Consider the following 110,612-nt stretch of genomic DNA (forward strand, 5'->3'; position numbering starts at 1 on the left):
GTGCTGGTGGCGGGCAATGGCGACAGCATCTTCAAGCGGCTGATGGCCGCCATCGGCCGGCCCGATCTGGCCGATGCGCCCGATCTGGCCAGCAACGCCGGCCGCGTGGCCCGCGTGGGCGAGATCGATGCCGCCATCGGCGCCTGGACCGCCACGCGGACCGTGCAGTCCGTGATGGAGGCGCTGGCCGCCGCCCGCGTGCCGGCCGGCAAGGTCTACACGGCCCGCGACATCGCCGAAGACCCGCACTACCGGGCGCGCGAGATGCTGCTCAGGCAGACCACCCGCGACGGCTACGAGGTGGAGGTGCCGGGCATCGTGCCCAAGCTTTCGGCCACGCCGGGCCGCATCCGCTCCAGCGCGCCACACCTGGGCGACGACACCGACGCGGTGCTCGCCGAGGCGGGCCTCTCGCCCGAACAGATCGCGCTGCTGCGCAGCAAGGGGGTGATCCAATGAGCGCCGCAGTTCAGCCGCAGACGCAGACGGTGTGGGACGGCGCGGGCCGCCGCATCCACATGCAGGAAGTGGGCATGCGCGACGGCCTGCAGATGGAGGCCGTGTTCGTACCCACGGACGACAAGATCGCGCTGATCAACGCGCTCTCGGCCACGGGCTTGGCGAAGATCGAGGTGACCTCGTTCACCTCGCCCACGGCCATCCCTGCGCTCAAGGATGCGGAGATCGTGATGCGCGAGATCGAGCGCCGCCCCGGCGTGGCCTATGCCGCCCTGGTGCCCAACCAGCGCGGCGCCGAGCGCGCCATCGAGTCGCGCGCCGACGAGCTGAACCTGGTGATGTCCGCCAGCGCCACGCACAACCTGGCCAACCTGCGCATGAGCCGCGAGCAGTCCTTCGCCGCGCTGGCGCAGGTGGTGGCCACGGCGCAGGCGGCCGGCGTGGCGGTGAACGTGTCGCTCTCCTGTGGGTTCGGCTGCCCTTTCGAGGGCGAAGTGGCCGAGGACGCGGTGTTCGGCTGGGTGCAGCGCTTCGCAGACCTGGGCGTGGGCGGCATCACGCTCTGCGATACCACCGGCATGGCCCATCCGGCGCAGGTGGCGCGCATCACCCGCGCGGCGCGGGCGCGCTGGCCGGGCGTCGTGTTCACACTGCACTTCCACAACACGCGCGGCATGGGGCTGGCCAACGTGCTGGCAGCCATCGACGCGGGCGCGGACCGGTTCGATGCCTCGCTGGGCGGGCTGGGCGGCTGCCCCTACGCGCCCGGCGCATCGGGCAACGTCTGCAGCGAAGAGGTCGTGCACGCCCTGCAGCTGATGGGCTACGACACCGGCGTGCACCTGCCCGCGCTGATGGCTGCCGCCGCACGGCTGCCTGCGCTGATCGGACACGACATTCCTAGCCAGATTGCCAAGGCGGGCGAGCGGCTGGTGCGGCACCCGGTGCCGGCGGATTTCGAGGCCATCCGAGCGCGGGCGCTCGCGCGCTGAGGCGCGACAGAACCGCGAACTGACACAACAAACCACGATAGGAGACAAGACATGCCGAAGAACCCCATCCACCCCCGTTCCACTCGCCGCGAGGCGTGCGTCGCGCTGGGCGCCCTGCTGCTGGCGGCCGGCGCCGGCAGCGCCCTGGCCGATGCCGCCTATCCCACCAAGGCCATCACCCTGGTCGTGCCGCAGGCGGCGGGCGGCGCCAACGACGTCATCGCCCGTGTGGTGGCGCAGCGCCTCTCCGAGCAGATGGGCCAGCCCGTGGTCGTGGACAACCGCCCCGGCGCGGGCGGCACGCTGGCCACCGCCGCCACGGCGCGGGCCAAGCACGACGGCTACACGCTGCTGCTGACGGCCGACAGCGCCCACGTCATCGGGCCGGCGCTCTACCGCAACCCGGGGTTCGATCCGGTCAAGGACTTCGAGCCGGTGGCGCCTGTGGCCACGGCCGGCTATGTGCTGGTGGCCAACCCGTCCTTTCCGGCCAACAACGTGGGCGAACTGGTGGCGCTGGCCAAGGCGCGGCCAGGGCAATACGCCATTGCCTCGGCCGGTAACGGCACGCTCAACCACCTGATCGGCGAACAGCTGCAGAAGGCGGCGGGCATTCAGCTGCAACACATCCCCTACAAGGGCTCGGCCGCTGCCGCAACAGACGTGGCGGGTGGACTGGTGCCGCTGTCGGTGCAGAGCCTGCCCTCGTCCATCGCCTTCATCAAGAGCGGCAAGCTCAAGGTGCTGGGTGTGGTGAACGAGCGCCGCGTGGCGGCGCTACCGGGCGTGCCCACGATCGGCGAGACGCTCAAGGGCTTCGGCCAGGCGCCCTGGTATGCGCTCTTCGCGCCGGCCGGCACGCCGGCGCCCATCGTCGCGCGCCTGCAGGCCGAAGTGGCCCGCGCGCTGGATCAGAAGGACGTCGTGGAGCGCCTCGCCAGCGTGGGCTGCGAGCCGTTCAAGGGCAGCTCCGCCCAGCTGGCTGCGCTGGTGCAGTCCGACCTGCCCAAGTGGTCGCGCGTGGTGAAAGAAACCGGCGCGACGCTGGACTGAGCCTGGGCTTCGCCCCCAGCGGGCCGCCCCCGGGCCCCCATTCCCGGACAAGAGAAAAGAACGAACGGCCACGCGCCGCGGAGACATTCGACATGACCCATTCATTGCCACTGGTGCATCGCCGCGCGCTGGCGCTGTACGCCGTATGCACTGCCTTTGCGCCTCTGTCCTGGGCCCAGGTGCCATACCCTTCGGCCCGCCCCGTGACGCTGGTAGTGCCCACCGCGGCCGGCGGCACCACCGACCTGTCGGCCCGCATGCTGGCGCAGGCCCTGGCGCCAGTGCTGGGCCAGTCCGTGGTGGTGGACAACAAGGGAGGCGGCAACGGCAACATCGCGGCTGCGGCCGTCAAGCGCGCCGAACCCGACGGCTACACCCTGCTGATGCAGTACTCGGGCTACCACGTCATTTCGCCCTTGCTGGCGCGGCAAAAGCAGTGGGACCAGGGCGACTTCCAGCCGGTGGCGGGCGTGATCTCCGCGCCGCAGATCATCGTGGTGCGCGACAGTCTGCCGGTGAAGACCCTGGCGGAGCTGATCGCCTACGCTCGTGCGAACCCGGGCAAGCTCAACTACGCCTCCTCGGGCAATGGCTCGCTGCAGCATGTGACGGGTGCCATGCTGGAGCAGCAGGGCGGCGTGAAGCTGATGCACGTGCCCTACAAGGGCACCGGCCCTGCGCTGCAGGACCTGCTGGGCGGGCAGGTGGACCTGACCTTCGGTACTGCGCCCCCGTTCATGCCGCACATCCAGTCGGGGCGGTTGCGCGTGCTCGCCGTGACGGGCAAGGAGCGGCTGCCCAGCCTGCCCGACGTGCCCACCACGGCCGAGGCCGGCTATCCCAAGGTGGATGCGACGTCCTGGTTCGCGCTCTTCGCCCCGGCGGCCACGCCCCGGGCCGTTGTGGACAAGCTGGCGGCCGACGTGCGCGCCGTGGTGCAGAGCCCCGCTTTCCAGCAGAAGGCGCAGGAGCAGGGCGCCGCAGCCGACTATCTGGGGCCGCAGCCGCTGGGGGCGCGCGTCAAGAGCGATCTGGCCAATTGGGCTCAGGTGGTCAAGGCAGCCAACATCCAGGCGGAATAGGCGTTCGGCAGACAGCGTCGTCACCGGGTCATTTCCGGCGACGGAATGCTTCATTTCAGGGCCTCCATGCACCGCATGGGGGCCTTTTGTGTTCTGTGGTGCACCACGCGGGTGCGCTATAGAAATCGCTTTGAATGATTGGATTTTTTCTTTAACATGAAGGCGTTGTAAATTCTTTATCAAAATTTCCCCGCCGAGCTTCTGCACGGTGGTGTGGCCTTCTTCCCCCCCTCCATGTCCGTCCTTCCAGACCCTGTCGGCGACACCGTGTCCATCGCGGTCCGCATCGGCCGCGCCCGTCCCACGCTGACGCGCTCGCATCAGCAAATGGCGGACTATGTGCTCGCGCATCCGCTCCAGGCCGCGACCATGCCCATCGACGAGCTGGCGGCGGCCGTTGGCGTATCCATCGCCACGGCCAACCGCTTTGCCCGGGCCGTGGGGCTGGAGGGGTACCCCATGCTGCGGGCCGAGCTGGTCAAGGGCTTCGAGGCCATGCTGGCGCCCATCGAGAAGATGCGGATCAAGCTGGAAGAGCCCGCCACCATCCGCGACGTGTTCGCGGCCGCGCTGGAAGAGAGCCAGCGCAACATCGCAGCCACGCGTGAAGCGCTGGACCCGGCTGCCTGCGAGTCGGCCGTGCAGGCCATCGGAGGGGCAAAGCGTATCTATCTCGCGGGCTTCGGTGCGAGCGGCTGGCTGGCCGGCCTGCTGCAGCGCGGGCTGGATGCGTACTGCGACAACGTCCACCTGCTCGCTGGCGTCGGTGGTGCGTCCTACGGCGGGCGGCTTCTGTCCCGTATGGGGCCGGGCGACTTGCTCATCGCCATCTCGTATCCGCGCTATGTCACCGACACCATCGTGCTGGCGCAGGGCGCCTTCGAGCGCGGCGTGCACGTGCTGGCGCTGACCGATAGCAAGCAGTCGCCCCTGGTGCCGTTCGCCCATGGCTGCCTGTTCGCCCAGACCGAGAACCAGTACGCGGCCAATTCCGAATCGTCGGCATTGGCGATGATCGAGGCGTTGTCGAGCGCCGTGGCCCACCAGTCGCAGGAGTCGGTGAAGACCGCCGCCCGCATGACCGAGACGGTTCTGCCCTGGCTGCACGACGGCTCGCGCAGCCGTCTCGTTCCGGCGGCGGAGACCGCACCGACCGCCGCCTCCAAAGGATCTTCCAGGCGCTGATCCGTTGCTCCGCATGTGGGGCCGCCCTCCGATGGCGTTGGCGCTGTCTGTCCGCTGCCCCGCCCCCCTTTTTTGCACCCCGTCGTCGGCCTTCATCAGCCGTTGCCCCGTTGCCTGCCGCTCCCGCTTTTGACCGCATGACTGTTTTCGCCGCATCTTCCAACGCCAGCGCTGCCAGCGCCGCTCCTGTGATCGCCGTCCACGGCGGGGCCGGCACCCTGAGCCGTGCCCACATCAGTCCGGAGCAGGAGGCCGCCTACCACGAAGCGCTGCAGCAGGTGCTGCTGGCCGGCCAGGCCGTGCTGTCCCAGGGAGGCACCGCGGTGGACGCAGTTTGCGAGGCCGTGCGCCTCATGGAGGAATGCCCGCTGTTCAATGCCGGCTATGGCGCTGTGTTCACGTCCGACGCCACGCATGAGCTGGACGCGGCGGTCATGGACGGCGCCACCCTGGCCGCCGGTGCGGTCGCCGGCGTGGCCCATGTGCGCAACCCGGTGATGGCGGCCCGCGAAGTCATGCGCCAGGGCCAGCACGTATTGATGGCTGGCGTGGGCGCAGAGCGCATGGCCCGCGAGGCCGGCCTGCAGATGGTGGGCCCGGCGTACTTCTCCACTTCCACGCGCCGTGCCCAGCTCAAGGCCGCGCGCGCCAGCCAGAGCGGCGCCGTGCTGGACCATGACGGCGCTGCCGCCATGGCACAGCGCCCGCTGGACGAGTGCCGCAAGATGGGCACGGTGGGCGCCGTGGCACTCGATGCGCGTGGTCACTTGGCCGCCGCCACCTCCACCGGCGGCATGACCAACAAGCGGCCTGGCCGTGTGGGTGACAGTCCGCTGATCGGTGCCGGCACCTATGCCGACGACCGCACAGCGGCCGTTTCCTGCACCGGCCATGGTGAGAGCTTCATCCGCGTGGCAGCGGCGCACGACATCTGCGCGCGCATGGCCTACGGCTGCCAGAGCCTGGCGCAGGCCGCCGACGACGTGGTGCATGGCGCACTGGCCGCCATCGGCGGCACCGGTGGCCTGATTGCCGTGGACCGCCGAGGGAACGTCTGCCTGCCGTTCAACACCGAAGGCATGTACCGGGGCCTGGCCCGCTTGGGCGAGCCGCCCCAGACCTTCATCTACCGCTGACCGGCTGCCCTTCGCCCGCTGCCGCGCATCACCACCGTCTGCTTTCCTTTCACGGCCTCCATGAACTCCAACGCTTCGAAATCTCCCTCGCCCCTCGTTCTGCCCGAGCAGCGCGTGCTGGCCGTGGATGACCTCACCATCCGCTTTGCCAATTCCGAGCGCACGGTGGATGCCGTGCGCAATCTCTCTTTCCATGTGGACCGAGGCGAGACCCTGGCCATCGTGGGCGAATCGGGTTCGGGCAAGTCGGTCACCTCGCTGGCGCTGATGCGGCTGGTGGAGCATGGTGGGGGCAAGATCGTCGGTGGCTCGATGGCGCTGCGTCGCAGAAGCGGCCAAGTGCTGGACGTGGCCCGCGCGGGCCACGCGGTGATGCGCGACGTGCGCGGCGCTGATGTGGCCATGATCTTTCAGGAGCCCATGACCTCGCTCAACCCGGTGTTCACCGCCGGCGAGCAGATCGCCGAGTCCATCCGCGAGCACCAGGGCAAGGATCGCGCCGCCGCGCGCGCCGAGGCGTTGCGCATGCTGGAACTGGTGCGCATCCCCGAGGCGCGCAACGTGCTGGACCGCTTCCCGCACCAACTCTCGGGCGGCATGCGCCAGCGCGTGATGATCGCCATGGCGCTTTCGTGCAAGCCGCAGCTCTTGATTGCCGACGAGCCGACCACGGCGCTGGATGTGACCATTCAGGCGCAGATCCTGCAGCTCATCCGGCAGCTGCAGGACGAGATGCACATGGGCGTGATCTTCATCACCCACGACATGGGCGTGGTGGCGGAGGTGGCCGACCGCGTGCTGGTGATGTACCGCGGGGACAAGGTGGAAGAGGGCGCCGCCGACACCATCTTCGCCGCGCCGCAGCATGCCTACACCCGCGCGCTGCTCTCGGCCGTGCCCAAGCTGGGCGCCATGCAGGGCACCGATCTTCCGCGCCACTTCGAGCTGCTGCGTTCCGACGGCACCGTCGCCACGCCGACGGCGCTCGAATCCCGGCCCGCCGACACCCGCCCCGAAGGCGCGCAGCCCATCCTGCGCGTGAAGGACCTGGTCACGCGTTTCGACCTGCGCGCCGGTCTCTTCAATCGCGTGAAGCGCCGCGTGCATGCGGTGGAGCGCGTGAGCTTCGATCTCTACCCCGGCGAGACCCTGGCGCTGGTGGGCGAATCGGGCTGTGGCAAATCGACCACCGGCCGATCGCTGCTGCGCCTGGTGAATAGCCAGAGCGGCGCCATCGAATTCGGCGGCCGCAACATCCTGGACTTGCCGACCTCCGAAGTGCAGGCCCTGCGCCGCGACATCCAGTTCATCTTCCAGGACCCGTTCGCGTCGCTGGACCCGCGCCTGACGGTGGGTTTTTCCATCATGGAGCCGCTGCTGGTGCACAGGGTCGGCACCCGCGCGGAGGCGCAGGCCCGCGTCGACTGGCTCATGGCCAAGGTGGGCCTGCCGCCCGAGCATGCGCAGCGCTACCCGCACGAATTCTCCGGTGGCCAGCGCCAGCGCATCGCCATCGCCCGGGCCCTGGCGCTCAACCCCAAGGTGGTGGTGGCCGACGAATCCGTCTCGGCGCTCGACGTCTCCATCCAGGCGCAGATCGTCAACCTGATGCTGGACCTGCAGCGCGAGCTGGGCGTGGCGTTCCTCTTCATCTCGCACGACATGGCCGTGGTCGAGCGCATCAGCCACCGTGTGGCGGTGATGTTCCTGGGCCAGATCGTGGAGATCGGCCCGCGCCGGGCGATCTTCGAGAACCCGCAGCACCCCTACACCAAGAAGCTCATGGCGGCCGTGCCCATCGCCGATCCGGCGCGCCGCCACATCAAGCGCTCGCTGCTCGAAGGGGACATCCCCAGCCCGATCCGCGTTGTAGGCGACGAGCCAGCGGTGGAGCCGCTGGTGTCCGTCGGCCCGGGCCATTTCGTGGCGCGCCACTCCATCGCCAACCTGTACTGACGGCGGCGCCAGCGCCGCGGCCCCTTTTTTCCGTTCGCCTCTCCTTCCGCCTTTCTTTCCTTCCTTCGTTCCTTCCCTACCGGAGTCCACCATGAAGAAGACCCTTGCTTCCCGCCGCATCGCAGCCAGCCTGCTGGCCTTGGCAGCCCTGTCCGCCACCGGCGCCGCGCTGGCGTCCGGCAATGCCGTGCTGGCCATCTACCAGCAGCCCGAGACGCTGGACCCCTACAACACCAACACGACCATCACCACGGCCGTCACCAAGAGCTTCTACGAAGGCCTCTTCGCGTTCGACAAGGACATGAAGCTTAAGAACGTGCTGGCCGAAAGCTACGACGTGTCCAAGGACGGCCTGGTCTATACCTTCAAGCTGCGCCAGGGCGTGAAGTTCCACGACGGCACCGACTTCAACGCCGCCGCCGCCAAGGCCAACCTGGACCGCGTGATGGACCCGGCCAACCGCCTGCTGCGCGCCAACCAGTTCAACCGCGTGGCCAAGGTCGAGGCCGTGAATCCGCAGACCCTGCGCATCACGCTCAAGCAGCCCTTCGGTCCCTTCATCAACACGCTGGCCCATGCATCGGCCGCCATGATCTCGCCCACGGCGCTCAAGAAGTGGGGCAGCAAGGACATCGCCTTCCACCCGGTGGGCACGGGCCCGTTCGAGTTCGTGGAATGGAAGCAGACCGAAGCCATCGTGGGCAAGAAGTTCGCCGGCTACTGGCACAAGGGCTACCCCAAGATCGACCAGATCACGTGGAAGCCGGTGACGGAGAACAACACCCGCGCCGCCATGCTGCAGACGGGTGAGGCCGACTTCGCCTTCACGCTGCCCTATGAGCAGATCGCCACGCTGAAGAAGAGCGACAAGGTGGACGTGGTGACCGCGCCCTCCATCATTCAGCGCTTCCTGACGTTCAACATGCTGCAAAAGCCTTTCGACAACCCGAAGGTGCGTGAAGCCATCGGCTACGCCATCAACAAGGAAGCGCTGTCCAAGGTGGCCTTCAACGGCTACGCCTTCCCGGCCCAGGGCTTCGTGCCGCAGGGGGTGGAATACGCGGTGAAGATGCAACCCATTCCCTACAACGTGGCCAAGGCCAAGGAGTTGCTGAAGGAAGCCGGCTACCCCAACGGTTTTGAGTCCACGCTGTGGAGCGGCTACAACAACACCACCAGCCAGAAGGTGATCCAGTTCTTGCAGCAGCAGCTGCAGCAGGTGGGCATCAAGGTTTCGGTGGAGGCGCTGGAGCCCGGCAAGCGTGCGGAGCTGGTCGATGCCTGGCCCGATCCCAAGACCGCCAAGGCGCGCCTCTACTACATCGGCTGGTCTTCTTCCACGGGCGAGGCGGACTGGGCGCTGCGCCCCTTGTTCTCGACCGAATCGTGGGCGCCGAAGCTGGCCAACTACGCGTTCTACAGCAACCCCGTCGTCGATGAATCCATCGCCAAGGCCCTGCTCACCACCGATGGCTCCGAGCGCGCCGCGCTCTACAAGACCGCGCAGGAGCAGCTCGCCAAGGATCTGCCCCGCATCCCGCTGGTGACGGAAGAGGTGCTCTACGCCCATTCCAAGCGCCTCTCGGGCGTCTATGTGATGCCTGACGGCAACATCAACAGCGACGAGATCTCGCTGAAGTAAGCCTCTGCAGGCCCCCGCATGCCGCGGGGGCCTGGTCCCGATTTTCGTCTCCCCCTCGCTACGAACCGCAGCGCCGCATCCATGCTGAACTATTTCCTCAAACGACTACTGGGGCTCCTTCCCACGCTGCTGATCGTGGCGGTACTGGTGTTCCTGTTCGTCCACATGCTGCCGGGCGACCCCGCGCGCCTGGCCGCCGGGGTAGACGCCGACGAGGCCACCGTGCAGGTGGTGCGCCAGGAGCTGGGGCTGGACAAGCCGCTGCCGGAGCAGTTCGTGCATTTCTTCTCGCGGATGGTGCAGGGGGATTTCGGCACTTCCATCCGTACCCGCCGGCCGGTGGCCACCGAGATCGGCGAGCGCTTCATGCCCACGCTGCTGCTCACCGTCGCCGCCATGGCCTGGTCGGTGGTACTGGGCATGGGCATCGGCATCCTGTCGGCTGTCTATCGCAACCGCTGGCCCGACCGGCTGGGCATGACGCTCGCGGTCTCGGGCATCTCGTTTCCCGCCTTCGCGCTGGGCATGACGCTCATGCAGGTGTTCTCCGTGCAACTCGGCTGGCTGCCCACCGTGGGCGCCGACAGCTGGAAGCACTACATCCTGCCCTCGATCACGCTGGGCGCTGCGGTCGCCGCCGTCATGGCCCGCTTCACGCGCGCCTCTTTCGTCGAGGTGGTGCAGGAAGATTTCGTGCGCACCGCGCGCGCCAAGGGCCTCAACGAGCGCACCGTGGTGCTCAAGCACTGCCTGCGCAACGCGCTCATACCGGTCGTCACCATGATGGGCCTGCAGTTTGGCTTCCTGCTGGGCGGCTCCATCGTCGTGGAGGCGGTCTTCAACTGGCCCGGCCTCGGCCGCCTGCTGGTGGACGCCGTGACCATGCGCGACTACCCCGTCATCCAGACGCTGGTGCTGCTCTTCTCGCTGGAGTTCATCCTCATCAACCTGGTGGTGGACATGCTCTACGGCTTCATCAATCCGACCATCCGCTACAAATGAAGCGCATGGACTGGACCCCTCCCACGGACGACGACACGGTATGACCACCCCCTCCATTCCCACGCCCCCCGACGCCGCCCAGCTCGCAGCGGCCTCGGTGGCACCCGCCCCCGGCAACCCCTCCACGGTGCGCACGCCCTGGCGCGAGTTCTGGCGCAAGTTCAAGAAGCAGCATGTGGCCATGGCCGCCCTGGTCTTCGTCGTGCTGCTGGTCGCGGTGGCCGTGCTGGCCCCGGCCATCGTGCCGTTCGACGCGGAGAACTACTTTGACTACGACCGCCTGAACGACGGCCCCTCGGCCGTGCACTGGTTCGGCGTCGATCCGCTGGGCCGCGACATCTTCAGCCGCATCCTGATGGGCGCGCGCATCTCGCTGGCGGCGGGCTTCCTGTCGGTGGCCATCGGCTGCCTGATCGGCACCACGCTGGGCCTGCTGGCCGGCTACTACGAAGGCTGGTGGGACCGCATCGTGATGCGTATCTCCGACGTGCTGTTCGCCTTCCCGGGCATCTTGCTCGCGCTGGGCGTGGTCGCCATCCTGGGCAGCAGCATGACCAACGTGGTGGTGGCCGTGGCAGTGTTCAGCGTGCCGGCCTTCGCGCGGCTGGTGCGCGGCAACACGCTGGTGCTCAAGCAGATGACCTACATCGAGTCGGCACGCAGCATCGGCGCGTCGGACTGGACCATCATCGTGCGGCACATCCTGCCCGGCACCATCTCCTCCATCGTGGTGTATTTCACGATGCGCGTGGGCACCTCCATCATCACGGCGGCCAGCCTTTCCTTCCTGGGCATGGGCGCGCAGCCGCCCACGCCGGAGTGGGGCGCCATGCTCAACGAGGCGCGCGCCGACATGGTCAACGCGCCGCACGTGGCGCTGTTCCCCAGCCTCGCCATCTTCCTGACGGTGCTGGCCTTCAACCTGTTGGGCGACGGCCTGCGCGACGCGCTCGACCCCAAGATCGACCGTCAGTCATGACCGCCGCCGGGGTGCCTGCCGACCTGCCGCCGCGCATCGGCCAACTGGCCTGCGGTCCGCTGGACGCCATCACCGACGTGCCCGGCGTCACCGTGGGCCACGTGACGCTGGACGACGGGCCGGTGCAGACCGGCGTGACGGTGATCCGACCCCATGCGCTGGACCCGTACCGCCACAAGGTGCCGGCGGGCGCGGCCGTGATCAACGGCTTCGGCAAGAGTGTGGGCCTGGTGCAGCTGGAAGAACTGGGCCAGCTGGAGACGCCCATCGCGCTCACCAACACCTTCTCCGTCAGCGCTGTGGCACAGGCGCAGATCCGGGACTGCGTGCGCTCCAACCCCGAGACCGGGCGCGAGCTGCCCACCGTCAATCCGCTGGTGCTGGAGTGCAATGACGGCTACCTGAACGACATCCAGCGCATGGTCGTGGGCGAAGCCCACTACCGCACTGCCAGCGATGCGGCCAGCCTGCACGTGGCGCAAGGCGCGGTGGGGGCAGGGCGGGGCATGTCCAGCTTCCAGCTCAAAGGCGGCGTCGGCACCGCGTCGCGCCGTGTGCCTTTGCAAGGTGGCACGTTCTGTACGGTGGGTGTGTTGGTGTTGGCCAATTACGGCCGGCTGCCCAACCTGGTGTGGGCAGGCGACCCGGTCGGCACCTGGCTGGCTCCGGCGCTGGATGTCGAGGAGCGCGCCGCGGCGGCCGCGGCCGAGAAGGGCTCGATCATCATGGTGCTGGCCACCGACGCGCCGCTGGATGCGCGCCAGCTGCGCCGCCTGGCCGGGCGCGCCGCCGCGGGGCTGGCCCGCACGGGCTCCGTCTATGGCCATGGCAGCGGCGACATCGCGCTCGCCTTTTCCACTGCCTACACCCTGCCGCATCTGCCCGACGAGCCCATGCCCGCCGTGGCGATGGTGCACGAGACCCGGCTCGACGGCCTTTTCCAGGCCGCGGCCGACAGCGTGGAGCAGGCCATCGTCCACGCGCTCTGGCATGCGCAGCCGGTCACCGGCCGGGACGGGCACCACCGCCGCAGCCTGCGCCAGCTGCTCGATCTCGCCACCTGATGCCGGCCTCTTTCCTCCCATCCCTCTCCATTCATTCCCGCCCCCTGCGGTGTGTCCCATGAAAATCCTCATCTCCGTTGACATCGAAGGCGTGGCTGGCGTCTATCACCCCGAACAGGTCCGCCCGGGCAACCCCGAATACGAGCGTGCCCGGCGCCTCATGGCCGCCGAGGCGAATGCCGCCATTGAAGGCGCATTCGAAGGCGGTGCAGCGGAGGTGTTCGTCAATGATTCGCATGGGGCCTTTCGCAACATGCCGCCGGAGCTGCTCGATCCGCGTGCCCAGGCCATCCAGGGCAAGCCGCGCTACCTGAGCATGGTGTCTGGCGTGGAGCTGGGGGTGCACGGCGTGTGCTTCATCGGCTACCACGCCCGCTCGCGGGCGCGGGGCATCCTGGCGCACACCATCAACAGCTTCGCCTTCGCCCGCATCTCCCTCAATGGGCGCGAGCTGGGCGAGGCGGGCATCTATGGCGCACTGGCCGGGGCCTATGGCGCGCCAGTGATCGCTGCGTCGGGCGACGACGCCTTCATCGCGGAAACGCGCGACCTGTTCCCGCATGCGAGCTTCGTGCAGACCAAGCGCGCGACGGGCGCCGGCAGCGGCATCAGCCTCTCGCCCGAGCGTGCCTGCGCAGCTATCCGCGAAGGCGTGGCCCAGGCCGTGGTGCGTGTGGGCCAGGCCCGGCCGTTCTGCATCGACGGGCCTGTGACCGTCGTGCTGGAGGCGCAGTCGGTGGCGCTGGCCGATTTGTTCTGCCAGTGGCCCACGCTGGAGCGCATCGCCCCTGATGCGCTGCGCTTCACCGCGCCCGATACGGAGTCGGCCGTGCGGATGATCAACTGCCTCTCGGCCATGTCCAGCATGCTCCGCTCTTGACCCCATGACTTCTGCCTTGCTGAATACCCATGCCGGGGCCGTTGCCCCGGAAACGTCCTTCGCGCGGCCGGTGCGCACCAAGACCGTCGGCATCCTGGCCGGCATGGGCCCCGCGGCCGGCGTGGACTTCGCCCGTCTTTTTGTGCAGGCGTCCGAGCAGTGGCTGCGCGCGCATGGCCAGCCGGTGCGCGACCAGTCCTTTCCCGAGCACTGGATCGCACAGGTGCCGGTGGTGGACCGCACGCAGGCGCTGCGCGACCCCTGGGCGCCGCAGCCGCTCGAAGGCCTCGCCACCGCGCTGCAGCGTCTGGCCACACTGGGCGCCAATGCCGCGGCCATGTCGTGCAACACCGCCCATGCCTGGCACGCGGCCTTGCAGGAGCGCGTGCCGTCGGTCGAGCTGCTGCACATTGCGAGTGAAACGGCTGCCGAGCTGCGGCGCCGCGGCATCGGCCGCGCAGCCCTGCTGGCCACCCAGGGCACCTACGCAATGGGGCTCTATGACGATGCGTTCGCCTCCTGTGGCATCGAATGTGTGATGCCATCGGCCGAGGCGCGTGAGTGGCTGATGGAGGGCATCTACGACGGCGTGAAGGCCGGCGATATGCCGCTCGCGCGCCGCCGATTTGCCGACGTGGGGTTGCAGTTGAGAGCTGAGCACGGTGACCTCCCGCTCGTCATGGCCTGCACCGAAATCCCGTTGGCGATGCCGGATGCGCCCGAGGCCGAAGGCTGGACGTTGATCGACCCCTCCGAGATCCTGGCCACGGCGCTGGCCCGCCGCGCCTACGGAGACACCGCCTAAGGCGCCTGCCTGCTGCCGCTGTCTGTGTCCTCTGCGGGAGGGGCCGTCGGGGCAAGCACCTGGCGCTCCTCGCGGGGCGTGGGCGGCGACGGCCACAATACGCGCATGTCCGATGTGCACTCCGAAGAACTGCTCGCGCAGGTGGCCTCGCTGCCGCCGCTGCCGGGCGTGTACCGCTATTTCGACGCCCAGGGCGGCCTGCTCTACGTGGGCAAGGCCCGCAACCTGAAAAAGCGCGTCTCCAGCTATTTCACCAAGACCCATGGCGGCACACGCATAGGCCACATGGTGGGCAAGATCGTGCGGCTGGAGACCACCGTGGTGCGCTCCGAGGCGGAAGCGCTGCTGCTCGAAAACAACCTCATCAAGTCGCTCAATCCGCGCTACAACATCCTGTTCCGCGACGACAAGAGCTATCCCTATCTGAAGATCACGGGCGTGGCTGCGCGCGACGGCAGCGGCGAGCAGCCGGGGCAGCTCTTTCCGCGCATGGCTTACTACCGGGGCGCGGTGGACAAGCGGCACCGCTATTTCGGCCCTTATCCTGGAGCCTGGGCCGTCAAGGAAACCATCCTGCTGCTGCAGAAGGTGTTCCGCCTGCGCACCTGTGAAGACACCGTCTTTGCCAACCGCACCCGGCCCTGCCTGCTTTATCAGATCAAGCGCTGCTCGGGCCCCTGCGTGGACTTGATCTCGCCCGAGGCCTACGCCAGCGACGTGCAGCATGCCGAGGCGATGCTGCGCGGCGAGACGCAGGAGCTGCTGCAGGCGATGGAGGCGCGCATGCTGGAGCATTCGGCCCGGCTCGAATTCGAGCAGGCGGCCGATGTGCGCAACCAGATCACCGCGCTCTCGCGCGTGCTGCACCAGCAGTCCATCGAAACCACCTCCGACAAGGACGTGGACATCCTGGCAGTGAAGGTGCAGGGCGGCCGAGCCTGCGTGAACCTGGCGATGGTGCGCGGTGGCCGGCACCTGGGTGATCGGGCCTACTTTCCCGTGCATGTGGAGGACGCCGCGGCGATCTTTCAGACTGAAGACTCCGCCGAGGCCTCGTCTGCTGCGGACGCTCCCGAAGCCATGGCAGGGGATGGTGAGCCAGCCGCCCGCCCGCCGGCGCCTGCGCGTCCCATCGAGGCCCAGGTGCTGGAAGCCTTCATCGCCCAGCACTACATCGCCGTGCCTGTGCCGCCCGTTCTGGTCACCAGCGAGGCCGTGGACCGCCGCCTGCTTGCGGCGCTTTCTGAGCAGGTCGGCGCGCGCATTTCCGCCGTCCACCAACCGCGCGAGCAGCGCCGGGTCTGGCTGGAGATGGCGCAGAAGAATGCCGAAATTCAACTTGCGCGGCTGCTGGCGGAAGAGGGCTCGCAGCAGGCCCGCACCCGCGCGCTGGCCGAGGCGCTGGACCTGGAAGTGGAGGACCTGGCGACGCTCACCATCGAGTGCTTCGACATCTCGCATACGGCGGGCGAATCGACCCAGGCCTCGTGCGTGGTATTCCATCACCACAAGATGCAGAGCAGCGAATACCGCCGCTACAAGATCGAAGGCATCACCGGCGGCGACGATTACGCCGCCATGCGCCAGGTGCTCACGCGGCGCTACAGCAAGGTGGCCGAAGCGCAGCGCGAGGCCGGCGGTGCCGAGCCCGCGGCAGGCCAGGCTCGCCTACCCGATCTGGTGCTGATCGACGGCGGCAAGGGCCAGGTCAGCATGGCGCGCGAGGTGTTCACCGAGCTCGGACTCGACCTGACCCGCATAGTCGGCGTGGAAAAGGGCGAGGGCCGCAAGGTGGGGCTGGAAGAACTGGTCTTTGCCGACGGCCGCGAGAAGGTCTATTTGGGGCGCGATTCCGCCGCCCTGATGCTGGTGGCACAGATCCGCGATGAGGCCCACCGCTTCGCCATCACCGGCATGCGCGCTGCACGGGCCAAGGTGCGTGTCGGAGGTGGCCAGCTGGAGGAAATCAGCGGCGTCGGCCCCAAGAAGCGTGCGCGACTACTACAGCGCTTCGGCGGCGTGCGTGGGGTAGCCGCGGCCAGCGTGGATGACCTGGCGACGGTGGACGGCATCTCGCGCGACTTGGCCGAAGAGATCTACCGGGCCCTGCGCTGACGGTGAGCGGGAACATCAGCCGCCGGAGCGGTCTGGCGCGTGACACAATCGCGCCTATGTTTCTGACCATCCCTACCATCATGACCTGGACGCGCATCGTCGCGATACCTTTGATCGTGGGGGTGTTCTACGCGCCGCTTGAGCCCGCCACGCGCAACCTCATTGCTACGGTCATGTTCGTGGTGTTCGCCGCCACCGACTGGCTCGACGGCTACCTGGCCCGCAAGCTCAACCAGACCTCGTCGTTCGGCGCTTTCCTCGACCCGGTCGCCGACAAGTTCCTGGTCTGCGCCTCGTTGCTGGTGCTGGTGCATCTGCAGCGTGCCGACGTGTTCGTCGCCCTCATCATCATCGGTCGCGAGATTGCCATCTCCGCTCTGCGCGAATGGATGGCCCAGATCGGCGCCAGCAAGAGCGTGGCGGTGCATATGCTGGGCAAGGTCAAGACCACGGTGCAGATGGTGGCCATTCCCTTCCTGCTGTACGACGGCCGGCTCTTTGGCGTGATTGACACCGGCCTATGGGGAACAGGGCTCATTTGGGTGGCGGCCGTCCTCACCGTATGGTCGATGGTCTACTACCTGCAGAAGGCTCTGCCAGAAATCCGGGCCCGAGTGAAGCGCTGAGCGTGCGGTGCTGATCGCCGGCAAGATCGTTGCAGGCGCGCTGCAGCGGTGCCTGTAACGGGGTGCAAATGCGACTAGAATCCCCTCCCGCATACAGCTCTGCGGCTGTCTTCGTATTGACACCCGCAAACCCGATGGCTCTAATCTCTGCAGCCTGACTGCTGCTGCCTTTACCTTCACCCGTCGTCATTTCCACACCCGCTCAGGGGCGCGGGCGAAGGTCAGATTTTGCAAAAGACATCTACTCCACTCTTTTCCCGAGAGGCTTCTTGTGAATAAAACCGAACTGATTGAGCACATTGCAAACAACGCCGACATCTCCAAGGCTGCCGCAGCGCGTGCTCTGGAGTCCACGATCGAGGCGGTCAAGAAGACCCTGAAGAAGGGTGGCACGGTGTCGCTCGTCGGTTTTGGCACGTTCGCGGTCGGAAAAAGAGCCGCTCGTACCGGCCGCAATCCCCGTACCGGCGATACTATTAAGATCAAGGCTGCTAAAGTTCCAAAGTTCCGTCCAGGCAAGGCATTGAAAGATGCCCTGAACTGATGGGTAAGTTCAGGTGGGGTGCTTAGCTCAGTCGGTAGAGCGGCGCCCTTACAAGGCGTAGGTCGGCGGTTCGACCCCGTCAGCACCCACCACCACCCTCCCTTAAAGGCGAACGAAAGTTCGCCTTTTCTTTTGCCGCATTGAAAGATCGATCATGTTCGAATCCATCCGCAAGCACTCCAAGATCGTGATGATCCTGCTGTTCTTGCTGATCATTCCGTCTTTTGTGCTCGTCGGCATCGACCACAACTACTTTTCCGAGAAAAGTCCGGTGGTCGCCAGCGTCGATGGCCACGACATCACGCAGGCCGAATGGGACAGCGCCCACCGCGCCGAGACCGACCGCATCCGCGCCCAGTCGCCGCAGATCGACGGCAAGTTGCTGGATACGCCCGCCGCGCGCTACGCGACGCTGGAGCGCATGGTGCGCGACCGCGTGCTGCAGGCGACGGTAAAGAAGATGCATCTCGGCGTGAGCGATGCGCGTCTGGCACAGGAACTGCAGAACATTCCCGCCATCGCCAGCCTGAAGCGCCCCGACGGCTCGCTGGACGCGGAAGCGTATCGCGCGCTGGTCGGTGCCCAGGGCATGACGCCAGAGGGCTTCGAGAGCCGTGTGCGCAACGACATCGCCGTTAATCAGGTCATGGGCTCGGTAATCTCGTCTTCGTTCAGTAGCAGGGCCGAGTCCAAGCTCGCACTCGACGCGCTCTACCAGCGTCGTGATGTGCAGATCGCACGCTTCACGCCCGCCACGTTCACGGCCAAGATCACTCCGACCGACAGCGAGCTTCAGGCCTACTACGAAGCCCACACCGCACGCTTCCAGCAGCCCGAAGAGGCCAGCGTCGAATACGTGGTGCTCGACCTCGATGCCGTGCGCGCCGGCATCACGTTGAGCGAAAGCGATCTGCGCAGCTACTACCAGGAAAACCTGGCACGCCTGGCCGGCAAGGAGGAGCGCCGAGCCAGCCACATCCTGATCAATTCACCCAAGGACGCGCCTGCCGCCGATCGTGAAAAGGCCAAGGCCCGTGCCGAGGCGCTGCTGGCAGAGGTTCGGAAGAATCCGGCCTCGTTCGCCGCCATCGCCAAGAAGGAATCGCAGGACCCAGGCTCCGCTCCATCCGGCGGCGACCTGGGCTTCTTCGGCCGCGGCGCCATGGTCAAGCCTTTCGAGGATGCGGTCTTCGCGATGAAGAAGGGCGACATCAGCGACGTGGTGACCAGCGATTTCGGCTACCACATCATCCAACTGAACGACATCAAGGCCCCGCGTCAGCCGAGTTTCGAAGAAATGCGCGCGTCGCTGGAGACCGAGGTCAAGCAGCAGCAGGCACAGCGCAAGTTCGCCGAAGTCGCCGAGACCTTCGCCAACAGCGTGTACGAGCAACCCGACAGCCTCAAGCCCGTGGCAGACAAGCTCAAGCTGAAGATTCAGACCGCCACCGACGTGTCGCGCCTGCCCAAGCCCGGCTCCACCGGCCCGCTGGCGAACAGCCGCTTTCTCGAAGCGCTGTTTCAGCCGGACTCGCTGCAGAACAAGCGCAATACCGAAGCCGTCGAGATCGCGCCCAACACCATGGCTGCAGGTCGCATCACTGCCTACACCCCCGCGCAGACCTTGCCCTTCGACAAGGTGCGCGATCAGGTGCGAGACATGTTCATCGCCGACAAAGCTGCCGAAATGGCGCGCAAGGAAGGCGAGACCCAGCTGGCCGCCTGGAAGGCCGCGCCTGCGACCGCCACCGGCCTGGGCGCGCCGATGACGATCGCCCGCGATCAGATGCAGGGCCAACCCCGCGCCCTGGTCGCCGCCGCGCTGCAGGCTCCGGCAGATCAGCTCCCGGCCTGGACGGGTGTGGACCTGGGCGCGCAAGGCTATGCGATCGTGAAGATCAATCGCGTGATCGAGCGCACCTCTCCCGATGCCGCCACCACCCGGCAGCAGCATCAGCAGTACCAGCAAGCCTGGGGCTCGGCGGAAGCACTGGCCTACTACGACCTACTGAAGCAACGCTTCAACGTTCGCATCAAGGCGCCGAAGCCGGCTGCAGAATGATTTTGGAGAGAATCGGTTCGGCCCGAATTTTCGGGTTATAATTTAATTCTTCGGTGGCTGTAGCTCAGTTGGTAGAGTCCAGGATTGTGATTCCTGTCGTCGTGGGTTCGAGTCCCATCAGCCACCCCAAAAATAGTGAGTAAAAACAAGGACCTTCGGGTCCTTGTTTCGTTTTTGCGCTATTGCAGGGGCTTTCTCAGTTCCTCTAGCTTCCCACCGCAGATCGGCCCCTGCGGTCCGCCAACTGTCCGCATCCCTCACGCGCCTGTGTCGAGGGGCACTGGGCACTGGGCACTGGGCACTGGGCACTGGGCACTGGCATTGGGGCAATTCTCTGCGGCGTAGGCGGGCTCCCCTAAGAACAGGGTGGCGACGTACGACTGGACCGGGCCGCCTCCTGACTTGGCTCAGCGCCGATTCACGCCCGCAGCGCCTGACATGACGTGGTGCGGCGGCATCACTTACATCGCCTCCGACGAGAGCTGGCTGCCGTGGGTGCTGTGCTCGACTTGGATTGCCGCGGGAGGCGAAGTTCGCAGGCGCACATGCCGGCCTCGCGGCTGAAGGATGCGCTCCGACGGGTCTGCATGCTGGGCAGAGTGGGCGGTCGCTGCATTCCTCGCGGAGACAGCGATAGCCCGCATAGACCCAAAGACTTCCAGCACACTTTGATGGCCCGCGGCGTGGGCGCTCGATGTCCGGCGAGGGCGTCTGCCGGAACGACACCCTACCGAGAGCCTGTGGGTTCAGCTCAAGCCCCCTGCGTGGACGGCCGGAGGTCTGCCATTCGTGAGCCGGAAAGCGTGAGGCGGCCCTGGGCTTTCTGGCAGCGGCAGTAGCCAGCCCAGGGTCACGGCCGGGCCTGGCCGTGCTTTGTACGTCTCGCCGAACCTCAAAACGTAGCTGCTATGCGCTTCGTCCGTCGCGATGACGGGCAAAGCGCTACCCGAATTAAAACGTGTGCATGACGCCGGCCGTGAAACCGGTGGCCGTGCTCTTGTTGGCTGCGCCCTGATAGCCGCTGCGCCATTGGGTACGGTCCAGCTCGGCGTACAGCTTGCTACGGCGCGACAGTTTGTATTCGGCGAACAGGATGGCGCGGGTGTAGCCGTCTTCGCGCAGGCCGCTGCGTTTGCGCTCCAGGCGATACACAGATGCGGTGAGGTCGATGGCCGAGGTCGCCGCCCAGGTGCCGCCCACCGAATGCACGCGCTGCTCCGTCCGCGCGACGGCCGACGTCTCGGCCTTGCTTCGGCCGGTGTTTGCGGCGAGCCTCAAGCTGCCGAACTGGTAGGCGATGCCCACCGTGGCCGCGTCCAGGTCCAGGCCCGCTGGAGACTTAAAGTTCTGGTAGCCACCTGACACCGTCAGGCCCCCGTCTGCGTAGGCCAAGCCGGCACCACGGGACGACTGCAGTCCGGCGCCTGCTGCATTCTCGCCAAAGCCGTACATGGCTCGCGCCGTCACCGGGCCGAAGCGGCCGACGTACTTGAGGGAGTTGTCGAGGCGGTAGGAGCCGCTGCTGGCGCCCGCGCTGCCGTACTCAATCCCCAGGCCGTGGCTGCTGAGGGCGGTAGTCGCGATGTTCGGGTTGAACGACGCGAAGCGCATGCCGGCAGGATCGACCGGACTGATGGCATCGGCGAGGACATTGGTCTGGCGGCCCGCAGTGACAGTGCCCCAGCCGCCGCCCAGGCCGACGATGGCCGCGCGGTCAAAGAACTTGGTCGCGTTGGCCTGGGTCCCGGTGTCGAGGTTCAGCCCGGTTTCGAGGTTGAAAACGGCATGCAGGCCGCCGCCCAGGTCCTCACGCCCGCGAAAGCCGAAGCGGCTGGTGTTGTCCACGCCGCTCGAGACCCCGGTGGTCGAGAAGGGGCTGGGCGCGTTGGCGGCCGTCATGCCAGAGGTTCGGCGGATACCGAGATCGGCGATGCCGTAGAGAGTGAGGTTGGTCTGCGCCGATGCCAGGATCGGTGCGCAGACGGCGGCGACTGCCGCGATGCACTGGAGTTTCATGCTGTACTTTCTGAAGTGGTCACGCTGGACCAGGCCCCACCGGCTATCCGGCGCTGCGGCCCGCGCATGGAGTGAGGGAGTGAGGGAGTGTGTGGGGGCATGCCGTTAGGCAGCCCTGCATGCGTGCGGAATCAACGTGCCGCGGCAGGCTCCATGCCGGTGCTGCGCACGATGGAGGCCGCAGCCGGCGCGGCCAGGAAGCGGATCAGCTGCCGGGCTGCCTCAGGCTCCTGCGCGCCTGTCGCAACGCCTGCCGAGAAGAACACGCGCTGCTGCACTTCGTCTGGCAGCGGGCCCACGAAGTCCAGTTCCTTGAAGGGCAGCAATTCGCTCACCTGCTGGAAGCCAATCTCCGCATCGCCGCGCAGCACGACCGCGCCGACCCGTTCGCTGTAGATCTTCTTCGCTTTGTCCTTGATCTGCTCTGCAACGCCCAGGCGCTGGAACAGTTCGGTGGACAGGTAGGTGCCGCTTGCGCTGGCCGAATAGGCGATCGACTTGGCGTTCAGCAGGGTCTGCCGCAGGGCGTCAACAGTGCTGATGTCCGGCCGCGGCGTGCCCTTGCGCACACTCATGCCAATCATCGAACGGGCGAGATCCACGCGGCTGCCCGCCTGCACTTTGCCTTGCTCGGTAAGCTTGTCCAGTGCCGAATCGGCCAGGATCACCACGTCGAACTGCTCCCCCCGCGCCATGCGGCTGGGTATGGAGTCCGGCGCATTGCCGATCGAAGCGCCGCGCGCCGTGGTGACCTTGTTGCCGGTGGCTTGCTCGTAGAGCGGCACGAGCTGGTCGTAGGCGGCCGAGAAGCCGCCGGAGGTCACGACGCGGATTTCGGCTGCCTGTACGGCGGCGGGCGTCACTGCGCCCAGGCCCAGGGTGAGGGCTGCGCCCAGCAGCGCGCCCAGGGTGCGGCGGCGCAGGCTGGAGGCCGGCAGGGAGGGGGAAAGGGTATCGGGCATGGTTTGTCTCCTTTATGGTTGTTTGTAATACGTCGCTTGCGCGTCAGTCCGCTGTGATGTTGCGCTCGCGGATGATGCGGGACCACTTGTCGTTTTCAGCAGCGATGAACTTGCCCAGTTCTTCGCGGCTTCCCGGTGCGGCCGTCTGGCCGTGTTTGAGCAGGTTGTCGCGCACGTCCGGCGAATTCAGCACCTTGACGAGCTCAATGTTCCAGCGGTCGAGCAGCGCCTTGGGCGTTTTGCCGGGCGCCATGAAGGCGTACCAGTTGGTGGCATTGAAGCCGGGGTAGGTCTCTGCGACCGTCGGCACGTTGGGCAGGTAGGCAGGGCGGGTCAGTCCGGTCGTGGCCAAGGCCACGAGCTTGCCCGACTGCAGGTGCGGCAGTGCGGTGGGCGGCGCGGCGTAGAACGAGGCGACGCGCTCGCCAAGCACGTCCTGCAGTGCTGGTGCACCGCCTTTGTAGGGCACATGGACGGTGTTGATCTTCGCGATGTCGTTGAGCAACTCACCTGCCAGATGGGCGGCAGAGCCTGGGCCCGTGGAGGCGAAGTCGAGCTTGCCTGGCTCGCGCTTGGCGCGGGCCACGTATTCGCCCAGCGTCTTGATGCCGGTGCTGGCCGGCACCACCAGTACGTTGGGAAAGGTCACTCCCATCGTGATGGGCGCCAGATCCTTGAGCGGGTCGTAGCCGACCTTCATGAAGTGGGGCGAGATGCTGAGCGGTCCGATCGAGCCGAAAAGAATCATCGAGCCGTCGGTGGGGCCCTTGGCGACCTGGGCATGGGCCAGGTTGCCGCCGGCGCCCGGCTTGTTGTCCACCACCACGGTCTGGCCGATGTTCTCTCCGAGCTTCTTGGCGATCACGCGCGCGGCGATGTCGGCAGAGCCGCCCGCCGCGAAGCCCACCACCATGGTCACCGTCTTTTTGGGAGGGAAGTCCTCGGCGTTCGCGGCTGCGGCGATGAGGGAAAGGCCGGCCGCGAGTGCGGCGGTCAGGGTGAGTGTGCGTCTTTGCATGTTGTCTCCTTTTGTGGTTTCAGCCTGTTGGCTCGGCGAAAGCTGGCCATGCTAGGCAGTCCGTAATATTCTGTGAATTGCAATTTATGGAGGTACTGTTGCATGCGGCGCATTAAATTCGATATGGGGGAGCTGATGGCATTCGTGGTCACAGCTGAAAAGCAGAGCTTTCGACTCGCAGCGGATGCGTTGTTCGTTTCTCCTTCGGCGCTCAGCCGTCGGGTTGAGCGTCTGGAAGCCGCAGTGGGCGCCCAATTGCTGGCACGCACCACGCGCCACGTCGCACTGACTTCCGTGGGGCACGATTTCCTGCGGGAGGCCCAGGCTGCTCTGACGGGCCTCGATGACGCCATCCAGCGTGTGGGCGATCAGCTCCAGCGCCGGCGGGGGCGGATCGCCCTCGCCTCCATTCCGTCGGTGGCGGCGAATCTCTTGCCGGCTGTGCTGCGGGACTTCGCGGCCAGCGAGCCGGAGGTGCAGGTACATCTGATGGAAGACAGCGCACAACAGGTGCTCGATGCAGTGCTGCGGGGCGACGTGGACTTCGGCCTGGGCTTCACGGGCAGCCAGGAGCCGGTCTTGCGGTTCGACGCGCTGATGCGCGAGCGCTATGTGCTGGCGATGCCGAGAAGCCATCCCTGGGCTGCTCGCAAGGAAATCGGCTGGCCCGAGCTCGCTGGGCAGCGCCTCGTATCGGTTTCCCATCAGAGCGGAAACCGCCTGCTGCTGGACCAGGCTGTGGCTGAACTGTCCGAAAAGCCAGTGGCGTGGCACGAGTGCAACCACCTGGCAGGTGCACTGTCGCTGGTGGAGGCCGGGCTGGGGCTCGCGGCGATCCCTCAGCTAGCGCTGCGGCCCAGCCACCCTGAGGTTTGCAGCGTGCCGTTGACCGACCCTGCAGTGTGGCGCACGTTGGGCTTGCTGCAGCGCCGCGACCATGTTCTCGGGCCCATGGCGGAGGCTTTGCGGCAGCGGCTGTTGCAGGGGCAGGCGCAGATCTGATTGCGGGCTTGCCCCGGGCCCGGCGAGGAGGCTTCACCTTGGGCAGCGGTGGACCTGCTGGCCGCGCGTTCACCAGCCCAGATGGCACATGGCCTTGGCGAGCACGACGATCGCCAGCACGTGGATGAAGACGCTGCGATGCAGTCGGTGCGAGAGCCGGCCGTTGAGCATTCCGCGGCGGCGCCAGTACATGGCCGTGCTGTACGAGGCGCTGGCGCAGGGCTTAGTTGGTCAGATCCGGCGCGCCGCCCATGCCGATGCAGCGGCGCTGCGCTGGTCGGATGAGCGGAACCAGCGTTACGTGCTGCTGGCGGCCGGCCAGCTGCCTGCGGAGCTGGCCGAGGCGGAACACTGCATGCCCACCTGCAGTTGCCTGTGCGGCCGGCCTCCAGCGAGCGCTGCCGTCCGCATATTCACTCCGGAAGAGCTGCAGGCCGTACCCGCTTCATCCGTGAGGTCGTAGCCGGGCCTGTGCGCGCAGGCCGGCTTCACCAGCTTGCTGAGCGTGCCCCTGCGGCTCAAGGACCGCCTGCTGGGCGATATCGACTTTTTTACCGGAAGCCAGCTCCGCTGGCCGACGCTGACCGCTCGTTGCTCGAAACGCTGGCCAGTCATCTGGCCTGCGCCATGGAGGTCTCGCGCGTCGATGCGCTGCGCCGCGAGGCGGCCGTCTCGGAAGAGCGGAGCCTGATCGCCCGCGAGCTGCATGATTCCATCGCCCAGGGTCTGGCTTTCCTCAAGATCCAGAGCGGCTTGCTGTGCGATGAGGTGGCCGGCATGCCCGCAGGCGAGACCGAGCGCTTGCGGCACACCCTGGCTGAGCTCGATACGGGCATCCGGGAGAGTCTGGCCGATGTGCGCGAGTTGCTGCTGCACTTCCGCACCCGCGGCGATGACGAGGACATCCTGCCCGCGCTGCACACCACGCTGGCCAAGTTTCAACACCAGAGGGGCTGCCCGCGCACATGGAGGCGGATGGCGAGGGCCTGGCCCTGCCGGCGGATGTACAGATCCATGTGCTGCATGCGCTGCAGGAGGCGCTGTCCAAGGCCCGCAAGCATGCCTGTGCAAGCCAGGAATGGATCGACGTGAGGCCGTCGCCGCAATGGATCATCGAGGTGTGCGACGACGGTACCGGTCTGGATGCCGGTGCCTGGACTCCGGACGAGACCCATGTGGGCCTGCGCATCATGCGCGGGCGGGCGGGCGGCCGGCCGGCATCGGCGCGCAGCTGGACATCCACAGCGTACCCGGCGCAGGTACCAGCCGCATCTGGAGGTGGTCGGCGAAGCGACCGACGGCGGCGAGGCGCTGCGCCGTGCTGCCATCCTGCAGCCCGACGTGATCCTGCTGGACCACCACCTGCCTGGCGTTACCGGCGTGAACGTGCTGCAGGGCCTGCGTGAGGCGGCTCCCGCCGCGCGCGTGCCGATCCTGACCGTCAGCGAGGAGGCCGCACCCTGGCTGCGGCGCGGCGCGCACGGCTATCTGCTCAAGACGGTGGACAGCGACGTGCTGGTGACGGTGATCGAGCGGGCCCACCGAGGCGTCTCGACGATCAGCCCGGAGATGACCGACAAGCTGGTCAACGCCTTCCGGGCCGCTGCCGCGAGCGGGGCCGCAGGGGCTCCGGTGGCAGAGGAAGTCCCCCACGCCGGGCTCGGCAGGCTGTCGCCACGCGAACGGGAGATCCTTGAAACGATCGCGGCAGGGGCTAGCAACAAGGAAATCGGCCGCGCCCTGTCCATTGCCGAGACCACCGTCAGGATCCACGTCCAGCACATCTTGCGCAAGCTGGGGCTCAGCTCCCGCGTGCAGGCCGCAGTGCTTCTGGCTGAACATGGCTGTGCAGGCAATGCCGAGGCGAACACGCCGGACTGAGATGCACCCCGTTTCCCGAGGAACCCGCAGCCTGCACCCAAGCCGCGGCGGTCCTGCGGATGATTCATCCTACGACTCGCGCCATTGGGCATGCCGCACGCCTAGCTGCAGCTGCTGGATGCGACGGTGGATGGTTGAGCGGCTGACGCCGAGTTGGCGCGCGGCCTCGGAGACGTTGCCCTGGCATTGCGCCAGCAGGTGCTCCAGGGCCTGCGCAGCGGGCGCGCTGGTGTCGTCGGCTCGGACGGTTGTGCCAGGTGCGGTGCTGTTCAGCGCATCGGGCAGATGTTCGGGCTCGATGTTTCCGTCGCCGTCGTGGCCGCACAGTGCGGCGGCGTAGCGCAGCGCGTTGTGCAGCTCGCGCAGGTTGCCAGGCCAGGCGTGCGCGGCCAGCGCGGCGCGGGCTGCCTCCCCGAGGTGCAGATGGCCGCCTAGGGCGGCCAGCATCTGGTCGGCGATGGTCTGCAGGTCACTGCGCTGGCGCAGCGCGGGCAGGTGCAGTTCAGCGGCGTTGAGGCGGTAGAGCAGGTCTTCTCGGAAGTTGCCGCGCCGCGCCAGCTCTGCCAGTGGCCGGTGCGAGGCGGAGATGAAGCGCACGTCCACCGACCGTGGCGCGCGGGCGCCCAGGGGGGTGACTTCGGATTCGGACAGCACCCGTAGCAGCTTGGCCTGCAGCGCCAGCGGCATGTCGCCGATCTCGTCGAGAAACAGCGTGCCTTCATGGGCCGCGGCGATCAGGCCTTCGCGGCCTTTGGCTGTGCCGCCGGTCCAGGTGCCGGGCAGGTAGCCGAACAGCTCACTCTCCAGAAGGGCTTCGGGAATGGCGGCGCAGTTGATGGCGATGAAGGCGCCGCAGCGGCCGCTTGCGGCATGGAGTGCGCGGGCCAGGTATTCCTTGCCTGCGCCAGTTTCTCCTTGCACCAGGATGGGCAACGCTTGCGGCGCGAGACGGGCCGCCTTGTGCAGCAACTGGTGCAGCGTGGCGTCGCCCGTATCCAGCGCCTGCAACGCTGCGGGCAGGGGAGGCTGTTGCCGGAGCTGCGGTGCCTGTGCGCGCTGGCCACGCGTCAGGCGCTGCGGCTCCATGGCATGGGCGAATAGGATGCTGCCGTCTCGGGCGCGGATGATGCGCTCCTGCGCCGGGCGATTGCGGCGCAGCTCGGGCAGATGGCGCAGGTCCACGTCGAAGAAGCGCTGGAGCGGCTGGCCAATGAGCTTCTGGCGCTGGCGCCAGTCCAGCTGCGCTGCGGCAGCCAGCAGGCGCGCGCCCGCGTGGGTCATGCCGCGGATGCGGCCCCGGGCATCGACGCTGATGGAGGCGTCGGGATCGACATCAAGGAAATCGGGTGACTGCGCCAGTCGCACCACCCAGTCCTGGCCGGACTGCGCCATGAGGTTGGCGTGCTCCACACGCCGGGCCGCGGCCATGACGAGGTTGAGCGCCAGGTTCTGGCTGGCCCGCGCGGCGGGAGAGCGCAGCAGCGATAGATCCAGCACCGCTGCGAGCTCGCCGCGCATGTCGTAGATGGGTGCTGCGGTGCAGGACAGCCCGGTATGGGTGAAGTCGAAATGGTCGCTCTGGTGTACGGTCAGCGCTTCGCCCGTTTCCAGGCAGGACCCCACGGCCGATGTGCCCGAGTGCTCCTCACGCCACTGCGCGCCCAGATACAGGCCGGCGCGGCGCAGGTCGCCCGCGTCAGCCTCCTGTCCCAGGAAGTCCACGGCCACGCCATGCCGGTCGGCCAGCAGCAACACGTAGTCCAGGCCTTTGAGCTGCTGATAGAGCCGCTCCAGCGCATGCCGGGCGATGTGAATCAGCGGCTCGGACTCTTCCCGGTGTACGCGCAACTCGCCATCGGGAACGATGTGCGCTTCGCTGGTATGTGCGGGATCTAGCCGGTGATGGTCGATGCAGCGGCGCCAGCTGCGCAGCACCGCGCGGTCGCGCTCTTGCCCGTGGATCGGGTAGCCCTGGCCAAAGGCTTCGATTTCCTGGATGTGGGAGGCGTAGGACTGCAGGGTCATGGTCTGGAGCCGATGAGGCTTTGAACGTGCCGCCAGGAATTGTGTGCCCCGTGCCGCGCAGCGCCCATCGAGGTTTACCCACTGCCTCTGCTGCGCTGCAGCAAGTGTCATGCGACAGGTGTCGCACGGTGCATCGCCTGTCGCGTGCAGCCACCGTGGCCAGCTACACGCAAGGCACGGGGTTTGTACGCACGTCTCGCAGGTAAGTCCTTGATGGGCATGGCAACGCTTGCGGTCGAGCAGCATGGTATGGCGATTGCCTCAGAGCCAATGCCCGGAAGAAAAACCAGCGGGCATGACAACCATCAAGGAGACACACATGACCGACACGACGGCCGCCGCTCGCGCACAGGCGCTGCTCGACTCACTCAACCATGCCCTGGCCGACCGTGACTTCGCGGCCGCCAGCCGCCTGTTCGCAGACGAATCCTATTGGCGCGACCTGGTGCTGTTCACCTGGAACATCAAGACCATGGAAGGGCAGGCACAGATCGCCAGCATGCTGGCGGCGCAGCTGGACGCCGCGGCGCCCGTGCGCTTCTCGCTGGACGAGCGCGAGGCCGTGGAGGAGGCGGATGGCGTGCTGTCTGCCTGGATCGTGATTGATACGCGGCATGCGCGCGGCGGCGGCCATGTCCGCATCAGGGACGGGCGCATCTGGACGCTGCTGACAGCCGCCCAGGAGCTGAAGGGGCACGAGGAGCCCATGGGCACGCGCCGCCCGATGGGGGCCGAGCACGGCATTCGGCGCGGGCGCAAGACCTGGGCGGAGCGCCGTCAGCAGGAGGCCGAGGAACTGGGCCGTGAGAAGCAGCCGTTCGTGCTGGTCATTGGCGGAGGGCAGGGGGGTATCGCGCTGGGTGCGCGGCTGCGCCAGCTGGGCGTATCTCACATCGTCATCGACCGCCAGGCGCGGCCTGGCGATCAGTGGCGCAACCGCTACAAGTCGCTGTGCTTGCACGATCCGGTCTGGTATGACCATCTGCCGTACATGCCGTTTCCGGACAACTGGCCCGTGTTCGCCCCCAAGGACAAGATCGGCGACTGGCTGGAGATGTACACCAGGGTGATGGAGGTGAACTACTGGCCTTCCACCAACTGCCTGAACGCCCGTTTTGACGAGGACCAGCAGGAGTGGGAAGTCACCGTGGAGCGCGATGGCGAGACGCTGGTGCTGCGCCCCAAGCACGTGGTGTTCGCCACGGGCATGTCGGGGAAGGCCAACGTCCCCAAGATCAAGGGCCAAGAAGTTTTCCAGGGCGAGCAGCAGCACTCGTCCCAGCACCACGGCCCGGACACCTATGCCGGCAAGAAGGTGGTGGTGATCGGCGCCAACAATTCCGCGCACGACATCTGCGCGGCGCTCTGGGAGCACGGCGCGGACGTGACCATGGTGCAGCGCTCGTCCACCCATATCGTGCGATCCGATTCGCTGATGGACATCGGCCTGGGCGATCTGTATTCGGAGCGAGCCGTGGCCAGCGGCGTGACGACCAAGAAGGCCGACCTGATCTTCGCCTCGCTGCCCTACCGCATCATGGCCGACTTCCAGGTGCCGGTGTACGACCGCATCCGCGAGCGCGACGCTGAGTTCTACCGCAAGCTGGAGGCGACGGGCTTCATGCTGGACTTCGGTGACGACGGCTCGGGCCTCTTCATGAAGTACCTGCGCCGTGCATCGGGCTACTACATCGACGTGGGGGCCTGCGATCTGGTGATCGACGGCAGCATCAAGTTGCAGGCGGGCAAGGAGATCAGCCATCTGTCGGAAAACGCGGTGGTGCTTGACGATGGCACCGAGTTGCCGGCGGACCTGGTGGTCTATGCGACCGGCTACGGCTCCATGAACGGCTGGGTGGCCGACCTGATCAGTCAGGAAGTGGCGGACAAGGTCGGCAAGGTCTGGGGCCTGGGCTCGGACACGACCAAGGACCCGGGGCCTTGGGAGGGCGAGCAGCGCAACATGTGGAAGCCCACGCAGCAAGAGGCGCTGTGGTTCCACGGCGGCAACCTGCACCAGTCGCGCCATTACTCGCTCTACCTGGCGCTGCAGCTCAAGGCGCGCCAGGAAGGGCTGCCCGTGCAGGTCTATGGTCTGCAGCCCGTGCATCACTTGCGCTAGCGCAAAGGCCGATGACGCCTAGCGGCTCAAGATGGGCGGCAGTGTGCCGTCGTACCGACCCAGCCTTACCAACCAGAAAGTCGAATCATGAAAGCAGCACGTTTCCACAACCGCGGAGATATCCGCATCGAAGACATACCCGAACCCGTGGTGGAGCCCGGTACGGTGGGCATCGAAGTGGCCTGGTGCGGCATCTGCGGCACCGATCTTCATGAGTTCATGGAAGGGCCGATCTTCATTCCGCCCTGCGGGCACCCGCATCCCATCTCGGGCGAGTCAGCGCCCATCACGATGGGGCATGAATTTTCCGGCGTGGTCTATGCGCTGGGCGAAGGCGTTGACGACCTGCAGGTCGGCCAGCACGTCGTGGTGGAACCCTACATCGTGGCCGACGATGTGCCCACTGGGCCGGGTGACAACTACCACCTGTCCAAAAACATGAATTTCATCGGGTTGGGCGGCCGTGGGGGCGGACTCTCCGAACGTATCGCCGTCAAGCGCCGCTGGGTGCATCCGATCTCCGATGCCATTCCGCTGGACCAGGCCGCGCTGATCGAGCCGCTGTCCGTGGGCCACCATGCCTACACCCGCAGCGGCGCCAAGGCCGGCGATGTGGCGCTGGTCGGCGGCGCGGGGCCGATCGGCCTGCTGCTGTCAGCCATCCTGAAGGCCAAAGGCCTCACAGTCATCGTCACCGAGCTGAGCGCCAAGCGCAAGCAGAAGGCGCGCGAATCCGGCGTGGCCGATCACATCCTGGACCCGTCTGAAGTGGATGTGACAGCCGAGGTGATGAAACTCACCGGCGACAAGGGCGTGGATGTGGCCTTCGAGTGCTCCAGCGTCAACAAGGTGCTCGACACCCTGGTGGCCGCCACGAAATCCACCGGCGTGGTGGTGATCGTCTCCATCTGGAGCCACCCGGCCACCGTCAACGTGCACAGCGTGGTCATGAAGGAGCTGGACGTGCGCGGCACCATCGCGTACTGCAACGACCATCAGGAAACGATCAAGCTGGTCGAGGAGGGCAAGATCAACCTGGAGCCCTTCATCACCCAGCGCATCCAACTGGAGGACTTGGTGGCGCAGGGATTCGACACGTTGATCCACAACAACGAATCTGCGGTGAAGATCATCGTGCAGCCGCGGCTCAAATAGTCTGAAACGACGTTTGGCTGCCGATGGGGGCGCTGCGTGAGCGCCACCGCCCTCTGGCAAGGGGCGCTGTGAGGCAGTGACTCTCTTGCGCTCTCGAGGGGCCTTGTTAAACCAACGGGTCTCCACGACTGCCGGAGCGGTTCAGCGCTTCATAGAGGGCGACGTACTGTTGTGCGGCATGACCCCAGCCGAAGTCCTGCTGCATGCCGCGTCGCTGAAGTGCCTGCCACGCCTGCGGGTTGCGCCACAGCTCCAGCACCGCGCCCAGTGTGGCATCGAAGGCAGCCTGCGTTGCCTGGGGCATGACGAAGCCAGTGCCGGTGGTTGGCGATGCAGTGACATCCGTGACGGTATCCGCCAGGCCTCCCGTGGCGGTGACGACGGGTGGAGTGCCGTAAGTCTGGCTGTACATCTGATTTAGGCCGCAGGGCTCAAAGCGGGAGGGCATCAGGAAGCAGTCCGCCCCGGCTTCGATCTGGTGCGCTAGCGATTCGTCAAAGCCCAGGGTCACATTGACTTGCTGTGGGTAGGCCTGTGCCAGTTCCAGCAGAGACGCCTCCAGTGCTGGATCACCCTTGCCCAGCACGACCAGTTGGGCGCCCTGGGCCAGCACCTGCGGCGCGCCTGCAACCACCAGATCCACCCCCTTTTGCTGCGTCAGCCGCCCCACCAAGCCCAGCAGTGGCTGGCCGCTTTCCGCAAGGCCTGCGCGCTGGCGCAGGGCCGAGCGGTTACGGGCCTTGGAGGCGATCTCATCGGCGCTGTAGCGGGCAGCGATCAGAGGGTCACTGCTCGGGTTCCATACCGAGGTGTCGATGCCGTTGAGCAGGCCGTGCAGATGCGCTGCGCGGCTGCGCAGCACGCCATCGAGCCCGAAGCCCAGTGCGGGATGCTGGATCTCGCGGGCATAGGTGGGGCTGACGGTGGTCAGTGCGTCAGCCAGCTGCAGGCCGGCCTTGAGCATGGAGAGCTGGCCCCAGAATTCTGCGCCGTCCATGCCCCGATAGGCCTCGGGCACGTCTAACAAGTCGGCGGCGGACATGGGGAAGACGCCCTGGAAGGCCAGGTTGTGGATGGTCATCACGCTGCGCGCGGTGGGGGCGTGGCCAGACCGCCGCGCGTGATGCAGATACAGCGGCGCGAGCCCGCAGGGCCAGTCGTTGGCATGCACGATGTCTGCCTGCCAGCTGAGAGGGCTCTGGTCTGTGGCCAAACTCGCGGCCACATGCGAGAGCAGCCCGAATGGCAGCGCCGCATGCGGTGCGGCGTCTGCGCCCGTGGGGCCATACGGCGAGCGCACGTTGGCGAAGGCCCATGGGCAGGAGAGCAGGAGAAAGCGGCCGCCGTCCGCGTGTTCGACCTGCAGCAACTGCGCGTCCGGCCAGCGCGCCGTTTGCGGCACCTGGATGACGCGCTGGACCGCTCCGTCGATGGGCATGCCGCCGTAGGCCGGCATCAGCGTGATGACGTCGAGGCCCCGTGCGCGCAGTGCGCGGGGAAGGGCGGCGGCGACGTCGCCCAGTCCGCCGGTCTTGACGAAGGGAGCGCACTCGGGGGTGACGAACAGAATTTTCATGCGTCGGTTTGTACCGGAATCAGAACCGCAAAAGGCAGTCTGGCCGTGCCGTCATTGCGACTTCCCAACAGAGACGAGAGGGTCCAGGGTTGGTCGGTGTTGAAGGTTTCGCCGGTGAACCAGTCGCGCCACAGGCCCGCACGGGCAAGTGTTGGATGCGCCTGGGCGATGTCCAGCGTGGCGCGCGCCATAAGACTCGCGCCTTCGGGGTCGTGCTGCCGCAGCATCAATCGCGAGCTGACGACCACGAAGGCGTCCCCCTCGCGGATGCGGGCGAAGGCCAGGGCGCGTGCGCCCGCGGCCTCCTCGCCCCCGATGATGGACAGAGGCAGGTAGGTCGAATCACGGAAGAGCGCTGGCCATTGCCGGCGCAGCTGCAGCAGGCGCCAGGTGACGAGCTGCTTGGCGGCATCGGGCATCTGGGTGCCTTCGCCGAGCACCTGCCGCCATTCGGCCGGTGTGGGGAACCGGCCCTCCGCATACATCGAGCGTACGGCGGACAGGGACTTCGCCAGCGGCCCGAATTCCACCGGGCGGCGGTTGTCTGGGTCCACCAGCGAGAAATTCCACACCTCGCAGCCTTGGTAGATGTCAGGCACGCCCGGAACGGTGAGCTTCAGGGCTAGCTGGCAGAGGCTGTTGCGGAATCCTTGCGGCGCCACTCGCTGCACGAAGTCCTCCAATGTGCTGACGAAGCGCTCCGAGGACAGCGTCTTCTCGATGTATTGCGTCACCGCGCCTTCATAGGCTTCGTTGGGAAAGAGCCAGTTGGTGGCGAGCTTGGCCTCGCGCATGGCCTTGACCATGTATTGCTGCAGCCGCTCTACCAGCGTCGCGCGCTGCTCGGGCGTGCTGCGCTGCGCTGGCCAGATGCCCACCATGGCCTGGCACAGGCTCCAGAGGTCGTGCCTGCTAGGCGCATCGATGCCGTCTATCGTGGTGCCGAAGCGCTGGCCCAGGGCTTCCAGATCGTGGACCAGTGCCTTCCACGCATGGGGTATCTCCGAAAGGACGTTGAGCCGGGCGCGCACATCTTCCGAGCGCTTGCTGTCGTGGGTGGATGTGCCCAGCATGCTGTGCGGCAGGTAGCGTGCGCGTTGCTGGTTGGCCTGGTGGAACGCAGCCACCGAGAGGCCGAAGCGGCGCGGCTCCGCGCCGACGTCATTGAGCGACACCAGCCGGGTGTAGCGGTAGAACAGTGTGTCTTCGATGGATTTGGCCATCACCGGCGCGGTGAACTGCTGCCAGCGGCGGATGAACTTGGCGCGCAGCTCGGGCGCGGCGCCGTCTTCGCCCAGCAGGATGGAATGCAGATAGGCCAGCACCCCGCCTTCGGAAGTGCCGATGCGCCGGCGTGCGGCGGCGATCGCCCAGGCGATGTGGCGGCGGTCCGCCTCGCTGGCCGGGCCCTTGCCGGGCACGATGTAGGTGCGATAGACGGGGAAGAACGCGGCCACCTCCACCAGCGCGAGCCGCAGCTGGTTGCGCGTGAAATCGCACACCGACCGGTCGGCGCGCGTGATGCGGCTGAGCGTATCGACCAGCCAGTTCAGGTCGCAGGCCAGCGCGCTCTGGATGATGAGCCGCTTGCATTCGTAGCCCGCCTCGTCGAAGGCCTGCGTGTCGCCGGTAAATTCCGCGTAGTGCGCGTCGAAGTCCGCCTGCGCTTCGGCCGCGATGAAGAGGCCCGTGACCAGGGTGCTGAAGCGATAGCCCGTGCCGCCATGCACGCGCCAGTCGGCGGGCAGCGGCTCGTGGTCGGCCATGATCTTTTCCACCAGCACGTAGAGAGCGCGCGGCTGGGCGACGCCTGCGGCCTGCTGCAGCGCCAGGTGGCGGCGCTGCAGCCGCTCGAAGTACTCGGCCGGGTCGGCCAGGCCGTCGGGGTGGTCGATGCGCAGGCCGGTGAGCTTGCCTTCGGCCGCCCAGCGCAGTGGCAGCGCATGCACAGCCTCGAACACTTCCGGATCTTCCATGCGAATGGCAGCGAGGGAATTCACGTCAAAGAAGCGCCGGTAGTTGATGTCGTCGCCTGCCACGCGCCAGTCTGCCAGCCGGTAGGCCTGCGCGCCTAGTACGCGGTCGAGCAGGTCGAAGCTCGCAGGCTCGCCCACCTTGCCGTTGATGCGCCCGAGGCAGTTGCCGATCCAGCCCGTCACCCAACCGTGGCCCACGGCCAGGCGCGCCAGCCGTTGCTGCAGCAGTGGCGTATCGCGCAGCCGGGCCGCCCGCTGGCCGGGGTCGGACGTGTCCTGCCGTGGCAACGCGGCAAAGGCGTCGATCAACGATTTCAGCTCTTGCGCGGCAATGGCCGATATCTCCGGTCCCGGCACAGGTGGCGGAATCTGCCCGAGCACGACGCCGTAGCAGCGCGGGTCCAGCGGAATGCTGCGCTCCCAGTAAGCCAGATGCAGCTTTCCGCCGGCTTCATCAAAACGTACCTGCAGCTCGCCCGCTTCCAGCACCCGGCCATAGTGGTCGCCCAGTACGGGCAGCAGCACCCTGTGGCCTGTCTGGGGCGTGGGCGGGTTCCATTCGATGTCGAACCGGGTGGCATGGGGCGATGCCTGACCGTGTTCCAGCACGTCTTGCCACCAGCGGTTTGCGGCGTCGTCGATGCCCATGTGGTTGGGCACCGTATCCAGCACGTGGCCCATGCCGCGTTCGGAAAGGGCGGCGCACAGGGCGGTGTGATCGGCCTCGGTGCCGATTTCTGCATTCAGGCGGGATGGATCCACCACGTCGTAGCCGTGCGTGCTGCCGCTCGCGGCTTGCAGGTAGGGCGAGGTGTAGAGGTGGCTGATGCCCAGGGCCTCCAGGTAGGGGACGATCGCGGTGGCGTCCTGGAACGTGAAGCCCGCGTGCATCTGCACCCGGTAGGTGGCGAGTGGAACGTCCGCTGTGTCCAGGGGCGGCAGTTCCGGCGGGCCAGCTAGGGCGGGGCGCGCCCGCTGGGTACGCACGGCCGTCGTGATGGCCACAAAAAAAGGATCGGCCGCAAGCTGTTCGAGCGGCGTGCCCATGCGGCGGCGCCAGTTGGGGTGCACGTCTTCCATCGTTCCGGGAACGTTGGGCTGGTGCAGCTGCCCCGTCAGGTCTTCGAGCTGCACGCCCACCAGCTGGCAGGGCGTAGTGGCCAGCATCGCGTGCACGGCGGCGGCCAGTGCGGGCGTCATGGTGGGCGCCGACTGCGGGTCGAGCGTCAACCCTTTGGGCAAAAGCCCGGCGGAATCCAGTGCGGCGAGCAACTGCGTGCGGCCTTGCGCACGCGCGACCAGGGCCTGCACATGGGCATCGCCTTGGCTCAGCCAGCCCAAGCGATGCTGGATGGCGATGTCGTCGGCGCACCAGAAGCCCGCCAATGTGGGCAGGTCGTGCGTGGTGACCACGGCCAGAGCCTGGCGGTGCCATTGCTCCGGCGGACGGAAGGCACCGCCTTCCAGACGTTCGAAGATCAGCGGGCGATAAGAGAGCACGTCGTGCTGCGCCATCGCCTCGCGCATGGCGGGCGCCACGTTGCCCAAATCTTCGCCGATGACCATGCACCGCAACCGGTGGCTTTCCACTCGCAGGACGGCGAGCTGTGCCCGCAGGGGGTAGTGGACGTAGGTTCCGCCGTGCGCACCCTGCCAGTAGAGGCGCATGAGGCCCATCACGTGATCCAGGCGCAGCGCGCCGCAGTGACGCATGGCCGTGGCGATCAGCCGGCGCAGCGGCAGCAGCTCCGCATCCAGCAGCGCGACGGGGTTGACTGGGGGCAGGCCCCAGTCCTGGCCTTGCAGGCTCAGTGGATCGGGCGGGGCGCCCACGTTCATGCCGCGCGCATAGAGGCCAGGGTTCATCCAGGTCTCCGAGCCGCCGTCGCTGGAGCCCACCGCCAGGTCGCAGTAGAGGCCCATGGGCATCAGCGCGCGCGCGCGGCCCGATGCCAGCCCCAGCTGTTCGTGAGCGATCCACTGCAGCCACATGCGATGCGCGACGGCGTCTGCATGCTGGGCCTGGAACGCGTGGGCGCCCGCGCCGGCCGGGTCTTTGAGGGCCTCCGGCCATGCGGGCCAACCCCAGATGCTGTCGTCCTGCGCGCGCAGGTGCATTTGGATTGCTTCATAGAGGGCATGCAGGCCGAGGGTGCTGGCGTGCCGGCGCGCGAAAGCCTCGAATGCGCGGCCGCGCTCCGTGCCCTGGCGCAATTCCTGCGCTGCGAAGTGTGCCCAGAGCAGCGCCAGCGCGGCCTCTTTCAAGGCCGCCACATCTTCATAGCGAACTGTGTCGCTGGCCTGCGCTTCGGCAAGCCGCTGCTGGAAGCCGGTACTCTGGATCAGGTCCTGCGCGGGCCGGCACTGCGCCAGCTCGGGGACTGCCGTCACGTCGATGTGAAGCAGATTGAGCGCCAGCCGACTGCTGGGGCTGTAAGGGCTGGCCAGGTGTGGCGCATCGGGCCTCAGCGCGTGCAGCGGACTCAGGCCGATGAAGGCCGCGCCCTGCGCGGCGGCGATGCCGGCGAGCGTCGCGAGGTCGGTGAAGTCGCCGATGCCCCAGCTGGTGGCCGAGCGCAGTGAATACATCTGCGCGGTGACGCCCCACCAACGCTCGCCCGAGCGCAGCGCCTGCGCCATCCAGCACTGCGCAGGCGCCACGATCACGAGCCGGTGCGGCTCGCCACCGGCGTGCAGGCGGTAGTAGCCGGCCGGCAGGTCTGCCGGCAGCTGCGCCTCGCGGCCGTGGCCTTGGACGATGGGATGGGTGGTGTTGTCCTCGTCCGCATGCAGGGACCAGGCGCAGTCGGCTGGCAAGCCCACCGCGGCGGCGCTGCCTTGATCGACCACGACGGGTTCAGGGTGGCGCGGCTGGGTGTGCTCGCCCATGGCCGTCAGAGCCTGGTCGAGCACGCTGTCATCGACCTGAACGTGGTGGCCCCAGAAGTCGGCGTATTCGGTGGCGATGCCGGCTTGCGCCGCGCGTTGGGCCAGATCGGCGGTGGAGAGGTGCATGGGGGCGGTCGGAGAGCGGCGTCGTTGCCTTCAAGGAGGATTCAGCAGGGTCCAGCGGGCAGACCAGGCGGGCCAGAGGCTTTCATCGCTGCTGCCGCGGTGGTAGGAGAAGATGGCTTGCGAGGCGTGCTCCATCGGCACTCCCGTGGCCGCCACCTCGATGGCCGTGCTGCCGAGGTTGACTTCCAGCTGCAGGCGGGTGTCGCCAGCGTAGCGCCACTGAACGCGCAGCGCCTGCGGGCCCATGCGTTCGGCGGTGTGCCCGGCGCTTTGCAACTGCTGCGCCAGGGGCACGAGCCACTCGCGCCGTGCCTGCAGCGCGCGGCGGACGAGATCGCTGCGCGCCTGGCCGGCGGGCGATGCGGATTCGTCCCAGCGCAGCTGGCTGGCGAGCAGCGAGGAGATGTCGCAGGGGTCCGGCAATTTGCGTCCCGGCGGCACTTCGTGGCTGAACTCGCGCTGCCGCCCTTCGCGCACAGCCTGGCGCAGGTCGCCCTCCCAGTTGGCGAAATAGAGGAATGGAGTGGAGGCTCCGAACTCGTCGCCCATGAACACCATGGGCAGAGCCGGAGTCAACAGCGACAGGAGCAGGGCCAGTTCCACCGCATCCGGTGACGGGGCGAGGCTCGCCAGGCGTTCCCCGAAGGCTCGGTTACCGATCTGGTCATGGTTGCCCATGAACTGGACGAGCGCGCCCAGCGGCGCGGGCGCTGCGCTACTGAGCTGGCCGTGCTCGAACGCGAAGCCGTGCGTGAAGACACGGCCTAGCAGGGCAATCGGGTCCTCACCGAACTTGGCGTAATAGCCTTGCGTTTCTTGCGTGAGCGCGACGTGGATGCTGTGGTGGAAGTCGTCGTTCCACTGCCCGTCGTAGAGGCCCGGCACTGCCGTGGCAGCCAGGCGGCGGGCCTCGTTGTGCTCGTTTTCCAGCACCAGGTGCAGGGGGCGGCCGCAGGTCGGGGCCAGTTCACGAACGCGGGCGCTGAGTTCTTCCAGGATGTCGGGGCTGCTCTCGTCGGTGATGGCGTGGACGGCATCGAGCCGCAGACCGTCGGCGCGGAATTCCTGCAGCCAATAGAGCGCGTTGTGGATGAAGAAGTCGCGCACGGTCTCGCTGCCGGGCCTGTCGAAGTTCAGCGCTGCCCCCCAGGGGCTCTGATGGTCCTGGGAGAAGAAATGGGGCGCGTAGGCGTGTAGGTAGTTGCCGTCGGGCCCAAAGTGGTTGTAAACCACGTCGATGAATACGCAGAGGCCCAGGGCGTGCGCCGCGTCGATGAAGCGCTTGAGGTCGTCGGGCGAGCCGTAGGCAGGGTGCGGGGCGTACGGCAGCACGCCGTCGTAGCCCCAGCCCCACTCTCCCACGAAGGTGGCCAAGGGCATGAGTTCGATCGCGGTGAAGCCGAGTTCGGCGAGTCGGGGCAGATGTTCTTGCGCAGCAGCATAGGTGCCGTCGGTAGTGAAGCTGCCCACGTGCAGTTCGTAGAACACCAGTTCATGCCAGGGCCGGCCCGGCCACTGCGTTCGCCATGGAAAGGCCTCTGGCGCGATCACTTCGCTGGGATGGTGCGGCCCACGCGGGTTGTAGCGCGATGCCGGATCAGGCGCGCGCAGTGTGCCGTCGATGCACCACTGGTAGCGGGTGCCTGGTGGGCATTCAGGCAGTTGAGCGCGCCACCAGCCGTCGGCATCGCGCCGCGCCAGCACCCGGTGGGGTAGCTCGCCCTCCGCTGTGGCGCCGCCGTGCATCAGGGCGACTTCCTGGGCTGCGGGCGCCCACAGAGCGAAGAGTCGGCCACCTTCATGGGTCGGCGTCTCGCCGAAGGGCATGGGATGGCGTGTGCTCATGCCACGTTCGGCCGGGTGTCGTCCGTAGCCGCCGGGGTGAGGGTGGGGGCGGTGAATACGGCCATTGAATGAGGCTGCAGAATCCATTGGCCCCCTGCATCCACATGAGGGGCGTCCTCGGCGTCGGCCGAGTGGATACAGGCATCGCGCGTGTCCAGCCGCAGTTTCCAGGCGCGGCCCTCGGGCTCTGCGGGCAGCGTGAAATGCGCTTCCTCGTTCGATGCGTTGAACAGCAGCATCACCGACTCTTCGTTTGCCCGGCGGCTTTCCATGAAGGCGGCCACGCAACGCACAGTCGGATCGTTCCACTCCTCGGCGCTCATGGGCAGGCCCCATACGCTTTTCCACTCCACCGTGACCAGGGCAGCCTCGCCGGCGCGGTGGTGCGGCCATTCGCTCAGCCGTACCACCGGTAGCGAGCGCCGCAGCGCGATCAATTCGGCGGTGAAGTGCTGCAGCTCCTGGGCGAAGGGCTCCTGCGCACGCTGCCAGTCGTACCAGGAGATTTCGGAGTCCTGGCAGTAGCCATTGTTGTTGCCGCCCTGCGTGCGGGCCAGCTCGTCGCCGCCCAGAAGCAGCGGCGTGCCGTGCGAGAGGAACAGGGTGGTGAGCAGGTTGCGCGTCTGCCGGGCGCGCAGGTCGATGATGGCAGGGTCTTCGCTATCGCCTTCGGCCCCACAGTTCCAGCTGCGGTTGTGGTTCTCGCCGTCATTGCCGCCTTCCTGGTTGGCCTCGTTGTGCTTTTCGTTGTAGCTGACGAGGTCTGCCAGCGTGAAGCCGTCATGCACGGTTACCAAATTGACGCTGGCCGTCGGCCGGCGGCGGCGCGGCTCCAGCATGTCGGCCGAACCGCAGAGGCTGGCCGCCAGGCCCGGCAGGCTGGAATCGGCCTGGGCCCAGTAGTCGCGCACCGCGTCGCGGTAGCGGCCGTTCCATTCCATCCAGCCGGTGGGGAAGCCGCCGAGCTGATATCCATCGGGTCCTAGGTCCCACGGTTCGGCGATGAGCTTGACGCGAGACAGCACCGGGTCCTGTGCAATGGCTGCGAAGAAGGGCGCGCGCCAGGTGTACGCGCCGGCCGCATCGCGGCCCAGTGCGGAGGCCAGGTCGAACCGGAAGCCGTCCACATGCATTTCCGTGACCCAGTAGCGCAGGCTGTCGAGCACCAGCCTCAGGGCGGGCGCATGGCTCGTGTCCACCGTGTTGCCGGTTCCGGTGTAGTCCACGTAGAAGCGCGCGGATTCATCAGACAGACGGTAATAGGCGCAGTTGTCGATGCCCTTCAGGCTTAGCGTGGGCCCCAGGTGGTTGCCTTCGCCGGTGTGGTTGTAGACCACGTCGAGGATCACCTCGAGCCCTTCGGCATGCAACGCCTTCACCATGCGCTTGAACTCGTCGACCCCGCCGTCGGTGGCGCCGCGCGCAGCGTAGCGCGGATCGGGCGCGAAGAAGGCCACGGTGTTGTAGCCCCAGTAGTTGGCCAGGCCCAGTTCCACCAGGCGCTGGTCGTCGATGAAGGCCTGCACGGGCAGCAGCTCCACGCTGGTCACGCCGATCTTCTTGAGGTGGGCGATGGCGGCCGGCGAGGCGAGGCCTGCATAGGTGCCGCGCTGTGCCTCGGGCACGTCCTGCAGCGTCTGCGTAAAGCCTTTGACGTGCACTTCGTAGAACACCGTGTCCTCTGCCGGCACGCGCGGGGGCTGGTCGTCGCCCCAGTCGAACCTGGAGCGCACCACCACGGCCTTGGGAGCGGTGGAACCGTTGTCCACGTCGCCCGGCACCAGGTCTTCGTCGTCCTGGCCCACGGCATAGCCGAACTGGTCGATGCTGCCGACGATCTTGCGGTCCAGCGCGCGGGCGTAGGGGTCGATCAGCAGCTTGGCCGGGTTGCAGCGCTTGCCGGCCTCGGGCTCGTAGGGGCCATGCACGCGCAGGCCGTAGCGCTGGCCGGGCTTGAGGCCCGGCACGTAGCCGTGCCAGACATCGTCGGTCAGGGCCGGCAGGGTGATGCGCTGGATCTCGCGGTCGCCGTCGGCATAGAGGCAGACCTCCACGCGGTCGGCCACGCTGGAATACACGGCGAAGTTCACGCCGTTGCGGTTGGGCGAGGCTCCAAGGGGCCAGGGCTCGCCGCGTTCCACGGTGTACTGGGCCGCGCGGGCGCGGCGGCCGCTTTTGCTGGCGGCCGTGGCAGCTCCGGTGTCGGTACGCATCATCATCATCAGGCGATCAGTTCGGCGTCGGCCGGGCAGGCAGGGATGGAGGTGGGCAGCGGCAGGCGGCCGGGCTCCGTGCCTTCCTTCGCGGCATCGCGTCGCTTGATGGGGAAGTAGCAGCGGGGCACTACGACGATGCCGCTGGGCGTGACCGGAAAGCGTTTGCGGTCGGCCTCCAGATCGAAACCGATGCGCTCACCGGGAGGTATGTCGTTGTCTTGGTCGATGATGGCGCGGCGCACCTGCGCGCCGTGGCCAATGCGCGAGCGCTCCATCACGATGCAATGCTCCAGCCGTGCGTTGCGCTCGACCAGCACCGAGCGGCGCAGCATGGCGTGGTCGAGCATGGCGCCATCCACGATGCTGCCGGAGCCCACCACCGAGCGGCGGATCACCCCTTCTTCGATCTGTGCCGACTCGGCCTGGTCGGGGCTGGCGTAGATGGGCCACTGGCGGTTGGTCATGCGAAAGCGCGGCGTGGCACCCAGGGTATCGAAGTGGGCGTCGAAGTAAGCGTCGATGGTGCCGACATCGCGCCAGTAGGCATGTTCCTCGTAGGGCTCGGTGCCGGGGATCTCGTTGGTGGTGAAGTCGTAGGCCATCAGGCGGTGAGACTTCAGCATAGTGGGGAGGATGTCGCGGCCGAAGTCGCTGTGGCCGGTGGCGTGCGCCTTCTTGAGTTCCTCCAGCAGCACGTCGGCATTGAAGAGGTAGTTGCCCATGGAAGCGAGCGCATGCGTGCTGCTGCCCGGCATGGGTTCGGTCGTGGCGGGCTTTTCGACGAAATCGCGGATGCGGTGGTTGGCGTCGATGTCCACGATGCCGAACTGATTGCTCTGCGACAGCGGAACCGGCAGGGTGGCCACGCTCACATGGGCGTTGTTGGCGATGTGGAAGTCCACCATCTGGCGCACGTCCATGCGGTAGATGTGATCGGCGCCGAACACGGCCACGATGTCGGGCTGGAACGACTCGATCAGGTGGATGTTCTGGTAGACCGAATCGGCCGTGCCCTGGAACCACTCGGGGCCGTTGCGCATCTGCGGTGGCACCACGGTCACGAAGTGCTCGGGGATGAAGCGCGTCATGGTCCACGACTGGCGGATGTGCTCGATCAGCGACTGCGACTTGTACTGCACCAGCAGGTAGATCGAGTAGATCTCGGAATTGACGAGGTTGGAGAGCACGAAGTCCACGATGCGGTGCTTGCCGTTGAACGGAACGGCAGGCTTGCAGCGTTCGGCAGTCAGGGGGTGCAGGCGAGATCCTTCGCCTCCGGCCATCACGATGGCGAGAACATTGCGTGTGCGAGACATGGCGAAACTCCTGTGAGATCAGGCCCGGACGGGACGGTTAGACAATAAAAGCGTGGCAAGCGGCGGCACCGTGAGAGTGACGCTCCAGGATTCGTGGGACAGCGGCTCAGCCGTCACGCCGCCGGCGTTGCCCATGCCGCTGCCGCCGTAGCAGTGGGCGTCGCTGTTGAGCAGCTCGTGCCAGTGGCCGCCCGCCGGTACCTGGACCTGCTGGCCGTGGAAGGGGCGCGGCGTGAGGTTGTGGATGGCCAGCACGATCTCGCCGCCGTGCTGGCGCAGGACGGCGAGCACCGTCGCATCGGGCTGGGAGAGCTGCGCCCAGCGGAAAGCCGAGCGGTCGAAGTCGGTGGCGTGCAGCGCTGGCAGGGCGCGGTAGGTGCGGTTCAGGTCCGCCACCCAGCGCGCGACGCCCTGATGGCCGGATTTCGCCCAGAGGTGCCAGTCGAGCGTGCGCTCGTGGTGCCATTCCTCGACCTGCGCGAATTCGCCGCCCATGAAGAGCAGCTTCTTGCCCGGATGCGACCACATCATTCCGTAGAGGGTGCGCAGGCCGGCGAAGCGCTGCCATTCGTCGCCCGGCTGGCGCATGAGCAGGCTGTGCTTGCCATAAACGACTTCGTCGTGCGAGAGCGCCAGCACGAAGTTCTCGTCGAAGGCGTAGGCCGCGGAGAAGCGAATGTCGTCGCCGTGCCAGGCGCGGTGGATGTGCTGGCGCTCCATGTAGCGCAGCGTGTCGTTCATCCAGCCCATGTTCCACTTCATGCCGAAGCCCAGGCCGCCGTCGTGCACGGGGCGCGAGACGCCGCTCCACGAGGTGGACTCTTCCGCGATGACGTGCACATCCGGGAAGGCGGCATACACCGCCGTATTCAGGTCCTGCAGGAAGCGCACGGCCTCCCAGTTCTGGTTGCCGCCGTCCGCATTGGGAATCCACTCGCCGGGCTTGCGCGAGAAGTCCAGATACAGCATGGACGACACGGCATCCACGCGGATCGCGTCGAAGTGGTACTTCTCCAGCCAGAAGAGCGCATTGCCGATCAGGAAGTCGCGCACCTCGTAGCGGCCGTAATTGAAGATCAGGCTGTTCCACTCGGGGTGGAATCCGCGGCGCGGGTCTTCGTGCTCGTAGAGCGCCGTGCCGTCGAAGCGGGCGAGGCCATGGGCGTCGGAGGGGAAGTGCGATGCCACCCAGTCCACCACCACCCCGATGCCGTGCTGGTGCAGCGTGTCCACCAGGGCCATCAGGTCCTGCGGCTCGCCGTAACGCGCCGTAGGGGAGAAGTACCCGGTGGTCTGGTAGCCCCAGGAGCCGTAGAAGGGGTGCTCCGTCACCGGCATGAGCTCCACATGCGTGAAGCCCATGGTTTCGCAGTGGGCCGCCAGGCGGTGGGCGACTTCGCGGTAGTTCAGGAAACTGCCGTCTTCATGCCGCTGCCAGGAGCCCAGATGCACTTCATAGATCGAAATGGCCGAATCCTGGCTCTGGCGCTTCGCGCGCGACTGCATCCAGGCCTGGTCGCTCCAGGCGTAGTCCAGGTGCCAGATCTGCGAGGCGGTGCCCGGGGCGAGCTCGGAGCGGGTAGCGTAGGGGTCGGCCTTGTCGAGGGACTGCCCGTCTGCCGTGTGGATGCGGTACTTGTAGAAGTCGCCGTGCCGGGCGCCTGCCACTTTGGCGGTCCAGCGGCCCGAGCCGTCGGCCAGTCGCTCCATGGGGTGCGGCTGCCAGCGGCTGAACGAGCCGATCACATCCACATGGGTGGCGTTGGGCGCCCAGACCGCGAACGTGGTGCCCTCTGGCGCGGCGTGCGCGCCCAGGCTTTCAAATTGGCGCAAGTGCGATGAGACACCGACGGATGGCGGTGTCTGCGAGGAAGGGCGGTTTGTTTGGGCCAACATAGATGCTGTGTCGCATCCTCTGTTGCAGCGCACAACTGACCTGCAAGATCGTGCCGCCACGCTCCGTAGGTGCCGGACTACGGTAGCGAAGACCGCCCGGTCTCGTCAGCAGAACGACAGTTAAATCACCGGCAGGAACTCCTGCTGCCGCCCTTCTGCAGCGACGTGTTCCGCCGCGGCTCAGCACCGGCTGGGCGGGGCGCTTTGAAGTCTCACCACTCGGCGAAGCTGCCGTCCTTGTGGCGCCACACCGGGTTGCGCCAGCGGTGGCCCTGCTGGGCGCGTTCGCGCACGTAGTCTTCGTTGACCTCGATGCCCAGGCCCGGGCCGCGCGGGATGGCGACCATGCCGTCCTGGTAGGCGAATACCTCTGGATTGGAGAGGTAGTCCATCAGGTCGTTTTCCTGGTTGTAGTGGATGCCCAGGCTCTGCTCCTGGATGAAGGCGTTGTAGCAGACGGCATCGAGCTGCAGGTTGGCGGCCAGCGCGATGGGACCGAGAGGGCAGTGCAGCGCCAGGGCCACGTCGTAGGCCTCGGCCATCGAGGCGATCTTGCGTGTTTCGGTGATGCCGCCGGAGTGCGACGGGTCGGGCTGGATGATGTCGGCGTAGCCTTCCTGCAGCACGCGCTTGAAGTCCCAGCGCGAATAGAGCCGCTCGCCAAGGGCTATAGGGGTGGACGAGATGCGAGCGATCTCTTTCAGCGCCTCATGGTGCTCGCTGAGCACGGGCTCTTCGATGAACATGAGCTTGTAGGGCTCCAGCTCCTTGATGAGCACCTTGGCCATAGGGCGGTGGACGCGCCCGTGGAAGTCTACGCCGATACCGACGTGAGGCCCCACGGCTTCGCGCACGGCCGCCACGTTCTGCAGGCAGCGTTCGACCTTGTCGAAGCTGTCCACGAACTGCATCTCTTCGGTGCCGTTCATCTTCACGGCGGTGAAGCCCCGGTCCACCGCATCGCGGGCCTGGCGCGCGGTTTCGGCCGGGCGGTCACCGCCGATCCAGCTATAGACGCGGATCTTGTCGCGCACGTTGCCGCCCAGCAGGTCGGACACAGGCACGCCCAGTGCCTTGCCCTTGATGTCCCAGAGCGCCTGGTCGATGCCGGCCAGAGCGCTCATGTGCACGCCGCCGCCCCGGTAGAAGCCGCCGCGGTAGAGCACTGTCCAGTGATCTTCGATGTTGCGTGGGTCCTTACCTATCAGGTAGTCGGCCAGCTCTTCCACTGCCGCGGCCACGGTTTGGGCGCGGCCTTCGAGCACGGGCTCGCCCCAGCCGACGATGCCTTCGTCGGTCTCGATTTTCAGAAAGCACCAGCGCGGTGGCACCAGGAACGTGGTCAGTCGGGTGATCTTCATGGTGGGGGATGTGTCAGGAAACGGAGGCGGCATTGGAGGTTGGCGGCGCGGGCGCTTGCGTGGCCTGCCCGCAGGTGCGGGCCATGCCGTAGGCGTCGTGCCAGGCCTGGATGAAGGCCACAGCCTTGCGGGCCACGTCGGCGGCACTGTTGCCGGGTCGGTAGAGGGCGGAGCCCAGGCCGAAGCCGCTGGCCCCGGCTGCGGCATAGACCGCGATGCTTTCGGGGGCGATGCCGCCGACAGGCGCCAGCGCTACGCTGGGCGGGATCACGGCCCGCCAGGCTTTCAGCACGGCCGGAGGCAGGGCTTCCGCCGGAAAGAGCTTGAGCAGGCTGGCGCCGGCGGCGAGCGCTGCGTAGGCTTCGGTCAGGGTGGCCACGCCGGGCGCGCAGGCCAGGCCCGCGGCGCGGGCAGCGCGAATCACGGCCGGGTCGCTGTGCGGCATGACGATGATCTGTCCGCCGGCCTCGGCCACCTCGGCGCAGGCCTGGGCTGACAGCACGGTGCCCGCGCCCACCACACAGTCGGCCGGCAGGGCGTTGCGCAGTGCGCGGATGCTGGCCAGCGGCTCGGGCGAGTTGAGCGGCACTTCGATGATGCGGAAGCCCGCGTCGTAGAGGGCCTGGCCGACGGGCTCGGCCTCATGGGGCTGGATGCCTCGCAGGATGGCGATGAGGCCGCAGCGTTGCATGGCGTGGAACAGGGTGTGGTCAATGGTGGTCATGCGGCAAGGCTCTCTGCGGATGAAGGTTGCGGCGCGCCTGGGGACAGCAGGCCGGCGGCCTGGGCGATCTGCCAGAGCCCGGTGGGCGTGGCCTGGGCGGCGATGGCGGGCTCGGCGAAGCCCTGCAGCCGCAGGGCGAGGGCGTAGCGGCGGCAGAGGTCCGGCTCGCCGCAGAGCAGCGGCTGGACGGGCGCTGTGCCACCGCCACCGGGCGGGTGCACGCGGGCGAGTGCGGCGATCTCGTGGCCGATGAGCAGGCCCGAGAGGTAGTCGGCCTGGGCGCTGGCGGGCAACACGCCGGTGAGGCCCAGCGTGCGCGTGCTGAAAATATGCGAGAGCAGGCCCAGGCCGGCATCGCTGCCGCTCGCCACCTGCAGGCCGCGCACGAAGGCTGAGTCGTCCGGCGCGCCTGGTGCTGCGGCTGCGGCCATGGTCTTGCCCAGGATGGTGTGGCCGCGCAGGGCGGCGAAGACCTCCCCGGTCATGAAGGTGTGGAAGCCCTCGATCCTGCCGCGCTGCGCCACCACCCACTTGCTGTGGGAGCCGGGCAGGCCGACCAGCCAGGGGCCGCCGTCCTCGGCGGGCCGCAGGGCCAGAACGCCCAGCACCTGGGTTTCCTCGCCGCGCATCACGTTGGGCAGGTTGCCGGGCTGCAGCAGGCCGGGCACGATGTGCAGCGGCTGGCCGCCGGGGCGCTCCACGCGGGTCAGGCCCTGGGCCAGCGCGTCGAGTGATGTGGGCGTGTGCAGGTAGCGCGCCTCGCGCCAGCCCTGGGCGCTGCCCACCATGCCGCAGGCCAGCAGGGGCAGGGCGGCGTTGGTGGCGAGCCAGTCGCCGCAGGTGTCCTGCAGGGCGCGCTCGAAGGCGGCCTCGGGGCTGGCGTCGGCGCCGGCCGGCGCCGGGGGCAGGTGCATGATGCCCCAGGGGCGGTGGCGCAGTTCCAGCACGCGGGCCCCGTCGCCCAGGCGGTAGGCGCGCAGCGAGCTGGTGCCCCAGTCGAGCGCGATGAGGCGGGTGCCCTGGAGGCCGGCAGCGGTTTCGGTCATGGCTTTCAGCTCAGCGAGACCAGCGCAGCACCAGCGGATCGAGCCGGCGCGCGATGTCGATCAGGCCGCGCCGCACCTCGGGGTGCATGGGCGGGAACGGGTGGCGGCCGGCCTCGCAGGCGATCACGCCGCCTTCCTTCATCAGCGCCTTGGCCGTGAGGATGCCGCCCTGGCGGTTCTCGTGGTTGATGAGCGGCAGCCAGCGCTGGTAGAGCGCGAAGGCCTGGTCCATGTCGCCCTGGCGGTGGGCTTCGATGATGGGGCGGATGCCGTCCGGGAAGGCGCCGCCCGTCATGGCGCCGGTGGCGCCCGCGTCCAGGTCGGCCAGCAGGGTGATGGCCTCTTCGCCGTCCCACGGGCCCTCGATGGCATCGCCTCCCAGGCGGATCAGCTCGCGCAGCTTGCTGGCGGCGCCGGGGGTCTCGATCTTGAAATAGGCCAGGTGCTCGATCTCCTGCGCCATGCGGGCCAGGAACGGGGCCGAGAGCACCGTGCCGCTGGCCGGCGCGTCCTGCACCATGATGGGAATGTCGATGGCGTCGGACACGCGGGCGTAGAACTCGTGGATCTGCGCCTCGGGCACGCGGAAGGTGGCGCCGTGGTAGGGCGGCATGATCATGACCATGGCGGCGCCCATGTCCTGCGCGGCGCGGCTGCGCTCGGCGCACACGCGAGTGCCGTAGTGGGTGGTGGTGACGATCACCGGCACGCGGCCCGCGACATGCTCCAGCGAGGTCCGCGTGAGCGTCTCGCGCTCGGCATCCGATAGAGAGAACTGCTCGGAGAAGTTGGCCAGGATGCACAGCCCGTCCACGCCGGCATCGATCATGAAATCCAGGCAGCGCTTCTGGCTCTCCAGATCAAGGCTGCCGTCTTCGTTGAAAGTGGTCGGCACGACAGGGAAGATGCCGCGGTAGCGGGGATTTTGGGCAGAGTGTGTTGCTGGCATAAGGTCACGAATTCAAGAGTTGTTCAGGTCCGCCGGGCGCTTCGCTCTGCGCGCGGCCAGCCCGACTGGCGCGGCCCAAAGCCAGTGCAGCCGAGCAAGGGCCGCCCCGCAGCGACGGCTGCGTCCCCCTGCCCGCAACGCGCAGCGTTGCGAGAGCCGGGGGAAGGCGCGCAGCGCCTCAGAGGGGTGTTCATCAGTCAATGCGAATGGCGGGGCACGGCGGCGCCCCGGCAGCCGACCAGGAAGTCGAAGTCGCAGCCCTCATCGGCCTGCAACACATGGTCCACGTAGAGCCTCTGATAGCCGCCACGCCCCCCTTTGTCTTCGCCTCGCAGCGCGGTCAGACGCTCGGCCAGCTCTTCGTCGCTGATATCCAGGTGCAGGCGGCCGTTTTCACAGTCGAGTTCGATGAAGTCGCCATCGCGGACGGCGGCCAGCGGTCCCAGTGCGGCAGCCTCGGGCGCCACGTGCAACACTACGGTGCCATAGGCCGTGCCGCTCATGCGGGCGTCGGAGATGCGCACCATGTCCTTCACCCCCTGACGCAACAGCTTCGGCGGCAGGCCCATGTTGCCTACCTCGGCCATTCCCGGGTAGCCCTTGGGGCCGCAGTTCTTCATCACCATCACGCAGCTGGCGTCGATGTCCAGGTTCTCATCGACGATGCGTTCCTTGTAGTGCTCCAGGTTCTCGAACACCACGGCGCGGCCCCGGTGCTTGAGCAACTCGGGTGTGGCGGCCGAGGGCTTGAGCACCGCTCCGCGCGGCGCCAGGTTGCCGCGCAGGATGCAGATGCCGCCATCCGTGATCAGCGGGTTGTCGAGCGGGCGGATGACCTCGTCGTTGTACTGGGGGGCCTCGCGCACGTTGTCCCAGAGGCTCTTGCCGTTGACGGTGAGCGCATCGGGGGCGGGCAGCAGGCCGTTCTCGCCCAGGCGGCGCAGCACGGCGGGCAGGCCGCCGGCGTAGTAGAACTCTTCCATCAGGAAGCGGCCCGAGGGCTGCAGGTCCACCAGCGTGGGCGTTCCGCGGCCGATGCGCGTCCAGTCTTCGAGTTCGAGTTCCACGCCAATGCGCCCCGCGATAGCCTTGAGGTGGATCACCGCATTGGTCGAGCCGCCGATGGCCGCGTTGGTGCGTATGGCGTTCTCGAACGCGCCGCGCGTGAGGATCTTCGACAGCGTGAGCCCTTCGTGCGCCATCTCCACGATGCGCCGGCCCGACATGTGGGCCAGCACGTAGCGGCGCGCATCCACCGCCGGGATGGCCGCGTTGTGCGGCAGCGAGGTGCCCAGCGACTCTGCCATGCAGGCCATGGTGCTGGCCGTTCCCATCGTGTTGCAGGTGCCGGCCGAGCGCGACATTCCGGCCTCGGCCGCGAAGAACTGGTGCTCATTGATCTCGCCGGCCTTGAGCGATTCATGCAGGCGCCACACTGCGGTGCCCGAGCCGATGTCCTTGCCGTCGAGCTTGCCGTTGAGCATGGGCCCGCCCGTCACCACGATGGCCGGCACGTCGCAGCTGGCCGCACCCATCAAGAGGGCAGGCGTGGTCTTGTCGCAGCCCGTGAGGAGCACCACGGCGTCGATGGGGTTGCCACGAATGGCTTCCTCCACGTCCATGCTCGCCAGGTTGCGCGTGAGCATGGCCGTGGGCCGCAGGTTGGACTCGCCGTTGGAGAACACCGGGAACTCGACCGGAAAGCCGCCGGCCTCGTAGATGCCGCGCTTGACGTGCTCGGCGATCTTGCGGAAGTGCGCGTTGCACGGCGTGAGCTCGGACCAGGTGTTGCAGATGCCGATGATGGGGCGGCCGTCGAATTCGTGGTCCGGTATGCCCTGGTTCTTCATCCAGCTGCGGTACATGAAGCCGTTCTTGTCGGCCGTGCCGAACCATTCGGTGGAGCGGAGTTTGCGCGGTGGGGTGGTCATCGTGAAAGGCTCGAAAGAGAAAAGAAGGCGGGTGGGATGGCAGAAGAAAAAAAGAGGCGCGTCAATGCCCGCGCGCCGGGCGGCGCGTGAGCAGGCGCTGCAGAAGGCAGAAGACGAAGAGCAGCACGCCGACGGCAATGCGGGTCCACCATGAGCTGAGCGTGCCGTCGAAGGAGATCAGGGTCTGGATGATTCCGAGCATCAGCACGCCGAAGAGCGTGCCCGCCACGTAGCCCACGCCGCCTGTAAGCAGCGAGCCGCCGATGACGACTGCTGCGATGGCGTCGAGCTCCATGCCGACCGCATGCAGGCCATAGCCCGAGAGCATGTAGAAGGTGAAGACCACACCCGCGAGCGCCGAGCAAAAACCCGACACGGTATAGACCCCCACCAGCGTGGAGCGCACAGGCAGGCCCATGAGCAAGGCCGACGCCTCGCTACCGCCCACGGCATAGACGGCGCGGCCGAACGGCGTGCAGTGTGCGATGAAGATTCCGGCCAGCACCACGGCGATGGCGATCAGCGCGCCCAGCGAGAGCGAGGCGGTCTCGGTGATCTGCAGACGCCACTGCGCGAGATCCGAATAGCCTGCGTGCGTGATGCTGATCGAGTCGATGCTGATGACGTAGCACAGGCCCCGGGCCAGAAACATGCCCGCCAGCGTGACGATGAAGGGCTGCAGGCGGAAGCGCTCGATCAGAAAGCCCATGAATGCACCGAAGCAGGTACCCATGAGCAGCACCACCGGCACGGCGGCGAGCGGGCTCCAGCCATGGTGCTCGACCAAGGCGGCGAACACCATGGTGGTCAGCGCGACCACGGCGCCCACCGAGAGGTCGATGCCGCCCGAGAGGATCACGAAGGTCATGCCTACCGCGACGATGATGAGGAAGGCGTTGTCGATCAGCAGGTTGAGGAACACCTGGGCCGAGAAGAAGCCCGTATAGCGCACCGAGCCCAGCGTGGCCATGGCCACGAAGAGCGCGATGGTGGTGGCCAGCGGCAGGTACTTGGCTGTCAGGCGCGGGCTGCGCGCGGTGGTGGCGCTGCCGGCGGTGGGCGGGGTCATGACGGCGCTCATGGCAGGGCCCTCCGGGCGACTGCGGGGCGGCGCAGCAGCAGGCCCAGCTGGGCGCGGAATTCCGGCGACTGCAGCAGCATGACGAGGAAGACCACCACGGCCTTGACCACCAGGTTCACCTCGGGCGGCACGCCCAGCGAATAGATGGCGTAGGTCAGCGTCTGGATGATGAGCGCGCCGATCACGCTGCCGGCCAGGCTGAAGCGCCCGCCCGTGAGCGCGGTGCCGCCCAGCGTCACGGCGAGGATCGCATCCAGCTCCATCAGCTGGCCGGCGTTGTTGCCGTCGGCGCTCTTCACGTTGGAGCTGATGAGCAGGCCCGCGATGCCCGCGCACACGCCGCAGAACACGTAGGCCGCCATGGTGAGCCGGCCTGCCTGCACGCCGGCCACGCGCGCGGCCGTGGGGTTGACGCCCACCGCCTGGATGAAAAGGCCCAGCGCTGTGCGCGTGACGGCCAAATACAGCACCGCGAACACGGCGGCCACCACGAAGAGCGAGAACGGCAGCCCGGCCAGGTAGCCCCCGCCGATGAAGAAGTAGGGCGCGTAGTAGATGGTGATGATCTGCCCGTCGGTGATGAGCTGGGCGATGCCCCGGCCCGCCACCATCAGGATCAGCGTGGCGATGATGGGCTGCATGCCCACCTGGGCAACGAGCACGCCGTTCCAGAGACCGCACAGCAGCGCGACGCCGATCGCGCCCAGCAGGGCCACCGGCAGCGGAAAGCGGCTTTCGGTGGCCGACACCGACCCGCCGATCAGCCAGGCCGCCACGGCGGCGGCGATGGCCACGGTGGCGCCCACCGAGATGTCGATGCCGCGCGTGGCGATCACCATGGTCATGCCCAGCGACACCAGCACGAGCGGCGCGGCGCGGTTGAGGATGTCGATCAGGCTGCCGTAGAGATGCCCGTCGCGCCACTCCACGTGCAAAAAGCCGGGGTTGAAGACCGTGTTGATGCCCAGTACCAGCAGCAGGGTGATCACCGGCCAGACCAAGCGGTGGCGCAGCATCGCGACGGGGCTGAAGGGCGTTGGGCGCAGGTCAGGCATGGACGGGTTCCGCGATGAGGTCGTAGATATCGTCTTCACTGCAACCGGAGGGAAGTTCGCCCACCTTGCGGCGGTCGCGCAGCACCACGATGCGGTGCGCCACGCGCACCACCTCGCTCATCTCCGACGAGATGAAGATCACGGCCATGCCCACCTGCGCCAGGCGCAGTATCTGGTCCATGATTTCCTGCTTGGCGGCCACGTCGATGCCGCGCGTGGGCTCGTCGAGGATCAGAAGGCGCGGCTCGGTCGCCAGCCAGCGCGCCAGGATGGCCTTTTGCTGGTTGCCGCCCGAGAGCAGGCCGATGGGCGTTTCCACGCTGGCCGTGTTGATGCCCAGCAACTGCACGTAGCGCTCTGCCAGCGCGGTCTGCTGGGCGCGCGAGAGAAAGTGCGTCAGACCCATGCGCGCCTGCAGCGCGAGGGCGATGTTCTCGCGCACCGAGAGTTCGGCCACGATGCCGTCGGTCTTTCGTTCTTCGGGGCACAGGGCCAGGCCCTGCCGGATGGCGTCCATGGGGTTGGAGAAAGTCACCGTCTGGCCGTCCACGCGCAGCAGGCCGCGGTCGGGCTGCTCCAGCCCGAAGAGCAGGCGGGCCAGCTCCGTGCGGCCCGCGCCCAGCAGGCCGGCCAGTCCCACGACTTCGCCGGGGCGGATCTGCAGGTCCATCGGCTGCAGCTGGCCGGTCTGGCCCAAGCCTTCGGCCTGCAGCAGGGCGGGAGTGTGAGTCGCGGCGCCTTGCGGCGCCGGGGTCTGCGCGGCATGCGCGCCGAGCTCGCGGCCCAGCATGGCGGAGATCAGTGCCTGCGGGCCCAGGTCCTTCGCGGCCCAGTCACCGACCCAGGTGCCGTTGCGCAGCACCGTGATGCGGTCCGACACGGCATAGACCTGGTTCAGGAAGTGCGTAACGAAGACGATGGCCAGACCCTCGTCGCGCAGGCGGCGCAGTACGTCGAACAGCTTGCGCACCTCGTCGTCGTCCAGGCTCGACGTGGGCTCGTCCAGAATCAACACGCGCGCGTCGATGCTCAGCGCCCGGGCGATGGCCACCAACTGCTGCACGGCCACGGGGTAGTCGGACAGAAGCCGCGCAACGTCGATGTCCAGGCCGATGCGGGCGACCAGCGCGCGCGCGCGCTGCTGCATCCGCGCCCAGTCGATGCGAAAGCCCTGCGCCAGCCCGTGGCGCGGATAGCGGCCCGCGAAGATGTTCTCGGCCACCGACAGGTTGGGACAGAGGTTGACCTCCTGATAGACCGTGCTGATGCCCAGGCGCTGTGCGGCCAGGGGCGAATCCGGCCACACCGGTTGGCCAGCCAGGCGCATCTCGCCGCCACTGGCCTTGAGCACGCCCGTGAGCACCTTGATGAGCGTGGACTTGCCCGCGCCGTTCTGCCCCATGAGCGCATGGATCTCTCCGGGGTAGAGCCGCAGCTGCACCTCCTGCAGCACGGGCACCCCCGCGAACTGCTTGCTGATGCCCTCCAGCTCCAGCACCGGCGCGGCCGCGGTCGATCGCATGGTCGAGGTCATGGCGGTGGAGGGCAGTGAGCGTCAGGCCTTGTTCTTGTGATAGACGTCCACCAGTACGGCGGCCAGCAGCACCACGCCCTTGATGACCTGCTGGTAGTCGATGCCGATGCCCAGGATGGACATGCCGTTGTTCATCACGCCCATGATGAAAGCGCCGATCACCGCGCCCATGACCTTGCCGACGCCGCCCGAGGCCGAGGCCCCGCCGATGAAGCAGGCGGCGATCACGTCCAGCTCGAAGCCTAGCCCGGCCTTGGGCGTGGCCGTGTTGAGTCGCGCCGCGAAAACCAGGCCCGCCAGCGCCGCCAGCACGCCCATGTTGACGAAGGCATAGAACGACAGGCGCTCAGTCTTGATGCCCGACAGCTTGGCCGCCTTTTCGTTGCCGCCCATGGCGTAGATGCGTCGCCCGATGGTGGTGCGGCTGGTCACGAAGTCGAACAGCACGATCAGGAGGGCCATCACGATCAGCACGTTGGGCAGCCCCTTGTAGGAAGCCAGCAGGTAGCTGAAGTAGATGAGCAGCGCAGCAAACATCGCATTGCGCACGACGAAGAACGCTGCGGGCTCGACCTGCACACCGTGGCGCACACGGTTGGCGCGCGCGCGGATGCCGGCCACCACCAGAGCGGCGGCTACGGACACGCCCAGCAGCAGCGAGGTGAGCTTCAGGCCCTCCATGCTGAAGAGGTCCGGGATGAAGCCCGAGCTCAGGCGCTGGAAGGAATCGGGGAACGGGCCCACCGACTGGCCGGCCAGCAGCGCCAGCGCCAGGCCCTTGAACACCAGCATGCCGGCCAGCGTGACGATGAAGGACGGAATGCGCGAGAACGCCACGAACCAGCCCTGCAGCCCGCCGATGAGGCCGCCGCACAGCAGGCAGACCAGCGTGGCCGGCACGAAGTGCCAGCCGTACTGCACCATGAGCACGGCTGCCAGCGCGCCGATGAAGCCGCTGACCGAGCCCACCGACAGGTCGATGTGGCCGGCCACGATCACCAGCAGCATGCCCAGCGCCATGATGACGATGTAGCTGTTTTGCAGCAGCAGGTTGGTGAGGTTGAGCGGCTCCATCAGGGTGCCGTCGGTCATGTACTGGAAGAAGCCCATGATGGCCACCAGCGTGATGAGCATGCCGTACTCGCGCAGGTGGTGGCGGGCGTGATCCAGCGGCGAGCGGGCAGCGCGCGCCGGTGCGGTTGCTGCTGCGGCCCCAGGAGCAGCCGAAGGCACAGGGGAGGGGGAGGTCGTGGAGGAGGTCATGGAAGGCATTTCAGTGGGCTTTCACGATGGCGCGCATGATCTTTTCCTGCGATGCCTCGGCGGTGGGCATCTCGGCAACGAAGCGGCCTTCGTTCATCACGTAAAGGCGGTCGGTGATGCCCAGCAACTCGGGCATCTCCGAAGAGATGACGATCACGCACTTGCCTTCGGCGGCGAGCTGCGCGATGAGGGTGTAGATCTCGTACTTCGCACCCACGTCGATGCCGCGCGTGGGCTCGTCGAGGATGAGCACTTCGGGGCGGGTGAAGAGCCATTTGCCCAGCACCACTTTCTGTTGATTGCCGCCCGAGAGGTTCAGAGTCTTCTGGTCCACGCCCGAAGATCGGATGCGCAGGCGCTCGCGAAAGCCCTGGGCTACCGCGTATTCCTCGCCGGCGTCGATCACGCCGGCCCGGGAGACGCCGTCCAGGTGGGCCAGCGAGATGTTGAACTGGATGTCCTCGCTGAGTACAAGGCCGTTGCCTTTGCGGTCCTCAGTCACGTAGGCGAGGCCGTGGCGCACGGCCTTTTCCACCGTGCCCACGTCGATGGGCTGGCCGTTTAGCCGCACTTCGCCGCTGATGCGCTGGCCCCAGGAGCGGCCGAAGAGGCTCATGGCCAGCTCGGTGCGGCCAGCATCCATCAGGCCGGCGATACCGACGATCTCGCCGCGGCGCACCTCCAGGTCGATGCCCTTGAGGAAGGGCGCATCGGGCCGTTGCGGGTGGTAGGCCTGCCACCCCCGTACCTCAAAGGCCACCGGGCCGATGTCGGGTGTGCGCTGCGGGTAGCGGTCGGCCATCTCGCGGCCGACCATGGCCTGGATCACGTGGTCTTCGCTGACAGGCGTGCTGCGGCAATCCATGGCCTCCACCGTGCTGCCGTCGCGCAACACCGTGATGGAGTCGGCCACGCGGGAGATTTCGTTGAGCTTGTGCGAGATCAGGATGCAGGTGATGCCCTGGCTCTTGAGCTCCAGCAGCAGATCGAGCAGCGCCTGGCTGTCGTTTTCGTTCAGACTGGCGGTGGGCTCGTCCAGGATCAGCAGGCGCACGTCGCGCGATAGCGCCTTGGCGATTTCCACCAGCTGCTGCTTGCCCACGCCCAGCTGACCCACCAGGGTGTCGGGGGATTCGGCCAAGCCCACTTTCTGCAGGAGCGCCTGCGTCCTGCTGTGCGCCTCCATCCAGTCGATGATGCCGTGCCGGGCAGTTTCGTTGCCCAGGAAGATGTTTTCTGCGATGGAGAGCAGGGGCACCAGGGCCAGTTCCTGGTGGATGATGATGATGCCGAGGTGCTCGCTGTCGCGGATGCCGGCAAAGCGCCTTTCCTCGCCTTCGAACACGATCTCTCCGCTGTAGCTGCCGTGCGGATACACGCCGGAGAGCACTTTCATCAGCGTGGATTTGCCCGCGCCGTTTTCGCCCACGATGGCGTGGATCTCGCCGGCCTGCACGCGCAGGTTCACGCGGTCCAGGGCCATCACCCCGGGGAAGGTCTTGCGGATGTTCCGCATTTCAAGAAGCATGGTCTTGCCGTCCGATGGACATCGCTGAAGGTAAATCGTCGGGGTGGCGTGATGCGGCGGCGGCGCTTAGCGGACCGAAGGGCGCCCGTGCCTGCTGCATCACGCCTGCGGGCGCCACCCTGTCTAAGTGCGGCTCACACGACCCGGCAAAGCGGTTCTGGCGAGGTGCGGCATCGAAGGCAGTAGGTCGTACAGCAAGATGCGGCAACGATGCCGGAAGGGCCTTGTGAGCCGCTCTACAGGGGCGGCGCTCCGGCCCGTTACTTGATCTGCGATTCCTTGTAGTAGCCGCTGTCCAGCAGGACCTTCTTCCAGTTCGACTGATCGACCAGCACCGGCTTGAGCAGGTATGAGGGCACGACCTTCACGCCGTTGTTGTAGGTCTTGGTGTCGTTGATTTCGGGCTGCTTGCCCGAGAGCACGGCGTCCACCATGTTGGCGGCGACCTTTGCGAGCTCGCGCGTGTCCTTGAACACGGTGGAGTACTGCTCGCCCTTCAGGATGGACTTGACCGAAGGCACCTCGGCGTCCTGCCCGGTGACGATGGGGCAGGGCTGCTGTGCCGTGCAGTACCCCACGCCCTTGAGGGACGAGAGGATGCCGATGGAGATGCCGTCATACGGCGAGAGCACTGCATCCAGCTTGTCCTTGCCGTAGTAGGCGGACAGCAGGTTGTCCATGCGCGCCTGGGCCGTCGCGCCATCCCAGCGCAGCGTGCCGACCTTGTTCATGCCGGTCTGCTTGCTGCGCACCACCAGCTTGCCGCTGTCGATGTAGGGTTGCAGAACGCTCATGGCGCCGTCGTAGAAGAAGAAGGCGTTGTTATCGTCGGGCGAGCCGCCGAAAAGTTCGATGTTGAACGGCCCCTTGCCTTGTTTGAGCCCCAGCTTGTCCACGATCGACTGAGCCTGCAGCACGCCGACCTGGAAGTTGTCGAAGGTGGCGTAGTAGTCCACGTTCTTCGAGCCCTTGATGAGGCGGTCGTAGGCGATGACCTTCACGCCCTTGTCGGCTGCGTTCTGCAGAACGCGCGAGAGCGTGGTACCGTCGATGGATGCGATCACCAGCACCTTGGCACCCTTGGTGACCATGTTTTCGATCTGGGCCAACTGGTTGGGGATATCGTCGTCCGCGTATTGCAGATCGGTCTTGTAGCCTCGCTCCTTGAGCACCTTGACCATGTTGTCGCCGTCTGCGATCCAGCGGGCCGACGACTTGGTTGGCATGGAAATGCCGATGCTGCCTTTGCCTTGCGCCTGGGCCAGCGACAGGGTGCCGAATGCGGCCAGGGCGAGGGTGGCAGCGGCGGTTTTCAGAAAGAAGCGTTTCACGTTAGGTCTCCTGGTTTTTATGGATGTGATGGGTCTCGGGAACGGAAATATGGGCGTTGATGCCCGGGTCGCCTTCGACGTCAGTACTTGCGCTTGGGGAACTCTTGTGCAGCGGTCTCCATCGGGAAGATGCCTTCTTCGGTCACGATGCGCTTGGGCACCGACTTGCCGACCTTGATGTCCTTGACGGCAGCCATGAGCTGAGGGCCCAGCAGCGGGCTACATTCCACCGTCACGTTGAGCTTGCCGGCCATCATGGCTTCGAAGGCGCCCTTGACGGCGTCGATGGAGATGATGGTGATGTCCTTGCCGGGCTTCATGCCGGCTTCTTCGATGGCCTGGATCGCGCCGATGGCCATGTCGTCGTTGTGTGCGTAGAGCACGTTGATCTTCTTGCCCTCGGCCTTGAGGAAGGCTTCCATCACTTCTTTGCCCTTGGCGCGGGTGAAATCGCCAGTCTGCGAACGGATGATCTTGAACTTCGGTTCGGCCTTGATGATCTCCTCAAAGCCCTTCTTGCGGTCGATGGCTGGAGCCGATCCCACCGTGCCTTGGAGCTCGACGATGTTCACATCGCCCTTGCTGTCCTTCATCTTCTCGACCAGCCAGCGGCCTGCCTTGCGCCCTTCTTCCACGAAGTCCGAACCCATGAAGGTGACGTAGAGGGACAGGTCTTTGGTGTTGACGGCCCGGTCCGTGAGCACCACCGGGATCTTGGCAGCCTTGGCCTCGCGCAGCACAGGCTCCCAGCCCGATTCGACCACCGGCGAGAACGCGATCACGTCCACGCGCTGTGCGATGAAGGAGCGGATGGCCTTGATCTGGTTCTCCTGCTTCTGTTGCGCGTCGGAAAACTTGAGCTCGATGCCCGCCTCCTTGGCGGCCGACTTGATCGACTCGGTGTTGGCGGTGCGCCATTCGCTCTCGGCACCCACCTGGCTGAAGCCCAGCACGATGGGTTTCTGTGCCCACGCACCTGGGGGCATCAGTGCCGCCAGCGGTGCGCAGGCCAGTCCCGCGGCAAGCTTGCGTCGGTTCAGTTGCGTCATCTTGTCTCCTGTCTTTTGGGGTGGTTGGGATGATCGGGATCAGCGAACGACTGCAATGAAAGCTTGCTCAGGCCAGCGTGTAGCCCGTCTTGACTGTGGTGTAGAACTCGGCGGCGTGGCTGCCCTGCTCGCGCGGGCCGTAGCTGGAATCCTTGCGTCCGCCGAAGGGCACATGGAAGTCCACCCCCGCCGTGGGCAGGTTCACCATGGTCATGCCCACCTGGGCGTGACGCTTGAAATGCATGGCGTGCTTGAGCGACGTGGTGCAGATGCCGGCGCACAGGCCGAAGGGCGTATCGTTGGCCAGGGCCAGCGCGTGTTCGTAGCCGTCAGCCCGCAGCACGCAGGCCACCGGACCGAAGATCTCCTCGCGGGCGATGCGATGCTCGGGCCGCGCCAGGAAGAGCGCGGGGCTCATGTAGTGGCCAGGGGTGGCGAGCGTCAGGCGCTCGCCACCGAAGATGTGCTCCGCGCCTTCCTTGCGGGCGATGGCGATGTACTCGAGGTTTTGTGCCAGCTGCTGCTCGTCCACCACAGGCCCCATCTCGGTGCCCCGCGCCAGCGCGTGGCCTACCTTCAGGGTTTCAAGCCGCTGGCGCAGCCGCGCCACGAAGGCGTCGTGCACGCCGGCTTCGACGATAAAGCGGCTGGAGGCGGTGCAGCGCTGGCCCGTGGAGAAATAGCCGCCTTGCAGCGCGCACTCGACCGCTTGGTCCAGGTCGGCATCGGCCAACACCACCAGCGGGTTCTTGCCACCCATCTCCAATTGCACCCGGGCGCGGCGGGCGGTGGTGGCCTGCAGCACGCGGGTGCCGGTGGCGACGGAGCCAGTGAAGCTCACCGCATTCACCAGTGGGTGATCGACCAGGGTCTGGCCGGCCTCGCGGCCGCTGCCCATGATGAGGTTGAAGGCGCCGGCCGGCAGGCCGCTGCGGTTGATGATTTCCGAAAGCGCCCAGCCGCAGGTGGGCACGTTCTCTGCCGGTTTGAACACCACGGTATTGCCGTAGGCCAGGGCCGGTGCGATCTTCCAGGCCGGAATGGCGAAGGGGAAGTTCCAGGGGGCGATGATGCCCACCACACCTACGGGCTCGCGTGTCACATCCACCTGCACGCCCTGGCGCACCGATGCATGCAGCTCTCCGGGAATGCGCAGCGCTTCCCCTGCGAAGAACTTGAAGATTTGCCCGCTGCGTGCCACCTCGGCCACGGCCTCGGGCAGGGTCTTGCCCTCTTCTCGCGCCAGCAGCTTGCCCAATTCGTCCTTGCGTGCCAGCAGTTCGGAGCCGATCAGGTCCAGCACGTCGGCACGGCGCTGCGGATTGCTGTGGCTCCACGAGGCCAGTGCGTCGCTGGCGGCACGCACCGCCTGCTCGGTCTGGTTGCGATCGGCGCGCGCATGTTCCGCCACGACTTCGCGAGTGTCCGAGGGGTTGGTGCTCACGCCGGTCGTGGTGCCTATCTCCCAGCGGCCATTGATCAGATGGCGCGGGTTCTGCTGCATGTCACCGAGCTTCATGGGAGGTCAGGGCTGTAGGAGGAGGGCGGTCGGGAAGTGCAGCGACTCTAGGTTTGATTTGAATATCAATCCAATCGTTTTTTGCACAAAATAGATATCTATCCCGGCATTCTGGAAAACCCCATGAGCACTTACAACCATTGGTTCATCCGCGCACGTCTCAAGACGCGGCAGCTTTTGCTGCTGGTGGCGCTGGCGGAAGAGGGCAACATCCACCGAGCGGCGCAGGTGCTCAGCATGACCCAGCCCGCCGCCTCCAAGCTGCTCAAGGACCTGGAGGACGTGCTGGAGGTCTCGCTCTTCGAGCGCCTGCCGCGCGGCATGCGACCCACCTGGTACGGCGAGACCATGATCCGTCACGCGCGCATGGCGCTGGCCAATCTGAACCAGGCGCATGACGAGATCCATGCGCTGAAGACCGGGCATTACGGGCAGGTGGGCGTGGGCGCTATCACCTCGCCCGGGGTCAACCTGCTACCGGCGGCGGTGGCCCTGGTCAAGCAGGAGCATCCCAGCCTGCGCATCTCGCTGGACATCGAGACCAGCCCGGTGCTGCTGGAGCGGCTGGAACAGGGTCGGTTGGACTTCGTGATCGGGCGGCTCTTCGCGGAGCACGACAAGAGTCAGTTGCGCTACGAGCCGCTGACCGAGGAGCGGGTGTGCGCCATCACGCGGCCAGGCCATCCGCTCACGAATCTGAGCGGGTTGAGCTTGCGTGACGTGCTGGCGGCCGGTTGGATCGTGCCGCCTGGGGGCAGCGTGCTGCGGCATAGGTTCGACCTGATGTTCCGGCAGGATGGGCTGGCGCCGCCGGTCGATACGGTGGAGACCTCGTCGCTGCTGTTCATGACGCGCATGCTGCAGCAAAGCGACATGGTCGCCGTCGTGGGGGCCGACGTGGCGCACTACTACGCCGCGCATGGCATGGTGGCGGTGCTACCGCTGTCCATGCCCTGCCACATGGACGCCTTTGGCCTCATCACGCGCACCGATCGCCTGCTATCCCCTGCCGCCAAGGTGATGTTGAAGGCGCTCAAGCAGATCAGTTTGACGCAGTACGGCGTCCGCCTGGAAGCCGACTGACGCGGCCCGCGGTCCGTGGCTCAGACCCAGCCTGCATCCACCTTGAATTCCTGCGCGGTGCACATCGCCGCATCGTCGGATGCGAGAAAGAGCACCATGCGGGCGATGTCGTGCGGACGTAGCTTGTCGGGCAGACATTGGTTGCGGGCCAGTTCCTCCTCGCCCTTGGCGTCGAGCCACAGCTTGATCTGGCGCTCGGTCATCACCCAGCCCGGCGAAACCGTGTTGATGCGGATGCGGTCGCGTCCCAGCGTTCGGGCCAGGCCGCGCGTGAGGCCGTTCACCGACGACTTGGCGATCGCATAGCAGGGATAGCCTTCGCCCTTGCCCTGCCAGCCGGTCGAGCCCAGGTTGATGACCGAGCCACCGCCCAGCTTGCGCATGCCGGGCACGGCGGCCTGGATGGCGAAGAAGGCCGGCCGCTCGTTGATGGCGATGCGTTCGTCGTAGTAGTCGGGCGTGACGGATTCGAGCGTGTGCCGATCGTCGCTGGCCACGTTGTTCACCAGCACCGAAAAGTCGCCCAGTTCCGCGGCCGCATCGGCCATGCAGGAGCGCAGCGCACCGATGTCGCGCACGTCGCAGACCCGCCACCAGGGGCGCGGCAGACCGGCCGCCGCCAGTTGCTGCGCGAGTTGTTCGCTGGCCTGCTCTGCGACATCGACGAACGCCACACGGGCGCCTTGCTCGGCGAAGGCCGTCACGATGGACGCACCGATGCCGCTGCCGCCGCCGGTGACGAACACAGAACGGCCCTTGAGGCTGGGAAATAGCGACGTGCCCTGGGTGAGGGCTGAGCTTGCATTGGAAATTGTCATATCAATATTGCAATCAATTGATCGTGAAAATAATCATTAACAGCATCAATTGGCGTTGATAACATCGCCCGAGTCAAGAGGCACACCCCCGATAGAGGCCTCGCAGCACCCGGAGACAAGCCGTGAATTCCAGCCAGCCCCACCGCGCGGCGCCGTCCGCCACCACGCCTACGCCGATGCCAACGCCCACGCCCACGCCCACGCACCGGCCCGCACCCGGGCCCGTGCATTGCCTGCAGGACCTCGGCTGCGAGTTGGGCGAAGGCCTGATGTGGTCCGAGCGCCAGCAGGCGCTGTACTGGGTGGACATCCTCGCGCGCCGCCTCTATCGCTGGGACCTGTCCGCCGCCGAACCCCGGCACTGGGACTTCGCCGAAGAGATATCCGCCCTGGCGGAACGCGCCGGGGCGCCCGGCCTGCTGTTGGCGCTGCGCCGCGGCTTCGCGCTGTTCGATCCCGATGCGGATACCGAGCCGCGCTATCGGCACCAACCCGAGCCCGAGCGGCAGGGCAACCGATTCAACGATGGTAAATGCGATGCCCAGGGGCGCTTCTGGGCGGGCAGCATGGACTTTGCCTGCCAGGCGCCCACGGGCGCGCTCTATCGCCATGACGCCGACGGCGGCTGCACCCGGCACGACGACGGATTCGCCGTGACCAACGGCCCGGCGTGGTCCGGCGGCGGCATGTTCTTCAACGACACCGTGCACGGGCTCACCTACCGCTACGACTTCGACGCGGCCACCGGCCGGGTGTCGAACCGGACGCTCTGGAAGCGCTGGGCATCGGAAGACGGCGTGCCCGACGGGATGACGACGGATGCCGACGGCCGCCTGTGGATCGCCCACTGGGGCGGCGGCTGCGTCACCTGCCACGACCCCGCTAGTGCCGAAGAACTCGCGCGCATCGATCTACCGGTGAGTCAGGTCACCAATTGCGCTTTTGGCGGAGCCGGCCTGACCACGCTGTTCATCACCTCGGCGCGTGTGGGGCTCTCGCCCGCACAGCTGCAAGCCGAGCCTCTGGCCGGGGCGCTTTTCGGGGTCTCGCTGGACGTTGCAGGACAGCCGGCGCACCTGTTCGGCGGCTGACGCGTCGGCCTGGCTGCCGGTCACACGGCCGCCGCCCCCGCGCGCCCACATCACCAACCAACCAACCGAGGAGCCGCCATGGCCGAGCCTTCCCATCCCATCGTCTGGCTGCATCATGCGGGCCAGCATCTGGGGCTGGTGCCCACGCTGGGCGGCAGCGTCGCAGCCTGGCAGATCGACGACCCGCGCAGTCCTCGCGGCCGGCTGGACCTGTGGCGGCCTTGGGATGGTGTCACTCCGGACCTCTACCGGCTCGCGTCCTTCGCCATGGTGCCGTGGTCCAACCGCATCAGCGGGGGCGGCTTCTCGCATGCGGGGCAGTTCCACGCCATGCAGCCCAACCGTGCCGGCGAGCCTTACCCGATCCATGGTGACGGCTGGCTGCAGCCGTGGAGCTTGCGACAGGCGGGTGCCGACACCGTGGAGATGTCGCTGGAGTCGGCGTGCTTCGACGGCAATCCGTATGACTACGCCTGCCGGCAGACCTTCCGGCTGGTGGAGGGCGGACTGGACCAGTCCATCGAGGTGACGCATCGCGGCGCCGAGCCGCTGCCCTATGGGCTGGGCCTGCATCCCTGGTTTCCTCGTACGCTCGGCACTCGCATCCAGGCGCCGGTCCGAGGTGTCTGGCTGAGCGGCGACGATCCGTTGCCCACCGAGATGACGGAACAATTCCCGCCGGGCTGGGATCTCAACGCTGGCGTTTCTGCGCAAGGCGATCTGATCGACAACGCCTACGTGGGCTGGGGGGGATCGGCCCGCATCGATTGGCCGGAAAGGGGCTGGCAGCTGACCGCTCACATGCCCGACTTCGCGAGGGACGGCGGCGAGGACCAGCATTTCTGCCTGATCTATCGTCCGCCCGCAGGACCGGCATTTTGCTTTGAGCCGATCACGCAGCCGATCGACGCTTTCCATCAGCCTGGCATGCCGGGCCTGCGGTTGTTAGGGCGTGGGGAGACACTCGCGCTGACAGTGCAGTGGCGTTTCAGCCGCACAGACTGAACGCCGGAGCAAGGAGTACGGGCGGCAGGTTTGGGCGCTCATCGCAGTCTTCGAGCGGCGCTTTAGGGCCAGGCCGGATGGATGCAGTTGGCTGGCGTTCCGCGCGGCCTCTTGTCCAAGCCCGCCATCGGGGCGTCAAAACGCCCGTGCACTGGCGCCACTCCCCTCCAAACCTTCGAAAACCCCCTCGAATGGGAGTCTGAGGCGGTGATGGGCAGGTCACTGGCCTGGCTCTGTGCTGCGCTTGGCATCTCGTCCCGGCACTGCGGCCTCGGCCCTGATAGAAGACGGGGAACCAGTCCAGGCGCCTTCAGGCTCTTGCGCCATGCATTCAAGTGTTCATGTGATCGCTTCGCGTGCGGGCGACGCGAATTCCACGCGGTTGCGCCCGGACGACTTGGCTTCGTAGAGCGCGCTATCGGCATGGGTCAGCAGGTCATTCAGCGTGAGCGACGTGCCCGCATGGCTGACCGCAACGCCGAAGCTCGCGGTCAGGCGCGGCAGTGGATGCATGTGCAAGGCTCTTGCATCGTCGCTGGGCGCGGCGATCGCTTCCACCCGCGCCCGTAGCCGCTCTGCTGCAAGCGCCGCCTGGCGCATGTCGGTGTTGGGCAGAAGTGCCGCGAATTCCTCGCCGCCGATGCGCCCGAGGATGTCGCCGTCGCGCATTCCGGCCAGCAGTTCGGCAGCCACGGTGGCGAGTGCCCTGTCACCCTGCGCATGCCCGAAGCGGTCGTTGATCTGCTTGAAGTGATCAATATCGATCATCAACACGGCGGTGGGCCGGTCAGCAGCCGCATCGCGGGCGAGCAGCGGGGCGCCACATTCCATGAAGGAGCGACGCTGCAGAACACCCGTGAGATGATCGTGGCGTGCCATGTAGTCCAGCCTGCGCAGCAGGTCGTTGCGCGCACCGTTCACGATGGCCACCGCCATCGGACCCAGCGCTATCAGCGCGATGCCCAGCCGTGCCGACTGCAGGGAATTCATGTAGAGCAGCTTGCCCTCTGGGAGAACCATCACGCTGGCAGCGATGGAAAACAGCTGGATGACGCTGAGCAGCGCGGTCAGCGCCAGCGTGGGAAAGACCGCGTAGCGCAGTGCACACCAAATCAAGGCAGGTACCGGGAGCGCCAGCACACCAGGGCCACCGACCAGGATGGCGATCACCAAGGACAGGGCGAGCGAGATCGCTGGCAACACGGTCGCCCAGTCTTTCTGAATGGAGCGCAGGCGCTGCGCGAGCAGATGCCAGGACAGGTGGGGCGTCGGGGGGGCTGCCAGCATCACCGGCAGCAGCAGGATGTAGAGCGCCAGATCGCCATTGAACCAGTCCACCAGGCCGGCGAGCAGGCTGCGGTCGAACAGCACCGGGCTGGCCGCGCCGCCCGCGATGGCGCCAGCCGCGGCACTGGCCAGGCACACGGTGAGTACCGACAGAATGGTCCGGGGCTGCTTCAGGTGACGGGCATTCACCGGCAGAACACGGTTGGCGACGAAGTAACCCGCGGCCACGCCCACCATATTGGCTGTGTTCAGCCACAAGTTCATGGGCAGGCTGGTTCCCGCCAGGAAGTCGGCCCCCAGAAAGCCTGCATAGGCGCCCAGCCATCCTGCTGGCGTCGCCTTCTCCGGGTGTCGCAGCAGCATGCCCAGCAGCACGGCGTTGGCAGGCCAGAAGAGCGACAGCGGCCCCAGCAGCCGGGTCATGAGAGCAGCGAGGAGCGCGCACGGCACGACGATCACGGCTGCCCAGCAGAAGTCGCGCAAGGCCCGCATCCCAGCCGAAGCCAGCGGGAGCGAGCGCCCGGAATGGGCTTGTTGGGTGGGGAGCATCAGGGAAGACCTGAGAAATGCAGTGCGCAGGCAGATCGGATCGTTTGGAGTGGCTGGCCGAGCGGTTGGCGGGATGGGAGCTGTGCCGTCGGGGTAGGCGCTGCGGTGGTCTTTCAGGTTTCCTTGCCAGCTTTCCCGGGCGAAGTCGGGCAAATGCAGGCAAGGGCGGGATGATAACCAATATTGTTACAATATGTCAATATCTTGGGTGCTCTTGCCGTGATGGGCGCCGCAGTCCTCACTGTGTGCGTCGGGCCACGGTGTGGGTGCTCCGCACCCCCATGGGCACGCCGATGAGAAGGGCTCGTTAGCGACGCCCGTTCGAAGGTTGGGGCCCTCAGTCCAGATGGTCGCGCCCGAGCAGCAGCATCCCTGCGATGGGCGTAAGTGCGGAATGCATGCAACACGTGCGGTACGCGTTTGCCGATGCAGGTCGGTGCTTTTCCTTCGCTGGCTGGTGGCTCGCACTCGTTCCCGCGCAGCTGCCATGTGTCCGCCACGTAGGTGCGTGCCGACTTTGAGCCGGGCTCTGCGCTTTCCTTCCATCGCAAACGGCCGGACTACGATGAAATTCTGATGCGAAGCCACTCCGGCGAGCACACCATCTCACGTCGAAAGGGTCAAGAATGAACACCGATCAAATCAAGGGCGCTCTGAAAGATGCTGCGGGCAAGGTCCAGCAGAAGTCGGGTGAACTGATCGACAGTCCCGAGCAGCAGGCCAAGGGTGTTGCCAAGCAAGTCGAAGGCACTGCGCAGAAGAACTACGGCGACGCCAAGGAAAAGATCAAGGACGCCACGAAGTGAGGGACGGCCGCCAGGCGTAGCCTGCTCAGGCCTTCCGATCTGCAGGCGGTGAAGCCCCGGTGCGTGAGCCCCGGGGCTTTTGTTTGGGCCGGTGCTTCAAAGGCGACAGGCGTCGTGATCGTACGCGGCGTTGTAGAGCGCAGCATCGCGCGCGTTCTGTTCAGGCATATCTCCGAATGCTTCGTGCAGCCTGGGCTGCCCCATGCCAGCGATGCGGCGGGCGATGTCGTTGCGCTTGCGGGGTCGCCACCGGGTGCGCGACTCGCATCAGTGTTGTGTGAGGAGGTCCAGGCCCGCCCGGTCCCGCATGCCGGCTGGCCTCGGGTCGGGGGCTGCGCGCGCGTTACGCCGAACCCAGGCGGCCCAAGGCGAACACCGAATTGGGCACGCTGCTCGAGGGCAGCTGGGTGCGTACCGACCTGCGCGATTCGCTGCGCGGGCTGCGGCCTGCGTGCGCCACGTCTCTCACGGCTTGCACGCCCTGCTGTTTGAGCAGGTCGGCCACGGTGATGGACTGCAGGTATTCCTTCACGCGGGAGTGGAAGGAAGTCCACAGCTCCTCGGTCATCTCTGCCGAAGGCAGGTCGGTGGAGTCGTCTTCGGGCGCGGAGGCCTTGGTCGGGGGGCGCATCATGAATTTTTCGGACGCGGCGACGATTTCCGCGACGGACAGCTCCTGCGGCGCGCGCGTGAGCGTGTAGCCGCCGCCCGGTCCGCGGATGCTGGTGACGAGGCCGGCGCGGCGCAGGGCGCCGAAGATGTCTTCGAGGTAAGAAAGCGAAATGCCCTGACGGGTGCTGATGCCCGGCAGTGCGACGGGGCCGCCATGGGAGCGAAGTGCCAGATCGGTGATGGCCGTGACGGCCATCTTGCCTCGGGTGGTCAGACGCATGGTGAGGGACTCCTTTGAAGAGTTCGGTGCGCGCCCTCGAGGAGCTAAGCCTCTGGCCTCAGGGATTGATCGGCCAGGAGGAGCCCGTGAGGGCTCGATCTTGCGGATCAACACCGCCCGGAGCGCGCGAAAGACGAAAGGGGAAAGACGCGAGAGCCGGCGCACGTTGCCGTGCGCGGCAGGGGATGGCCTGGGGGCTACGGCGAGCGAGCGCCGGCCGCAGTCAGGCTGTGAGTGCGGAGCGGGGGGGTTTGCGCGGCGTGGCCGGCGCGTGCGAAGCGGCCTTCGCTTCGGCCCACTGCAGGGGCGGGTAGCTAGCGCTGGAACGGCTTACCAGGGCACGCAGCAGATTCACGTCGTCCGGCAGATCGTCGGCGTCGTCAAAGAGAGCGTGGCTGAGCGCAAGAGCTTCCGGTTCCGAGTCGTCGCTCGTGGCCTGGGCTGCAGACTGTGCCTGGGGAGCGAGCGTGTCACCGGCAGCAGCCTGCTGCGCGGCGGCTGCCTTGGCGGAGGCGAGGGCCGTGCTGCCCGCGCTGCCATGAGGGATAGGTGCAATGGGGGCGGACTTGCCCACGGCCGACACTCCTACACAGAGGAAGAAGTGAAGGGTGAAGACCGTGATAAACCACCGTAGCATCGTGGGTGAATTATAGCGAGGGGGTGCCCGCCCCCTCTGGCTGCGCATCGACGACGAGTCGATAGCCTACGCCGGTTTCGGTCAACAGGTGCTGCGGCTGGGCCGGGTCGGCCTCCAGCTTGCGGCGCAGGTGGCCCATGTGGATACGGAGGTAATGGCTGCGATCGACGTGGCCAGGCCCCCAGACTTCGGTGAGCAGCTGGCGCTGCGTCATCACCCGGCCGGCGTTGGCGGCCAGCACGGTCAGCATGCGGTATTCGATGGGTGTGAGATGCACGGGCTGGCCGGCGCGCAGCACAGTGCGCGCTGCCCGGTCGATTTCCACTTGGCCGAATGCGAACCGCGGCTGTGCGTCGGCCTGCCCTTCAGCCTGCCGGAGGCGGCGCAGGTTGGCACGCACCCGTGCCAGCAGTTCACCGGTGCCGAAGGGCTTGGTCAGGTAGTCGTCGGCGCCGGCATCCAGCGCCGCGATCTTGTCGGCCTCGTCGGAGCGAGCCGACAAAACGATGATGGTGGCGGGCGACCACGAGCGCGCGTCGCGCAGCAGGTCCAGCCCGTCGCCGTCGGGCAGGCCCAGGTCCAGCACCACCAGGTCGGGCTTGCGCGTGGCGACGGAGGCCAGGCCTGCCTGCACGGTGCCGGCCTCGTGCACCAGCCAGCCTTCGCTCTCCAGCGCGGCTCGCACGAAGCGGCGGATCTGGGGCTCGTCCTCGATGACGATCACGGTACGGGGGGATTGCATGGGGCTATTGTCCGATGAGACGCTCAGGCGTCTGCGGGCATGTCGGGTGGCTCGCGGCGCGGCAGGGTCAGGTGGAACTGCGCGCCGCCACCCTGTGCTGCATCGGCAGTGATGTCCCCGCCGTGAGCCCGGGCGATAGCCTTGCAGATCGCCAGGCCCAGCCCGACGCCGGGGATGGCCGATTCGGCATGGCCGCGCGTGAACTTGTCGAAGGGCGTGCGATCGGGGCCGCTGAGCGAGGGGGGCAGACCCGGGCCGTGGTCGCGCACCACCAGGTGCAGTTGGGTGGCGTCGGTCCAGGCGCGCAACTCGATCGGCGGAGCGCCGTACTTGGCGGCGTTCTCCAGCAGGTTGACCAGCACGCGCTCGATGAGCACGGCGTCGAACTCGACCAGCGGCAGGTCGGCCGGCAGCTGCGTATGCACGGCCAGGCCGCCCAGCGCCGCCTGGCTGGCGCGGATGGACGAGCCCGCGACTTCCTCCACCGATTGCCAGTCGCGCCGCAGCTCGGGCGCGCCGCCGGGCAGGCCGCCGTCCAGCCGCGCCATGTCGAGCAGGTTGGTGACCAGCGCATGCAGAGCGCCGGCCTGCGCGACGATGGCCTGCGCCGTCTCCGCACACTGCTCGGCAGGCTGCCCTGGCAGCGATTCCGCCAGGCCGCGCAGGACGGTGAGCGGCGTGCGGATGTCGTGCGAGAGCGCGCCCAGAAGGGTATTGCGCAGGCGCTCCGATTCCATCTCGACCACGGCCTGCTGCGCGATTTCCACGTAGTGCACGCGTTCCAGCGCGATGGCGATCTGGCGGCACAGCGTATCCAGTTGCTGCGCATGCTCGGGCACGGCCAGCATGCCCGGCTCGGGCAGGGTGAGCGCCGCTACGCCGCGCACGCGCATGGGCGCGGCCAGTGGCACATAGCGCCACGGCTGGGCCGACAGGGTGGCCGTGCCAAGACCCGCAGGCTCGGCATGGGCGAACGCCCATTCGGCCACGCTCGCATCCCAGCCCGGCGGCGCAGGTTGGGGCTGGGTCAGGCGGTCGCCGGCATCGGTGCGCATCACCCGTGCCTGGCCGCCGAAATACGTGCTGATGGCCTGTTCGCCCAGCTGTACCACCTGCTGGCTTTCCAGCGCGCCCGAGAGTTCGCGGGTCAGGTCGAACAAGGACTGTGTGCGCCGCTCGCGTTCGGCGGCCACGGCGGCTGAGGAGCGCAGTCCGGCGGTAAGCTGGCCGATCAGCAGCCCCACCGCCAGCATCACGGCGAAGGTGACAAGGTATTGGGCGTCGCTCACGGCGAACGAGCTGCGCGGCGGCACGAAGAAGTAGTCGAAGGCCATGACGTTGAGAAATGCCGCCAGTGCCGCCGGGGTGCGGCCCCAGCGCAGCGCCACGCCCACCACGCCCAGCAGGAAGAGCATCACGATGTTGACCAGGTCCAGCGTGTCGTCGAGCGGCTGCGTTGCCATGGTCAGCGCCATGCTGACCAGGGTGGCCCAGAGAAAGGCGGCGGCTTCGGGGCGCCGCCGGGCCGCTGCGGCGGATGTGATGGCCGCCGCCGTGCGTGGCAGGCTGCGATGCTGGGAGGCGGGGGCGACCTGCACGATGTCCACCGACGGCACCCGTCGTACCAGTTGTGCCTGCAGGCGAGCGCCCGCCCAGCGCCGCCGCCAGGCTGGATCGCCGCTGCCGCCCCGGCCCAGCACCAGGGTGGCGCAATTGAGCCGCCCGGCCTGCTCGGCCAGCCCCTCGGCCACGCTGGGAGCGGTATGCACCGCGGTCTCCGCCCCCAAGCCTTGGGCGAGTTGCAGCGTGGCCAGGGCCTGTTCGCGCTGGGCCGCCGGCAGGCGGCGCTGCGGCGTTTCCACATGGATGGCATGCCAGCGCACGTTGAGCTGGCCGGCCAGCCGGGCGGCGGTGCGCACCGTCTGCGCGGCGGCCGGCTGGCCGCCCACGGCCACCAGCAGCGCGCCTGAGGTGTTCCAGGCCTGTGCCGTGGCGCTGCTGCCCGAATGCTCGACGCGCCAGTCGCGCATGTCGTCTTCCACATGCTCTGCGGTGCGGCGCAGGGCGATCTCGCGCAGCGCTATCAGGTTGCCGGTGCGAAAGAAGTTGCGCGCCGCCTGCTGTGCCTGGGCGGGCAGGTAGACCTTGCCGGCCTTCAGGCGGGCCTGCAGCTCGTTGGGGGTAACGTCCACCAGCACGACTTCGGCCGCGTCGTCCAGCACCGCATCCGGCACGGTTTCATGCACGCGGATGCCGGTGATCGTGCCCACCGTGCCGTTGAGGCTTTCCAGGTGCTGAACGTTCAGGGCGGTCCACACGTCGATGCCTGCGGCGAGCAGCTCCTGCACGTCCTGCCAGCGCTTGGCGTGGCGCGAGCCGGGTGCGTTGGAATGCGCGAGCTCGTCCACCAACAGCACCTGGGGGCGGGCGGCGAGGGCGCCGTCCAGATCCAGCTCGTGCAAGACGCGGCCCCGGTAGGGCACTGCGCGTAGCGGCAGCACGGGCAGGCCATCGAGCAGCGCGGAGGTTTCGGCGCGGCCGTGGGTTTCGATCACGCCGATGCGCACGTCGCGACCCGCCTGGCGCTCGCGTTGGGCCGCGCTCAGCATGGACCAGGTCTTGCCAACGCCGGCGTTGGCGCCGAAGTAAATGCGCAGCCGGCCCGGCCGGTCCTCGTCGGATTCGGCGCGCAGCTGGGCGATCAGTGCATCGGGGTCGGGTCGTTCCAGTTCGGGCATGGGGCGTGATGATGGCTCGGAGCCGGGTGACGATAGCTCAAGGGGACCCAGCGACGGGGAAGGCGTGGGCGGGGTGGGCCGCAAGGCCGCAGACCGCCCGCCCGCTCCGCGGGCCTGCTGGGCGGAGTGCATGCGGGCGGTAGCGCCGTCCGGCGAAGGCGGCCAAGGCACTCAAGGTGTGCGCGGCGTGCCCAGGGCAAGGTTCAGCGCCAGCACGTTCACGCGCGGCTCGCCCAGCAGGCCCCAGAGCGGTGCCTCGGTGTTCTTTTCGATCAGGGTCTGCACGGTGGCTTCGGGCAGGCCGCGCAGGCGCGCCACGCGGGCGGCCTGGTAGCGGGCGGCGGCCGGGCTGATGTGCGGGTCCAGGCCGCTGGCCGAAGCCGTGACCAGATCGACCGGCACGGGCGCGGTGTTGCCCGGATCGGCTTCGCGCAGGGCCTGCACGCGGGCTTGCACGGCCTCGGTGAGGGCCGGGTTCAGCGGGCCCTGGTTGGAGCCGCCCGAGGCGCTGCCGTTGTAGGGCATGGGCGCGGTGGCCGAGGGCCGGCTCCAGAAATTGCGCGGGTCGGAGAACGGCTGGCCGATGAGCGCGGAGCCCACGGTCTGGCCGCCTCGCTCCAGCAGGCTGCCCTGCGCCTGCCACGGAAAGAGCGCCTGGGCGGCCCCGGTGACGGCGGCAGGGTAGAGCAGGCCGGTGAGGGCGCTGAGGCAGGCCAGCAGCACCAGGGCCGGGCGCAGGAGGGTGTTGAACATCGAGGTCATGATGGTTTGAATCCTTTCAGGCCAGGCCGGCTGCCACCAGCAGCAGGTCGATCAGCTTGATGCCGATGAACGGCACGACGAGTCCGCCCAGGCCGTAGATGGCCAGGTTGCGGCGCAGCAGCGCGGCGGCGCCCACGGGGCGGTAGCGCACGCCCTTCAGGGCCAGCGGGATCAGGAACACGATCACCAGCGCGTTGAAGATCACCGCCGACAGGATGGCCGACGAGGGGCTGGCCAGCCGCATGAGGTTGAGCGCGTCGAGCTGCGGATAGGTCGCGGCGAAGAGCGCCGGCACGATGGCGAAGTACTTGGCCACGTCGTTGGCGATGGAGAAGGTGGTGAGCGAGCCGCGCGTCATCAGCAGCGCCTTGCCGGTTTCCACCACCTCCAGCAGTTTGGTGGGATTGGAGTCCAGGTCCACCATGTTGGCGGCCTCCTTGGCCGCCTGCGTGCCGCTGCCCATGGCGACGGCCACGTCGGCCTGGGCCAGCGCGGGGGCGTCGTTGGTGCCGTCGCCGGTCATGGCGACAAGGTGGCCTTCAGCCTGGTACTTGCGGATGCGGGCGAGCTTGTCCTCGGGCGTCGCCTCGGCCAGGAAGTCGTCCACGCCGGCCTCGGCGGCGATGGCGGCGGCGGTGAGCCGGTTGTCGCCGGTGATCATCACCGTCTGGATGCCCATGCGGCGCAGCTCGGCGAAGCGCTCGCGGATGCCGGCCTTGACCACGTCCTTGAGTTCCACGATGCCCAGCACGCGGGCGCCTTCGGCCACGGCCAGCGGCGTGCTGCCGCGCCGGGCCACGTCGTCGGCCGCGGCGCGCACGGCGGCGGGCACCTGGCCGCCCAGGGCCTCGACATGGCGGCACACGGCCTGCACGGCGCCCTTGCGCACGGCGGTGGGGGCCGCGCCGGCGGATTGCGCGGGCAGGTCGATGCCGCTCATGCGCGTCTGCGCGGTGAACGGCACGAACACGGCGCTTTCGGGCGCATCGGCCCGCACGCCGCCCTCGTGGGCCAGGGTGACGATGCTGCGGCCCTCGGGCGTTTCGTCGGAGAGGGAGGCCAGCAGCGCGGCCCGGGCCAGCGCGGCGCTGTCGCAGCCCGGCGCGGGCACGAAGGCGCTGGCCTGGCGGTTGCCGTGGGTGATGGTGCCGGTCTTGTCCAGCAGCAGCACGTCCACGTCGCCGGCGGCCTCGACGGCGCGGCCCGAGGTGGCGATCACGTTGGCCTGCATCATGCGGCTCATGCCGGCCACGCCCACGGCCGACAGCAGGCCGCCGATGGTGGTCGGGATCAGGCAGACGAGCAGCGCGATCAGCGAGGTCAGCGGCACGGCGCCGCCCGCGCCCGCCGCATGCACGCTGAAGAGCGAGAAGGGCAGCAGCGTGGCGGTGACCACCAGGAAGACGATGGTCAGCGCCACCAGCAGGATGGTGAGCGCGATCTCGTTGGGCGTCTTCTGCCGGCGTGCGGCCTCGACCATGCTGATCATGCGGTCGAGGAAGGACTCGCCCGGGTTCACGGCGATGCGCACCACCAGCCAGTCCGACAGCACGCGGGTGCCGCCCGTGACGGCGGAGAAGTCGCCGCCCGATTCGCGCACCACGGGGGCCGATTCGCCGGTGATGGCGCTTTCGTCCACCGAGGCCACGCCGTCCAGCACCTCGCCGTCCAGCGGGATCACGTCGCCGGTCTCCACCATCACCACGTCGCCGCGGCGCAGGTCGCTGGCCTGCGCGGGCAGCCAGTTGCGGTCAGCCGTGGGCCAGTTGGCGGACTTGAGCTTCTTGGCCCAGGTGTCCTTGCGCAGGCCCTTGAGCGATGCCGCCTGGGCCTTGCTGCGGCCTTCGGCCAGCGCTTCGGCGAAGTTGGCGAAGAGAACCGTGAACCACAGCCCCAGCGCCACGGCCAGGATGAAGTTCGGCGACAGGCCGCTGGCCTGGGCCGCGGCTGGCGCTGCCAGGGCCTGGGCCCAGAGCAGCGTGGTCATGATGCTGCCGACATACACGACGAACATCACCGGGTTGCGCCATTGCGCTGCAGGGTTCAGCTTGACGAAGGCGCCGCGCAGGGCCGGAGCCAGCAGCGCCGTGTCCATCAGCGAGCGCGTGGAGGAAGAGGGCACCGACGGTGCCTGGGAAGAAGGGGTTTGCATGATTGTCTTTCCGTGGGGCGGCTGCGACTCAGCGGGCGGGCCAGAGCATCAGGTGTTCGACCATCGGCCCCAGAGCCAGCGATGGCACGTAGTTCAGCAGGCCCACCAGCAGCACGACGGCCACCAGCAGCGCCACGAAAAGCGGGCCGTGCGTGGGCAGGGTGCCGCCGGTGACGGGCAGCCGCTGCTTGGCCGCCAGCGAGCCGGCGATGGCCAGCACCGGCACGATCATTCCGAAGCGGCCCAGCCACATCGCCAGGCCCAGCAGCGTGTTGTAGAAGGGCGTGTTGGCTGACAGGCCGGCGAAGGCGCTGCCGTTGTTGTTGGCCGCCGATGTCAGCGCGTAGAGCACTTCGGAGAAGCCGTGCGGGCCGGGGTTGGCGATGCCGGCGGTGCCCGCACCCACGCTCACGGCCACGGCCGTGCCCAGCAGCACCACGATGGGCGTGATCAGGATGGCCAGCGAGACGAGCTTCATCTCGCGCACCTCGATCTTCTTGCCCAGGTATTCCGGCGTGCGGCCGATCATCAGGCCGGCGATGAACACGGCCAGGATGGCGAACACCAGCATGCCGTAGAGCCCGCTGCCCACGCCGCCGAAGACCACTTCGCCCAGCTGCATCAGCACCATGGGCACCATGCCGCCCAGCGGGGTGAGCGAATCGTGCATGGCCGTGACGGCACCGCACGAGGCGGCCGTGGTGATGGCGGTGAACAGCGCGGTGGCGTCGATGCCGAAGCGCACTTCCTTGCCCTCCATGTTGCCGCCGCTCGACCAGGCGCTTGCCGCCTGGTCCACGCCCAGCTTGCCCAGCAGCGGGTTGCCCGCCTGCTCGGCCGCCGTGAGGGCGACCACCGCCGCCACGAACAGCACCGTCATGGCCGCCAGCAGCGCCCAGCCCTGGCGCTCGTCGCCCACCAGGCGGCCGAACGTGAGGCACAGCGCGGCCGGGATCAGGAAGATCGCCAGCATCTGCACGAAGTTGGTCAGCGCCGTGGGGTTCTCGTAAGGGTGGGCCGAGTTGGCGTTGAAGAAGCCCCCCCCGTTGGTGCCGAGCATCTTGATCGCCTCCTGCGAGGCGACCGGGCCCATGGAGAGTGTCTGCTGGTGCGTCTGTACGCTGTCGGTCACCGGTGCGCCCTTGGCGTCCAGCACCGGCTGGCCTGCGGCGTCCATGCGTGGCACCTGGTAGGTGGTGGTTTCCAGCGTGGTCACTCTGGCGTCAGGCTTGAAGTTCTGGATCACGCCCTGGCCGGCGAACACCAGCGCGATGGCGAAGGACAGCGGCGCCAGCACCCACAGGGTGATGCGCGTCACGTCGGCCCAGAAGTTGCCCACCAGGCCCTGGCTGTCGGACTGGCGGCCGGCAAAGGCGCGGGTGAGCGCGAAGGCGACGGCGATGCCGGTGGCGGCCGACAGGAAGTTCTGCACCGTCAGGCCGAGCATCTGCGTGAGATGGCTCATGGTGGACTCGCCCGCGTAGCCCTGCCAGTTGGTATTGGTCACGAAGCTCACCGCCGTGTTGAACGCCGAATCGGGCGCGACGGCGGGCATGTTCATGGGGTTGAGCGGCAGGCGGTTCTGCAGGCGCTGCAGGCCGTAGAGCAGCAGCGTGCCCGCGCCGTTGAAGGCCAGCAGGCAGAGCGCATAGCGCTGCCAGGACATGCCCGCATCGGGCTGCACGCCGGCCAGGCGGTACAGAGGGGCTTCGATGCGCTGCAGCAGGCGCGGCAGGCGGCCGGCGCAGAGGGCGGCGAGCGCACGCGACAGCGGCCAGGCCAGCAGTACCAGCGCGGCAAGGAACGAGGCCAGCAGGCCCCAGGCTGATGCTTGCATCTCAGAACTCCTCGGCGCAGATCAGCGCGAAGACCAGGTAGGCGAAGAGCAGCACGGCCACCATGCCGGCCAGCCCGTAGAGCACGTCGATATTCATTGCGCCCGCTCCGTGTTGTGCGGCCATGCGGCGCGGTGCAGCCACAGCGCGGCTTCGGCCGTCGCCACCCACAGCGCCGCGATTGCGGCGATCCAGAGCCAGTCCATCGAATCACTCCCGTTGTCAGACATGGCGGCGATTCTGGAAATTCGGGTGCAAAGACGGTGCAGAGACTCGCGGGCCGGGTGTATAGAAAGCGTAAAGATCGGCGCCCGCTCCGCTTTTTGTAGCGCATTGCGCAGGTAGAACAAGGGCTGTGGCCGCAACGAGTCGGGGACACCCGGCATGTGCCGGGCTGGGCGGGCCGTCATCCCGCGTAGATGCCTATACAGGTTGGCCCATCTCTTGCGTGCCCATGGGCTGGCCGCGCCGCGATGCACCCCTTCGGTGCGTCGTATGCAGGTGCGGTGGCCGGGTTTTGCGGGACGCTTGCGCGTTTACCCTGTATAGACAGGGAGGCGCGGCGCGCATCATTCCGGCGCACGGAGTTTCCCCACATTCATGAACGAGGAGCAGTCAGATGGACCGAAAGATGGGTTGCAAGGTGGCGTCTCTGGTGGCGACAGCTGCGTGGCTGCTGTGCGCAGCCACGGCGGCGCAGGCGGAGGACACGAAGATCGCGCTGGGCATGTCAGGCTGGACGGGCTTCGCACCGCTGACGCTGGCCGACAAGGCCGGCATCTTCAAGAAGAACGGCCTGGACGTGGAGCTGAAGATGATTCCGCAGAAGGACCGGCATCTGGCGCTGGCCTCCAAGGCCATCCAGTGCGCCGCGACCACGGTGGAAACGCATGTGGCCTGGAACACCAACGGCGTGCCCATCGTGCAGATCTTCCAGATGGACAAGTCCTACGGCGCCGACGGCCTTGCCGTGCGCAACGACATCAAGAGCTTTGCCGACCTCAAGGGCAAGACCGTCGCCGTGAGCGCGCCGGGCACCGCGCCGTACTTTGGCCTGGCCTGGATGCTGTCCAAGAACGGCATGAGCCTGAAGGACGTGAAGACCGTATCGCTGGAGCCGCAGCCCGCCGCCCAGTCCTTCGTCGCGGGCCAGAACGATGCGGCCATGACCTATGAGCCCTACCTGTCCACCATCCGCGCCAACCCGCAGGCCGGCAAGATCCTGGCTACCACCATTGAATACCCGATGGTGATGGACACCGTGGGCTGCGCGCCTGACTGGCTCAAGGCCCATCCCAAGGCCGCGCAGGCGCTCGCGCAGTCGTACTTCGAGGCGCTCGAGATGATCAAGGCCGAGCCGGCCAAGGCCAACGAGATCATGGGCGCCGCCGTCAAGCAGACGGGCGAGGCCTTCGCCAAGTCGTCCGCCTATCTGCGCTGGCAGGACAAGGCCGCCAACCAGAAGTTCTTCGCGGGCGAGCTGCAGCAGTTCATGAAGGATGCGGGCGCGATCCTGCTGGAGGTCGGCGTGGTGCGCAAGCAGCCCGAGAACTTCGGCGCCATGTACGACGACAGCTTCATCAAATGAGCTGAGATGGATTGCCGAGCCCTGCCGTGGAGACCCGTCCGATGAGCCGAACGATGGGCGCCATGCCCGCCGAACCCCCCGCCGCGCCGCCGGCCGTCCCGCAGCGCCGCCGCGCGCTGCGCCCGCTGGAGCCCGTTGGCCGCCACGCGCGCTGGCTGCTCGGCGCCGCGTTCTTCCTGCTGTTCGTCGCTGTCTGGTCGGTGGCTACGCTGGGCGGCTACGTGTCGCCGACCTTCCTTGCCAGCCCCGTCACCATGGTGCAGGAAGGCTGGCTGCTGTTCACGCAGTTCGGCTTCCTGCACGACATCGGCATGACGGTGTGGCGCGTGCTGGGCGGCTTCATCCTGGCCGCCATCGTGGCCGTGCCGCTGGGCATCGCCATGGGCGCGCACAAGGGCGTGGAGGCCTTCCTGGAGCCCTTCGTCTCGTTCTGCCGCTACCTGCCGGCTTCGGCCTTCATCCCGCTGCTCATCCTCTGGGCGGGCCTGGGCGAGCTGCAGAAGCTGCTGGTGATCTTCATCGGCTCGGTGTTCCAGATCATCCTGATGGTGGCCGTCATCGTCGGCAATGCCCGCAAGGACCTGGTCGAGGCCGCCTACACCCTGGGCGCCACGCCCACGGGCATCGTGCGCCGCGTGCTCATTCCCGGCGCGGCGCCCGACATCGCCGAGACGCTGCGGCTGGTGCTGGGCTGGGCCTGGACCTACGTGATCGTGGCCGAGCTGATCGGCTCCTCCTCCGGCATCGGCCACATGATCACCGACAGCCAGGCCTTGCTGAACACCGGGCAGATCATCTTCGGCATCATCGTCATCGGCCTGATCGGGCTGGTGTCGGACTTCCTCTTCAAGGCGATCAACCGCCGCCTCTTCGCCTGGAGCACCATCTGATGAGCGAGTTGATGATCCAGGGTGTCTCGCGCACCTTCACCTCGGCCAAGGGGCCGGCCACGCAGGCCCTGCTGCCGGTCGATTTCCACGTGGCCGACAACGACTTCGTCACCATCCTGGGCCCGTCGGGCTGCGGCAAATCGACCATGCTGCGCATCGTGGCGGGGCTGGATCAGCCCACCAGCGGCCGCGTGCTGCTCGACGGCCGGCCGGTCGAGGGCCCGGGGGCCGACCGGGGCATGGTGTTCCAGAGCTACACGCTGTTCCCCTGGCTCACCATCGAGCAGAACATCCGCTTCGGCCTGCGCGAGCGCGGCATGCCGGAGGCGCAGCAGAAGGAGCGCGCCGCGTACTTCATCGCCAAGGTGGGGCTGCGCGGCTTCGAGCAGCACTTTCCCAAGCAGCTCTCGGGCGGCATGCAGCAGCGCACGGCCATCGCCCGCGCGCTGGCCAACGATCCCAAGATCCTGCTCATGGACGAGCCCTTCGGCGCGCTCGACAACCAGACCCGTGTGCTCATGCAGGAGCTGCTGCTGGGCATCTGGGAGGCCGAGCGCAAAACGGTGATGTTCGTCACCCACGACATCGACGAGGCCATCTTCATGGCCAGCCGCGTGGCGGTGTTCAGCGCCCGCCCGGGGCGCATCAAGACCGAGATCGCGGTCGATCTGCCGCACCCGCGCCACTACACGCTGAAGACCTCGCCCGAGTTCATGGCGCTCAAGGCCCGGTTGACGGAGGAGATCCGCGCCGAGTCGCTGGCGGCCGAGGCGCATTGATACAGTCCCGCGCCATGACGACGCCGACCTCCAACCGCAAGCGAGCCGCCCCCAGAGCGGGCACTACCCGCGCGAACCCGCGCACTGCCGCAGTGGCTGCGGCCCCGGCCGCCGAGCCCGCGTTGGCGCTCTACCAGCAGATCAAGGACCACATCGCCCGCCGCATCCAGGACGGCTCCTGGCGCGCGGGCGACCGCCTGCCTTCCGAGAACGAGCTGGTGCAGCAGTTCGGCATGTCGCGCATGACCGTGAACCGTGCGCTGCGCGAACTGGTGGAGCAGGGCCGGATCGTGCGCGTGGCGGGCGTGGGCAGCTTCGTGGCCGAAGCCAAGCCGCAGTCCACTCTGCTGCAGATCGCCAACCTGGCCAGCGAGATCCGCCAGCGCGGCCACGACTACCGCTGCGACGTGCTGACGGTGGAGCGTGTGGCCGCGCCGCTGGACATCGCCGCCGCGCTGGACCTGCGCACGGGCGAGTCGGTGTTCCATGCCGTCTGCGTGCACCGCGAAGACGGCGTGCCGGTGCAGCTGGAAGACCGCTACGTGAACCCGCGCATGGTGCCGCAGTTCGGCGCGCAGGACTTCACCCAGCTGCAGCCCTCCGAATACCTGGTGCGCAACGTGCCGTTCGACCAGATGGAGCATGTCGTCGATGCCGTGCTGCCCACGGCCGAGCAGGCCCGCCTGCTCGACATGGCGCCGGCCGATCCCTGTCTGCTGCTCACGCGCCGCACCTGGTCGCGTGGCGTGCCGGTCACGCTGGTGCGCTGCCTGCATCCGGGCGCGCGCTACCGGCTGGGCAGCCGCATCCGGTCCGACGGGCAGGCGGTGGTGGGGTAGCGGGGCGGTGAAAATTGCCGTCAACCTGTCTATACAAGTTGGCGGCTTCATGATCCAATTCGCGAATCGGGTGGCTTTAGAGCCGCTTTATTTTTCTCGATCTACTTGTCTATACAGGATCAACCGATGACAGATGCAACCCCCTTCACGCTGTGCCCCGGCCAGGTCTCCCTGGCCCAGCTGCGCGCCATTGCCGCCGGCGGCGTGCGGCTGGTGCTGGATGCCTCCGCCCTGGCCGGCATGCAGGCCGCCCAGGCCACCGTGGACCGCATCGTGGCCGAGGACCAGGTGGTGTATGGCATCAACACCGGCTTCGGCAAGCTCGCCAGCACCAAGATCGCCCACGACCGGCTGGCCGAGCTGCAGCGCAACCTGGTGCTATCGCACAGCGTGGGCACGGGCGATCCGCTGCCGGACGACGTGGTGCGCATGGTGCTGGCCACCAAGGCCGTGAGCCTGGCGCGGGGTCATTCGGGCGTGCGCCCGGCGCTGGTCGATGCGCTGCTGGCGCTGGCCAATGCCGACGTGCTGCCGGTCATTCCCGCCAAGGGCTCGGTGGGCGCGTCGGGGGATCTGGCGCCCCTCGCGCACCTGGCCTGCGTGTTGATCGGGGAGGGCGCGGCCAAGGTGGGCGGCCAGGTCGTCTCCGGGCGCGAGGCCATGGCTGCCGTGGGGCTGGAGCCCTTCGTGCTCGGCCCCAAGGAGGGCCTGGCGCTGCTCAACGGCACGCAGGTCTCCACCGCGCTGGCGCTGGCGGGCCTGTTCGCGGCCGAGAGCGTGTTCGCGGCCGGGCTGGTGTCGGGCTGCCTCACGCTCGAAGCCATCAAGGGCTCGGTCAAGCCCTTTGATGCGCGCATCCACGAAGCACGGGGCCAGGCCGGCCAGATCGCGGTGGCAGCGGCGGTACGCGCACTGCTGGAAGGCAGCGCCATCGACCCTTCCCACCCGAACTGCGGCCGCGTGCAGGACCCGTATTCCATCCGCTGCGTGCCGCAGGTCATGGGCGCCTGCCTGGACAACCTGGCGCATGCCGCCCGCGTGCTGCGCATCGAGGCCAATGCCGCATCGGACAATCCGCTGGTCTTCACCGACACAGGCGAGGTGATCTCCGGCGGCAACTTCCACGCCGAGCCGGTCGCCTTCGCGGCGGACATCGTCGCACTGGCGCTGTCGGAGATCGGTGCCATTTCGGAGCGCCGCCTCGCGCTCCTGCTGGATACGGGCCTGTCGGGCCTGCCGGCCTTCCTGATCCGCGACAGCGGCGTCAATTCCGGTTTCATGATCGCCCAGGTCACGGCCGCGGCTCTGGCCGCCGAGAACCAGTGCCTCGCCCACCCCAGCAGCGTGACCAGCCTGCCGACCTCGGCCAACCAGGAAGACCACGTCTCCATGGCCACCTACGCCGCCCGCCGCCTGCTGGACATGGCGCGCAACACGGCAGTGATCGTCGGCATCGAGGCCATGGCCGCTGCGCAGGGCATGGAGTTCGACCGCAGCCTCAAATCCTCGCCGCTGATCGAAGGCCAGTTCGCCGCCATCCGCGAGCGCGTGGCCTTCCTGGAGCAGGACCGCTACCTCGCGCCCGACATCGAGGCCGTGCGCCTCTGGGCCAGCACATCGGCGTGGCCCGCGCCGCTCGCGGCCTGCCTGCCCAGCTTCCAGTAAGCCACCCGACCCCGCACACCAACGCCCAAGGAGCGATGCCATGAACGCCAACGACGCCATCCTGTCCGCCGCCACCGCAGCCGACCCCCGCCACGACCCCACGCGCGTCATCCGCGCGCCACGCGGCAGCCAGCTGCACTGCAAGAACTGGCTGGCCGAAGCCGCCTGGCGCATGCTGCAGAACAACCTGGACCCGGACGTGGCCGAGAACCCGCAGTCGCTGGTGGTCTATGGCGGCATCGGCCGCGCGGCGCGCAACTGGGAGTGCTTCGACCAGATCCTGGCATCGCTCAAAACCCTGGAGGCCGACGAATCCCTGCTGATCCAGTCCGGAAAGCCCGTGGGCGTGTTCAAGACGCACGAGAACGCGCCCCGCGTGCTGCTGGCCAATTCCAACCTGGTCCCGAAGTGGGGCACGTGGGAGCACTTCAACGAGCTGGACCGCAAGGGCCTCTTCATGTACGGCCAGATGACGGCCGGCAGCTGGATCTACATCGGCGCCCAGGGCATCGTGCAGGGCACGTTCGAGACCTTCGTCGAAGCCGGCCGCCAGCATTACGGCAACGACCTGTCGGGCCGCTGGATCCTCACCGCAGGCCTGGGCGGCATGGGCGGCGCGCAGCCCCTGGCCGGCGTGCTGGCGGGGGCCTGCGTGCTGGCCGTCGAATGCAAGCAAAGCAGCATCGACTTCCGCCTGCGCACGCGCTACGTGGACAAGCAGGCCAAGGACATCGACGACGCGCTGGCGCTCATCGCCCACCACACGGCCCGGGGCGAGGCGGTGTCGATCGCGCTGCTGGGCAACGCGGCCGAAGTGCTGCCCGAGCTGGTGAAGCGCGCCCGCGCCGGCGGCCCCAAGCCCGACATCGTGACCGATCAGACCTCCGCGCACGACCTCATCAACGGCTACCTGCCCGTGGGCTGGAGCGTGGAGCAATGGCAGGCCGCAGCCGCCGACCCGGTCCAGCATGCCCGCCTGAAGAAGGCCGCGGCCCAGGGCTGCGCCGCGCACGTGCAGGCCATGCTCGACTTCCAGGCCATGGGCATTCCCACGGTGGATTACGGCAACAACATCCGCCAGGTGGCTTTCGACGAGGGCGTGAAGAACGCCTTCGACTTCCCCGGCTTCGTGCCGGCCTACATTCGCCCGCTGTTCTGCGAGGGCAAGGGCCCCTTCCGCTGGGTGGCGCTCTCGGGCGACCCGGAAGACATCTACAAGACCGACGCCAAGATCAAGGAGCTGTTCCCCGAGAACAGGCACACCCACCGCTGGCTGGACATGGCCCGCGAACGCATCGCCTTCCAGGGCCTGCCCGCGCGCATCTGCTGGCTGGGCCTGGGCGAGCGCCACAAGGCCGCGCTGGCCTTCAACGAGATGGTGAGGAACGGCGAGCTCAAGGCGCCGATCGTCATCGGCCGCGACCATCTGGACACCGGCTCCGTCGCCAGTCCCAACCGCGAGACCGAGGCGATGAAGGACGGCACCGACGCGGTGAGCGACTGGCCGCTGCTCAACGCGCTGCTCAACACCGCCGGCGGCGCCACCTGGGTCAGCCTGCACCACGGCGGCGGCGTGGGCATGGGCTATTCGCAGCATGCCGGCGTGGTCATCGTGGCCGACGGCACGGATGAAGCCGCCGCGCGCCTGGCCCGCGTGCTGTGGAACGACCCGGCCACCGGCGTGATGCGCCATGCCGACGCGGGCTACGACATCGCCATCGCCACCGCGAAGAAGCATCACCTGCATCTGCCGATGGTGAAGTGATGCGGACTGCCTTGCCCCCAGCCGAAGGGTTGCAGCGCTTCGACCTGACCGCCATCGCGCCCATGCCCTGGAAGAACGGCGGCGGCGCCACGCGCGAGATCGTCTGCTGGCCGCCCGGCGCGGGGCTGGAGCGCTTCGGCTGGCGCGTGAGTGTCGCCAGCATCGACCGATCGGGCCCGTTCTCGGCCTTCCCTGGCGTGGAGCGCGAGATCATGCTGCTGGCCGGCGACGGCGTGCGGCTGCAGGGCCCCGGCATCGACCACCGGCTGGATAGCCCCGGGCAGCCCTTCGTTTTCGCAGGCGAACTGCCGCTGGACTGCACGCTGCTGGGCGGCGCCTCCACCGATTTCAATCTCATGCGCCGCCGCGATGCCTGGACGGGCCGTATCGAGATCCTGGGCCATGCCGTGACGCCTGGCAGCACGGCTGCCGGCCTCTGCATGGTGCTTTCGGGTGCGTGGCGCGATGCTGCGGGTGAAGAACTGGGTCCGGGGCAGGGGCTCTGGTGGAGCGCGCCGGCGCCGCAGGCCGGCGGGCTGGTGCCCGTGCCCGGAACCGAGCCGCGGCTGGCCTGGATCGGCCTGGCGCCCGTCTTGCCATCAAAATGCCCACCAGCGACCATGGAAAGCGCGCCTATAGCTATGGAATCAATAGCATGACCGATTGGAGAATCTCACCCCAGCCGCCCGCGAGCCTGCCCAGCGCCGACGGTGTCTGGACCGATCTGCGACTGGCGCCCGGTCTGGCTCTGCCCGATGTGGCCGTGCCCGAAGGTGCTGCGGCCTGCGTGGTGGTGGAGGGCGGCCGGGTGGGCTGGGTCGGCCCCGCCACCGCCCTGCCGGCGGCCTATGCTGAGTGGCCACGCCATGCGGGCGCCGGCCTGCTCGCCACGCCGGGGCTGGTGGATTGCCACACCCATCTGATCTATGGCGGCCACCGCGCGAACGAATTCGCCATGCGGCTGGCGGGCGCCAGTTACGAAGAGGTGGCCCGGGCGGGCGGCGGCATCGTCTCGTCCGTGAAGGCCACGCGCGCGGCGACCGAGGACGAGCTGGTCGCCCAGGCCCTGCCGCGGCTGCAGGCGCTGCTGGACGAGGGCGTTTGCGCCATCGAGATCAAGTCCGGCTACGGCCTTGCGCTGGAGCACGAACGCAAGCAGCTGCGCGCGGCGCGCCGCCTGGGTGAGATCACCGGCGTCACCGTGCGCACCACCTTCCTGGGGGCGCATGCGCTGCCGCCCGAATATGCCGGCCGCAGCCAGGACTACATCGACGTGGTCTGCCGCGAGATGCTGCCCGCGCTGGCGGCAGAGGGCCTGGTGGATGCGGTGGACGTGTTCTGCGAGCGCATCGCCTTCAGCCTGGCCGAGGCCGAACAGGTCTTCCAGGCCGCACAGGCGCTGGGCCTGCCCGTCAAGCTGCATGCCGAGCAGCTTTCCGACATGGGCGGCGCGCAGCTCGCGGCGCGCTACGGGGCGCTCTCGTGCGACCACATCGAGCACCTGTCGGCCGAAGGCATCGCGGCGATGAAGGCGGCGGGCACGGTGGCCGTGCTGCTGCCCGGCGCCTACTACACGCTGCGCGACACGCAATTGCCGCCCATCCACGCGCTGCGCGAGGCGGGCGTGCCCATGGCCGTCTCCACCGACCACAACCCGGGCACCTCGCCCGCGCTGAGCCTGCGGCTCATGGCCAACATGGCCTGCACGCTGTTCCGGCTCACGGTGCCCGAGGCCCTGGCCGGCATCACCATCCACGCCGCGCGCGCCCTGGGCCTGGAGGGAACGCACGGCCTCATCGCCGCCGGCCGCCCGGCCGACTTCGTGCTCTGGCCGGTGCAGGAGGCCGCCGAGCTGGCCTACTGGTTCGGCCAGGGCGCCGCCCACACCATCGTGCGCCAGGGCCGCATCGCCAAGGGGGCCGGCGCATGAGCGGCTTCCTGGCCGCCCTCGCGCAGGTAGTGGGCGCCGATGGCGTGCAGACCGGCGACGCCATTCCCCCGCGCCACCGCACCGACTGGAGCGGCGCGGCCCCGGTGCAGCCGCTGGCCCTGGTACGCCCGCGCAGCACCGAGCAGGTCAGCGCCGTGCTGGCGCTCTGCACCGCGCACCGCGTGCCCGTGGTGCCCCAGGGCGGGCTGACGGGCCTGGCCGGTGCCGCCGTGCCCTGCGCGCAGGGCATCGCGCTTTCGCTGGACCGCATGCAGGCCATCGAATCAGTGGATGCGCGCGCCGCCACGCTCACCTGCCAGGCCGGCGCCACCGTGCAGTCGGTGCAGGAGGCCGCCGCCGCAGCCGGCTTGCAGCTGGGCGTGGACTGGGGTGCACGCGGCTCCGCGCAGATCGGCGGCGGCATCGCCACCAATGCCGGCGGCAACGGCGTGCTGCAGTTCGGGATGATGCGCGAGCAGGTGCTGGGCCTGGAGGTGGTGCTGGCCAGCGGCGAGGTGCTGCCCATGCTGCGGCCCATGCTCAAGAACAACACGGGCTACGACCTCAAGCACTGGTTCATCGGCGCCGAAGGCACGCTGGGCATCGTTACCCGCGCCGTGCTGCGTCTGCGGGCCGCGCCCCGGGCGCGCGCCACGGCGTTGGTGGCGCTGCCGCATTTCGAGGCCGCGCTGGAGCTGTTGGCGCGACTGCAGGCGTGCTTTCCCGGTGCGCTGTCGGCCTATGAGCTGATGTGGCGCGACTTCGTCGCCGCCTCGCTGGCTTGGCAGCAGCTGCGCGAGCCCTTCGCCGCCCCGCATCCCTTCATGGCGCTGATCGACGTGGGTGGCGCGGAGGAGGGCGCCCTGCAGTCCGCGCTGGAAGCCGCCCTGGGCGAGGCCATGGCGGCCGGCGTGGCGCTGGATGCCGCCATCGCCCAGTCGCATGCCCAGGCCCGCGCCTTCTGGAAGATCCGCGAGGCCACGGCCGAGCTGCCGGCGCACATGCACCCGCCCATCAACTTCGACGTGTCGCTGCCCCTGGCCGACATCGGCCGCTTCGCCGAGGCCTGCCGCGCCCAGCTGGATGCGCGCTGGCCCGGCCACCACACCGTGTTCTTCGGCCATGTGGGCGATGGCAACCTGCACCTCTCCACCGACGCCGCCACGGTGGGCGGCGACGAGGCGGGCGTGGAAGCGCTGGTGTACGCAGAGGTGGCGCGCTTGGCCGGCAGCGTGTCCGCCGAGCATGGCATCGGCCTGCACAAGAAACCCTATCTCGGCGCCAGCCGCACGCCGGCCGAACTCGCGGCCATGCGGGCCATCAAGCAGGCGCTCGATCCCCTTCATCTTCTCAATCCCGGCAAGGTTTTCGATGTCTGACGCTCTCGCTGATCGCGGCACGCTGTTCGCGCCGCAGGCACTCCTGCCGGGCGGCTGGGCCCGCGACGTGCTGCTGGAATGGGACGCCGCTGGCCAGCTGACCGCCGTCACGCCCGGCGCACACCCGCCACAGGGCACGCCCGTGGCCCCCGGGCCGCTGATCCCCGGCATGCCCAACCTGCACTCGCACGCCTTCCAGCGCGCCTTTGCGGGGCTGACCGAATACCGCGCCAGCGGGGCGTCTGACAGCTTCTGGAGCTGGCGCAACCTCATGTACCGCTTCGCGGCGCGTATCACGCCCGACTCGCTGGAAGCCATCGCCACCTGGCTCTACGTGGAGATGCTGGAGGCGGGCTATACCTCGGTCTGCGAATTCCATTACGTCCACCACGACCAGGGTGGCATGCCCTATGCCGACGACGCCACGCTGGCCCACGCGCTGCTGCGGGCAGCGCGCACGGCCGGCATCGGCTTCACGCTGCTGCCCGTGCTTTATCAGACCAGCGGCTTCGGCAGCAAGCCGCCCCGCTCCGACCAGGCCCGCTTTCTGCGCAGCACTGACGGAATGCTCTCCTTATTGGAGCGCCTTGCGCCCATACTGCAAGGGCCAGCGGCCCGCTTGGGCCTGGCCCCGCATTCGCTGCGCGCCGTGCCGCCCGACAGCCTGCGTGCCGCTGTCGCGGGCCTTGCGGCGCTGGATGCGGCTGCGCCCATCCACATCCACATCGCCGAACAGACCCAGGAAGTGGTCGATTGCCAGGCCTGGAGCGGCCAGCGGCCGGTTGAATGGCTGCTGGACCATGCCCCGGTCGATGCCCGCTGGTGCCTGGTTCACGCCACCCACATGACGCACACCGAATACGCCGCCGCCGCTGCCACCGGCGCTGTGGCGGGCCTGTGCCCCAGCACCGAGGCCAACCTGGGCGACGGCCTGTTCGACGTGCCCCGCTGGCTGCGCCACGGCGGGCGGTGGGGCGTGGGCTCCGACAGCCACGCCTGCGTGAACGCGGCCGAAGAGCTCATGCTGCTGGAATACGGCCAGCGGCTGGCGACCCGCCAGCGCAACGTGCTGGCGGCCAGCGGCCAGCCCGACGTGGCCACTGCCATGACGCTGCAAGCCGTGCAGGGCGGAGCGCAGGCCACAGGCCGCCCGGTGGCCGGCCTCGCCGTGGGCCAGCAGGCCGACTGGGTGGCGCTCGATACGGCCCATGTCGCGCTGCAGGGCCTGCCGGCCGAACAGCTGCTGGGCGCCCATGTGTTCGCCAGCCATCGCACCTCGGCGGTGCAGGGCGTCTGGGTCGGCGGGCGCCAGCGTGTGCAGGCGGGGCGCCATCCCCTGCAGGCAGCGGCGGCGCACGCCTTCGTTCAGGCACGCGCGGCCACGATCCGCGCTGACGACTGAGCGGGTGCATCCGGCACCGCCCGCATTCCTTTCCCGAAAGCTATCCTGTCCGCCATGACTGCAGCCCTCCAGACCGACGAACACCCCGCCTTCACCTTCCACCAGGGCAGCGCACCGCTGCTGGTCTCCATGCCGCATGTGGGCACCCATGTGCCGCCCGCCATCGCCAGCCGCCTGACCGACGAGGCCCGCCAGGTGCCCGACACCGACTGGCACCTGGAACGCCTCTACGGCTTCGTGCGCGAGATGGGCGCCTCGGTGCTGGTGGCGACACATTCGCGCTATGTCATCGACCTGAACCGACCGCCCGACGGCGCCAGCCTCTATCCGGGCCAGAGCGTGACGGGGCTGTGCCCGGTCGATACCTTCGACGACACCCCGCTTTACCGGGACGGCGCCGTGCCGGACGAAGCCGAGATCGCCGCCCGCCGCGAAGCCATCTGGGTGCCCTACCACGTGCAGCTGCAGCGCGAACTGGAGCGCATCCGCGCCGCGCACGGCGTGGCGCTCCTCTGGGACGCGCATTCGATCCGCTCGGTGCTGCCGCGCTTCTTCGAAGGTCGGCTGCCCGACCTGAACCTGGGCACGGCCGACGGCGCCAGCTGCGCCCCCGAATTGGCCCGCCAGCTGCTGCAGATCGGCGAGGCGAGTGGCTACCCCTCGGTGCTCAACGGCCGTTTCAAGGGGGGCTACATCACGCGCCAGTACGGGCGTCCCGAACAGGGCGTCCACGCGGTGCAACTGGAGATGACGCAGTCGAGCTACATGCAGGAGGCGCTGCCGTTCGACTACCTTCCGGGGGTGGCCGCGCGCGTGCAGCCCCCTTTGCGCCGCATGCTGGAGGCGGCTCTGGAATTTGTCCGGGGCGGGGCAGGGCGATAGGTGCGGGAAGGTGGCGAGCAGGGCCTGTGGCGCAGCCGCAACCAGCTCAACCACCGATCCACAGAAAAATTCAGCGGAGCGCGCCCCGGCGAGATGTAACAAGGTTTAGCATTGGGCATGCTCGACGTGCAACCCCACATCTCCCTGCCCACGGAGTCGGCCGAGCTGATTCCTGTTCCGGCCCAGACTCCGCTGCATGGCTGGGAGGAGACGTTCGTGATGCCACTGTTTCGCCCGGGCACCCGGGTGAGGATGGGCGCAAACGTGGAAACCGTGAGCCACATCGTTTTGCGCCGGCAGGAACTGCTGGTGCATCTTGTGGGGCGCGAGGGTGCCATCCATCCGTCGCGTATCCAGCTGGAGCCCACGGTGTTCACCACCCGGCGTCGCCCCGAATCCCACTCGGCTCAGGCCGCCATCCCGCACCAGGAGGCGGCTGCATAGCCTATGCGACGCGATGGGCCATCGCCTCGCCCAGCCGCGTCGGGCGCAAGGCCTGCCAGCCGGGCTCGAACTGCACGGCGCCGCGCTGGAACAGCAGCACGATGGTGGAACCCAGCATGAAGCGACCCATCTCCTCGCCTTGTGCCAGCGTGATGGGCTGGGTGGAATAGTCCCAGCTGCGCAGCTTGCCGGTGCGCGGCGGGCTGACCTGCCCGTGCCAGACGGTCGCCATGCTGCCCACGATGGTGGCCCCTACCAGCACCAGTGCCATCGGGCCCAGTGGGGTCTGGAAGTGGCACACCACACGCTCGTTCCGGGCAAAGAGCCCCGGCACGCCGCGCGCCGTGAGCGGGTTGACCGAAAAGAGCGCGCCCGGCACATGCACCATGCGCAGCAGCCGGCCGGGACAGGGCATGTGGATCCGGTGGTAGTCGCGCGGGCTGAGATAGATGGTGGCGAAGCTGCCGTCCTTGAACTGTTCGGCCATCGCGGCGTCACCGCCCAGCAGCGCGGTGGTGGAATAGCGGTGGCCCTTGGCCTGGAAGATCTGATCGTTCTCGATGGCGCCCAGCTGGCTCACCGCGCCGTCCACCGGGCAGATCACGGTGGCGGGCGCGATCGGGCGGGCGTCCGGGCGCAGCGCGCGCGTGAAGAAATCGTTGAAGGTGGCGTAGCTGGCGATGTCGGGATTGGCCGCCTCGCTCATGTCCACGCCGTAGCGCGCCACGAAACGGCGGATGGCCGACGTGGTCAGGCTGCCTGCACGCGCCGAGGCGAACCGACCCGCGATCATGGTGAGCAGTTGCTTGGGCAGCAGGTACTGGGGGAGGACGGCGAGGCGATCGGACACGTGGGGAAGATCCTTGTTCGGTGGGGCGGGGGGCTGGAGCCCCGCTGGGGCCGATGATTCTAGGCGGCTGCCAGGACGCGGCGCACCCCAGGATTGGCGCGAATAAGCATAGCGCGGTACAATCGACAGGCTAATGCACAGCGACTCGCCTGTCCATTGAAGCCGTCTCCCCGGCCCTCACGCCTGCTGCGCTCCGGGTGCAGCGACTCCCCTGCATGTCATGCCCGCGCTGTCGAGCCTCTGAGAGAAGGCCCGATCGCTTGGTGTTTCCGTGGCCCAGGCATTGCAGGCGCGCCCACGAACACGCAGGTGCGCTCCCAGAATATTTGTTGTTTGGAACTCGACTTAAAACATGGCAAAAGAAGAACTGATCGAAATGCAGGGCTCCGTGACGGAAGTTTTGCCTGACTCGCGTTTTCGCGTCACGCTGGACAACGGCCACCAGCTCATCGCCTACACCGGCGGCAAGATGCGCAAGCACCACATCCGCATCCTGGCCGGCGACAAGGTCTCGCTGGAAATGTCGCCCTACGATCTGACCAAGGGCCGCATCACCTTCCGTCACCTGGCCGGCCGCGGCCCGGGTCCGAGCAGCCGTTGATGCGTGGTGCATCGATGGCGCCTGCTGGCACCATCGATCATGAATAAATATCGGCTTTTGCCTTCAATTTGCCCTGAGGGGTGGCGGCGCCGGTTAGAATGCTAGTTGTCGGAGCGTAGCGCAGCCTGGTAGCGCATCTGCTTTGGGAGCAGAGGGTCGCGAGTTCGAATCCCGCCGCTCCGACCATTGATTCAAGGGGTTGTGCCGCAAGGTACAACCCCTTTGTCATTTCCGCCGGGCACTCTCGCGGTGCCGCTCCTGTGCCGGTCGATTCCGTCGTTGGCGTAAAGCAGCACGCAAGCAGCATGTCCCACGTTCCTCCGCCGCTCCCATCCTCCTCGTCCCCCCCGGCCCGCCGCATGGACGCCGTGGATGCGCTGCGCGGCGTCGCCATGCTGTGGATGACGGTCTTTCACTTCTGCTTCGACCTGAGCCACTTCGGCTACTGGCCGCAGAACTTTCTCTCTGACCCGTTCTGGACGCTGCAGCGCGTCATGATCGTCAGCCTATTTCTGACCTGCGCCGGCCTGGGGCAGGCGCTGGCTTCCGCGCAGGGGCTGGGCTGGCAGCGCTTTCGCCGCCGCTGGATGCAGGTGGCGCTGGCGGCCCTGCTGGTCACCGGCGGGTCGATGCTGATGTTCCCGCGCAGCTTCATCTATTTCGGCGTGCTGCACGGCATGGCGGTAATGCTTCTGATCGCTCGTTTCAGCGCGCCGGCGGGTCGCTGGCTTTGGCCGCTGGGGCTGGTCGCCTTGCTGCTGCCCGCTGCGGGCGCCTGGGCGCTGGGCGGTCCGCTGCAGGGTTGGGCGGAGCTGTTCGACAGCCGCGCGCTGAACTGGCTCGGGTTGATCACGCGCAAGCCTTTCACCGAAGACTATGTGCCGGTGCTGCCCTGGCTGGGCGTGATGTGGTGGGGCATGGCGGCGGGGCAGTGGCTGCTGGGGCGTCGCCCGGCCTGGCTGGCGCGGCCGGTGCCTGCCGCGCTGCGCTGGCTGCCGGTGCTGGGCCGGCACAGCCTGAGCTATTACCTGCTGCACCAGCCGGTGATGATTGGCGCGCTGATGGCCTTCGGCGCGCTCACCGGGCGGTGATCGGCGGGGCGTGGCTCAGCGCCGGACCTGCAGCGCGCCCGGGTTGACGATATTGGTCGGCGTGCCGCGGATGTAGTTCACCACGTTGTCGAAGGCCGCACCGAAATAGAGCTCGTAGCTGTCTTGCTCCACATAGCCGATGTGCGGCGTGCAGATGCAGTTCTCCAGCCGCAGCAGGGCATGGCCCTGCAGGATGGGCTCGCTCTCGAACACGTCCACGGCCGCCATACCGGGGCGGCCCCGGTTCAGCGCGGCGATGAGCGCATCGGGCTGGATCAGTTCGGCGCGCGAGGTGTTCACGATGAGCGAGGTCTGCTTCATGGCCGAAAGATCTTCCAGCGTGATGATGTTGCGCGTCTCCTCGTTCAGGCGCAGGTGCAGCGATATCACGTCGCATTGCGAGAAGAATTCCTCGCGCGTGGTGGCCACCTGCAGGCCGTCGCTCAGCGCCTGCACGCGCGAGGCCTCTCGGCCCCAGACGCGGACGTTCATACCGAAGGCGCGGCCGTAGCCAGCCACCAGCTGGCCGATGCGGCCATAGCCCCAGATGCCCAGCGTCTTGCCGCGCAGCACGGTGCCGATGCCGAAGTTGGGGGGCATGGAAGCCGCCCGCAGGCCGGACTGCTGCCAGGCGCCGTGCTTGAGGTTGGAGATGTACTGCGGCAGGCGGCGCATGGCGGCCATGATGAGCGCCCAGGTGAGTTCGGCTGGTGCGACCGGCGAGCCTACCCCCTCGGCCACGGCCACGCCGCGTTCGGTGCAGGCGGCCACGTCGATGTGGCTGCCGACCTTGCCGGTCTGCGCGATGAGTTTCAGGCGCGGCAGCTTTTCGACCAGCTGTCGCGTGATCTGCGTGCGCTCTCGCACGAGCACGATGATGTCGGCGTCCTTCAGGCGCACGGAAAGCTGGCCCAGTCCCTTGACGGTGTTCGTGTAGACCTTGGCGGAATAGGGGTCCAGGCGGGAGGCGCAGTGCAGCTTGCGCACTGCGTCCTGGTAGTCGTCGAGTATGACTATGTTCATGTTGTCCGTTGCATGCGCACCGGAACGATCCGGCGGGCGGCGCGCTACGGCGCCACCGGCTGCAGCTGTCAAAAAAAGTGGAAATCGGCGGGCCGGCGTTCGGCTTGCCGCATTGCGCTCGCATTGTCCTTCATCGGCGTCCAAGGGGCCCCCTACAGGCAGGCTGCAGCGGCCTCAACGGACACACCGTTACAAAACAGTGGTGTCCTTTGGGGCAGCCTGAGCGCCTCGAAACGCCTACGTCACCTGCGTGACGCCGCATTGGTGCGATCCCCAATACGCCGGCCGACGCGCCCGCCTAGGCTAGGCGGCAAAGGAAACGTTCATGCGACCTCACTACCGATTCTGGCCGCGCCGGCTGCCGCACGCGCTGCGGGTGCCCGCCACCTCGCTCTGGGACAACCTCGCGACCAATGCCCGCCGCTATCCGGACAAGGCCGCATTGGTCTTCTTCGGCGCGCAGATGTCCTACCGCGAGCTGGCTGATTCCGCCGAGCGCCTGGCCGCGCGGCTGCATGGCCTGGGCGTGCGCAAGGGCGACCGCGTGATGCTCTGCATGCAGAACTGCCCGCAGCTGGTGGTTGCGCATTTCGCCATCCTGCGAGCCAACGCGGTGGTGGTGCCGGTCAATCCGATGAACCGGGCGGAGGAACTCAAGCACTACATCACCGATCCCGACAGCCGCGCGGCCATCACCACCGCCGATCTGGCGGCCGACATCTGCCAGGCCAGCGCCGGGCTACCGTCCGAGTCGGGTCTGCGCCATGTGATCGTCACTCATTTCAGCGACGCGTTCGACCCGGATGCCGGGGGCGCCGATGCCGTGCCTCCCCAATGGCGCGACTGGCTCTGTGGCCGGCACGCGCTGCCCACGCTGGCGGGCGGCGAGGTCCATGCCTGGACCGAGGCGCTGGCCTGCACCGAACCCGCGCCGGCGCACGAGGCGGCGTCCGGCGATCTGGCCGTGCTGCCCTACACCAGCGGCACCACCGGCCTGCCCAAGGGCTGCATCCACCCGCACCGCAGCATCATGCACAACACCGTCGCCGGCAGCCTGTGGGGCACGGCCACGCCAGAGAGCGTGGTGCTGGCGGTGGTGCCCATGTTCCACATCACGGGCATGGTGAGCATGATGCACACCACCATCTACTGCGGCGGTACGCTGGTCATCATGCCGCGCTGGGATAGGGATCTGGCGGGCCGGCTCATCTCGCACTACCGCGTCACCAGTTGGACCAATATCCCCACCATGGTCATCGACCTGCTGGGCAGCCCGCGCTTCGCTGAATACGACCTGTCGAGCCTGAGCTATATCGGTGGCGGCGGCGCGGCCATGCCGCAGGCCGTGGCCCAGCGCCTCTTCGAGCAGTACGGGCTGCGCTATTCCGAAGGCTATGGCCTCACCGAGACCGCCGCGCCCTCGCATGCCAATCCGCCGGATCATCCCAAGCAGCAATGCCTGGGCATTCCCTTCATGAGCACGGATGCGCGCGTGGTGGACCCGGACACGCTGCGCGAGTTGCCCGTGGGCGAGCAGGGCGAGATCGTCATCCACGGCCCCGAGGTGTTCGACGGCTACTGGAAACGGCCCGACGCCACCGAGGCCGCGTTCATCAAACTGGACGGCAAGCGCTTCTTCCGCTCGGGCGACCTGGGGCACATGGACGAGGAGGGCTACTTCTTCCTCACCGACCGGCTCAAGCGCATGATCAACGCCAGCGGCTTCAAGGTCTGGCCGGCCGAGGTGGAGGCGCTGATGTTCCGTCACCCTGCGATCCAGGAAGCCTGTGTGATCTCCGCGCGCGATGCCTATCGCGGAGAGACCGTCAAGGCGGTGGTGGTGCTGCGCAGCGAGCAGCGCGGGCGGGTATCCGAGGCCGAGATCGTCGCTTGGTGCCACGACAACATGGCCGTCTACAAAGCCCCGCGCATCGTTCAGTTCGCCGACGCGCTGCCCAAGAGCGGCAGTGGCAAGGTGATGTGGCGCGCGTTGCAGGAGGCCGAACCGGCCTAGGACAGTTCAGGCCGGCATCTGGCGGGGGTGGTTCGATGGAGCAGGCCCTGGGTCGGCCAGTTCGGCCAGCTCCCGGTCCAGCAGGGCCGGATCGTCCATTTGCAACTCGATCAGGCGGCGCAGATGCGTCACGCTGTCGAGGTCGATCACACGGCACAGCAGGCCGACCAGCGTCCCGTCTGTCCGCCGGTCGACATGTGCGAGTTCGGCCGACATGGAGATGTGCGCGTCGTCCGGCCCGAGCGGGATTGCCAGCAGGCAGGGCATGCCCACGGCCAGCGCCAGATCGGGCGGTACGCGCAGCAACGCGCCCTTGAGCGAGAGGTCCAGAACCTGGGCCGCGACGGTGCCGTGGCCGGTGGTGAACTGGGCGGGTGCGTCGAACGCGATGCGGATGAACTGGCGGCGCTCTGAGACCATGGGTGAACTCCTGATGCTTGCCCGGCATGCTAGCGCAGGGCGTCCAACACGGGTGCAGCCCGTTCAGTACGCGAGGGTGATTTCCATCGCGTGGACCCGTCTCGTTTCGACACTGGCTCGTCCGCCGTGCCTTAAGCTTGCTGCCCTATGAGCCAAGTGACCTTCTCGCCTCCCTATGCCCACCTGGGGGGCCTTGCCCAGCAATTGCAATCCGCCGGGCATGCGGTCGTCCGTCCGCAGGACGTGGCCGCTTGGGCGGGCGTGGAGTTGGCCGGGCTGCAGGCACTGGGCGCCGGCTGGGGCGATCTGCCGCCTGATGAGTTCTTGAAGGACGGCGGCCGGTACCGTCGCCGCCGGCATGCGAGCTTCGTGGCGGAACCCGGCGCCGTGGGCGAGCCCTTCGCCCTGCACGCCGTGCCGCACCGCGCGCACTGGCAGCCTCTGGAATACAACGCGCTGCACGGCGGCATGGAGCGCTGGTTCGCGCCCATGGAAGAGGCGGTACTGGCCGCACCGGCCTGGCAGCGGCTGATGGCCGCGCTGGCGGGGCTGGCGCAATCGGCGCTCGCCTCCACGCCCGAGCGCTGGTTCATGGAGGCGCACCAGTTCCGCATCGACACCGCCGGCGGCATAGGCCGGCCCACGCCCGAAGGCGCTCACCGTGATGGAGTCGATCTGGTGGCCGTCTTTCTCGTTGCGCGCGAGGGCGTCAAGGGTGGCGAGACCCGTATCTTCGAAGCCACGGGCCCATTCGGCCAGCGTTTCACCCTGACCGAACCCTGGTCGTTGCTGCTGCTGGACGATGCCCGCATGATCCATGAGACCACGCCCATCCAGCCCTTGGCAGAGGGAGGCTGGCGCGATACGCTGGTCGTCACCTGCCGGCGCGGCGGCTTTCAGCAGGCCGCCTCCTGAGCCTGTGCCGAAAGCCCCGGGCTATGACGGACATCAAGATCCGCACCTGGCGGCGCTGCCACACTGTCGGCATGAGCCCGGCCGTGCGTGGCCGTTCATCCACTGTCAAGGAGCACCTCTCATGTTCAAGCACATCCTGATTCCCGTCGATGGTTCCAATACCGCGCTGAACGCGGCGACCAAGGCAGCAGGCCTGGCCAAGATCTTCGGCAGCAAGGTGACGGCACTCTATGTGGTGGACCCGTACCCCTTCACCGGCGTCGGAGCCGACTTCGCCTACGGCCAGTCGCAGTACCTGACGGCCGCCACCGCGGAAGCCAACACTGCGCTGGATGCCGCCAAGGCGGTCTTTGAGCAGGCGGGTGTGGCCGTGGAGACGACCATCGGCGAAGGCCATGCCATCCACGACGGCATCGCCCGCGCTGCCGAAACCACCGGCGCCGACCTGATCGTCATGGGCTCGCACGGCCGGCGCGGCCTGGAAAAGCTGGTGCTGGGCAGCGTGACCCAGCGCGTGCTGGGCGTGGCCCACGTGCCCGTGCTGGTGGTGCGCGACTAAGCGTGCGCCGACGCGCGCCGCGCGCTGGCGTGAGATGTTCCTGCGCCCCCGCCCTCTTGGGTTGATGCGGCGCTGGGCCTCCTGCGGGAGCCCCTGTCTTGGGGCGCAGAAGGGGCCCCGCGCCGGGGCCTCTGGTCACTCTATCTTGGCGCCCGAGGCTTCCACGATACCCTTCCACTTCGCGTGGTCGGCCTTGATCAGGGCGCCGAACTGCGCCACCGACATCGCCTCGGGCTCCGCGCCCTGGGCCTGGATGGCAGCCTTGACATCGGGCAGGGCCAGAAGCTTGTTGACCTCTGCATGGATGCGGTTGACTACGCCGGCCGGCGTGTTCGCGGGCGCGAGCAGGCCGTACCAGGTGCTGACGTCGAACCCCGCATAGCCCGATTCGGACACCGTCGGCACATCAGGCAGGCTGGAGCTGCGCTTGGCGGAGGTCACGGCCAGCGGGCGCAGCTTGCCCGACTTGATCTGGCCCATGGCCGAGGGCACGGACGACACCAGCAAGTCCACATTGCCCGAGAGCGCATCCATCAGCGCGGGGCTGGAGCCCTTGTACGGCACATGGACCAGCTTCACTCCCGCGGCCTTCTCGAACAGATCGCCTGCCAAGTGAATGGAGGTGCCGTTGCCCGGCGAGCCATAGGTGATGCTGCCCGGCTTGGCCTTGGCGGCAGCCACGACGTCGGCCAGGGTCTTGAAGCGGGACTGTGCGCTGGTCGCGATCAGCACCGGGGTGTAGGCCACATGGGCGACGGGAGTAAGGTCGCGCGTCGTGTCCCAGGGTAGGTTCTTGTACAGCCAGGGCCCGATGACCAGGTTGTCCTTCTGGCCCATCACGATGTCGTAGCCGGTGGGCGCGGCCTTCACGGCTTCGGTGATGCCCACCGTGCCGCCCGCACCGGCGCGGTTGTCTGCCACCACCGTCCAGTGCGCGGTCTCGCCCAGCTTGGTACCCACCAGGCGCGCCAGAATGTCGGTGCCGCCGCCGGGCGGGAAGGGCACGATCATGCGGATGGGCTTGTTGGGGTAGTCGGCCGGCGCCGCGGCGCCTTGCGCGTGCGCGCCGGTGGCGGCCACGAAGGCGAGGGCGGTGAAGGACAGCAGGGTGCGAATCATGATGTTGTGTGTCTCCGTGCGGTTGTTGAATCCCAGTACTCGCGCAGATTGTGCCTGGGGCGGCGGCAAGATCGATGCTCGGTGGTGTCGGTGTGGTCAGGGCCGTGGGTGCGCGCGCTCGATGGCCGCACAGACTGCATCCGCCTGTGGCGCGGCATCGAGACGCGCCCAGACGCGTTGCACGCCGTCAGAGCCATCGGCCCCCTGCAGGCCGTGGTCTGCACCTGGCATGCGCCAGCTGCAGAATGGGGCCGGCCTCTGTGCAGCGCGTGCGGCGAAACGCTCGTAGGCTTCTGCTGGCACGGCGGCATCAGCGCCGCCCCACACCTGCAGGATCGGCCATGGGCCGCCGATCAACTCATCGGCCACACGCCAGCGGAACAGGTCGCGCCAATATCCCAGCGGCCGGCCTTGTGCCCATGCCGCATCGGGTTGGGGCCCTTGTGCCTTGCGTTCCAAAGCGTGCCATGCTCCCGCTGCTCCCAGGCGCTGAGCCTGCAGTGCTCCCGCTTCGCCGGGGTCCAGCCCCGATGCCGACAGCAGCAGCAAGCCAGTGGGCCAGGGCACGGTCGGCGCCAGCGCAGCCAGCAGTTCACCGCCCTCGGAAATTCCGGCGATCCAGGTGGGCCGGGCGGGGCCATCCCAGGGCAGGGCGGCCAGGGCGGCACGCGCATCGTCTTGCCAGCGCGCCAACCTGTCCTGCGCTTCAAAGCCTGACGGGCATGCGGCGGGTGTCGCCCCCGCGAGCACGTTGGTGCCAGGCTTGTGCAACACCCAGATATCGGCATGCCAGACCGCAGCGAAGTAGCGCTGCGCGATGGGGACGAAGCCTGTGCACCCCGATCCGGGCAATACGATGAGGCGCCAGCGCGGTGGTTCTTGCAAGGCCGGGCGCGAGAGAACGGTGACGGGCCGCATCGTCTGCAATGTGCCAGGCGTCTGAAGGGTCTGCAGTTGCCAGCCGGCTGGCAGCGGCCGTACCGCCAAAGAAGCGGGGAGCGGTGCATCGGCACCGCTCCCCGTCATGCAGCCCGTGAGGGCTGCGAGCGCGATCGCCGCTACGGCGTGGCGCATGCGGTGGCCTGCCGGGCTACTTGAGGATCATGACCTGCTCGGCCGGCTGGGGGGCTGGCTGGCCGGGCATGGCCTGCAGCGGAGCCGGCACCATGGCCGGGCGCGCGCCGTTGACCATGGAGGGCGCGGAATAGCCCAACTGCTGTGTGAGTTGCTGGAAGACGTCCTGTGCGAGGCTCTGCGAGGTCTCGCGCATCACCTTGGCCCGGTTGGGCGGGGCGATGTCGCCGCGCGCGGACAGGATCTTGGTGTCGTTTCCCTGGCCCTGGGCCGAGAACGCAGCCTTGATCTCGTAGGTCTTGGTGTTGATAAGCGAGAAGTCGGCCAGCAGTTGCAGGCCGTACTGGCGGGTGGCGCTACTGGTGCCTTGCAGGGGCGAGAGTGCATCGGTGAAGTCGATGGATGAAACGACCCCGAACAGCACGTAGTCGGCGCCAGAGAATTCGCCCTTCTTGATCCGGCTGATCACGTCGGCCACTTGGGGCTGTGCCTGTGGCGTCGCCATCTTGCCACCCTGCACCTGGTTGAGTACCTGCTCGGCCTTGGTGGGTTGTGGCTTGCCGGCGTCGAAGCCCTTGCCCTGTACCAGTCGGAAGTTGGTGCCCTGCAACAGGGCGCCCTTGATGTCGTTGCTGTAGCCGCCCAGCTCGCGCTGTTCGATGTAGCTGTAGCGGCCAGCCACGAAGGTACCGCTGGACTGCTCCGATGCCTGCATGGATTGGCTGGCCGAGCCGTTGTACATGCCATGGCTGGCATGGGCGCTGGCGCTCATCTGGCTGCTGTGCTGGTAGGCGCCGGCCACGAAGTATTCGGACACGCGTTGGGCATAGGCCAGGTCGGTGACGGCGATCTTGACCTGAGCCTGTGCGGGCGCGGCGCAGGCCAGGGCGGACAGGGCGACGGCGGAGAGAGCGGCTTTCAGGAGGGTTCTGCGTTGCATGGCGGGGCTCCTGTCAGCGCTTGCTGGTCTTGCGAATCTCTTTCTCGTCCTGCCATTCGATCGTGCCTTCCTGCACGTCGAACAGCTTGAGCGTGAACTTGTAGTACACGTCCTTGGTGCCGCTGTTTTGCTTGACGATGCTGGTCAGCTCGCCTTCCATGCTGTACTTGGCGGCCGTCATCTGGCCGATCTTGGCTGTCGTGCCCTGCTTGTACATGCCGCTCTGGTTCTGGCGCTGCAGTTCGTCAACGCCCTGCTGCATTTCGTTGATGGATCGCACGAAGCGCACTTTGCCCGACTTGACGAGCGCGGTCTGGATCGAACTCATCACGTTGGTGGTGTCGATGTACTCGCTGGTCTTGTTCTTCACGGTGGAAATCGTCACCGTCGGGCGCCCCTGGAAGATGCCCGTTTCGAGCAGGCTGCCGGTCATCTTCTCGGCAATCATTTGCAAGTCGGTGGAGCTGAATTCATTGGTCACCAGCTCGACGCCCTTGGCGTCGCCATAGTTGACCTGGCGGTCAAAGCGCACGACGGGTGAAGACAGGTTCTGGCAGCCGGCCAGTGCCAGCGTGGCGGCCGCGAGTGCCAGGGTGAGCGCGCGGCGCTGCAGGGATTGGGTCATACGAAGATCTCCGGTGCGCAAATCAGCGCGGTTCAACATTCATTTCGATGCGGAAGTCGGTCGCGGCGCCGCTGGGCGCCACGCTCTTCACGGTCTGCTGACCCAGGCCGAGTACGGTCAGCTGCTTCCACGATTCGCCATCGCCGACCTGATTGCCCACGGCGTCCAGCCACTTGAAGCGGTAGTACAGGGTGCGATCGCTGCGGCCGGTGTTGGATAGGTCTGCCTGCACCACCAGCACGTCGCTCTTGCGCACGATGCGTATCTCGCGCACGGCGATGCCGTTGGCCTCGCCACGCAGCGCGATCTTGGAGGCCACGGCGGGTGGCGTGGCGGGATCGTGCTGGGCCGTTGTGGCCGTCTGCGCGGCAGCGGCACCAGCCAGCGCGAGCAGCGCTGCGCCCACGGCCGCGAAGGAAGGACGGAAAATCATTCGGAAAGTCCTTGCGAAAAGCGTTGGGGAATCGGTCACTTCTTTGCCGCGGTCTGCTTGACGTTGCCGGCTCGCACGCGGGTGCTCGAGCGCGTGGCCTTGGCCTCGGTGGTCGAGCTGGTGGCTTGCTCAGGGGCGGAGCCGGGCTCCGGTGCGGCTGCAGCGGTGTTGACGGCCACCAGTTGGCCCAGGCTCGCGACGTTGCCGGTGAGCACACGGGTTTCATAAAGGCGCAGCGGCACCAGGGCATATTGGCCGCTCACGGTCACAGGCGCGTCCATCTCGCGGCCGTTGATGCGGATCTTGTGCTCGCCGGGGGGCAGGTAGCCGCGAGCCACGTACACCCGGCCGGGCAACATGCGCCACATGCGATCGTCGGCCTGTTCGGTGGCCACCGCAGCCACGGCGCCGATAAGTCCGCCGATGAGCCCGGCGTTCTTCTGCAGTTGATCCTGCATCACGCCCTTGGCGACGGCGCGGGTGAAGCCGCGCAGCACCATGCCTGGCATTTCGTCCTTGAGAGCGCGGCGGGCCATCACGTTCAGATCCACGACCTTTTCCAGCTTGAAGTCGTACCCGGACGCGGAGATTTGACCGAGCAGCGGTTCGTTGGAGGGCTCGATCACCGGATACGAGATGCTGGTGGCGATGACGCGCCGGCCCGTGGGCACAGGCAGCGTGAAGGCCTTGGACTTGCGTGCCGGAGCATCTCCGGCTTCCACGATGAAGAGAACGTCCGTCATCTGCTGGCGGCGTTTCCAGGTGAAGCTGGTGCGGTCGTCCAGGCCGCGCAAACCTTCTTCGAGCACGGCGGTTTCCGGCTTGAGCTCGATCGCCTTGCGGTAGCCTGGAGCTGCCAGGCCAGGCTCGTTCATGGCCTCGTACAAAAAGCCCGCCAGGTAGTGCGACAGCGCGTTCTGGTAGCCGTTTCTAAGCGCCAGCACCTCGGGGTCGTTCAGGGTCTCTACGGGATAACCGTTGAGTTCCTTGCCTTCCTTGGCCGCACCCTTGGATTGGGCTGCTTCTTCTGCCGCGATGGTTTCCTTGGCGCGGAACTCGGCGATCACCGCCTCGCGCTCGTGCGTACGCTTAATGTCCACCCGGGCGTTGTCGAAGTCGCCCACCGCCATGCGGTTGAGTGCCAGCCGCGTGGTGAGCCACACCTTTTCGTAGTCCTGACCCTCATAGACCTTCAGGCGTTCGCTGATGAGTGTTGCACCCACAGTGCCCATGAGCTTGCTCGGATTGGTCTTGGCTGCTTCTTCCCATTCCTTGACACGGATGTCCGCCAGCAGGAAGGCGTTGGTGCTGTCTTCGTAGCGCCGATCCATGCGGAGCAACTCGCCACGTTCCAGGTTGTAGAGCAGCGCGGTCTTTTCGTCTTCGGTCTTGGCAGTTGCTTCCAGCGTGGCCAGGGCGGCGGGCAAGCCGTTGGTTCGGCTGGAGGCTTGCACCTCGGTGGCCAACTTGTCGTGGCTTTGCATGGAGGCACAGCCCGTGAGGGCGGCGCAAAGCGCGAGCGCAGCATAGAAGCGGCTGCGCACCGGCGAGTGAACGGACATGGAATCTCCCTCGAAGTCAATGGTCGGTTCCAAACCAGAAACTTCGATTCCGCACTAGGCCACACGCAAGGACAGCCGGCAGGGCGCCTACCGCGAGGCGCCTTGCACTTTCCCTCCCTCCACGAAAACCCGGAACAGAACCGCGCGGGCCACCATTCACGGGCGCGCCGATACTTTGTCGTCGCTTCAATTCCCCGTGCCCCACCCAGCTTCTGGCTTGTACTTGTTGATGTGTTTTGCTAGCCGGCTACAAATGTATCAACGTGAGAGGCCGGTGCGAGAGAGGTTCGGGATGTTTGATACCGTGCGACGTCACATTCCAACACCTGTTGCATTCTTGCCGCAACGGCACGCCTCGCATGTGGTGCGGCGCCTCCGTGCCTGTTGGCGGGGCTGGGAAGCAGGTGCAAAGCCGGCTCAAAGGGAGGGGCCAGGTCGAAAACACTGTGGTGCCCCGGTCGTCTCCATGGGCGCGATCCCGTGCACGCATCCGGGGTGCTCGCCCATCACGATGACCATTCAACCCGAGCGTGAGAGGTCTTCAGCGGGGGGGCTCAGCCCTCGCGCACGTCCGCCACCGGCTGCTGGCCGAAATCGGGGCGTTCCAGCCAGGCCAGCACGCGGCGTGCGGCTTCTTCGGGCGAGGTGAGCATGCCCTGGCTTTTCAGCGCGGCGAAGTTGCCAGCGTCGGGGAAACGCTCCGGCGCGGCGCCGCGCAGCTGGGTCTGCATGCCGGTGTCGATCACGCCTGGGGCCAGCGAGCACACGCGGGCGCCGTGGGGCCGGGCGGCCTCGTCCAGCGCCACGCAGCGGGTGAAGTGGTCCATGCCGGCCTTGGCCGCGCAATAGGCCGATTGCGAGGCCATGGGGCGGCGGCCCAGGCCCGAGGAGATGTTCAGCACCTTGCGCGGCAGCGTCCAGCCGCTGGTCGCGCCCAGGAAGGCACCCGTCAGCAGCATGGGCGCTTCCAGGCCCACGCGCAGGGCCTGGGCCAGCGCGCCCGGGTCGCTGTCCGAGAGCGGCGCGATGGGCGGAATGACGCCTGCGTTGTTGATGAGGGTGGCACTGGCGAAGCGGCTGGCGTCCAGGCCGTCCAGCCATTGGCGCAGGCGATCGGCAGCGGCGGGTGCATCGGCCAGGTCCAGCGTCCATTGCTCCAGCGTGGCGCCTTGCGGGGTCTGCGCCTGCAGCGCGGCGCTGGCGGTGCGGGCGATGCCGATCAGCGTGTGGCCGGGCTGCAGCAGCTGCTGCGCCATGGCCAGGCCCATGCCGCGCGAGGAGCCAGAGAGGATGAAGAGGTGCTGGGGCGGCTGGGCGTGGGCCGCGTCGTTCGTGGTGGGGGCGGAGGAGGGCATTCCGAGATGCTACTGCCATCCCGGCAGGACGACGGCGCAGAGCCGATGTGCGGCAAGGTTAAGCGGGATGGGCGACGCCGAGCATGAAGTTCATATCGAATTGGGCCTGTAGCCCATTCGCGCAAAGGGCATGCTGCTATGTTTTTGATAGCGAGGCAAAGATGCCGCCCGAGACGCCGCTCAGAACTCCGGCGCAGAGCTGAAGGCACACCACCCCCCATGCCTCGGATGCGCCAGGCCCATCTCGCAGGCATGCAGCAGCAGACGGGGCGCAGCAGCCAGCGCCTCGGCGCCGGCATAGAGCGCATCGCCCAGGATGGGGTGGCCGATGGCGGCCAGATGCACGCGCAGCTGGTGGGTGCGGCCGGTGACGGGCTCCAGCTCGACGCGGGTCGTCGGGCCGAGTGGGTGGTTGTTTGCCGCCGCACCCTGCGCCAGCGCGCGCCAGTGGGTGAGGCTGGGCTTGCCCTGGGCGGCATCGACGATGCGCAGCGGGCGGCGTTCCCAGTCGGCAGCGATGGGCAGGTCGATCGACTGCCATTCGCAGCCTTCCGGCGGCGCAGGCATCAGGCCCTGCACCACGGCCTGGTAGCGCTTGTGGATCTGCCGCTGCTCGAAGGCCAGGCTCAGGCGGCGCTGGGCCTGGGGGTGGCGGGCCATCAGCACGAGGCCGGAGGTGGCCTGGTCCAGCCGGTGGACGATCAGCGCGCCGGGCCAGTGCTGCTGGGCGCGGGCGCTCAGGCAGTCCTGCTTGTCGGGGCCGCGGCCGGGCACGCAGAGCAGGCCGGAGGGCTTGTCCAGCACCAGCAGGTCGTCGTCCGCATGCAGGCAGCGGGGCGGCGGCGCAGCTTCGCCCGGGGTGTCACTCGCCGCCATGGACCAGGCGGTGGACGGTGGCGCAGAGCTCTTCCACGTCGTTGGGCTTGTGGATCAGCGCCTGCGCGCCTTCGGCGAGCGCGGCCTGTTCGATCTCGGTCGTGATGTAGCCCGAGGCCAGCGCCACCGGCAGGCCGGGGCGGATACGCCGGGCCTCGCGCACCAGGTCCACGCCGCAATAGCCGGGCATGTTGTAGTCGGTGACCACGAGGTCGTAGACCTGCGGATCGGCCCGCAGCGCGGCGGTGGCCTCGTGCGGATCGGTGAAGCCGCTGACGCGGTAGCCGCGCCGGCGCAGCAGCCGCTGCACGAGGAAGACCAGGGCCTGGTCGTCGTCCACGTACATGACGTGGCGCAGGCGGGGCTCTTCCCCTGCCTGCGTGGCGGTGGCTTCTTCCGTGGCGGGCGGTGCGGGCGCGATGGCCGCCGTGGCCTGCACAGCGGGCGCGCTGGTATGCATCGTGCTGGCGCCGTCGCCCTGCGGCATGGGATCGGTGGTGCCCGGCCCGGCGCTGGGAAAGTAGAGCGTGAAGCTGCTGCCTTCGCCCGGCAGGCTATAGACATCCACCGCGCCGCCGTGGGTACGCATCACGCCGTGGACCACGGCCAGACCCAGGCCCGTGCCCTGGCCGACCGGCTTGGTGGTGAAGAAGGGCTCGAAGATGCGCTGCTGGGTGGCGGCATCCATGCCCGGGCCGTTGTCGCTCACGCGCAGGCAGACGTAGTCGCCGGGCAGCAGCGACAGCCGCTCGCATACCCGCGGGTCGGGCTGGGCATAGGTGGCCTGCAGCAGCACGGTGCCGCGCTGGTCGCCCAGTGCGTGGATGGCGTTGGTGCAGAGGTTGAGCAGGGCCTGCTCGACCTGAGTGGGGTCGGCCAGCATGGGCGGCACGCCGGGGTCGATGCGCACCTGCAGGTCCACGGCGGGCGGCACGGTCACGCGCAGGAGGCGCACGGTGTCGTTCAGCGTTTCCTGCACCGGCACGGCGGTGCGCTTGGGCGGCTCGTTGCGGCTGAAGGTAAGGATCTGCCGCACCAGGTCGCGCGCGCGGCGGCCGGCTTTCTCGATCTCCAGCAGGCTTTCCAGCATGGGCGCATCGGCGCCGGCATCGGCCTTGGCCAGTTCCACGTTGCCGAGGATGGCGCTCAGGATGTTGTTGAAGTCGTGCGCGATGCCGCCGGCCATGGTGCCCACGGCCTGCATCTTGTGCGATTCGCGCAGCTGCGCTTCGAGCTCGTTGCGGTGCGCCTCGGCCTTCTTGCGGCCGGTGAGATCGCGCGCGAACACCGTGGCGCTGGTGCCATCGCCCTGGTTCTCGAACGACAGGCTCACTTCCACCGCCAGTTCGCGTCCGGTGGCGGTGAGGGCCGTCACCTCGCCCAGCACGGCCTGCGTGGTGACCTGCGCCATCGCCATGGCCTGGGCCGCGTCGGGCAGGAAGCGCTCCAGCGGGCTGCCCAGGGCGTCTTCCTGCGCGCACACAAAGAGCGCCGAGGCCGTGGGGTTGAACACCGTGATGCGGTGCTGCGGGTCCACGCAGATGATGGCGTCCAGCGCGGAATTGATGACTGCCTCCAGCCGCCGCTCGCTCGCCAGAATCTGCGCATTGCGCTCCTTGAGCGTGGCCGCGCTGTCCTGCAGCGCACGGCGCTCGGCCAGCAGCGGGCCCTGGTCGATCACGGCGCAGAGGAACTGCAGCGCGTTCGGCTCGTCGTCCTGTTGGGCCTCGATGCGGGCGATGTGCAGGTCGCCATTGATGCGGGCGTGCTCGCCGGTGTGGAAGACCACTTCCTTGACCTCGGCGCTGCCGGCCGAGCGGGCGGCCTCGAAAGCTTCGCGCACGCGAGGTGCATCGGCCTCGCTCACGAAGGGCATCAGCGAGGTGAGCGGCCGGTCGGTCTCGGTTGGCTGGAAAGACCGGTGGGCCATGGAGTTGGCCTGCACCACCATGTCGTGCTCGTCGAGCACCATCAGCGCCAGGGGCACGCTGGCGAACAGTGTCTCGAAGCGCTCGGAGGCACTCTCGGCCGCGGCCTGGCTGAAGCTCAGGACCCGGTTCTGCACCTCCAGCTCGGCCTGCGAGGCGCGCAGCTCAGCGATGAGCTGGCCCACCTCGTCCGTGGCGCGGCCGGGCCGCCGCCGCTCGGGCTGGCCGGGCGGCAGCGAACTTCCGCCATTTGCGGGTGATGACTCCTGCAGATGGCGGAAAAGCGAGGACAGGTCGGGGCGCGTCATGAAAGCTCGGCAGGCGAGTCAGCCCGGCATGCTTGCGGGCAAGCCGCCGAGTGTACGGGGACGGCGAGAGGAGGGGCGTGGGCCGGCAGGCGCGGCACAGGCCGCGCGGCCGCTCAGCGCTTCACGGAAATCAGCTCGATCTCGAAATTCAGCGTGGCGTTGGGCGGGATCACGTTGCCGGCACCGCGCGCGCCATAGGCAATCGCCGGTGGGCAGGTCAGCCGCGCCTTGCCGCCCGGCTTCATGCGCTGCACGCCTTCGGTCCAGCAGGGGATGACGCGGTTGAGCGGGAACTCGGTAGGCTCGCCGCGCTTGTAGGAGCTATCGAATTCCTTGCCATCGGGGAAAGTACCGCGGTAATGCACCTTGACGGTGTCGGTGGCCTTGGGCGATTCGCCGCTGCCTTCCTTGAGGGATTGGTAGATCAGGCCGGTGGAGGTGGTGACGGGCGCGGCTGCGGTGGTTGCCGGGGCTGTGGCGGTCTGTGCCATGGCTGCCGGGGCGATGGCGAGGCAGGCGAGCAAGGGAAGGATGAGGCGCATGAATGGAGCTTCTTTAAGAGGCAAAGGGCTGATGTTAGGGCCTGTGACGCATGGGCTCCGATGAGCCCCCGCTCGACACGGCCGGACGTACTGGGCCTTATCTCTCTGCGCTCGGGAAAAGATCGCAAACCAAGTCGAATGTCTTGGTCGCAATGACCACCTGAGTGGCGCTTCTTTCGACGATGAAGCCCGGTGGGTGGACGCTCTGGTGGTCTGTGACCCGAGGGTTGCTCAATTGGAAGCCCTCGACCGTCGGCACCTGGAAGGCTGGAAAGTAAAAGGCACGCAATTGCCTTGATAGCTCTTCGGCAGTCACATTGCAGTCGATATTCAAGTTGCCGTAATCTATCGATGCCTTGGAGAAATTGAATCGCCCCGGGTTTTCTAGACACCTCTGAGCCTCAAACCTGAGGCCCAATTGGAGGTGCCATGAGTAAACAGAG

Annotated in this window: 92 protein-coding genes, 3 tRNA genes and 1 pseudogene (1 of these 96 running past the window's edge); 47 read left to right on the forward strand and 49 right to left on the reverse strand. The window is 67.7% G+C overall.

The window, feature by feature from the left end:
* The 19 genes from AC3A84_RS02340 to AC3A84_RS02430 all read left to right on the forward strand — a co-directional run.
* On the forward strand, nucleotides 1–459 hold the final stretch of the coding sequence (locus tag AC3A84_RS02340) for a CaiB/BaiF CoA transferase family protein (protein WP_487968115.1). Its footprint begins 774 nt before the window's first position; the window shows 459 of its 1,233 coding nt (coding positions 775–1,233); the start codon falls outside the window, past its left edge; its stop codon occupies nucleotides 457–459.
* A complete protein-coding gene (locus tag AC3A84_RS02345; RefSeq protein ID WP_487968116.1) occupies nucleotides 456–1,451 on the forward strand; it encodes a hydroxymethylglutaryl-CoA lyase in 996 nt (331 codons plus the stop codon). The genes AC3A84_RS02340 and AC3A84_RS02345 overlap by 4 nt, the downstream gene beginning before the upstream one ends.
* 51 nt (nucleotides 1,452–1,502) lie before the next feature.
* Nucleotides 1,503–2,504, forward strand: a complete 1,002-nt coding sequence (locus tag AC3A84_RS02350) for a tripartite tricarboxylate transporter substrate binding protein (RefSeq protein WP_487968117.1) — start codon at nucleotides 1,503–1,505, stop codon at nucleotides 2,502–2,504.
* Between the two features lie 92 nt (nucleotides 2,505–2,596).
* Nucleotides 2,597–3,586: a Bug family tripartite tricarboxylate transporter substrate binding protein gene (locus AC3A84_RS02355; RefSeq protein WP_487968118.1), complete on the forward strand. Its 990-nt coding sequence runs from the start codon at nucleotides 2,597–2,599 to the stop codon at nucleotides 3,584–3,586.
* A 234-nt stretch (nucleotides 3,587–3,820) separates the two neighbouring features.
* On the forward strand, nucleotides 3,821–4,771 hold the full coding sequence (locus AC3A84_RS02360) for a MurR/RpiR family transcriptional regulator (protein WP_487968119.1): 951 nt from the start codon (nucleotides 3,821–3,823) through the stop codon (nucleotides 4,769–4,771).
* Between the two features lie 137 nt (nucleotides 4,772–4,908).
* Nucleotides 4,909–5,907, forward strand: a complete 999-nt coding sequence (locus AC3A84_RS02365) for an isoaspartyl peptidase/L-asparaginase family protein (RefSeq protein WP_487968120.1) — start codon at nucleotides 4,909–4,911, stop codon at nucleotides 5,905–5,907.
* A gap of 60 nt (nucleotides 5,908–5,967) precedes the next feature.
* On the forward strand, nucleotides 5,968–7,863 hold the full coding sequence (locus AC3A84_RS02370; RefSeq protein ID WP_487968121.1) for a dipeptide ABC transporter ATP-binding protein: 1,896 nt from the start codon (nucleotides 5,968–5,970) through the stop codon (nucleotides 7,861–7,863).
* 91 nt (nucleotides 7,864–7,954) lie between these two features.
* A complete protein-coding gene (gene gsiB / locus AC3A84_RS02375; RefSeq protein WP_487968122.1) occupies nucleotides 7,955–9,505 on the forward strand; it encodes a glutathione ABC transporter substrate-binding protein GsiB in 1,551 nt (516 codons plus the stop codon).
* 81 nt (nucleotides 9,506–9,586) lie between these two features.
* Nucleotides 9,587–10,507 carry a glutathione ABC transporter permease GsiC gene (gene gsiC / locus AC3A84_RS02380; protein ID WP_487968123.1) on the forward strand — a complete coding sequence of 307 codons (921 nt, stop codon included), beginning with the start codon at nucleotides 9,587–9,589 and terminating at the stop codon, nucleotides 10,505–10,507.
* A 40-nt stretch (nucleotides 10,508–10,547) separates the two neighbouring features.
* A complete protein-coding gene (gene gsiD / locus AC3A84_RS02385) occupies nucleotides 10,548–11,486 on the forward strand; it encodes a glutathione ABC transporter permease GsiD (RefSeq protein ID WP_487968124.1) in 939 nt (312 codons plus the stop codon).
* Complete coding sequence (locus tag AC3A84_RS02390) at nucleotides 11,483–12,550, forward strand: DmpA family aminopeptidase (protein ID WP_487968125.1); 1,068 nt, start codon at nucleotides 11,483–11,485, stop codon at nucleotides 12,548–12,550. The genes gsiD and AC3A84_RS02390 overlap by 4 nt, the downstream gene beginning before the upstream one ends.
* Before the next feature lie 58 nt (nucleotides 12,551–12,608).
* The gene (locus tag AC3A84_RS02395; protein WP_487968126.1) at nucleotides 12,609–13,430 is read left to right on the forward strand and encodes a M55 family metallopeptidase; all 822 of its coding nucleotides are present in this window, start codon (nucleotides 12,609–12,611) and stop codon (nucleotides 13,428–13,430) included.
* Between the two features lie 4 nt (nucleotides 13,431–13,434).
* Entirely contained in the window at nucleotides 13,435–14,235 is an 801-nt protein-coding gene (locus tag AC3A84_RS02400) for an aspartate/glutamate racemase family protein (protein ID WP_487968127.1), read from the forward strand.
* Between the two features lie 105 nt (nucleotides 14,236–14,340).
* Nucleotides 14,341–16,350, forward strand: a complete 2,010-nt coding sequence (gene uvrC / locus AC3A84_RS02405) for an excinuclease ABC subunit UvrC (protein WP_487968128.1) — start codon at nucleotides 14,341–14,343, stop codon at nucleotides 16,348–16,350.
* 56 nt (nucleotides 16,351–16,406) lie between these two features.
* Nucleotides 16,407–16,976: a CDP-diacylglycerol--glycerol-3-phosphate 3-phosphatidyltransferase gene (gene pgsA / locus AC3A84_RS02410; RefSeq protein ID WP_487968129.1), complete on the forward strand. Its 570-nt coding sequence runs from the start codon at nucleotides 16,407–16,409 to the stop codon at nucleotides 16,974–16,976.
* Between the two features lie 271 nt (nucleotides 16,977–17,247).
* Nucleotides 17,248–17,520 (forward strand): HU family DNA-binding protein, encoded by a 273-nt coding sequence (locus AC3A84_RS02415; protein ID WP_007858657.1) that lies wholly within the window; start codon nucleotides 17,248–17,250, stop codon nucleotides 17,518–17,520.
* 16 nt (nucleotides 17,521–17,536) lie between these two features.
* Nucleotides 17,537–17,612 (forward strand) — tRNA-Val (locus tag AC3A84_RS02420).
* Nucleotides 17,613–17,674: 62 nt separating this feature from the next.
* The gene (locus AC3A84_RS02425) at nucleotides 17,675–19,582 is read left to right on the forward strand and encodes a SurA N-terminal domain-containing protein (RefSeq protein WP_487968130.1); all 1,908 of its coding nucleotides are present in this window, start codon (nucleotides 17,675–17,677) and stop codon (nucleotides 19,580–19,582) included.
* Between the two features lie 53 nt (nucleotides 19,583–19,635).
* Nucleotides 19,636–19,711 (forward strand) — tRNA-His (locus AC3A84_RS02430).
* Between the two features lie 822 nt (nucleotides 19,712–20,533).
* Here AC3A84_RS02430 and AC3A84_RS02435 read toward each other — a convergent pair.
* The 3 genes from AC3A84_RS02435 to AC3A84_RS02445 all read right to left on the reverse strand — a co-directional run bounded on the left by AC3A84_RS02435 (nucleotide 20,534) and on the right by AC3A84_RS02445 (nucleotide 23,578).
* Complete coding sequence (locus tag AC3A84_RS02435; RefSeq protein ID WP_487968131.1) at nucleotides 20,534–21,598, reverse strand: porin; 1,065 nt, start codon at nucleotides 21,596–21,598, stop codon at nucleotides 20,534–20,536.
* A gap of 131 nt (nucleotides 21,599–21,729) precedes the next feature.
* Nucleotides 21,730–22,560 (reverse strand): substrate-binding domain-containing protein, encoded by an 831-nt coding sequence (locus tag AC3A84_RS02440; RefSeq protein ID WP_487968132.1) that lies wholly within the window; start codon nucleotides 22,558–22,560, stop codon nucleotides 21,730–21,732.
* 43 nt (nucleotides 22,561–22,603) lie between these two features.
* Complete coding sequence (locus AC3A84_RS02445; RefSeq protein ID WP_487968133.1) at nucleotides 22,604–23,578, reverse strand: Bug family tripartite tricarboxylate transporter substrate binding protein; 975 nt, start codon at nucleotides 23,576–23,578, stop codon at nucleotides 22,604–22,606.
* Nucleotides 23,579–23,680: 102 nt separating this feature from the next.
* Between AC3A84_RS02445 and AC3A84_RS02450 the strand changes: the two genes are divergently transcribed.
* A complete protein-coding gene (locus AC3A84_RS02450; protein WP_487968134.1) occupies nucleotides 23,681–24,580 on the forward strand; it encodes a LysR substrate-binding domain-containing protein in 900 nt (299 codons plus the stop codon).
* Nucleotides 24,581–24,649: 69 nt separating this feature from the next.
* On the opposite strand, the gene AC3A84_RS02455 is transcribed toward AC3A84_RS02450, so the two are convergent.
* Complete coding sequence (locus AC3A84_RS02455) at nucleotides 24,650–24,772, reverse strand: hypothetical protein (protein ID WP_487968135.1); 123 nt, start codon at nucleotides 24,770–24,772, stop codon at nucleotides 24,650–24,652.
* Between AC3A84_RS02455 and AC3A84_RS02460 the strand changes: the two genes are divergently transcribed.
* The 3 genes and pseudogenes from AC3A84_RS02460 to AC3A84_RS02470 all read left to right on the forward strand — a co-directional run.
* Nucleotides 24,771–25,043, forward strand: a complete 273-nt coding sequence (locus AC3A84_RS02460) for a hypothetical protein (RefSeq protein ID WP_487968136.1) — start codon at nucleotides 24,771–24,773, stop codon at nucleotides 25,041–25,043. The two genes, AC3A84_RS02455 and AC3A84_RS02460, sit on opposite strands and share 2 nt — an antisense overlap.
* Nucleotides 25,044–25,171: 128 nt before the next feature.
* Entirely contained in the window at nucleotides 25,172–25,672 is a 501-nt protein-coding gene (locus tag AC3A84_RS02465; RefSeq protein ID WP_487968137.1) for a histidine kinase, read from the forward strand.
* A 180-nt stretch (nucleotides 25,673–25,852) separates the two neighbouring features.
* Nucleotides 25,853–26,461 (forward strand): annotated as a pseudogene (locus AC3A84_RS02470) (LuxR C-terminal-related transcriptional regulator); the annotation flags it as partial.
* A 69-nt stretch (nucleotides 26,462–26,530) separates the two neighbouring features.
* Here AC3A84_RS02470 and AC3A84_RS02475 read toward each other — a convergent pair.
* Entirely contained in the window at nucleotides 26,531–28,486 is a 1,956-nt protein-coding gene (locus tag AC3A84_RS02475) for a sigma-54-dependent Fis family transcriptional regulator (protein WP_487968138.1), read from the reverse strand.
* Between the two features lie 319 nt (nucleotides 28,487–28,805).
* Between AC3A84_RS02475 and AC3A84_RS02480 the strand changes: the two genes are divergently transcribed.
* Nucleotides 28,806–30,608, forward strand: coding sequence for an NAD(P)/FAD-dependent oxidoreductase (locus AC3A84_RS02480; RefSeq protein WP_487968139.1), 1,803 nt, complete (start codon nucleotides 28,806–28,808; stop codon nucleotides 30,606–30,608).
* Nucleotides 30,609–30,695: 87 nt separating this feature from the next.
* Nucleotides 30,696–31,763: a 2,3-butanediol dehydrogenase gene (locus AC3A84_RS02485; RefSeq protein WP_487968140.1), complete on the forward strand. Its 1,068-nt coding sequence runs from the start codon at nucleotides 30,696–30,698 to the stop codon at nucleotides 31,761–31,763.
* 106 nt (nucleotides 31,764–31,869) lie between these two features.
* Here AC3A84_RS02485 and glgA read toward each other — a convergent pair whose 3' ends face one another.
* The 19 genes from glgA to AC3A84_RS02580 all read right to left on the reverse strand — a co-directional run bounded on the left by glgA (nucleotide 31,870) and on the right by AC3A84_RS02580 (nucleotide 61,974).
* Nucleotides 31,870–33,339 (reverse strand): glycogen synthase GlgA, encoded by a 1,470-nt coding sequence (gene glgA / locus AC3A84_RS02490; RefSeq protein WP_487968141.1) that lies wholly within the window; start codon nucleotides 33,337–33,339, stop codon nucleotides 31,870–31,872.
* Nucleotides 33,336–38,330: a malto-oligosyltrehalose synthase gene (treY, locus tag AC3A84_RS02495; RefSeq protein WP_487968142.1), complete on the reverse strand. Its 4,995-nt coding sequence runs from the start codon at nucleotides 38,328–38,330 to the stop codon at nucleotides 33,336–33,338. The genes glgA and treY overlap by 4 nt, the downstream gene beginning before the upstream one ends.
* A 30-nt stretch (nucleotides 38,331–38,360) precedes the next feature.
* The gene (gene treZ, locus AC3A84_RS02500) at nucleotides 38,361–40,175 is read right to left on the reverse strand and encodes a malto-oligosyltrehalose trehalohydrolase (RefSeq protein ID WP_487968143.1); all 1,815 of its coding nucleotides are present in this window, start codon (nucleotides 40,173–40,175) and stop codon (nucleotides 38,361–38,363) included.
* Nucleotides 40,172–42,394 (reverse strand): glycogen debranching protein GlgX, encoded by a 2,223-nt coding sequence (gene glgX / locus AC3A84_RS02505; protein WP_487968144.1) that lies wholly within the window; start codon nucleotides 42,392–42,394, stop codon nucleotides 40,172–40,174. The genes treZ and glgX overlap by 4 nt, the downstream gene beginning before the upstream one ends.
* Before the next feature lie 2 nt (nucleotides 42,395–42,396).
* The gene (locus AC3A84_RS02510; protein ID WP_487968145.1) at nucleotides 42,397–43,707 is read right to left on the reverse strand and encodes a glucose-1-phosphate adenylyltransferase; all 1,311 of its coding nucleotides are present in this window, start codon (nucleotides 43,705–43,707) and stop codon (nucleotides 42,397–42,399) included.
* An 18-nt stretch (nucleotides 43,708–43,725) separates the two neighbouring features.
* Nucleotides 43,726–45,540 carry a 1,4-alpha-glucan branching protein GlgB gene (gene glgB / locus AC3A84_RS02515; protein WP_487968146.1) on the reverse strand — a complete coding sequence of 605 codons (1,815 nt, stop codon included), beginning with the start codon at nucleotides 45,538–45,540 and terminating at the stop codon, nucleotides 43,726–43,728.
* 275 nt (nucleotides 45,541–45,815) lie between these two features.
* Nucleotides 45,816–46,964 (reverse strand): galactonate dehydratase, encoded by a 1,149-nt coding sequence (dgoD, locus tag AC3A84_RS02520; RefSeq protein WP_487968147.1) that lies wholly within the window; start codon nucleotides 46,962–46,964, stop codon nucleotides 45,816–45,818.
* 13 nt (nucleotides 46,965–46,977) lie between these two features.
* Complete coding sequence (locus AC3A84_RS02525) at nucleotides 46,978–47,688, reverse strand: 2-dehydro-3-deoxy-6-phosphogalactonate aldolase (protein WP_487968148.1); 711 nt, start codon at nucleotides 47,686–47,688, stop codon at nucleotides 46,978–46,980.
* A complete protein-coding gene (locus AC3A84_RS02530; protein WP_487968149.1) occupies nucleotides 47,685–48,734 on the reverse strand; it encodes a 2-dehydro-3-deoxygalactonokinase in 1,050 nt (349 codons plus the stop codon). The genes AC3A84_RS02525 and AC3A84_RS02530 overlap by 4 nt, the downstream gene beginning before the upstream one ends.
* Nucleotides 48,735–48,744: 10 nt before the next feature.
* Entirely contained in the window at nucleotides 48,745–49,683 is a 939-nt protein-coding gene (locus tag AC3A84_RS02535) for a dihydrodipicolinate synthase family protein (protein ID WP_487968150.1), read from the reverse strand.
* A 197-nt stretch (nucleotides 49,684–49,880) separates the two neighbouring features.
* The gene (locus tag AC3A84_RS02540) at nucleotides 49,881–51,614 is read right to left on the reverse strand and encodes an IlvD/Edd family dehydratase (protein WP_487968151.1); all 1,734 of its coding nucleotides are present in this window, start codon (nucleotides 51,612–51,614) and stop codon (nucleotides 49,881–49,883) included.
* A gap of 61 nt (nucleotides 51,615–51,675) precedes the next feature.
* On the reverse strand, nucleotides 51,676–52,695 hold the full coding sequence (gene yjfF, locus AC3A84_RS02545) for a galactofuranose ABC transporter, permease protein YjfF (RefSeq protein ID WP_487968152.1): 1,020 nt from the start codon (nucleotides 52,693–52,695) through the stop codon (nucleotides 51,676–51,678).
* A complete protein-coding gene (locus AC3A84_RS02550; protein ID WP_487968153.1) occupies nucleotides 52,692–53,750 on the reverse strand; it encodes an ABC transporter permease in 1,059 nt (352 codons plus the stop codon). The genes yjfF and AC3A84_RS02550 overlap by 4 nt, the downstream gene beginning before the upstream one ends.
* Nucleotides 53,743–55,284: a sugar ABC transporter ATP-binding protein gene (locus AC3A84_RS02555; RefSeq protein WP_487968154.1), complete on the reverse strand. Its 1,542-nt coding sequence runs from the start codon at nucleotides 55,282–55,284 to the stop codon at nucleotides 53,743–53,745. Before AC3A84_RS02555 ends, AC3A84_RS02550 begins: the two co-directional genes overlap by 8 nt.
* 21 nt (nucleotides 55,285–55,305) lie before the next feature.
* Complete coding sequence (mmsB, locus tag AC3A84_RS02560; protein ID WP_487968155.1) at nucleotides 55,306–56,547, reverse strand: multiple monosaccharide ABC transporter permease; 1,242 nt, start codon at nucleotides 56,545–56,547, stop codon at nucleotides 55,306–55,308.
* A 10-nt stretch (nucleotides 56,548–56,557) separates the two neighbouring features.
* Nucleotides 56,558–58,075, reverse strand: coding sequence for a multiple monosaccharide ABC transporter ATP-binding protein (mmsA, locus tag AC3A84_RS02565; protein ID WP_487968156.1), 1,518 nt, complete (start codon nucleotides 58,073–58,075; stop codon nucleotides 56,558–56,560).
* Between the two features lie 260 nt (nucleotides 58,076–58,335).
* Nucleotides 58,336–59,406 carry a multiple monosaccharide ABC transporter substrate-binding protein gene (gene chvE / locus AC3A84_RS02570; RefSeq protein ID WP_487968157.1) on the reverse strand — a complete coding sequence of 357 codons (1,071 nt, stop codon included), beginning with the start codon at nucleotides 59,404–59,406 and terminating at the stop codon, nucleotides 58,336–58,338.
* Between the two features lie 80 nt (nucleotides 59,407–59,486).
* Nucleotides 59,487–60,455, reverse strand: coding sequence for an ABC transporter substrate-binding protein (locus tag AC3A84_RS02575; RefSeq protein ID WP_487968158.1), 969 nt, complete (start codon nucleotides 60,453–60,455; stop codon nucleotides 59,487–59,489).
* A gap of 67 nt (nucleotides 60,456–60,522) precedes the next feature.
* The gene (locus AC3A84_RS02580) at nucleotides 60,523–61,974 is read right to left on the reverse strand and encodes an aldehyde dehydrogenase family protein (protein WP_487968159.1); all 1,452 of its coding nucleotides are present in this window, start codon (nucleotides 61,972–61,974) and stop codon (nucleotides 60,523–60,525) included.
* 123 nt (nucleotides 61,975–62,097) lie between these two features.
* Here AC3A84_RS02580 and AC3A84_RS02585 point away from each other — a divergent pair, with 123 nt between their 5' ends.
* Nucleotides 62,098–63,057: a LysR family transcriptional regulator gene (locus tag AC3A84_RS02585; RefSeq protein WP_487968160.1), complete on the forward strand. Its 960-nt coding sequence runs from the start codon at nucleotides 62,098–62,100 to the stop codon at nucleotides 63,055–63,057.
* Between the two features lie 20 nt (nucleotides 63,058–63,077).
* Here the strand turns inward: AC3A84_RS02585 and AC3A84_RS02590 are convergent, their stop codons facing one another.
* Nucleotides 63,078–63,875: an SDR family NAD(P)-dependent oxidoreductase gene (locus tag AC3A84_RS02590; protein ID WP_487968161.1), complete on the reverse strand. Its 798-nt coding sequence runs from the start codon at nucleotides 63,873–63,875 to the stop codon at nucleotides 63,078–63,080.
* 176 nt (nucleotides 63,876–64,051) lie between these two features.
* On the opposite strand from AC3A84_RS02590, the gene AC3A84_RS02595 reads away from it, so the two are divergent.
* Both AC3A84_RS02595 and AC3A84_RS02600 read left to right on the forward strand, forming a co-directional pair.
* A complete protein-coding gene (locus AC3A84_RS02595) occupies nucleotides 64,052–64,966 on the forward strand; it encodes an SMP-30/gluconolactonase/LRE family protein (RefSeq protein WP_487968227.1) in 915 nt (304 codons plus the stop codon).
* Between the two features lie 78 nt (nucleotides 64,967–65,044).
* Nucleotides 65,045–65,971 (forward strand): aldose 1-epimerase, encoded by a 927-nt coding sequence (locus AC3A84_RS02600; RefSeq protein WP_487968162.1) that lies wholly within the window; start codon nucleotides 65,045–65,047, stop codon nucleotides 65,969–65,971.
* Between the two features lie 339 nt (nucleotides 65,972–66,310).
* Here the strand turns inward: AC3A84_RS02600 and AC3A84_RS02605 are convergent, their stop codons facing one another.
* Nucleotides 66,311–67,960, reverse strand: a complete 1,650-nt coding sequence (locus tag AC3A84_RS02605; protein WP_487968163.1) for a sensor domain-containing diguanylate cyclase — start codon at nucleotides 67,958–67,960, stop codon at nucleotides 66,311–66,313.
* Nucleotides 67,961–68,433: 473 nt separating this feature from the next.
* Here AC3A84_RS02605 and AC3A84_RS02610 point away from each other — a divergent pair, with 473 nt between their 5' ends.
* Nucleotides 68,434–68,613, forward strand: a complete 180-nt coding sequence (locus tag AC3A84_RS02610; protein WP_487968164.1) for a CsbD family protein — start codon at nucleotides 68,434–68,436, stop codon at nucleotides 68,611–68,613.
* Nucleotides 68,614–68,956: 343 nt separating this feature from the next.
* Here the strand turns inward: AC3A84_RS02610 and AC3A84_RS02615 are convergent, their stop codons facing one another.
* The 9 genes from AC3A84_RS02615 to AC3A84_RS02655 all read right to left on the reverse strand — a co-directional run bounded on the left by AC3A84_RS02615 (nucleotide 68,957) and on the right by AC3A84_RS02655 (nucleotide 78,601).
* The gene (locus AC3A84_RS02615) at nucleotides 68,957–69,505 is read right to left on the reverse strand and encodes an Rrf2 family transcriptional regulator (RefSeq protein WP_487968165.1); all 549 of its coding nucleotides are present in this window, start codon (nucleotides 69,503–69,505) and stop codon (nucleotides 68,957–68,959) included.
* Nucleotides 69,506–69,728: 223 nt separating this feature from the next.
* Nucleotides 69,729–70,079, reverse strand: coding sequence for a hypothetical protein (locus tag AC3A84_RS02620; RefSeq protein WP_487968166.1), 351 nt, complete (start codon nucleotides 70,077–70,079; stop codon nucleotides 69,729–69,731).
* A gap of 73 nt (nucleotides 70,080–70,152) precedes the next feature.
* Nucleotides 70,153–70,884, reverse strand: a complete 732-nt coding sequence (gene kdpE / locus AC3A84_RS02625; RefSeq protein ID WP_487968167.1) for a two-component system response regulator KdpE — start codon at nucleotides 70,882–70,884, stop codon at nucleotides 70,153–70,155.
* 23 nt (nucleotides 70,885–70,907) lie between these two features.
* Nucleotides 70,908–73,622, reverse strand: a complete 2,715-nt coding sequence (locus tag AC3A84_RS02630; RefSeq protein WP_487968168.1) for a DUF4118 domain-containing protein — start codon at nucleotides 73,620–73,622, stop codon at nucleotides 70,908–70,910.
* 171 nt (nucleotides 73,623–73,793) lie between these two features.
* On the reverse strand, nucleotides 73,794–74,384 hold the full coding sequence (gene kdpC / locus AC3A84_RS02635) for a potassium-transporting ATPase subunit KdpC (protein WP_487968169.1): 591 nt from the start codon (nucleotides 74,382–74,384) through the stop codon (nucleotides 73,794–73,796).
* A 16-nt stretch (nucleotides 74,385–74,400) separates the two neighbouring features.
* Complete coding sequence (kdpB, locus tag AC3A84_RS02640; RefSeq protein WP_487968170.1) at nucleotides 74,401–76,536, reverse strand: potassium-transporting ATPase subunit KdpB; 2,136 nt, start codon at nucleotides 76,534–76,536, stop codon at nucleotides 74,401–74,403.
* A 28-nt stretch (nucleotides 76,537–76,564) separates the two neighbouring features.
* Nucleotides 76,565–78,373: a potassium-transporting ATPase subunit KdpA gene (gene kdpA, locus AC3A84_RS02645; RefSeq protein ID WP_487968171.1), complete on the reverse strand. Its 1,809-nt coding sequence runs from the start codon at nucleotides 78,371–78,373 to the stop codon at nucleotides 76,565–76,567.
* Between the two features lies 1 nt (nucleotide 78,374).
* A complete protein-coding gene (locus tag AC3A84_RS02650; RefSeq protein WP_487968172.1) occupies nucleotides 78,375–78,470 on the reverse strand; it encodes a potassium-transporting ATPase subunit F in 96 nt (31 codons plus the stop codon).
* A complete protein-coding gene (locus AC3A84_RS02655; RefSeq protein WP_487968173.1) occupies nucleotides 78,467–78,601 on the reverse strand; it encodes a hypothetical protein in 135 nt (44 codons plus the stop codon). The genes AC3A84_RS02650 and AC3A84_RS02655 overlap by 4 nt, the downstream gene beginning before the upstream one ends.
* 389 nt (nucleotides 78,602–78,990) lie before the next feature.
* On the opposite strand from AC3A84_RS02655, the gene AC3A84_RS02660 reads away from it, so the two are divergent.
* From AC3A84_RS02660 to AC3A84_RS02715, 12 genes are all read left to right on the forward strand, one after another.
* Entirely contained in the window at nucleotides 78,991–79,959 is a 969-nt protein-coding gene (locus AC3A84_RS02660; RefSeq protein WP_487968174.1) for an ABC transporter substrate-binding protein, read from the forward strand.
* Between the two features lie 41 nt (nucleotides 79,960–80,000).
* Nucleotides 80,001–80,849 (forward strand): ABC transporter permease, encoded by an 849-nt coding sequence (locus tag AC3A84_RS02665; RefSeq protein WP_487968175.1) that lies wholly within the window; start codon nucleotides 80,001–80,003, stop codon nucleotides 80,847–80,849.
* Nucleotides 80,849–81,628 carry an ABC transporter ATP-binding protein gene (locus AC3A84_RS02670; protein ID WP_487968176.1) on the forward strand — a complete coding sequence of 260 codons (780 nt, stop codon included), beginning with the start codon at nucleotides 80,849–80,851 and terminating at the stop codon, nucleotides 81,626–81,628. The genes AC3A84_RS02665 and AC3A84_RS02670 overlap by 1 nt, the downstream gene beginning before the upstream one ends.
* A 14-nt stretch (nucleotides 81,629–81,642) precedes the next feature.
* Nucleotides 81,643–82,467 carry a histidine utilization transcriptional repressor HutC gene (gene hutC, locus AC3A84_RS02675; RefSeq protein WP_487968177.1) on the forward strand — a complete coding sequence of 275 codons (825 nt, stop codon included), beginning with the start codon at nucleotides 81,643–81,645 and terminating at the stop codon, nucleotides 82,465–82,467.
* 126 nt (nucleotides 82,468–82,593) lie between these two features.
* Nucleotides 82,594–84,132: a histidine ammonia-lyase gene (gene hutH / locus AC3A84_RS02680; protein ID WP_487968178.1), complete on the forward strand. Its 1,539-nt coding sequence runs from the start codon at nucleotides 82,594–82,596 to the stop codon at nucleotides 84,130–84,132.
* Nucleotides 84,133–84,172: 40 nt separating this feature from the next.
* Nucleotides 84,173–85,897 (forward strand): urocanate hydratase, encoded by a 1,725-nt coding sequence (gene hutU / locus AC3A84_RS02685; protein WP_487968179.1) that lies wholly within the window; start codon nucleotides 84,173–84,175, stop codon nucleotides 85,895–85,897.
* Between the two features lie 29 nt (nucleotides 85,898–85,926).
* Entirely contained in the window at nucleotides 85,927–86,556 is a 630-nt protein-coding gene (locus AC3A84_RS02690; protein WP_487968228.1) for a HutD/Ves family protein, read from the forward strand.
* Nucleotides 86,553–87,827 (forward strand): imidazolonepropionase, encoded by a 1,275-nt coding sequence (gene hutI / locus AC3A84_RS02695; protein ID WP_487968180.1) that lies wholly within the window; start codon nucleotides 86,553–86,555, stop codon nucleotides 87,825–87,827. Before AC3A84_RS02690 ends, hutI begins: the two co-directional genes overlap by 4 nt.
* A complete protein-coding gene (locus AC3A84_RS02700) occupies nucleotides 87,824–89,206 on the forward strand; it encodes an FAD-binding oxidoreductase (protein ID WP_487968181.1) in 1,383 nt (460 codons plus the stop codon). Before hutI ends, AC3A84_RS02700 begins: the two co-directional genes overlap by 4 nt.
* Entirely contained in the window at nucleotides 89,199–90,608 is a 1,410-nt protein-coding gene (locus AC3A84_RS02705) for a formimidoylglutamate deiminase (protein WP_487968182.1), read from the forward strand. The genes AC3A84_RS02700 and AC3A84_RS02705 overlap by 8 nt, the downstream gene beginning before the upstream one ends.
* A gap of 54 nt (nucleotides 90,609–90,662) precedes the next feature.
* Nucleotides 90,663–91,490, forward strand: a complete 828-nt coding sequence (gene hutG, locus AC3A84_RS02710) for an N-formylglutamate deformylase (RefSeq protein WP_487968183.1) — start codon at nucleotides 90,663–90,665, stop codon at nucleotides 91,488–91,490.
* A 117-nt stretch (nucleotides 91,491–91,607) separates the two neighbouring features.
* Nucleotides 91,608–91,934 (forward strand): hypothetical protein, encoded by a 327-nt coding sequence (locus AC3A84_RS02715; RefSeq protein ID WP_487968185.1) that lies wholly within the window; start codon nucleotides 91,608–91,610, stop codon nucleotides 91,932–91,934.
* Between the two features lies 1 nt (nucleotide 91,935).
* Here AC3A84_RS02715 and asd read toward each other — a convergent pair whose 3' ends face one another.
* Nucleotides 91,936–92,784 (reverse strand): archaetidylserine decarboxylase, encoded by an 849-nt coding sequence (asd, locus tag AC3A84_RS02720; RefSeq protein ID WP_487968186.1) that lies wholly within the window; start codon nucleotides 92,782–92,784, stop codon nucleotides 91,936–91,938.
* A gap of 352 nt (nucleotides 92,785–93,136) precedes the next feature.
* Between asd and infA the strand changes: the two genes are divergently transcribed.
* The 3 genes from infA (at nucleotide 93,137) to AC3A84_RS02735 (ending at nucleotide 94,476) form a co-directional block, all read left to right on the forward strand.
* Nucleotides 93,137–93,385 carry a translation initiation factor IF-1 gene (gene infA / locus AC3A84_RS02725; protein WP_063460522.1) on the forward strand — a complete coding sequence of 83 codons (249 nt, stop codon included), beginning with the start codon at nucleotides 93,137–93,139 and terminating at the stop codon, nucleotides 93,383–93,385.
* Nucleotides 93,386–93,494: 109 nt separating this feature from the next.
* A tRNA-Pro gene (locus AC3A84_RS02730) sits at nucleotides 93,495–93,571 on the forward strand.
* A gap of 119 nt (nucleotides 93,572–93,690) precedes the next feature.
* Nucleotides 93,691–94,476: a heparan-alpha-glucosaminide N-acetyltransferase gene (locus AC3A84_RS02735; protein ID WP_487968187.1), complete on the forward strand. Its 786-nt coding sequence runs from the start codon at nucleotides 93,691–93,693 to the stop codon at nucleotides 94,474–94,476.
* A 15-nt stretch (nucleotides 94,477–94,491) separates the two neighbouring features.
* Here AC3A84_RS02735 and AC3A84_RS02740 read toward each other — a convergent pair whose 3' ends face one another.
* Nucleotides 94,492–95,499, reverse strand: a complete 1,008-nt coding sequence (locus AC3A84_RS02740) for a D-2-hydroxyacid dehydrogenase family protein (RefSeq protein WP_487968188.1) — start codon at nucleotides 95,497–95,499, stop codon at nucleotides 94,492–94,494.
* A gap of 325 nt (nucleotides 95,500–95,824) precedes the next feature.
* Here AC3A84_RS02740 and AC3A84_RS02745 point away from each other — a divergent pair, with 325 nt between their 5' ends.
* Entirely contained in the window at nucleotides 95,825–97,513 is a 1,689-nt protein-coding gene (locus AC3A84_RS02745; RefSeq protein ID WP_487968189.1) for a long-chain fatty acid--CoA ligase, read from the forward strand.
* Nucleotides 97,514–97,519: 6 nt separating this feature from the next.
* Here the strand turns inward: AC3A84_RS02745 and AC3A84_RS02750 are convergent, their stop codons facing one another.
* Nucleotides 97,520–97,933 (reverse strand): PilZ domain-containing protein, encoded by a 414-nt coding sequence (locus AC3A84_RS02750; protein WP_487968190.1) that lies wholly within the window; start codon nucleotides 97,931–97,933, stop codon nucleotides 97,520–97,522.
* Between the two features lie 147 nt (nucleotides 97,934–98,080).
* Here AC3A84_RS02750 and AC3A84_RS02755 point away from each other — a divergent pair, with 147 nt between their 5' ends.
* Nucleotides 98,081–98,848 carry a 2OG-Fe dioxygenase family protein gene (locus AC3A84_RS02755; RefSeq protein WP_487968191.1) on the forward strand — a complete coding sequence of 256 codons (768 nt, stop codon included), beginning with the start codon at nucleotides 98,081–98,083 and terminating at the stop codon, nucleotides 98,846–98,848.
* A gap of 121 nt (nucleotides 98,849–98,969) precedes the next feature.
* Complete coding sequence (locus AC3A84_RS02760; RefSeq protein ID WP_487968192.1) at nucleotides 98,970–99,407, forward strand: universal stress protein; 438 nt, start codon at nucleotides 98,970–98,972, stop codon at nucleotides 99,405–99,407.
* A 135-nt stretch (nucleotides 99,408–99,542) separates the two neighbouring features.
* On the opposite strand, the gene AC3A84_RS02765 is transcribed toward AC3A84_RS02760, so the two are convergent.
* The 11 genes from AC3A84_RS02765 to AC3A84_RS02815 all read right to left on the reverse strand — a co-directional run.
* On the reverse strand, nucleotides 99,543–100,526 hold the full coding sequence (locus AC3A84_RS02765) for a tripartite tricarboxylate transporter substrate binding protein (protein ID WP_487968193.1): 984 nt from the start codon (nucleotides 100,524–100,526) through the stop codon (nucleotides 99,543–99,545).
* A gap of 96 nt (nucleotides 100,527–100,622) precedes the next feature.
* Nucleotides 100,623–101,444, reverse strand: coding sequence for an alpha/beta hydrolase (locus AC3A84_RS02770; RefSeq protein ID WP_487968194.1), 822 nt, complete (start codon nucleotides 101,442–101,444; stop codon nucleotides 100,623–100,625).
* 172 nt (nucleotides 101,445–101,616) lie between these two features.
* Nucleotides 101,617–102,540, reverse strand: coding sequence for a hypothetical protein (locus tag AC3A84_RS02775; RefSeq protein ID WP_487968195.1), 924 nt, complete (start codon nucleotides 102,538–102,540; stop codon nucleotides 101,617–101,619).
* Nucleotides 102,541–102,553: 13 nt separating this feature from the next.
* Nucleotides 102,554–103,165 carry a penicillin-binding protein activator LpoB gene (lpoB, locus tag AC3A84_RS02780; protein ID WP_487968196.1) on the reverse strand — a complete coding sequence of 204 codons (612 nt, stop codon included), beginning with the start codon at nucleotides 103,163–103,165 and terminating at the stop codon, nucleotides 102,554–102,556.
* A gap of 22 nt (nucleotides 103,166–103,187) precedes the next feature.
* Nucleotides 103,188–103,598: a YcfL family putative periplasmic lipoprotein gene (locus tag AC3A84_RS02785; RefSeq protein ID WP_487968197.1), complete on the reverse strand. Its 411-nt coding sequence runs from the start codon at nucleotides 103,596–103,598 to the stop codon at nucleotides 103,188–103,190.
* Between the two features lie 35 nt (nucleotides 103,599–103,633).
* Nucleotides 103,634–105,160, reverse strand: a complete 1,527-nt coding sequence (locus tag AC3A84_RS02790; RefSeq protein ID WP_487968199.1) for a COG3014 family protein — start codon at nucleotides 105,158–105,160, stop codon at nucleotides 103,634–103,636.
* Between the two features lie 554 nt (nucleotides 105,161–105,714).
* Nucleotides 105,715–106,515, reverse strand: a complete 801-nt coding sequence (locus AC3A84_RS02795; RefSeq protein WP_487968201.1) for an SDR family NAD(P)-dependent oxidoreductase — start codon at nucleotides 106,513–106,515, stop codon at nucleotides 105,715–105,717.
* Between the two features lie 180 nt (nucleotides 106,516–106,695).
* Nucleotides 106,696–107,391, reverse strand: a complete 696-nt coding sequence (locus AC3A84_RS02800) for an RluA family pseudouridine synthase (RefSeq protein ID WP_487968202.1) — start codon at nucleotides 107,389–107,391, stop codon at nucleotides 106,696–106,698.
* A complete protein-coding gene (locus AC3A84_RS02805) occupies nucleotides 107,378–109,627 on the reverse strand; it encodes a PAS domain-containing hybrid sensor histidine kinase/response regulator (RefSeq protein ID WP_487968203.1) in 2,250 nt (749 codons plus the stop codon). Before AC3A84_RS02805 ends, AC3A84_RS02800 begins: the two co-directional genes overlap by 14 nt.
* Nucleotides 109,628–109,740: 113 nt before the next feature.
* Nucleotides 109,741–110,169 (reverse strand): FKBP-type peptidyl-prolyl cis-trans isomerase, encoded by a 429-nt coding sequence (locus AC3A84_RS02810; protein WP_487968204.1) that lies wholly within the window; start codon nucleotides 110,167–110,169, stop codon nucleotides 109,741–109,743.
* Between the two features lie 97 nt (nucleotides 110,170–110,266).
* Nucleotides 110,267–110,612, reverse strand: a 346-nt coding sequence (locus tag AC3A84_RS02815; protein ID WP_487968205.1) for a hypothetical protein, incomplete at its 5' end; no start/stop codon positions are given.

This window comes from Paracidovorax sp., from assembly GCF_057642795.1.

Bases quoted from the DNA above. Each gene is read 5' to 3' on its own strand.
- AC3A84_RS02345 (WP_487968116.1), top strand. From the start codon at position 456: ATGAGCGCCGCAGTTCAGCCGCAGACGCAGACGGTGTGGGACGGCGCG.
- AC3A84_RS02350 (WP_487968117.1), top strand. From the start codon at position 1,503: ATGCCGAAGAACCCCATCCACCCCCGTTCCACTCGCCGCGAGGCGTGC.
- AC3A84_RS02355 (WP_487968118.1), top strand. From the start codon at position 2,597: ATGACCCATTCATTGCCACTGGTGCATCGCCGCGCGCTGGCGCTGTAC.
- AC3A84_RS02360 (WP_487968119.1), top strand. From the start codon at position 3,821: ATGTCCGTCCTTCCAGACCCTGTCGGCGACACCGTGTCCATCGCGGTC.
- AC3A84_RS02365 (WP_487968120.1), top strand. From the start codon at position 4,909: ATGACTGTTTTCGCCGCATCTTCCAACGCCAGCGCTGCCAGCGCCGCT.
- AC3A84_RS02370 (WP_487968121.1), top strand. From the start codon at position 5,968: ATGAACTCCAACGCTTCGAAATCTCCCTCGCCCCTCGTTCTGCCCGAG.
- gsiB (WP_487968122.1), top strand. From the start codon at position 7,955: ATGAAGAAGACCCTTGCTTCCCGCCGCATCGCAGCCAGCCTGCTGGCC.
- gsiC (WP_487968123.1), top strand. From the start codon at position 9,587: ATGCTGAACTATTTCCTCAAACGACTACTGGGGCTCCTTCCCACGCTG.
- gsiD (WP_487968124.1), top strand. From the start codon at position 10,548: ATGACCACCCCCTCCATTCCCACGCCCCCCGACGCCGCCCAGCTCGCA.
- AC3A84_RS02390 (WP_487968125.1), top strand. From the start codon at position 11,483: ATGACCGCCGCCGGGGTGCCTGCCGACCTGCCGCCGCGCATCGGCCAA.
- AC3A84_RS02395 (WP_487968126.1), top strand. From the start codon at position 12,609: ATGAAAATCCTCATCTCCGTTGACATCGAAGGCGTGGCTGGCGTCTAT.
- AC3A84_RS02400 (WP_487968127.1), top strand. From the start codon at position 13,435: ATGACTTCTGCCTTGCTGAATACCCATGCCGGGGCCGTTGCCCCGGAA.
- uvrC (WP_487968128.1), top strand. From the start codon at position 14,341: ATGTCCGATGTGCACTCCGAAGAACTGCTCGCGCAGGTGGCCTCGCTG.
- pgsA (WP_487968129.1), top strand. From the start codon at position 16,407: ATGTTTCTGACCATCCCTACCATCATGACCTGGACGCGCATCGTCGCG.
- AC3A84_RS02425 (WP_487968130.1), top strand. From the start codon at position 17,675: ATGTTCGAATCCATCCGCAAGCACTCCAAGATCGTGATGATCCTGCTG.
- AC3A84_RS02435 (WP_487968131.1), bottom strand. From the start codon at position 21,598: ATGAAACTCCAGTGCATCGCGGCAGTCGCCGCCGTCTGCGCACCGATC.
- AC3A84_RS02440 (WP_487968132.1), bottom strand. From the start codon at position 22,560: ATGCCCGATACCCTTTCCCCCTCCCTGCCGGCCTCCAGCCTGCGCCGC.
- AC3A84_RS02445 (WP_487968133.1), bottom strand. From the start codon at position 23,578: ATGCAAAGACGCACACTCACCCTGACCGCCGCACTCGCGGCCGGCCTT.
- AC3A84_RS02450 (WP_487968134.1), top strand. From the start codon at position 23,681: ATGCGGCGCATTAAATTCGATATGGGGGAGCTGATGGCATTCGTGGTC.
- AC3A84_RS02460 (WP_487968136.1), top strand. From the start codon at position 24,771: ATGGCCGTGCTGTACGAGGCGCTGGCGCAGGGCTTAGTTGGTCAGATC.
- AC3A84_RS02455 (WP_487968135.1), bottom strand. From the start codon at position 24,772: ATGTACTGGCGCCGCCGCGGAATGCTCAACGGCCGGCTCTCGCACCGA.
- AC3A84_RS02475 (WP_487968138.1), bottom strand. From the start codon at position 28,486: ATGACCCTGCAGTCCTACGCCTCCCACATCCAGGAAATCGAAGCCTTT.
- AC3A84_RS02480 (WP_487968139.1), top strand. From the start codon at position 28,806: ATGACCGACACGACGGCCGCCGCTCGCGCACAGGCGCTGCTCGACTCA.
- AC3A84_RS02485 (WP_487968140.1), top strand. From the start codon at position 30,696: ATGAAAGCAGCACGTTTCCACAACCGCGGAGATATCCGCATCGAAGAC.
- glgA (WP_487968141.1), bottom strand. From the start codon at position 33,339: ATGAAAATTCTGTTCGTCACCCCCGAGTGCGCTCCCTTCGTCAAGACC.
- treY (WP_487968142.1), bottom strand. From the start codon at position 38,330: ATGCACCTCTCCACCGCCGATCTGGCCCAACGCGCGGCGCAAGCCGGC.
- treZ (WP_487968143.1), bottom strand. From the start codon at position 40,175: ATGAGCACACGCCATCCCATGCCCTTCGGCGAGACGCCGACCCATGAA.
- glgX (WP_487968144.1), bottom strand. From the start codon at position 42,394: ATGATGATGCGTACCGACACCGGAGCTGCCACGGCCGCCAGCAAAAGC.
- AC3A84_RS02510 (WP_487968145.1), bottom strand. From the start codon at position 43,707: ATGTCTCGCACACGCAATGTTCTCGCCATCGTGATGGCCGGAGGCGAA.
- dgoD (WP_487968147.1), bottom strand. From the start codon at position 46,964: ATGAAGATCACCCGACTGACCACGTTCCTGGTGCCACCGCGCTGGTGC.
- AC3A84_RS02525 (WP_487968148.1), bottom strand. From the start codon at position 47,688: ATGACCACCATTGACCACACCCTGTTCCACGCCATGCAACGCTGCGGC.
- AC3A84_RS02530 (WP_487968149.1), bottom strand. From the start codon at position 48,734: ATGACCGAAACCGCTGCCGGCCTCCAGGGCACCCGCCTCATCGCGCTC.
- AC3A84_RS02535 (WP_487968150.1), bottom strand. From the start codon at position 49,683: ATGCCAGCAACACACTCTGCCCAAAATCCCCGCTACCGCGGCATCTTC.
- AC3A84_RS02540 (WP_487968151.1), bottom strand. From the start codon at position 51,614: ATGACCACCCCACCGCGCAAACTCCGCTCCACCGAATGGTTCGGCACG.
- yjfF (WP_487968152.1), bottom strand. From the start codon at position 52,695: ATGAGCGCCGTCATGACCCCGCCCACCGCCGGCAGCGCCACCACCGCG.
- AC3A84_RS02550 (WP_487968153.1), bottom strand. From the start codon at position 53,750: ATGCCTGACCTGCGCCCAACGCCCTTCAGCCCCGTCGCGATGCTGCGC.
- AC3A84_RS02555 (WP_487968154.1), bottom strand. From the start codon at position 55,284: ATGACCTCGACCATGCGATCGACCGCGGCCGCGCCGGTGCTGGAGCTG.
- mmsB (WP_487968155.1), bottom strand. From the start codon at position 56,547: ATGACCTCCTCCACGACCTCCCCCTCCCCTGTGCCTTCGGCTGCTCCT.
- mmsA (WP_487968156.1), bottom strand. From the start codon at position 58,075: ATGCTTCTTGAAATGCGGAACATCCGCAAGACCTTCCCCGGGGTGATG.
- AC3A84_RS02575 (WP_487968158.1), bottom strand. From the start codon at position 60,455: ATGACGCAACTGAACCGACGCAAGCTTGCCGCGGGACTGGCCTGCGCA.
- AC3A84_RS02580 (WP_487968159.1), bottom strand. From the start codon at position 61,974: ATGAAGCTCGGTGACATGCAGCAGAACCCGCGCCATCTGATCAATGGC.
- AC3A84_RS02585 (WP_487968160.1), top strand. From the start codon at position 62,098: ATGAGCACTTACAACCATTGGTTCATCCGCGCACGTCTCAAGACGCGG.
- AC3A84_RS02590 (WP_487968161.1), bottom strand. From the start codon at position 63,875: ATGACAATTTCCAATGCAAGCTCAGCCCTCACCCAGGGCACGTCGCTA.
- AC3A84_RS02595 (WP_487968227.1), top strand. From the start codon at position 64,052: ATGCCAACGCCCACGCCCACGCCCACGCACCGGCCCGCACCCGGGCCC.
- AC3A84_RS02600 (WP_487968162.1), top strand. From the start codon at position 65,045: ATGGCCGAGCCTTCCCATCCCATCGTCTGGCTGCATCATGCGGGCCAG.
- AC3A84_RS02610 (WP_487968164.1), top strand. From the start codon at position 68,434: ATGAACACCGATCAAATCAAGGGCGCTCTGAAAGATGCTGCGGGCAAG.
- AC3A84_RS02615 (WP_487968165.1), bottom strand. From the start codon at position 69,505: ATGCGTCTGACCACCCGAGGCAAGATGGCCGTCACGGCCATCACCGAT.
- kdpE (WP_487968167.1), bottom strand. From the start codon at position 70,884: ATGCAATCCCCCCGTACCGTGATCGTCATCGAGGACGAGCCCCAGATC.
- AC3A84_RS02630 (WP_487968168.1), bottom strand. From the start codon at position 73,622: ATGCCCGAACTGGAACGACCCGACCCCGATGCACTGATCGCCCAGCTG.
- kdpC (WP_487968169.1), bottom strand. From the start codon at position 74,384: ATGACCTCGATGTTCAACACCCTCCTGCGCCCGGCCCTGGTGCTGCTG.
- kdpB (WP_487968170.1), bottom strand. From the start codon at position 76,536: ATGCAAACCCCTTCTTCCCAGGCACCGTCGGTGCCCTCTTCCTCCACG.
- kdpA (WP_487968171.1), bottom strand. From the start codon at position 78,373: ATGCAAGCATCAGCCTGGGGCCTGCTGGCCTCGTTCCTTGCCGCGCTG.
- AC3A84_RS02650 (WP_487968172.1), bottom strand. From the start codon at position 78,470: ATGAATATCGACGTGCTCTACGGGCTGGCCGGCATGGTGGCCGTGCTG.
- AC3A84_RS02655 (WP_487968173.1), bottom strand. From the start codon at position 78,601: ATGTCTGACAACGGGAGTGATTCGATGGACTGGCTCTGGATCGCCGCA.
- AC3A84_RS02660 (WP_487968174.1), top strand. From the start codon at position 78,991: ATGGACCGAAAGATGGGTTGCAAGGTGGCGTCTCTGGTGGCGACAGCT.
- AC3A84_RS02665 (WP_487968175.1), top strand. From the start codon at position 80,001: ATGAGCCGAACGATGGGCGCCATGCCCGCCGAACCCCCCGCCGCGCCG.
- AC3A84_RS02670 (WP_487968176.1), top strand. From the start codon at position 80,849: ATGAGCGAGTTGATGATCCAGGGTGTCTCGCGCACCTTCACCTCGGCC.
- hutC (WP_487968177.1), top strand. From the start codon at position 81,643: ATGACGACGCCGACCTCCAACCGCAAGCGAGCCGCCCCCAGAGCGGGC.
- hutH (WP_487968178.1), top strand. From the start codon at position 82,594: ATGACAGATGCAACCCCCTTCACGCTGTGCCCCGGCCAGGTCTCCCTG.
- hutU (WP_487968179.1), top strand. From the start codon at position 84,173: ATGAACGCCAACGACGCCATCCTGTCCGCCGCCACCGCAGCCGACCCC.
- hutI (WP_487968180.1), top strand. From the start codon at position 86,553: ATGACCGATTGGAGAATCTCACCCCAGCCGCCCGCGAGCCTGCCCAGC.
- AC3A84_RS02700 (WP_487968181.1), top strand. From the start codon at position 87,824: ATGAGCGGCTTCCTGGCCGCCCTCGCGCAGGTAGTGGGCGCCGATGGC.
- AC3A84_RS02705 (WP_487968182.1), top strand. From the start codon at position 89,199: ATGTCTGACGCTCTCGCTGATCGCGGCACGCTGTTCGCGCCGCAGGCA.
- hutG (WP_487968183.1), top strand. From the start codon at position 90,663: ATGACTGCAGCCCTCCAGACCGACGAACACCCCGCCTTCACCTTCCAC.
- AC3A84_RS02715 (WP_487968185.1), top strand. From the start codon at position 91,608: ATGCTCGACGTGCAACCCCACATCTCCCTGCCCACGGAGTCGGCCGAG.
- infA (WP_063460522.1), top strand. From the start codon at position 93,137: ATGGCAAAAGAAGAACTGATCGAAATGCAGGGCTCCGTGACGGAAGTT.
- AC3A84_RS02735 (WP_487968187.1), top strand. From the start codon at position 93,691: ATGTCCCACGTTCCTCCGCCGCTCCCATCCTCCTCGTCCCCCCCGGCC.
- AC3A84_RS02740 (WP_487968188.1), bottom strand. From the start codon at position 95,499: ATGAACATAGTCATACTCGACGACTACCAGGACGCAGTGCGCAAGCTG.
- AC3A84_RS02745 (WP_487968189.1), top strand. From the start codon at position 95,825: ATGCGACCTCACTACCGATTCTGGCCGCGCCGGCTGCCGCACGCGCTG.
- AC3A84_RS02750 (WP_487968190.1), bottom strand. From the start codon at position 97,933: ATGGTCTCAGAGCGCCGCCAGTTCATCCGCATCGCGTTCGACGCACCC.
- AC3A84_RS02755 (WP_487968191.1), top strand. From the start codon at position 98,081: ATGAGCCAAGTGACCTTCTCGCCTCCCTATGCCCACCTGGGGGGCCTT.
- AC3A84_RS02760 (WP_487968192.1), top strand. From the start codon at position 98,970: ATGTTCAAGCACATCCTGATTCCCGTCGATGGTTCCAATACCGCGCTG.
- AC3A84_RS02765 (WP_487968193.1), bottom strand. From the start codon at position 100,526: ATGATTCGCACCCTGCTGTCCTTCACCGCCCTCGCCTTCGTGGCCGCC.
- AC3A84_RS02770 (WP_487968194.1), bottom strand. From the start codon at position 101,444: ATGCGGCCCGTCACCGTTCTCTCGCGCCCGGCCTTGCAAGAACCACCG.
- AC3A84_RS02775 (WP_487968195.1), bottom strand. From the start codon at position 102,540: ATGCAACGCAGAACCCTCCTGAAAGCCGCTCTCTCCGCCGTCGCCCTG.
- lpoB (WP_487968196.1), bottom strand. From the start codon at position 103,165: ATGACCCAATCCCTGCAGCGCCGCGCGCTCACCCTGGCACTCGCGGCC.
- AC3A84_RS02785 (WP_487968197.1), bottom strand. From the start codon at position 103,598: ATGATTTTCCGTCCTTCCTTCGCGGCCGTGGGCGCAGCGCTGCTCGCG.
- AC3A84_RS02790 (WP_487968199.1), bottom strand. From the start codon at position 105,160: ATGTCCGTTCACTCGCCGGTGCGCAGCCGCTTCTATGCTGCGCTCGCG.
- AC3A84_RS02795 (WP_487968201.1), bottom strand. From the start codon at position 106,515: ATGCCCTCCTCCGCCCCCACCACGAACGACGCGGCCCACGCCCAGCCG.
- AC3A84_RS02800 (WP_487968202.1), bottom strand. From the start codon at position 107,391: ATGGCGGCGAGTGACACCCCGGGCGAAGCTGCGCCGCCGCCCCGCTGC.
- AC3A84_RS02805 (WP_487968203.1), bottom strand. From the start codon at position 109,627: ATGACGCGCCCCGACCTGTCCTCGCTTTTCCGCCATCTGCAGGAGTCA.
- AC3A84_RS02810 (WP_487968204.1), bottom strand. From the start codon at position 110,169: ATGCGCCTCATCCTTCCCTTGCTCGCCTGCCTCGCCATCGCCCCGGCA.